Raw genomic sequence first — 108269 nt, 5'->3', positions numbered from 1 at the left:
TTTTCAAATTAATTGTGGACTTCCAACCGTATTCAATTTTTTGGTGAGGCGGACTTGTCCAGCGTATTGAGTGGACTTCTCTACTGTAACGAGTGGTCTTCCATTAGCGGAATACTCAATCTATTTCTATCCGCTATACTATTTGACGATTACGATCTCACAGTCTTTCTTGTGTTTTGATATATATTTAATCGGGTGGGATGCTTTAAATAAAAACAGAGAATAGTTTCTTATGAATCAGGAGTCTGTATTGTTTCAAATGCTAGAAGATTGTTTTAAGATAATGAACCGGTAGGACTACAAGTGAGTTTTACAGTTTTATCTATTGTTTTTAGTATTGATCCATTTTGATGATATTGCTTAGCTGTTATGCTTGCAGATGCATTTAAGACAGAGTGAGAAAAAGAAACACATAAAATGGTGATTATTTTTCTTATCATGTTCACTCTCCTTATTTGATTTCAATTGTTTCTTCAAAATATCCACCTTTTGAATCTCTTATTTCTTCAAAAGTCTTTTGGTAAATATATGCTTTATAGCATAAGAATACTAATAATACAGCGAGCGCAATAGATAAGAAATTCTTTAATAATCTTCTTACCTTTGCTTTTTCAATCAGTTTGTCCATATCTTCCTGCTCATAGTAACTAATAATAACTTCCTTAGGTGTACCAAGTCTTTCTACGACTTCATCATATGTCATATTATGAGAACCATCATCAATATTATCTATGAGTTTTCTTATATATTCTTTTTCAGATTTACCATAAGAAGCAAATAGATACTTACATTGTTTAATATACTTTTTAATGTTTTTATTGTAAGTCATGCTCTTCCTCCATAAATGTATCAATAATACTTGTCATCTCTTTGTATTCTTTGTATATGCCCTCTAGGTACGCTTTTCCAGATGGCTCCAAATGATAATATATTCTTGTCATTCTCTTTCCAACAAGCTTTTTCTCACTTGATATATAGCCTAGATCTTCAAACTTATAAAGAACAGGATACATACTTCCTTCTTTGATATCTATCTTACCATTTGTAAGTTCTTTAATGGAATGAGTGATCTCATACCCATAACAATCTCTTATTGAAAGAATCTTAAGAAATAACATTTCTAACTTAAAAAAGTTATTATTCTTTTTTGACATAAGGCTACCTCCATAGAAATAGTAACATGAATATATTTGTTAGACAATATATAGAAAAACTATACAATCGTTGACAAAGATATAGATACATGATAGCATTTAAATGCGGTAAACGTTTACATTGCCACAACTAATAGGAGGATAAAGAAAACAAAAATAGTGTAAAAAAATTCTTGATTGTTTTATCATGCATTTTTACTTGTGTATTACCTGTAAAAGTATTTGCGGCTGAAGATGAAGTATTAGAGTGTATTACAGATTTTCTATCTACTTGCTAAATTAAATCGCAAAATTTATCTGTTTCTGAATCAGTACCCACGTATAAAGATGGAAAAGTATTAACAACTGATAGAAAAATACAGTTTAAAGTAGGCAATTTAACTTACACAAGTGTAACTTATTTGAAATTAAGTTAATGATAATTAGTTTTCTTTGTTCACATTTTAAGATAATCTATTAATTATAAAGGAGATTATATGAAATCTAAAAAGACTATTGTAACCATTATTGTTTGTTTATTAATTGCTGTTGTTGCTGTGTTTGTAGTACCTAGTTCTGATTCTTATCTATTAGAAGTCACTGCAAGTGGAGAAAAGAAGAAAGAATATTCTTTATATAAATCAACTTCTATTTCTAATAAGCTTAAAGGTGTTGATTTTGTTGATCATCTACCTGATGGTATACAAAAATATGATGAGAGTAAAATGCGTTATGGTTCACCTTCGTATACAGTTGTATTAAAGGAGAATGCATATCGTTTTTACAGAATATCAAATAGTTCAGATGTACTTGTAACTAAATCAAATAAGAGTGATGATTCCAAAATAAAAGAATATGCTAGAATAGATAAAGATAGTTTTAAGAAACTTGCATCATCAACAAATTATGTTGATTACGATCAACTAGATTACTGGAATTAGAAATAATTTAAAGGAGAGCTTACAGGTGGCTCTCCTTTTAAATTATTTCTAATAAAATAAAACCTTTCGCTTGTATTATTAATTTAAAGCGAAAGTAGAGTATAAATCTCTTAGTTCACGAAATGTATTGCTGTATCTAAAGTAACGATTTACTTAGACAGAGTGTTAATTTTTGAAAATACTTCAGCCATTTTCACATTAAATATAAATAGTTTATCATTTGATTTTATATATAAATACCTACTATCTTCTACATCATTACATGATATCAAATAATAATCTCCATATTCGGTATTATTGAACCATCCGGCAGTGTAATTTTTATTAAATTGTCCTTTTACTTTCTTACCAAAATAAAATTGATCGATGTATTTTATCTCATTAATCTCTGAATAATAAATGCTTTCTTCACTACATAATGGTGCCTTTATAGATATTTTTTCATTATCATAATTGACCATCGGTTCAGACTGAAAATCTACTATAGTAAAAGCAATTATCATAATAGGAAAAATAAGAATGAAAACAGAAATTAATTTGCTCATTTTTTTTGACATTTTCTAACGCCTCCGTTAATAAATTTTGTAGGTCTTAATGTACTGGTCTTAGTATATCAGTTAGTCAAATTTGCACATATTGACTTTAAATTAAGCGTGAACTATAATAATTGTGAACGATGGAACAACCAGTAAGCGGTTGTCCTTGGGTTTTATATGATTGAAATGACTATCTCAAACTTTTCCCGAGGCTGAGGTAGTTATTTTTTTGCACTTTTATCTATAATGATAAGAAGTAACTTTACAATGATTCCTATAATAGACACAATAAATGCTAACGATGTTAACACCACCATGACTGTTTCATATGTTGTCATTGCGCATCACCTCCGTTTTTCAGATTTTCCCAAAACTTCTAGGAATGTGAATTTCGAAGGATTGCGTACCTTCGTCATGACGACCAAGGATAACCACCTACCGTATACGGTTGTTCCACATAAGAATTATAGCATATAAGCATATAACTGTAGGAAGTTATTAAGTATTAGAAGAAATAAAAAACCTATGAGAGAGCTACTCTCGTAGGTTTTCATATATAAACGAACTTTATGTTCGATTTATTCCTGAAAAAGCTTCTATTAAGTTCTTTTCTGTTTGTGTTCCTGCATATTTATTAGCCAAATGTATTCTCTCCTTTCATTCTTTGATAGGAATAATTCCTATTTATGTTCTAACTTTCGTTCTTTCTTTTATCAATTAAAAAACGAGAAAGAGAATTTCTCCTCTGATCACTAACATGATTGCAATAGAAAATGAACTCATATATGGAGAGGACTTAGTGATAGACATATTTCTATGTGCATTTTAATCATACTCTTTTTTTTAGAATCAGCTTTTTATTTTGGAACAAATTGATCTTATTTGTATCTTCTTATTATACTATCTCTTGGATTATCTAAATGATATTCTTTAGCCCACTTTCTAAAATGTCGATTAATATATTTATTAAGTTGAACCATATCTCGTTTATTAAGATAGATGTCAACTAATCCAAGAGGATCTTCTAATGGATAATCTTTAATTCTTTCCATCATTTGATAAACAACTTCATTGTTCATAATTTGAAAAGAATAAGTATCATATTGTGTAATAACATCTAAATCCACATAATAATTCATATATATTTCCATGAATCTCATAAGTCCAATCGAACTGGACATTGATAGTTTAAAGCATTTGACATCACTGTATTTTATTTCTGTCTGAACATATTGAAGAAAATCTTTATAAAAATATAAACGATCATAAATCGTTCCATAATCTAAAACATTATCTACTGCTATTTTAACTTTTTTTCTTTTAATATAATTATTAATTTTTTCATCTATATGATCTAAATCAAGTTGTCGTTGTTTTATCAAATCTTTTTTATTTTCCAAAACATCTCTAATTGATTTCTGTTTATTAATAATCTGTTTGATTTCTTCTATAGTGACGTCCATCTCTCTTAATAGGAGAATAAACTTAATTTTTGAAATATCATCTTGATTATAACATCGATAATTATTGTTATCTCTTGATGGTTTCACTAAACCTTCATTTTCATAATAAATTAACGTTTTCTTTGTAATATCTAACATTTCTTCTACTTCATGTGTTGTCATAACTATCACCTCTACTCATATTAAACAGTATGACCTTAGGATATAGTCAAGTATTTCTTACAATAAAGATAAATATAAGACAATATACATATTTGAATAACTTTCATCTTTTAATCTAAACCCTTGTGGGATCATACCAACTTCTTTAAACCCTAACGATTTATAAGTGTGTAAAGCTGATTTATTACATTCAACAATAGCATTAAATTGCATACCTCTAAAATCTGATTCCTTGGCTGTTTTAATAGAATGGTCCCCTAAATATTTTTCTAAATGTTTTTCTCTCATTGTTATAACTACTAAATTCAATATTTGATTATTCCGCTTTGGTTGATCACTTATTCTGATTAGGTTGACCAAGTGTTCCGATACTTTTGACCAACTAACCAATTTAATAAAATTCCGGTGGGGTTGACCAACCATTCCGATGAATCTGACCACCCAAAAATCTTGACTGTAAAAAAGTACATCCAGGATTGTTTTTGTTTATCTGCTTCTCATTGACTTAGAAGAGAGATGGAAGCAGAAAGGAAGTATTCGAAGAGGTAGAAAAGAAAACACTAAGACCGCTCCCTGAATTTCCTTTTGAGGTATGTCACTGGTTTTATTCAAGAAAGGTACAGCTTAACTGTCATATCGCTTATAAAAAAGAACTGGTATTCAGTTCCATATGAATATGTAGGCAAGATGGTAGACATTAAGGTGACTGAGACCACATTGACTACCTATTATCAGAATAAGCGTATTAATGTATATAAGGTGTTTCCAGATTACGTTATAAATAAATTCCACAAATAATCATGATATGCCAGAGTCTGTCAAAGTAACAGAATGGGATGATGAACGCATAAAGAAAATAGTAGATATACTCTACTATTCTAATAATTCTAAAACTCTTTTTTGAATAATTTCTTCCAAATATTTGAGTCTTTTTCTAGGTAATCGATATGTATAATGACTTTCAAACTTGAAACCTATTAATTTTCTTAGTTTCTCCTTTTGTCTTTTTGTTATACGTGGTTTTACAAAAGTAATAAAATCTTGATATGTTGCAGGAAGTCTTGTTTGGATGTATTGATTAATATTTTTAAAATCATCATCCATAGCATAACAAAGAAGTGATAATCCATTATCAAAAATAGGCGCACATCCCACAATTTTATTTGATTTATTATCAATTAAAAAACCAAAGTTACCAAAATGACGATCTTCATTTAAAATAACTGCATCAAAAACAAGCATATCTAATAATTCTTGATAATAGCTTTCACCTAGCTTTTTATAATAATCAATAACTGACTCTATTCCACCTGTTTTTATAATTCTTCCAACTGGAATATAAGATACATTTTCATTTGTGAAAAGTAAACATGTTGAACAAAGCTTCCCTTTCCATTTAGAAAGTCCATAATCTACATAATGTAAATCCATTGTTTTGGCAATTTGTGAAGCATAATATTCACTATAAGGTTCTAAGCCACTATTCGCAAATCCTTCTGTTCCTGATTTATAAAGAAGAATATTATTTTTTATTCTTCTCCATGATTTTGCAAGCATCCCATTTGTTGTAAATTCAGGCGATGATCTAAATGAAGTTCTTGTATAACTTCCATATCCTGTAAAAGCAATGGAAGCAATATTTGTATTAAAAGAATTATGATAAAGATTTTTATCTTTAAATAAGTCTTTACAATCTTCTTGCACAACCCAATAACTATCATTCAATGATAAGCCTTGACATATATCAATAATACCTTTTGTATCTTTTTCATTTAATCCTAATCGAGATAAAAAATTAGAAACATAGGCTCTATTTCTAGGAATCGTCCTTTTTTGAAGCCATTTTTTTAATCCTTCATTACTTAATTCTAAGTCTAATGGTAAAAGATATTGTAAATTTTGATTAACAGTATTAATCAAAACTTCTAATCCATCATTTGTATTTTTCATAGAAAAATACAATAAATCATTATCATACTGTTTTAAAATATAATTCATGAAAAACACATCCTTTCAAAAAATAATTATCTAACAATTTCCATCAAACATAAATAATCTGCAATCTTTACTTTCATTACATCCATTTTACCTCATCTTTAAAAATAAAAACACAATAAAAATCTGATTATCCGCTAAAACACAGTATCTATCAGCATTTTCAAGGGAACAAATACATCAATTTACTACTTATTTACTACCATTGAATGAGCCTTGATACGCCAGTTTCCCTAGATATGCAAAGATATGGTACAGCACATCAGTATTGAAACAAGAAAAAAATTGAATATTTTATAGACTATGGAACGCCTAAAATGACGTTCCTTTTCTATTTCCAGCCGTTCTTATTGGACGGCTATTTTATTACTCAAAATGAAAGGAGCATTAGATTTATGAAAAAGACATGGATACGATTGTGTACGGGCTTCTTAGCTCTTGCGACTGTCGTTACTGCTTTACCGACTACACCCGTCCATGCAGAAAGTAAGCAATACTGGACGGAAAGTGCAGAGCGTGTCGGTATCATTGAAAAAGTAATGAATGACGGTTCTATCGGTTCGACATTCAATGAGGGCTATATGAAAGTCGAGGGCGAAACTGCCTATTGTATCGACATCAATACAGATTTTAAGAATGGCTACAAGACCAGAGCTGACGCAAGCTCACGCATGAGTGCCGACCAGATTTCAGATGTGGCGTTATCCTTAGAGTATGTCAAACAGTATGGCGAAGCTCACAAGGAATTGAACTATAAACAAGTCTATCTGTTGGAACAATGTGTAGTTTGGCAGAGATTGAGCGTACATCTTGGCTGGCAATGTGATAACGTGCGAGCTTCTTATGATGAAATTCCAAAGGCTACGCAGGACGAAGTTTTCTCTGGTGCAAGAGCCTTTGTCAAAGAGAATAAAGGACGCTATGAATGTGGCGGTTATATCTACTCTGGCGAGGGGCAGGAATTGGGACAATTCTGGGCGAAACTGAATGTCGGAAATACGAAACTGCAAAAGGTTTCCAGTAATGCCAGCATCACAGACGGTAACGGGAATTACTCAATCGCTGGTGCAACATACGGTGTCTTTTCTGATAAAGACTGCACAAAACAGCTTGCCACCCTTACGACTGATGAAAACGGAAACACAGATATTGCAGAGGTAAAAGCAGGCACAGTCTATATCAAGGAATTATACGCACCAGCAGGATATAAAGTGGATAAAACTGTATATTCCTTAAAGGTTGAAGTTGGAAAGACAGCAATTTTGAAAGTATCAGATACGCCAAAAGTAACGGACACTTTGATTGAGCTTTTCAAGATTGATATGGAAACACAGAAAGACAATCCGCAAGGGAACGCTTCTTTAGCAGGTGCGGAATTTACATGGAAGTATTATGCTGGCTTCTACAATAAAGACAATCTCCCTGCCGAAGCTACTCGTACATGGGTTACAAAGACAATCGCTGAAACAGACAGCGACGGGACAACTCATTACATCACAAAATTAGCGGACACATACAAAGTATCTGGCGACAGCTTCTATATGCAGGACGGCAAGGCGGTTCTTCCACTTGGAACACTAACCGTAGAAGAAACAAAAGCTCCAAACGGCTACTTGTTAGAGGGTGCATATATGCAGGCTGGCGATAAGTCCGAACAGATAAAAGGCTTATATGTAACACAGATTACCGAGGACGGCGACCTTGCCGTATTATCTGGAAGTAACCAGTTTTCCGTATCAGACAAGGTTATCCGTGGCGGTGTCAAAATTCAGAAACGAGATTTAGAAACGGGCGATACAAAGCCACAAGGAAGTGCCACTTTGAAAGATACTGCCTTTGACATCATTTCCTTAAATGATAATGCAGTATTGGTTGAGGGCAAGTTATACAAGAAAAATGAAGTGGTAAAGACAATTCGTACAGATATTGAGGGTGTCGCTTCTACTTCTTCTGACCTCTTACCTTATGGAAAATTCCGTATCGTTGAGAGTGAAGCTCCCAACGGTTACTTAACTGACGGTGCAAAGCCGATTGATTTTACAATCACAGAAAATGGAAAAATCGTGGACTTAACCGAAAAAGCCCATTCTATCTATAATCAGATTAAGCGTGGAGATATTGAGGGTGTAAAAATCGGTGCAGGCACACACAAGCGTCTTGCTGATGTTCCTTTTAGGATCACAAGCAAGACAACGGGCGAAAATCACGTCGTGGTAACTGATGATAACGGGCAATTCTCCACTTCTGCTGAATGGGCTTCTCATAAGCACAATACCAACGCAGGAAAGACCAGCGAGGACGGTGTGTGGTTTGGAACTTCTGAACCAGACGACAGCAAGGGTGCATTACCTTATGATACCTACATCATTGAAGAAATGCGTTGTGATAGTAACAAAGGCTTTGAACTTATCCCACCTTTTGAAATCGTGGTATCAAGAAATAACCTTGTGATTGATTTAGGGACGCTGACTGATGAATACGAAAAAGAAATCTCTATCCATACCACAGCGACCAGCAAGGACGGCGAAAAGACTATCCTTGCAGGAAAAGAGGTAACAATCGTTGATACGGTCAAATTAGACGGACTTACAAAAGGCTCAAAATATCAGCTCAAAGGTTGGCAGATGTTAAAGGAAGAAAACGCCGAGCTTGTCATTGACGGAAAGCGTGTAGAAAATGACTATACCTTTGTCGCTGATGATGAGGAAATGAAAATAGAAATTACATATACATTCAATGCGTCCGAGCTTGGCGGTAAAAATCTGGTAACATTCGAGGAATTATACAATTTGAGCAATTCAGACGAACCCGTAAAAGTTGCGGAGCATAAAGACATTAAGGACGACGGGCAGACCGTACTTATCACAGAGCGTATCATCAAGATACATACAACCGCTACCGATAAAGACGGCAACAAAGAGCTTGAAGCTGAAAAAGAGGTAACAATCATTGATACCGTAACCTTAGAGGGCTTAGAAATCGGTACACAGTACAAACTTGTGGGCTGGCAGATGTTGAAAGAAGAAAATGCAGAACTTCTTATCAATGGAAAGCGTGTGGAAAGTGATTATACCTTTACCGCTGACAGCGAAGCTATGAAAGTGGAAGTTGCCTTTACCTTTGACGCTACTTCTCTTGACAGCAAACAGCTTGTAACTTTTGAGGAATTGTACGATTTAAGCAATCCAGACGAACCGAAGAAAGTTACCGAACATAAGAATATTGAGGATAAGGGACAGACGATTACCTTTAAGGAAAAGCCAGAAGAACCAGAGAAACCCGAAACACCACCGACACCAGAAAAGCCTAGCAGACCTAGCGACAGTCCCAAAACGGGCGACAGTACAAATGTAATGGCATTTATCGTGATGTTGCTTGCGTCTGCTGGTGGACTGGCTGGAACATATCTTTACAAACGCCGTAAAATGAAGAAATCATAAGGCGGTAACGGTATGAGGAAAGAAAAATCACGCTCTCCGCCGAAGCTGTCAAACGGCAGATTTTTGCTTATTCTGGCTTGTCTGCCTACAACCTGCAAGAACACGGATAGTCAAGGGTGCGTAAGCATTGATTTTACCCTTTACTATCTGGGGGATTGCTGGTACTTCCCAAACCGCCAGAATAAGAAATCACAATTAAAAAACTTATCAAATATAGAAAGAAACGAGGTAAAACAATATGGAAATGAAATATGTCGTGCCAGATATGACACAGTCTTTTGGAACTCTTGAATTTGCAGGCGAAAGCGAGCCAGTCTTTGAAAGAGATAAAAATAACCGCAGGGTCTTAGCCAGACGAAGCTATAACCTTTATTCTGACATACAGAAAGGCGAAAATGTTGTGGTGGAAATTCCTGTGCAGGCTGGCGAAAAGCATTTCAAGTATGAACAGAAAGTAAAACTTGTCAATCCGAAGTTATACGGCAGAGGTTACGCAATCGGGGATATGGGACATACCGATTATGTATTAGTTGCTGATGATATTGTAGCAGTTGAAGAAAAGTAAAGGAGTGAAGAATTTATGAGATTATCAAACGGGTTTGTTATTGACAAAGAGAAAACATTTGGAGAATTAAAGTTTACAGCGGTACGTGATGTGTTCTTGCAGAATGAGGACGGGACACCGAGTACCCAGCTTAAAAAGCGTATCTATGATTTGAAGTGCAGTCTGCACGGTGGAATTATCCCCGTGTCTGTACCGCCAGAAGTACCGTTAAGGGAATTTCCTTACAATGCAGTTGTGGAGCTTGTCAATCCAGTAGCCGATACGGTATCAAGAAAAACCTATACGGGTGCAGATGTGGACTGGTATGTAAAGGCAGAGGATATTGTATTGAAGAATAAAGGCAACCAGAACGCAGGTAGCCCACAGAACCCTACACCGCAGGGACAGCCGAAGAAATAAAAGTGATGTATTTGTCTTAATTTTGATTGACACGAACAATGCGGAGTGATATATTTATCTCATAAAGATACAAAAACATCTCATTTGAAAGGAGAGATAAATATGTCAAAGAAACAAATTAAAAAAATTATTTTTATGGGGGTAGGGTGTGCTTTATTGCTTATTGTTGGTACAATCTACTCCCTATTATACAATGATGGACGCTGGGTCAAAAATATGGATATGTCGGAATATGTATTTTCTTACAAGGATATTCCTATGTTAGTAATTGGAGCTTTAATAGCACTATATGCTATCTATATAGTAATTATCTGCTTTAAAAATGTCTTTTCAAAAAACAGCAGGGAAAAACGATATTCAAGAACAATTTCTCCTTACTGGGGATTTTGTGGAATGTTTGGTTTTCTGGGGTTTGGCGGATTTTGGACATACTATAAATTTGGAGAAATATTTCCTTTTGCTTTTTTCATATTTTTTGGTTTTTTCAGTTTTTTCTTTGAAGGTAAACTTTCTCATATCTTAGAAGATGAGCTTTTTCAAGAAAATAAACGTAAGGCACAATTAGAAGCCTACAAGATAGGTTTTAAACTATTATTTGTAGTTATCTGGCTTATGGCAATAGGTATGTTTTCCCGTAATGTTGAGTGGTGTGCAATATTTATGCTGATTTCTGTTCCACTTATCTATGCTCTTGTTCTTTTTCTTAGCAACTATTTATTATATCGTTATGAAAAAAGGGAATAAATTATGGAAGCAAAGTTTGTATGTAATTTAAAAAAATATCGTGTAGCACAAGAATTAACACAAGAACAACTCGCTGACATTGTAGGTGTTCGTCGTGAAACTATTATGAGATTAGAAAAAGCACAATATAATCCGTCACTTAAATTGGCAATAGATATTTCAAGAGCTGTAAAAGCTCCGATAGAAGATATATTTATTTTTGAATAAAGACAGTTTAAAGCAGTTAGTCTTAGGATTGACTGCTTTTTTCATATCCAGAAAGGAGTGATTGATTTATGCGTAAGATTTGTAACAAAGGACACCGTATCAGAGCCAGCGACAAGCAACTTGTCTATCACTTTTCCATAGGGACGCTTCTGTTTGTATTCGTAGCGGTTCTTTTGCTACTGAATACGAAACAGCTCATGCGTACCGATTGGGAGCATTTCAGCTTGTTAGAGAACGGCTTGACGCTCTCCCCTTACAACTTCATAACCATACTGATAGCGACTGGTGTTTGTGCATTGGTCGCTTTTCTGTATTACCGCTTCTGTTACGATAGTTTCAAGAAGCTCCTGCACCGTCAAAAGCTGGCAAGAATGATACTGGAAAATAAGTGGTATGAAGCCGATACCGTACAAGACAGCGGTTTTTTTACTGACCTGCAAAGCAGATCAAGAGAAAAAATCGTCTGGTTTCCAAAGATTTATTATCAAATGGAAAAGGGACTGCTTCATATCCGCTGTGAAATCACGCTGGGGAAATATCAAGACCAGCTTTTACGGTTAGAGGATAAATTGGAAAGTGGCTTGTATTGTGAGCTGACCGACAAGACCCTGCATGACGGCTATATCGAATATACCCTGCTTTATGATATGATAGCGAACCGCATTACCATTGATGAAGTACGGGCAGAAAACGGCTGTCTTAGACTGATGAAAAATCTTGTCTGGGAATATGACGCACTCCCTCATGCTCTGATTGCTGGTGGAACTGGTGGCGGTAAAACCTATTTTCTGCTGACGCTCATTGAAGCCTTACTGCATACCAACGCTGTCCTTTATATCTTAGACCCGAAGAACGCTGACCTTGCAGACTTAGGGACAGTTATGGGAAATGTGTATCACACCAAAGAAGAAATGATAGATTGCGTCAATGCCTTTTATGAGGGCATGGTACAGCGAAGTGAGGAAATGAAGCGACACCCGAACTATAAGACGGGCGAAAACTACGCCTATCTGGGACTGCCACCCTGCTTTCTTATCTTTGATGAATATGTGGCATTTTTTGAAATGCTGGGGACAAAAGAAAGCGTGAGCCTACTTAGCCAGTTAAAGAAAATCGTTATGTTAGGGCGACAAGCAGGTTATTTCCTTATCGTTGCCTGCCAGCGTCCAGACGCAAAGTATTTCTCGGACGGTATCAGAGATAACTTCAATTTCCGTGTGGGACTTGGGCGTATCAGCGAATTAGGTTACGGTATGCTGTTTGGTTCAGATGTGAAAAAGCAGTTTTTTCAGAAGCGTATCAAGGGGCGTGGATATTGTGATGTGGGAACAAGCGTTATCAGTGAGTTTTACACGCCTTTAGTCCCGAAAGGACATGATTTTTTGCAGACTATCGGCTCTCTTGCACAAGCAAGGCAGGACGGGACGGCGACGTGCGAAGCGAAAGGCGACGGCACGGACTAGCCGTTGCTGGTGTGGCGTTAGCCACGCCAGCAGGTAAAACCCCTCGGTATCTAACAGAGGGGTACGTTTGCAAATAGACAATAGACGAAAAACACAGGAAACATAAGGCTTATCGCATGGTTTCCTAGCAAAAATCGGCTGTGAAGTCGCCTTAAAAAACTTCACACTTGACAGATTGGGGGTATGGTTCTGAATGAAGAACAATGGATAAAAGAATTACGGGAAAAACGGATTGCTTACGGTATCTCACAAGGCAGGCTGGCGGTGGCGTCTGGTATCACAAGAGAATATCTCAACAAGATAGAAAGCGGAAAAATGAAGCCGTCAAAGGAACTTCTGAATACTCTGCATAAAGAACTGGCAAAGTTCAATCCAGAAGCACCGCTTACCATGCTGTTTGATTATGTGAAAATTCGTTTTCCCACGCTGGATATACAGCACATCATCAAAGATATATTAAAACTGAATATCAACTATATGCTCCATGAAAATTACGGGCGTTACAGTTATACGGAGCATTACTCTTTAGGGGACATCTTTATCTATACGTCGGCTGACGAAGAAAAAGGTGTCCTTTTAGAGTTAAAGGGGCGTGGTTGCAGGCAGTTTGAAAGTTACCTGCTGGCACAGCAAAGAAGCTGGTATGACTTTCTTATGGACGCACTTATAGACGGTGGCGTGATGAAGCGTATCGACCTTGCTATCAACGACCATACGGGCATTTTGGATATTCCAGAGCTTGCGGAAAAATGCAGGAAACGGGAATATATCGGAAAGTCCAGAAGCTATAAGTTTTACCAGTCGGGCGAGCTTATCAAGCACAGAGAGGACGACAGAGAATATATGGGGCGTACCCTTTATCTTGGGTCGCTGAAATCAGATGTGTATTTCTGTATCTATGAAAAGGACTATGAGCAGTACGTCAAGTTAGGGACACCTCTGGAAGAAGCCGACATTATCAACCGTTTTGAAATACGGCTTCGCAATGAACGAGCCTATTATGCGGTACGAGATTTACTGACCTATTATGACGCAGAACAGACCGCTTTTTCTATCATCAATCAGTATGTGCGGTTTGTTGATGAAGAACCCGACAAGCGAAAAAATGACTGGAAGCTCAATGACCGCTGGGCTTGGTTTATCGGCGATAACAGACAGAGCTTGAAGCTGACGACAAAACCAGAGCCTTACACCTTAGACCGCACATTGCGGTGGGTACAACGGCAGGTAGCACCGACCTTAAAAATGCTGAAAAAGATTGATAAGGGAAACGGTACAGACTACATGGAAACAATCGAACAGCAGGCAAAGCTCACAGAAAAGCATGAAATGATAATCAAACAGCAGACGACCCCTGCAAAAGATTTAGTAGAAAGTTAGGAGTGATAAAAAATGTGGGTATTATTAAAAGACTTCCTGCTGGTATCTATGGGAATGGGTATCGGCGTAGTCTTGATGTGTATTTTGAATGTCGGCAAAGAAGCTGACTATGAAATGGAACAATTAAAAGAAAGCGAGGACAATTAAATGAATTTCGGACAAAATTTATATCAATGGTTTTTATCAAACGCACAGAGCTTAGTGCTTATGGCGATTGTGGTTATCGGTATCTACTTAGGGTTCAAGCGTGAGTTTTCAAAGCTCATTGGCTTCTTGGTAGTTGCCTTGATTGCTGTCGGCTTGGTATTCAATGCCGGCGGTGTGAAAGATGTACTGTTAGAGCTGTTCAACAAGATTATCGGTGCATAAAATTTTATTGTAGTGCTAATATGTGAGTGATATAATATGGATATGAAGAAAACGACAAATATGAATTTGAACTTAGGAGGAAAACTATTGTGTCAAATATAAAACTAAGAAATACATATAAGTCTTATACAGCGATATTTGTAATTGGTATATTAGTAGGGTGTATATGTAGACTGTTAGATTATTTTCCCGCAGATACACTATGGAGTTTTTCATCACCTCAAACATTGTTTGGTTTTTGGATTATTACCAATACTATCATCGTTATGTTAAGCACCTCAAATATTTGTGCAGGAATTAGTTCGTTCTTGTATATGTTTGGAATGACATTAAGTTTTTATGCTTTACAAGCAATATTAGGAATGTTTATACCTATGTTTTCCGGCGGATTCCGCTTTGGGCTATTCATATTGTTTACTGTTTGGTCAATCGCTTGTGCAATAGCAGCATTTATTCTGTACTATTGGAATAGGGAACATATTTTTAGTTCAGTATTATATTCTTTACCAGTAGGAGCATTATTTGCTGAAACAATAGCAGTTTTTATTTATTTTTTGGAACATCAAACATTCCTATTTCAGTTGTTAATGGATATTATAGGAGCTGTTGTGTTTACCATAATATTTTTCAAAAAAGTAAACTATAGAAAAATGTATATTGTCGGAATTGTATTAAGTACTTTGGTATTTTATTATATTTTTCCATGGTAGTTTATATTGATAAATCCCAGTTTGACAATTTCATATCCATACACACAAAGCAGTTAGTCTTAGGATTGACTGCTTTTTTCTTACCTAAATTTTAGATTGGAGTGATGAAATGAGCGATATTTTTAAGGATATGCAGACGAAAGTCGGCTGTGATTATATTTCCGACCTGCCCTCTTACAAGCGTAAGGTGTGGCAGGAAATGAAACGACTGAACCCTGCCGATTATGAAGAAAGACAGTTAGAAGATTTTTCTAAATATGTGTTTGGTATGTCGTACCAGACCTTACAAGATGTGATGAAACAACAGAAAGGACGTGAGGAACAATGCAGGAAACAAGGGTGCTGGTGGAAACGAAAGGAACAACTGGCGAAGAAACAACATCATACTGGTTTGACCTGCCGATAGATGTTGCAGAGTTTGAAGAAAAGTTAGGTGTCGGTGCAGAAAGTGGGGATTACCGCATTATCGAAAAGGTACTGCCCTTTGCTGATGAAGTCCACGAACATACAAGCGTGTACCAGCTCAACGAATTAGATTTTATGTACCGCCAGCTTTCAAGCGATATGCAGGAAGAATATGTATCACTTCTTACCGTGTATGAAAATTTAGAAGCACTTTATATTTGCAGGAACGTGATTACGGTTTATCCCGACTGCAAAAGCATGATAGATGTTGCAAGGCAAAAGCTGATGAACGACCCGACATTTAAGCATTTATCCGAGGACTGTCAAGAATATTACTTTGACTTTGAAGCCTACGCTTCTCACTTGCAGGAACACGGGAAATTTTTAGTAACAGAACACGGTATCTTTGAACTGCCAGAGTAGGAAATGAGGTGGTGCTTATGATTGATGATATGGCGGTTTACATTGCTAATCTTGGCAAATACAATGAGGGCTATTTAGTCGGTGCTTGGTTCACGTTCCCCATTGACGAGGAAGATGTGAAAGAAAAAATCGGCTTGAATGAACAGTATGAGGAATACGCTATCCATGATACCGACAACTTCCCCATTGCGATTGGCGAGTATGTTTCCATTGAAGAACTCAATGAGATGTATGAAATGATAGAGGAACTTCCCGACTATATTGTAGAGTGTCTGGACGAATTTATCAGCCACTACGGGACGCTGGAAGAAGTCGTGGAACACAAGGACGATATTTATTATTATCCCGACTGTGAAACTATGACAGACGTTGCCTATTACTACATAGACGAATTGCAGGCACTTGGGGACATTCCACCCAGCTTACAGAATTACATTGACTATGAAGCCTACGGGCGAGATTTGGATATGGGCGGTTGCTTTATTGAAACAAGCCGAGGTATGTGCGAGATACCATATTAACGCTGGAAGATCAGCGACAAGCATTGTTGTTACTGACAGCGTATTTCTCTTTAAGGGACAGTCTGAAAATGGCTGTCCTTTTCTATTTAGAAACTTACGAAAGGAGCTGAAAGAACTTGAAAAAGATTAAATCTTATACGGGTATCTGGAACGTGGAAAAAGTCTTGTATGCAATCAATGACTTTAACTTACCCTTTCCCGTTACCTTTACACAGATTACATGGTTTGTGATTACGGAATTTCTCATTATTCTGTTTGGGGATATTCCCCCACTTTCCATGATTGAGGGAGCATTTCTCAAATACTTTGGTATTCCCGTTGCTCTCACATGGTTTATGTCGCAGAAAACCTTTGACGGAAAGAAGCCGTACAGCTTTTTGAAATCACAGATAACCTATGCCCTGCGACCGAAAATCACTTATGCAGGAAAAGCCGTAAAACTGCATAAGCAGATACTCAATGAAACAATCACGGCAGTAAGGAGTGTGAACTATGTTCCCGATAAAATATATTGACAATAACCTTGTCTGGAATAAGGACAATGAGGTGTTTGCTTATTATGAGCTGATACCATACAACTATTCTTTCCTATCCGCAGAGCAGAAATTTATCGTGCATGACAGTTTCCGACAGCTTATCGCACAGTCCCGTGAGGGAAAAATTCATGCGTTGCAGATTGCAACGGAAAGCTCAATACGAAGTATGCAGGAGCAGTCAAAGAAGCTGGTTACGGGGAAATTAAAGGAAGTTGCCTGCCAGAAGATAGACGAACAGACCGAAGCGTTAGTATCAATGATTGGGGACAATCAAGTGGACTACCGCTTTTTTCTTGGCTTTAAGCTCATGGTTACGGAAGAACAGCTCAATCTGAAGAACATCAAAAAATCGGCGTGGCTGACATTCAAGGAATTTCTCCATGAAGTGAACCACACGCTGATGAATGACTTTGTTTCCATGCCGAATGATGAAATCAACCGTTATATGAAAATGGAAAAGTTGCTGGAAAATAAAATCTCCCGTCGCTTTAAGGTGCGTCGCTTGGAAATCCATGATTTTGGGTATCTCATGGAACATCTTTACGGCAGGGACGGTATCGCCTATGAAGATTATGAGTACCAGCTACCAAAGAAGAAATTACAGAAAGAAACGCTGATAAAATACTACGACCTTATCCGTCCGACAAGGTGTGTGATTGAGGAAAGCCAGCGGTATTTGCGATTGGAACATGAGGACAGGGAAAGCTATGTGTCCTACTTTACCGTCAATGCGATTGTTGGCGAGCTTGATTTTCCGTCGTCTGAAATCTTCTATTTCCAGCAACAGCAATTCACATTCCCCGTTGATACTTCTATGAATGTAGAAATCGTGGAGAACCGTAAAGCATTAACAACCGTCCGCAACAAGAAAAAGGAATTGAAAGACCTTGACAATCACGCTTATCAAGCAGGAAGTGAAACAAGCTCAAATGTGGTGGACGCATTAGACAGCGTGGATGAGCTGGAAACGGACTTAGACCAGACAAAAGAAAGTATGTATAAGCTCTCTTATGTAGTGCGTGTATCGGCTGATGATTTGGACGAATTAAAACGCCGTTGTGATGAAGTCAAAGATTTTTACGACGACCTCAATGTAAAGCTGGTGCGTCCTGCTGGGGATATGCTGGGGCTTCATTCTGAATTTCTTCCTGCCAGCAAGCGATATATCAATGACTACGTGCAGTATGTAAAATCAGATTTCTTGGCAGGTCTTGGTTTTGGTGCGACCCAGCAGTTAGGGGAAACTACGGGTATCTATATGGGCTATTCCGTTGATACGGGAAGAAATGTGTACCTGCAACCGTCGTTAGCTTCGCAGGGTGTAAAAGGTACAGTAACAAACGCTCTTGCTTCTGCTTTTGTCGGTTCGCTTGGCGGTGGAAAGTCATTCTGCAACAATCTTCTGGTATATTATGCGGTGCTGTTTGGCGGTCAAGCAGTCATTTTAGACCCCAAAGCTGAGAGGGGCAACTGGAAAGAAACGCTCCCAGAAATCGCCCATGAAATCAATATCGTAAACCTTACCAGCGACAAGGACAATGCAGGACTTCTTGACCCGTTCGTGATTATGAAGAATGTAAAAGACGCTGAAAGTCTGGCAATCGACATCTTAACATTCCTTACGGGTATTTCCTCTAGGGACGGCGAAAAATTCCCTGTACTTCGTAAGGCGGTACGCTCCGTTACCCAGAGCGACAGTCGGGGCTTGCTCCATGTGATAGACGAGCTACGCCGTGAAGATACACCCATATCAAGAAATATCGCAGAACATATCGACAGCTTCACGGACTACGACTTTGCACACCTGCTGTTTTCAGACGGTACGGTGGAAAATGCAATCAGTCTGGATAACCAACTCAATATCATTCAAGTAGCGGACTTAGTATTACCAGATAAGGATACAACATTTGAGGAATACACGACCATTGAATTATTGTCGGTGTCTATGCTGATTGTGATTAGTACCTTTGCCCTTGATTTTATCCATTCAGACAGAAGCATTTTTAAGATTGTAGACCTTGACGAAGCGTGGGCGTTCTTAAATGTGGCACAAGGCGAAACTTTATCAAATAAGCTGGTGCGTGCTGGACGAGCTATGCAGGCAGGCGTCTATTTTGTTACACAATCTTCTGGCGACGTGTCAAAGGAAAGTCTGAAAAACAATATCGGCTTGAAGTTTGCCTTTCGTTCTACTGACATCAACGAGATAAAGCAGACCTTAGAATTTTTCGGTATCGACAAGGACGACGAGAACAACCAGAAACGCTTGCGTGATTTGGAGAACGGACAATGCTTATTGCAGGACTTATACGGGCGTGTCGGTGTGGTGCAGATACACCCAGTCTTTGAAGAACTGCTACACGCCTTTGATACCAGACCGCCCGTACAGAGAAATGAGGTGGAGTGATGAAAGAAAGGATAAAAGGTGCGTTCACAAAAAGGAAGATACTTCACTTTCTCAAAATGGCTCTGTTTGTCGTGGCACTCTCCCTTATCCTGCTCTCACTTCTGGGGACGGTGGCTCATGCGACGGGGCTTGTGGACGATACCATAAACGCAGAAAATCTTTACTCAAAATATCCGCTGTCGAATTACCAGCTTGATTTTTATGTGGATAATAGCTGGTCGTGGTTGCCGTGGAACTGGCTGGACGGGATTGGAAAATCGGTGCAGTACGGGCTTTACTGCATTACCAATTTTGTCTGGACGATAAGCCTTTATTTAAGCAATGCTACGGGCTATGTGGTGCAGGAAGCCTATAAGCTGGACTTCATCAATGATATGGCAGACAGTATCGGAAAAAGCATACAGACCCTTGCAGGCGTAACACAGAACGGTTTTTCCAGCTCTGGCTTTTATGTCGGTTTCCTGCTTCTCATTATCTTAGTGGTGGGACTTTATGTTGCCTATACGGGACTGATAAAACGGGAAACCAGCAAGGCACTTCACGCTGTTATCAACTTTGTGGTGGTGTTCGTGCTGTCCGCTTCTTTTATTGCCTACGCTCCCGATTACATCAAGAAGATAAATGAATTTTCATCAGACATCAGTACCGCTTCTTTGGACTTGGGAACAAAAATCATGCTCCCCAACTCTGACAGCGAGGGCAAGGACAGCGTGGACTTGATACGGGACAGCTTGTTTTCCATTCAAGTGGAACAGCCGTGGCTCTTGCTTCAATTTGGTAACAGCAACGCAGAGGAAATCGGGACAGACCGTGTAGAAGCTCTGGTATCAGTAAGTCCAGAGGACGAGGACGGCAAGACCAGAGAGGAAGTCGTGAAAACAGAAATCGAGGACAATGACAACAACAATCTGACGATACCGCAGGTCGTAAACCGTTTAGGTATGGTGTTCTTCCTGCTATTCTTTAACTTAGGTATCACGATATTTGTATTCTTGCTTACGGGTATGATGTTGTTCAGCCAGATACTCTTTATTATCTTTGCAATGTTTTTACCTATCAGCTTTCTACTTTCCATGATACCGAGCTATGAAAGCATGGCAAAGCAGGCAATCGTGAGGGTATTTAATACCATAATGACACGGGCAGGAATAACGCTCATTGTAACGGTGGCGTTCAGCATTTCCAGTATGTTTTATAACATCTCCACAGACTACCCGTTCTTTATGGTGGCGTTCTTGCAGATAGTGTGTTTTGCTGGTATCTATATGAAACTGGGCGACTTAATGAGTATGTTCTCACTTAATGCTGGCGACAGTCAAAACATGGGACGAAGAATTTTCCGCAGACCGTATCTGTTTATGCGACATAGGGCTAGGCGTATGGAACACCGTATTGCAAGGGCGGTAAGTGCTGGCGGTATTTCGGGTGGTGTGGCTGGTGCGGTAGCTGGAAGTGCCGTTGCTGGCAAGAGAGCCGAAAGAAAAAATACGGCTTCTAAAGAAAATCGGGGCAATACCACTTCCAGCATGGGACAGCGTGCAGGCTCAAAGGTGGGTGCTGTCTTAGATACGAAAAATAAAGTGAAAGACAAGGCTAACGCTGTCAAAGAGAATATCAAGGATATGCCGACACAGACCGCTTATGCGGTGTATTCCGCAAAGGAAAAGGCAAAGTCCAGCGTATCAGACTTCAAGCGTGGCATGGTGCAGGAACAGCAGTCCAGACAGACGGGACGCTTGGAAAAGCAGGAACAGCATAGACAGAATATCGCTGACAAACGTATGGAGCTTCAAAAGGCACAAGAAGCAAGACAAAGAAAGACGGACGGATCAGCGACAACGGGAGCTACCCGTCCCCATGAGCGACCAGTCACAGCTTCAACCATTCCAAAGCCGAGTGTTGAAAAAATGCAGGAAGTCAAACGCCCAGCCACAGCTCCAACTCCGAAAGCAAGTGAACCAGTCAAGACAAATGTTGTGAAAGAGCGTCCGTTATCTTCTGGTGCTTCTGATAAGAAAGCGACCCAGCCTGCACAGCCAGTACATAGGCAGAATGTAGAAAAAGTAGTATCGCAGGAAACACGCCAGAATTACAAAGCAGAGCGTACTACAAAGAAACAGACCTTTGAACAATCAAAGCGTACAACGGAACATACCGAAAAGAACCGTAACCTTGTAACGAAGAAAGGACAGAAGAAAAAATGAAACTGAAACATATCGCTCTTATTGGCAGTCTGTTTCCTATCCTCTTTTCCATAGTCCTTTTCTTTGGTGTCCTCATTAGTGCGGACAGCGACGACGAGAACAGCAACTTTTCTTCTGGCATTACGGGTATGAATTTATCCGCAGAAGTCTTGAAACATCAGCCTATGGTGGAAAAATACGCCAGAGAAAACGGTATCTCCGAGTATGTCAACGTGCTACTGGCTATCATTCAAGTAGAAAGTGGCGGTACGGCAGAAGATGTTATGCAGAGTTCAGAAAGTCTTGGTTTACCGCCCAACTCTTTAGATACGGAAAGCTCAATCAAGCAGGGGTGTAAGTATTTTGCGTCCCTGCTTTCTTCCTGTAAAAATCAAGGTATCGACGATTTGAATGTAGCGATACAGTCCTATAACTATGGCGGTGGTTATGTGGGATATGTGGCAGGAAAAGGAAAGAAACACACCTTTAACCTTGCAGAGAGCTTCGCCCGTGAGAAATCGGGTGGAAAGAAAGTAACCTACACCAACCCGATAGCCGTTGCGAAGAACGGGGGTTGGCGGTATCAGTATGGCAATCAATTTTACGTCGAATTAGTCAATCAGTATTTAACTGTTCCGCAGGTATCGGGAGAGCTGGCACAAAAGGTCATGAATGAAGCGTTAAAATATCAAGGCTGGAAATATGTGTATGGCGGTAGCAATCCCAACACTTCTTTTGACTGTTCGGGACTGACGCAATGGTGCTATGGAAAAGCTGGTATCTCCTTACCGAGAACCGCACAAGCACAGTATGACGCAACCCAACATCTTCCACTTTCGCAGGCAAAGGCTGGGGACTTGGTATTTTTCCATTCTACCTATAACGCTGGAAGTTATGTAACACACGTCGGTATTCTTGTTTCGCCGACACAGATGTACCACGCAGGCGACCCGATAGGATATGCAGACCTAAGTAGTAGTTACTGGCAACAGCACTTAATCGGTGCAGGACGAGTAAAACAATAGAAAGTGAGGATTTCATCATGTTTAGAAAGAATAAGAAACAGACAGAAACTATCAAAGAACCCAAAGAAAAAAAGGTGCGTACTTTCAAGGTAGGCACACATAAAAAATCCGTGATTGCATTGTGGGTGGTGCTTATCGCAAGCGTGAGCTTTGGGGCGTATAAGAATTTTACGGCTATCGACCAGCACACGACCCATGAAAAAGAAATCATAGAGCTTCGCTTGCAGGACACCAACGGGATAGAAAATTTTGTGAAGAACTTTGCAAAGCCCTACTACACATGGAGTAACAGCAAAGAAGCGATTGAAGCAAGGACGCAGGCAATCAGCGGTTATCTGACAAAGGAATTGCAGGACTTGAATGTGGATACCATTAGAACCGATATACCGACTAGCTCCACAGTTACAGATGTGATTGTATGGAGTATTGAACAGTCGGGAACGGACACTTTTTCTGCTACCTACGAAGTGGATCAGCAGATAAAAGAGGGAGAACAGACAAGCAATGTGAAAGCAACCTATACCGTAAAAGTCCATGTAGACGCTGACGGGGATATGGTAATCGTTCAGAACCCTACCCTTGCACCAGCAATCGAGAAATCAGATTATGAGCCTAAGACACCAGAAGCAAATGCAAGTGTAGACGCTGATACCGTCAATGACGCTACTGCATTTCTTGAAACATTCTTTAAGCTGTACCCGACAGCCACAGAAAAAGAGCTTGCCTACTATGTATCGGGAAATGTGCTTGAGCCTATCGGCAGGGACTACATTTATGCTGAACTGGTAAACCCTATCTTTACAAAGGACGGGGACAATGTGAAAGTCAAAGTTGCTGTGAAATTCCTTGATAATCAGACAAAGGCTACACAAATATCGCAGTATGAACTTGTGCTACATAAGGATAGCAACTGGAAGATTGTAGGATAATAAAATATGGAAAGTTTGCTTGACATTCTTTACTTGCAGGAGTATCATAAGATTAGAAAAGGAAAGCAAACTTTCCATTTGTTCAAGAAAGGGGTATGTTGTGAAAAATCGTTTAGAAGAATTACGAAAACAAAGAGGTATTAAACAAGAAGATTTAGCGACTGCTCTTGAAGTATCTCGTCAAACAATAGGCTCTTTAGAAAATGGACGCTACAATCCCTCTATTATCTTAGCTTTTAAAATTGCAAGGTACTTTCAAATGAGTATTGAAGAAATATTTATTTATGAGGAGGAAAGCAAATGAAACATAAGATACAAAAAGTTGAATTATTTATCGGTGTAATAATCTTTTTAGGTGGTTTACTAACTTATGGTTTAGGCGTACACCAACTATTGCCCGTACCTCGTCCAGATTTGGTTGTCTATGGTACAACGCTTATTGGAATAATATTGATTTTTATGGGTTGTGATATATTCAGTAAGCCAACAAAAGAAATGCAAATATTAGAAAATGATGAAAGAAATATCGCAATTACTAATGCTTCTCTTGCGAATGCTTATAAAGTAACACTTACATTATTGGTTCTTGTATTATTTGCTCTTGTCTTTATGGGATATATGAGTAAAGTTGTGTTTTTTTCGATAGCAGGAGTTATTGCTATCGGACAAATTACATGGGTTATAACAGCTCGTTATTTAGATAAAAATACGTCTTAATTCTTCAAGTATTTTTAGTTTTTCCTTCTCCATAACTACGCCCCATTCTTTTTTTGTATAGTAATATTGTATCATTAAGAATCACAAATCACAAGTGATTTGTGATTAATCACTTGTGATTTGTGATAAGTGATTTGTGATTAATATATAAAAGCCCTCTTTAAAGGGCTTTTATGTTTATTTTGAAAAAGAGATAAAATCAATATATCCCTTTTCCCCAATTTTTACAACGGCATTGTAGGGCTTTTTCTCTTTGTTTTTGATTCCTTTTACCAGGGTTTCTTTTCCCTCCAGTAATTCTTTTACATTCGTTTTGGTTAGTTTTTTCTTTCTAAAATGTTCAGCTAAAGTAAACTTACATTCAGGATAATTTGAACAACCATAAAACGATTTTTTTAATACAATATTGTTGCCACACTTAGGACATTTTCCTACAAGGGGTCCCGAGCGCTTAGTGGGAATTTGTACCCCTTATCGATACAAATTCCCCGTAGGCGCTAGGGACCTCTTTAGCTTCTTGGAAGCTGTCAGTAGTATATCTAATAATTTATCTCCATTCCCTTTAGTAACGTGTAACTTTCCAAATTTAAAAAAGCGACTCATAGAATTATTTCCTCCCGTTAAATAATAGATAACTATTAAAAATAGACAATACTTGCTCATAAGTAACGGTACTTAAATTGTTTACTTTGGCGTGTTTCATTGCTTGATGAAACTGATTTTTAGTAAACAGTTGACGATATTCTCGATTGACCCATTTTGAAACAAAGTACGTATATAGCTTCCAATATTTATCTGGAACATCTGTGGTATGGCGGGTAAGTTTTATTAAGACACTGTTTACTTTTGGTTTAGGATGAAAGCATTCCGCTGGCAGCTTAAGCAATTGCTGAATCGAGACTTGAGTGTGCAAGAGCAACCCTAGTGTTCGGTGAATATCCAAGGTACGCTTGTAGAATCCTTCTTCAACAATCAGATAGATGTCAGACGCATGGCTTTCAAAAACCACTTTTTTAATAATTTGTGTGCTTAAATGGTAAGGAATACTCCCAACAATTTTATACCTCTGTTTGTTAGGGAATTGAAACTGTAGAATATCTTGGTGAATTAAAGTGACACGAGTATTCAGTTTTAATTTTTCTGACGATAAGTTGAATAGATGACTGTCTAATTCAATAGACGTTACCTGTTTACTTATTTTAGCCAGTTTCGTCGTTAAATGCCCTTTACCTGTTCCAATTTCGTAAACGGTATCGGTTTCTTTTAAATTCAATTGTTTTATTATTTGGTTGAGTACTTTTTCACTCGTTAAAAAGTTTTGAGAATATTTTATATTTTTGTTCATGTAATCACTCCTGAAGTGATTACATCTGTAAATAAATACAGAAGTTAAACGATTTGTTTGTAATTTTAGTTATCTGTTTAAAAAGTCATAAGATTAGTCACTGGTAGGAATTAATCTAACGTATTTATTTATCTGCGTAATCACTGTTTTTAGTCTGTTTCAAAATAGTAGATGTTTTATCTACATTACGCATTTGGAATACCAACATGACGAATCCCTCCTTCTTAATTACAAATTTTTAGCATCTAATTTAACTTCAATTCCTATTATACACAAAATTTTAAGATACTGCAATATCAACACACTCTTAAGTTTGCTTCTAAGTCTTATTTCCATAACTTCTTTTACGTTTCCGCCATTCTTTGCTGTTTCGATTTTTATGATATGGTGCAAGTCAGCACGAACACGAACCGTCTTATCTCCCATTATATCTTTTTTTGCACTGATTGGTGTATCATTTCGTTTTTCTTTTTGTGCGCCTAAATTTCCCACAATCACTCACTTCTTTCTATTTCTTCTTATTCTTATTTTATCATCAACAATCACAAATCACTTGTGATTTGTGATAAGTGATTTGTGATAAGTGATTTGTGATTAATATATAAAAGCCCTCTTTAAAGGGCTTTTATGTTTATTTTGAGAAAGATATAAAATCAATATATCCCTTTTCCCCAATTTTTACAACGGCATTGTAGGGCTTTTTCTCTTTGTTTTTGATTCCTTTTACCAGGGTTTCTTTTCCCTCCAGTAATTCTTTTACATTCGTTTTGGTTAGTTTTTTCTTTCTAAAATGTTCAGCTAAAGTAAACTTACATTCAGGATAATTTGAACAACCATAAAACGATTTTTTTAATACAGAAAATGTAGTCTTTTGAAAGGTGGAATTAACAATGAAGAAAAAATTATCATTTATCATTGAGATTATTATAGGTATAATCTTTATATGTTTTGGATATTTCGTTATTGATACTGATTATTACGCTACACTTTTTTACGCAATGGGGTTCGGTTTAGCTTTTGCTTCTGGTGTTCAATTATTGAAAATTTGTTATTATGAAATGCCAAAAAATAAAGAAAAATTACAAAATATAAATAGAGAAAATCACATCAATAATGTTGATGAAAGAAAAATATTTTTAAGAATGAAAGCTGGTTCTTTAGTATATCAGTTAATGACTTTCGTGTACTTGTTTGTTGCTTTTGTACTTGCGTTACTTCATATTGAAGCATGGATTATAGGCATTATATTTGGTTTATTCCTACTGCAAACATTTTTAGGGATTATTCTATATAAGCATTTTGAAAAACATTTCTAAAACATTCAGTAAATTGTGACGAGGTAATACTATGATAGGACTTAAAAAACGAGATATTAAAAAAGCATTGAAAGCTGGTGCAAAAGCTGGCGGTGTGTCATTAGCTGATGTTCGAGCTGATATTGAAGCGACGATTGATGAAGCTATGAACAGCACCGACCCAGAAGTGCAGGAGAATTTCAGAAAGTATTTTGGAAATAAACGCCCTACTCCAGAAGAATATATTTACAAGATTACAAAAAAGACAAAAGTTTAATAGAAATCAAGTGCTGTAAGGGGGCTTGTGTCATGGAAAGTTTTAAGCATAATCTTATACGGTCATACACTACCTAACAGCATTTTATTAACAACTGAATATCTCACAGCTTTAATAGCTCGTACAGACTATATGTTTTGTGCGGGCTTTTTTTGTACCCGAAAAAATTTTTTCATTTTTTTTCAAAATCATGCAACAAATCACACCTTGCTGTACAGATATGGTGCGGAAAGAGGGATAAACACTTTTCACGTCATAACGGAAAGGGGGTGTGATGATATGAAACCGTCGGACTTCCAAAAGACAATACAATGTCAATTTGACTGCAAGCTCAAACGTGTAGTGAAAGGCATTGTCCGTAATTATCGCAAAGAATTAAAGCGACGAAGAAATAAGGAAATTTCCTATTGTGAACTTCCAGAAATCGTCGTAGAAAAGCTGGCAGTCTGGGACGAATACGAAAGCGATTATACCGCCTTTGATGTATGTGGTATTGAGGTTCGTGTCCTTGATGATGATTTAGCAGAAGCGATTAAGTATCTGTCTGAAAAAGACAGAGAAATCTTGTTGATGTATTTCTTCTTAGGCATGAGCGATACAGAAATCGGCGACAGATTAAAGATTAACCGTTCAACGTCGTTCCGCAGTAGGAAGAACTCACTTGAAGAAATCAAGAAAAAATTAAAGGAGAACATGAATGATGAATAACACACGCCCGTCATTTTACCTTATTTCGTCGGCTGTGGACGGCAACGTAAATGCGATTGAAAAGATACTGGCGTTGTATGACCCGTACATATCAAAATGTTGTTTGCGTCCGTTCTACGACAAATATGGTAATGTCTGCATAGTCGTAGACATGGAATTAAAAGGACGTATCAGAGAAGCACTTATCAAAATGATTTTGGACTTTGATATTCCTTTAGAAACCGAAGAATAACAAGCAGTAACCGCAGAGCATGATTTGTTCAATCCCCTCTTTCCTGCTCTGCCCCTGCTTTTACATGAAAGCAACACGCTTTCGCCACAGCTCTTTGACAACTGAATAAAGCAGACAGATACGTTTGTGAGATAGCGAGCCACGGGGACTGTACGCCACGACCTTTTCAAAAGAAAGCGAGCGACCCACGCAGTGATCCGAGAGCGACTGTTGGAAAAGTCGTTTTGCCACGACCTATCCTCACAGAATAATGATACGTCCGCATGGTGCGGTTCTGCCCACAAGAATGGGAATAGTTGAGATACTAACGGAGCTTTCCAAAGCCGTCTGCCTGCTTGTAAAAAATGACACACAGTAAAGGGGGTGCATAGATTATGAACAATACTGATGTGCCTATCTGGGAAAAATATACGCTGACGATTGAAGAAGCGTCCAAATACTTCCGCATTGGCGAAAAGAAATTGCGTAAATTAGCCGAAGAAAATATTGACGCTGGCTGGGTTATCGTGAACGGTAACCGTATTCAGATTAAGCGAAAACAATTTGAAAAAATCATAGATACATTGGACGAAATCTAATGTCATTGAGCCGTAGATATGGTATAATAAATATAGCGTATCACGGCTCATTCCATGACGGAAAGGAGCTTTACACTATGTCTAATGTAAAACGAAAAGACGGTAAAAATCGCAATTTGCGTAATGGAGAGAGCCAGCGAAAAGACGGAAGATACGTTTATAAATATACCGATATATACGGAAAGCCACAATTTGTCTATTCTTGGAAACTTGTACCGACAGACAAGACACCTGCTGGAAAGCGTGATGATATATCGTTGAGGGAAAAAGAAGCACAGATAAAAAAAGACCTTAACGACGGTATCGACACAGTCGGCGGTAAAATGACAGTCTGCCAGCTCTACGACAAGAAGAACAGCCAAAGAAAGAACATCAAAAGGGCTACTGAAAAAGGACGACAGTATCTTATGAACGCTCTGAAAAACGACCCGTTGGGTATGAGGGCGATTGATACTGTGAAGCAATCGGACGCTAAAGAATGGGCTATCAGAATGAGTGAAAAAGGATATGCCTATAAAACGATTGATAACTATAAGCGTTCCTTGAAAGCGTCATTTTACATGGCGATACAAGACGACTGTATCAGAAAGAACCCGTTTGAATTTAAGCTAAGTGATGTTCTGGAAGATGATACGGAGCAGAAAGTTATCCTTACACCAGAGCAGGAAGAACGCCTGCTTGCCTTTATGGAAAAGGACAAGATTTACAGCAAGTATTATGATGAGGTTGTGCTTCTGCTGGAAACGGGACTTCGTATTTCTGAATTTTGCGGACTGACGACGCATATTGATATGCAGAACAGAATACTCAATATAGACCACCAGCTATTGAAAGATAGCGAAATAGGCTACTATATTGAAACACCAAAGACCAAAAACGGAAAACGGGAACTTCCATTGACAGAACGGGCTTATCAAGCAATCCAAAGAATACTAAAGAGCAGAGGAAAAGCACAACCGCTGATTGTAGGTGGTTACAGCAATTTCCTATTCTTAAACCGTGAGGGCTTGCCTAAAGTTGCAGGAAACTATGAGGGTATGGTGCGAGGATTGATTAAGAAATATAACAAGTATCACACGGATAAGTTACCGAACATCACACCACATTCATTCAGGCATACTTATTGTACGAATATGGCAAATAGAGGAATGAACCCAAACACCCTGCAATATCTCATGGGACACGCTAACATAACCATGACACTTGGCTATTACGCACACGGTACATTTCAATCTGCAAAAGCGGAACTGGAAAGACTGGCTTGTTAATATCGGAGCTTATATTTACTACTCATTTACTACTTTTGGTTGCATTTTCATGCTGGTAAATGCCAGCTTATGCAAGGTATCTTCCAAAAAGAAAATACCGATAAAGCCCTAAAATACGGGATATATCGGCATTTACCAACTTATGAAAAGATAATCAGAAATTTAGTAAGTTTTTAAAGTAAAAAATAGCGATTTCTAGGTAGTGACACCCACATAAATCGCTATTTCTTGATTTTTTAAAATATCTTAAAAAATGTTGATTTCATCAGTTTTTTTGATGACATCCATTTTAACTCTTAAATTTGGTGGAGGCGGGGGGAATCGAACCCCCGTCCAAAAGCCGTTCCATATCAGGTGTCTACAGTTTATCTTATTGAATCAATTTAAGTATGTTACGATCAATAAGCAATCTTTCGCATACCGATTTCTGATTGATTTTCATGAATATAGTCAGAACATCCTATATCCCTTATCTTACAGGTTATGTTACAGACTCTAAAGGTGTAAGCGCAGATAGGTCTGCATTCGCAAGTCTATGTCGACTATTAAGCGAAAGCGTAATTTGTTCTGTTTCCAGATATTTGTTTGTGCATGTAACGTTTGCCAACGACTGCTGCCTGATTCAAACTGACCCCTGTCGAATCCAAGACGCCCCCATTAATAAGCGCGTTTGAGAGCTTTCTCAATATCGCGCTTAGCATCTTTTTCTTTTAAATCATTACGCTTGTCATAAAGCTTCTTACCTTTTGCAAGAGCAATTTCTAACTTTGCTTTTGAGGTATTGAAGTAAAGCTTTGTAGGAACGATTGTTAAACCATCCTCATGAACCTTCTTCTCTAGTTTACTAATTTCTTTCTTATGAAGCAATAGTTTTCTAATACGTCTAGGTTCATGATTAAAGATATTTCCATTTTCATAAGGGGCAATATACATATTCTCAATAAAAGCTTCATGGTCTTTAATTCTTACAAAACAGTCCTTAAGGTTGGCACTGCCTTTGCGAATAGACTTGATTTCAGTACCTTTTAGTTCAATACCTGCTTCAAAAGTTTCTAGGATAAAATAATCATGATATGCTTTTTTGTTATTTGAGATGATTTTCATATATATTACCTTCTTGTACGGAATTTTCTTTTCTTCTTTCTATGACTTCCAGCTTTTACAAGCTCGAAGTCAATTGTCTTTTCTAGCTTATTTGCTTCAGTTACTCTGACCTTTACTGGATCACTCATCTTGAACATACGTCCTGTATGTTCACCGATAAGAATAAGATTCTTTTCATCATAAGCATAATAATCATCTGTTAAGGAAGTCATATGAACAAGACCTTCGATGGTATTAGGAAGTGATACAAAGAATCCAAAACTTGTAATAGAAGAAATATAACCATCAAATACCTCACCAACATGATGAGACATAAATTCAGCTTTCTTCATATCTTCTACTTCACGTTCAATATCAATCGCAATTCTTTCACGATTAGAAGACTGTTCAGCAAGTACTGGAATCATTTCTTCAAACTCATTCATTCTAGAATAATCATTCTTAAATAAGTAAGTTCTAATCAAACGATGTACCAATAAGTCTGGATAACGTCTAATAGGTGATGTGAAGTGTGTATAGAATTCATCTGCAAGACCGAAGTGTCCAAGACATTGAGCATCATAACGTGCTTTCTGCATTGATCTTAATAATAATGTGGAAATAATATCATGCTCAGGTGTTCCCTTAGATTCTTCAATCATACGTGCTAATTCATGAGGGTTGATCTTTTCAAGAGACCCATGAATAGTATAACCCAAAGGCTTCGCAATGGAAACAAATTGTTGTAACTTCTCTTTTTTAGGATACTCATGTATACGATAGATAAAAGGTACATCCATCCATTTAAAGTGTTCAGCCACTGTTTCATTAGCACATAACATGAACTCTTCAATAATATGATCACTCTCACCACGATTTCTTAAGACAACATCTACAGCACGTCCTTTATCATCTACAAGAACCTTTGCTTCATCTACATCAAAGTCAATCGCACCACGACGATCTCTCTTCTTTCTTAAGATAGCAGCTAATTCTTTCATATTAAAGAATAACTCAACAGCATCACTGTATTTCTTCTTTAGTCCTTTATGACCTGCAAGAATTGCATTCACATTATTGTATGTCATACGATGAGAACTTCTAATAACAGTAGGGTAGATATTATGATCTACAACCTGACCTTTATCATTGATTTCCATAATACAGCTAATTGCATAACGGTCCACACCTTCATTAAGTGAACAGATCCCATTAGATAACTTATGAGGCAGCATAGGAATCACTCTATCTACAAGATAAATAGAAGTCCCTCTTCTAATCGCTTCCTTGTTTAATTCAGTTCCTTCTTCTGCATAGAATGAAACATCCGCAATATGAACACCTAACTGATAATTCCCATTATCTAATTTCTTTAAAGAAATCGCATCATCCAAATCCTTGGCATCATCACCATCAATAGTCACAATCTGCCAATCTCTAATATCTAAACGATTAGGAATATCACTTGGATCAATAGACTGAGGAATAGACTCAATCTCATCATAGACTGCCTGTGGGAAATCAATATCTACATCATACTTATTCACAACAGATAAGATATCTACACCAGGATCATTCTTATGACCAATAATCTTAACAATATCACCCTTTAAATAAGGCTTGTACTTCTTAATTTCTACAACAACCTTATGTCCAGGCATAGCTCCATGTGCATGGGCTTCATCTACATAAATCCAATCAGTAAACTTAGGATCATCAGGCATGATGATGAGTTCTCTTCTACCTTTTCTGACTAATCCAACAAGTCGAGTCATACCACGCTTAATGATCTTTACAACACGTCCTTCAGGTTTTCCTCTATAGACAGTTGTTTCAATCATAACCTCATCCTGATCAAAAGCACCATTGAGGTTCTTACTATTAATATAGTATTCAGTCTCTTCATCAACTTTTACAAAACCAAATCCCTTTTTATTTAAACTCAAAACACCTTTTAAATAATGGAAATCATCTATTGAATGATAGTTATTCTGATTATCTCTAATCACTTCACCATCTTCTTCTAATCTATTCATAAGCTTTACAAATGCGATATATTCTTCAGTAGAATCATAATGTAGTGCACTTGCTAGAGCATCTATTTTTCTATCTTTTAAGTCTTTATTCTGTAATAATTCTAAAACATCTTCTTTCATATATTCACCTCCAACAAAAGAAAAGAGGCACTCATAAGTGCCCCTTTATTATTATCCTGCCATTTTAATAAGAATTGCGATAACAAAGAATGCAATACCTAGTCCCACAGTAATACGTGTAAGAACTAAATCCACACCTCTTTCTTTTTGCTGTGCAAAAAGATTAGAGCTCTGGCCAGTTAATGCATTAACAATACCATCAGTTTTTCCCGTTTGTAAAAGACACACAATAATTAGGGCTATAGAAACAATGATCAAAAGTACTTCTAACATTTTTCCTGCCTCCTTCTCTTTTAGACTTTTTCTACATTAGCGAATAAATAATATCATAAAAATATATTGATTACAACACCTTTATTTGTTCGCACCATTGTTGTAATCAAGGGATACAATACTAAAACGGTTATTCTTTTCTATAAGTGTTATTTTAATGTTGATTGTTTGATAGTTGTAATAGAAATTCTTTTTATTAAATGTAATTTCTAATCCAACATCCGTATATTCATAATCCTCTAAACCACTTAATGTGACATCGGATGCTCTTGTATAGTTCACTTCATATGTTGTGACTTCATCAAGATTTGTTTTATTCGCAATCATATCATTCACATTCGCATAATAGCTAGACTTCGCAAACTCTTCAAAGTTAGCTAAACGATCACTATAGAAATACTGCGCACCACCAATCTCATCTTTTTTCTTATTAGAAATAGTAAAGAAATCAATCGCAAATAATGCAGCAACATTTTGACATGTATTTCTCTTAGTATGAGATGCATTAATATCTTCATGTACTGATTTCATTAAAGAAGTAGGATGATTTGGCATCTCATAAGTAATGACTGGAGTATTCACAACTGGCTTCTTATCATTATGACTATGATAAACAAGGACGCCACTTACTGCAATCACAGCACATAAGAATCCAATAAGAATATATTTCACATGATGTCTTTTTGCTATCATTAAATATGTCTTAGATTCTTTGATCTTTGGTAAATCATCTCTTTTTAAGAATATATTGAGAATTGTAAGAATTGGTTTATATTTACGTGAAATCATATTGGTATATTCCACGAATATCTCAAATACAAGGAGTAATAATGCGAATAATAGAATTGATGCAGTTACACTATATATATGGATAAATGAGCAGATAGAGAATAATGCGGTCGCAATATATAGAATAAGAACACTCTTAGTCTGACCTAGTTCTAGTGAGAACATCAATTTATGATGTAAATGTCCTTTATCTGCTTCATCAAAGCGTTGATGATGTACTTTACGTCTAATAATCGCAATGAGTGTATCCATAATAGGTACTGCCAATACGACAATAGGTGCCCCTAAAGTAAAGAATGTAGAGGTCTTGAATCCAAATCCTAATAAAGAAATCACAGATAACATGAAGCCAATAAATAAAGCCCCACAGTCACCCATAAATATTTTTGCAGGATGGAAATTAAATACTAAAAATCCTCCAATGGATCCTGCAAGTAAGAGTGTTAATGAAGTGATATCTGTACGTCCATAATGGATAGAAATGAGTCCTGTAGTAACTAATACAATCATGGATATTCCACCACATAAACCATCTAATCCATCAATAAGGTTTACTGCATTGGTAATACCTACAATCCATCCTAGAGTGACTATTAAGGCAATAGAATAAGAAAGAATAGTAGGAATATAAGGAATAGTAAATCCCTTTAAAGATATACCACCATAAAATATGACTATAAGTGCTGCAGCGACCTGTCCAAGAACCTTCATCTTTGGAGGAAGGTCATGAATATCATCATATAAGCCAAACAAGAAAACAATCAAACCACCTATTAATATAGAGTTGATCTGATTATCTGTTTTAAGGAATACCATTGCCCCTATAAGGAATGCCACATAGATGGCATATCCACCTGTACGAGGAATAATACCATGATGTACAGTTCTATTATTAGTATGAGCTATTATACCCATTTCTTTTGTGATTTTACCGATAAAAGGGGTTAGGATGACTGATATAATGAATGTCACACAGAACGCTAATATATTATTGAGTGTCATAGAAGCCTCCTTATTATGCTCATTATATATCAAATAGAAAGCATGTGCAAAATAATGAAATCTAACGCAAACTAAATCAACTATTGTATAATATAGATAGAGCGTATTTATACCATGTAAAATACATGTTGTTTTTGTTGGTATAAATGATATAATGTTATCGGAAAATAAAAATAGGAGGATTTATTATGCATCGCTTAGGAATTTCAGTTTATCCTGAAAAATCAACTCAGAAAGAAGTTTATGATTACTTAGAACTTGCTGCTAAGTATGGCTTCTCAAGAATCTTTACTTGTTTATTATCAGTGAATGATCCAAAAGAAAAGATCATGAAGGACTTTGGAGAATTCATGGATAAGGCACATTCTTTAGGTTATGTTGTTGCAGTAGATACTAACCCAGAAGTATTTAAACATTTAGGAGCTACTTATAGTGATTTAAAACCATTCCATGATATGGGTGTAGATATCATCCGTTTAGATGGTTCATTTGGTACTACAGGAGATATCCAGGTTACTAGAAACCCTTATAATATTCAGATTGAATTCAACGGTTCTATGGACCAGGGTGTTGAATTATTATTAGAACAGGGTGGAAACAAGGATCAGGTTATTATCTGTCATAACTTCTTCCCAGAAAGATATTCTGGTTTAGACTGGAACTATTTCGTTAACTTCAATGCTTATTGGAAATCATTAAATCTTCATACAGCAGCATTCGTATCAAGTAACCAGCCACATACACATGGTCCTTGGAATGTATTCTGTGGATTACCAACAGTAGAAATCTTAAGAGGTCTTCCAATTGATTTACAGGCTCGTTTAATGCTTGCAACTGGAGATGTTGATGATATTATCATTGGTAATGCTTATGCTTCAGAAGAAGAATTAAAAGCTTTATCAGAAGTTGATTATCAGAACATCTGCTTCAAGATTGATGAAGTAGAAGGTTTATCAGATGTTGAAAAGGAAATCATTTATGATTACTATCCACATTGGGACCGTTATGATCATTCTTCATTCTTCTTACGTTCATCTGGAAGCAGAGTAAAGTATAAGAATGAAAGCATTCCACATCGTGAAACAGAACAGAAGATGTTCCATCGTGGTGATGTATTAATCGTGAATGATAATTTAGCTCATTATCGTGGTGAATTAGAAATCGCATTAAGAGATATTCCAAATGATGGTGAAAGAAACCTTTGTGGTCATGTAAAAGAAGAAGAAATGATGTTCTTAGACATGATTGAACCAGGTCACTATTTCAAGATTATTAAATAATAGTTGAGGCTATATGCATGATGCATATAGCCTTTTAACGCGAGATTCACATATTTTCATATTTAGAAATATTTTTCATAAATAGGAAGAACAACATATCTTTTCTTATTTTAGATTAGAATAAAATCATAGGAGGGAAAAGAATATGAGTTTTCCAAAGAATTTTTTATGGGGTGGCGCTGTTGCTGCCAATCAATGTGAAGGAGCCTGGCTAGAAGATGGTAAAGAACCTAATGTCACTGATGTCATGGTGGGTATTGGTTCTAAGGATCCTGGTATTAAATGGAATGAAGAAACAAAGAAATATGAAATGTGCTTAGACCCTAATAAAGCATACTTAAGTCATGAAGCCATTGACTTCTATCACAGATATAAAGAAGACTTAAAGTTAATGTCTGGTATGGGCTTTAACTGCTTTAGAACATCTATTGCCTGGGGTAGAATCTTCCCTAATGGGGATGAAGAAACACCTAATGAAAAAGGTTTAGCTTTCTATGATGATATGATTGAAACAATGTTGGAATTGGGTATGGAACCAGTAATCACATTAAGTCATTATGAAACACCTCTTCATCTTATTACTGAATATGGAGGATGGAGTAACCGTAAACTCATTGACTTCTGGAAACGTTATGTCACTACAGTATTTAAGAGATATAAGGGTAAAGTAAAATACTGGCTTACTTTTAATGAAGTCAATAATATGATGATCAACCCACTAGTAGCTGGTGGAGTATTGACTATTGATAATCCAAAAGATCCTAGTGATCCTATTGGCTCAACAACTGAAAAAGATAAGTGGCTTGCTTACTATAATATTTGTGTAGCCAATGCCTGGACAGTTAAACTATGCCGTGAGATTGATAAGGATGCGCAGGTAGGATGTATGTTAACATGTTCATCTGTTGCAACATATCCATATGACTGCAATCCTGATAATGTCTTTGGGGCATATAATACAGTAAGATTAAATAACTTCTATTTTGGTGATGTCTTCTGTTTAGGAGAAATTCCTGGTTATGTAAAACGTGTATGGAGAGAACATGACTGTGCACCTGAAATGAGAGAAGATGAATTACAGTTAATAAAAGAAAATACAGTTGCATTCTTCTCATTTAGTTATTATCGTTCTAGTACATATGATCAGTCTGTTGGTATGGATGGTAATACAGGTGGATTAAAAGGACGTGCTAATCCATTTGTAAAGGAATGTTCACCAGAACCTTGGTGTTGGCCAGTTGATCCAAAAGGTATCCGTTATGTTATGAATATCTTATATGATCGTTATCATTTACCACTCTTTATTGTAGAAAATGGTATTGGTTTAGATGAAAATCTAGATGAAACAGGACATATTCATGATGAATATAGAATGTATTACATCAAGGAACATTTAAAATATGTTCATGAAGCCATTCTAGATGGTGTTGAATGCATGGGTTACTTATATTGGGGACCTATTGATGTTGTTTCTGCAGGTACTGGAGAAATGAAGAAGCGTTATGGTTTTGTCTATGTAGATCGTTTTAATGATGGACATGGAACACTTGAAAGAAAACTAAAAGATTCTTATGAAGAATATAAAGAAATCATTGAAACAAATGGAGACTCTATTCTTCATTCTTAAGAATTGAATTACTGAACTGGCGTGATTCTGTTAATTGCGCCATTTTTTCTTATAAGATTTTTCTCTTGTAGATACATAGAGTGATGCATTCACAAGATGAGATAAATCATTGGTACACATATTATTATGTTGTACTTTTGGTAATAGGTGTCCATCTGTATAGGTTCTTTGAGATACGTACAAGAGTAGAAGGAGTAGTATCTGTTTGAACTGCAATACAAGTTGTTGAGTAGTTTTCAATCATATGTATCGCAAGAAATGTTGATTTTATATATAATGAGCATTGGAGGTTGATTTTACATGAATATAAATGAAGGAGCAAGAATAGTTGTAGAAGACTGGCTCCATCTTACAAAAGATAATTTAGTATATTTTGTGACAGATGAAACAAAACTTAAAGAAGCAGATGCCTTCTCAAAAGCATGTGATCATGTGGGTGCTAATTGTAAGGTTGTCCAATTAAAATCACATGAAATACAAAATGGTAAAAGTATAGATGATTTAAAATGGGAAATGGCCAAAGCAGATGCGATAGTAGGGGCAACCAATTATTCATTTATTACAACAGATGCTGTGAACTATGCACTTTCACGTGGCGCACAGTTCTTATCCATGCCCATGTCTACAAATAATGGTGAATCATTATTTGAACAGGAATTCTTAAAAATGGATCCTGATGAAGCCACAATGCTTGGAATGCCAATGTTTTGGGAATTACGTGATGCAAAAACAATACATGTCACGACTAAACGTGGTACAGACCTCACCTTTGATATCACAGATCGTTTTCCAGGTATCTTCCATGGTTCTCTATGGGAAGTAGGAAAATGTTCATCATCCAGCTTTGAAATCTATATACCACCAGTAGAATATCATACAAACGGCACACTTATATTAGATGGATCAATGGGATATATAGGAATAGTGGATAAACCTGTAGAAATAAAAATAGAGAATGGTTATATCACTTATATCGAAGATACAGAAGATGGACGTAAACTGAAAGAATACTTAGAATCATTTGATGATTTAGAAATGTATTGTGCCGCAGAATTTGGAATAGGTTTAAATACAATATCTAAGTGTCGTGGAGCCAGCTATATTGAAGATGAATCAGCTTTTGGCACATTCCATATTGGTTTTGGTAGAAATCTTGCCTTAGGAGGCAGTCATAATGCACGTGGACATTTTGATTTAGTGACACATAATCCAACTATTATTGTAGATGATAAAGTCATCATGAAAGATGGACATGCCAAGGCAATTCAGCCGATTGAATGGGGAGTATTATAGTACTCCTCTTTTTATTTGTTCAAATATCGTAAAATGTAAGGGTGCTCAATTTGTATTTTAATGAAATATTGTCTCTATCAATTTGCATATAGCGACATTTATTGGTATAATTATTTTATAATTTTACGAAGGAAGAGGAAAAACATATGAATGATGCTATTAAACTTATCGGTATCGTAATTGTCGTTATTGGGTTCGTAATGAAATTCGATACTCTTGCAACAGTTGTTGTTGCTGGTTTAGTAACAGGTTTAATCAGTGGTATGTCTATCATGGACATTTTAAATACACTAGGTACAGCCTTTTTAACTAACCGTACAGCAACTTTATTTATTTTAACTTTACCAGTTGTAGGTCTATGTGAACGTATGGGCTTACGTGATAAAGCGGTAGACTTGATTAAGGGTATTAAGAATGCTACTACAGGTCGCTTGTTAGTGATCTGGGAAGGTGTGCGTACTGTTGCGTCTGCATTCTCATTAAGAATTGGTGGTCATCCACAGTTCATCCGTCCATTAATCAATCCAATGGCTCAGGCTGCTGCGATTGCGAAATATGGTGATATTGATGAAGATACAGAAGATCAGATCAAAGGTATGGCTGCAGCTACTGAAAACTATGGTAACTTCTTTGCTCAGAACTGTTTCATGGGTGCTTCAGGAACATTACTTATTGTTGCAACTTTAAACGAATTATTTAAGTCACATGGTATTGACCAGGTTGTTACTGCTAACCAGATCGCATTATGGTCTATTCCAATTGCAGTTATTTCTGTTTTTGTTGGTGGAGCTTATGCTTTATGGTTCGATAAGAAACTTAATAAGAAATATGGAAAAGGAGGCAAATAACAATGTTACAAATTGAATGGAATACAGCCACTATTATCGCAGAAGTATTCTACTGCGTTATTGGTGCAATCTTTGCTGCAACAGGGTTTAATGCCTTAACTAATAAAGACTGTGAAAAGCCAGTAACTACTGCTCTTTTCTGGTTCTTAATTGCTGTTACATTTATGGTTGGACCATATATTCCAACTTGGATTACTGGTTTAATCGTTGTTCTTCTTGCTGTATTATCTGGTTTAGGTTTAGTAAAACCAGCTGCAAGACATATCCCAACTGCTAAGGAAACTCGTGATAATGCAGACAAATACGGATATAAATCATTTATCCCACCAGTATGCTTAGCTCTTGTTGCCGTATTAGTTGCAACTTTCTTACCAAATCTTGGTGCAAACAATGCGATTGGTATTAGTGCTGCTGCTGCATTAATCGTTGCATATATTATCTTTAAACCAAAACTATCTACACCTTTCAAAGATGGTGTCAGATTAAATGATAATGTTGGTTCTACAGGTATCTTACCTCAGGTATTATCTGCATTAGGTTCATTATTTACTGCAGCTGGTGTAGGTGCTGTTATCGCTGCTGGTGTAGGTGCACTTATCCCTGAAGGAAATCACTTAGTTGCGGTTATCTTCTATTGTGTAGGTATGGCATTATTTACAATGATCATGGGTAATGGTTTCGCTGCTTTCGCTGTTATTACAGTAGGTATCGGTTATCCATTCTTAATTGCACAGGGCGCAAATGCTATTGTTGTTGGTGCTTTAGGTTTAACTGCAGGTTACTGTGGTACATTAATGACTCCTATGGCTGCAAACTTCAATATCATGCCTGCTGCATTGCTGGAAACTAAGAATAAATACAGAATTATTATGACTCAGGTTCCAGTTGCATTAATTATGTTAGTAATTCATATTATCTTAATGTACGTTTTAGCATTCTAAGGAGGCTTTTAAATGAAATTATTATTAACAGGTTTCGACCCATTTGGTGGCGAACCAATCAATCCTGCCTGGGAAGCTGTTAAAAGAGTTTCTGATCAGGTAGGAGATGTAGAAGTTGTAAAACTTATGGTTCCTACAGTATTCTACAAATCTATCGATACAGTAGCTGCTGCAATCGAAAAAGAAAAACCAGATGCTGTATTATGTATTGGACAGGCTGGGGGACGTTTTGATTTAACTCCAGAACGTGTCGCAATCAATATCAATGATGCACGTATTCCTGATAATGAAGGAAATCAGCCTTTAGATGGTCCAGTATTCGAAGATGGAGAGACTGCTTATTTCGCTACATTACCAATTAAGGCAATGGCTGAAGAAATTCGTAAAGCAGGTGTTCCTGCAAGTGTTTCTAATACTGCTGGTACTTATGTATGTAACCATTTAATGTATGGTGTACTTTATACACTTGCAAATAAATATCCAGATGTTCGTGGTGGATTCATGCATGTTCCATTCATCACTAGCCAGGTTATTAATCGTAAGCCAATTGCTCCATCATTAAGTCTTGAACAGATTGTGACTGGTATTGAAGCAGCTGTTAAAGCTATTGGTGAAAACCAGGAAGATATCAAGACTGTTGAAGGTCAGACTCACTAAACTCTGTATTTAATACAGAGTTTTTTTCTTGCCCTTAAACCTTACAATCAATGATTGATTAATAAGGAGATGGGATAAGTATTTGTTAATAGTGTCTGGCACTACTGGTTCCACCATGGCGAAATCTATGTATTTGAAAGGTGCCGAAGATTGAGTGAAAATATTGCTTTGTTGCAAAAAAGAATCTACTATACGATAAAATTACGCTATGTTAATATGTGTTGCTTGTGCAACGCAACTATTTACGGTATATATAGAGCAAACAAATGAAGGAGGAGCCATAAAATGTTAAGCAAGAATTTGAAAATATTTAGAAAACGAAAAGGCTTAACGCAAGAAAACGTTGCAGAAGCTTTGAACGTTGTGCGACAAACTATTTCGAAGTGGGAAAAGGGAATATCAGTTCCAGATGCCGACATGTTAATAAAATTGGCAGAAATATTAGATGTGTCTGTGAGCGAACTAATAGGATCAGATGTTGCCGATGAGAAAAATGAAGATATGAAAGCAGTTGAACTGGCGAGAGTGGTAGAACAGTTGGCAAGTAGAAATCGTCGTTCAAAAAAGGTTTTAAAATGCGTTTTGATTTTTCTTATCATATTGTTGCTTTTTTTTGTTTTCTTATGCGTAATTAATTTTGCTACTATGTAGTATTTTAAATTAGGAGGTTCTTATAAAAAGAATAGTAGCGTTAATTTTAATGATGGCTTTAAGTCTATCGTGTTGTGTGAATGTATTACTATCTTGAGCGTTACAGCTCTTTTTTTGATTACAATGAAAGCCTTTACAAAAAAATAATTAGAAGTGTAATATATATATATGAAAGGGAATGATAATATGATTGAATTAAAGGACATTTGTATAGAATATGATAGGGTTATTCTTGATCATGCCTCTATTTCTATTCCTGCACATTCTATTACTCTTATAAGAGGGAAGAGTGGTTCAGGTAAGACAGCTCTTCTCTATTGTATTGCGCTTATGGATACAAAAAGCAAGTATCAATACTATTATGATCATCATCTCATAGAAGAAAAAGATAGAAATAATATAAGGAAAGAATGTATCAGCTATGTATTACAGGAAAATGATTTATTAGCTCATCTAGATGTCAAAGGTACATTACAGTATTTTGCACATATTCACAATAAACACTTATCTGATAAAGATATACAGGATTATCTTGATAAGATGCATCTTGATGTGACTTTAAATCAGAATGTCATGACGCTATCTTTAGGGGAAAGACAGAGACTTTCTATCGCAACAGCGCTTGTAAGTAATCCACAAGTGCTTGTCTTAGATGAACCGACCGCTTCACTTGATTATGAGAATGAGATAGAAATCTATAAAATATTAAAAGAATTAAGTGCGCATATGACCATTGTGTTGGCTTCTCATTCAGAAGAGGCTATAAAGTATGCAGATATTGTCTATACACTAGAAGATGGAAGACTGACATCTGATGGTTCTGTGATTCAAGAAGATATATGTGGAAAGGGTGTTATCTCTCAGGTTGATCATAAGTTCTATAAAGAGTATGTAAAGGACTATGTGAAACATTATAGGTTCATGTATGTTTTGATGATGATGGTATTTATTTTGTCTCTTGTATCTGGACAGATGATTCTTGGTATTATTCATCATTCAAAGGATCAAGGCATGCAGATGTTGATAGGACAATTAGAAAATAAGGCTATTATTACCAAAGATAAGCATAGTTATATGGATCAAGATTATTCTCATTTCATAAAATTAGATGACAAGAATACGTTTCCTCTATATAAAATATATACACAAATAGAAGGAGAAGATGTCTATCTTGTGCCTTATTTCAAGGATGATGATCTTTCTAAATATATAGATAGAAATATTCAAGAAACAAAGACAGGAATCTATATGGATAATGAGAGTTATTATCTGTTGAATCAGGGATTATCTGATAATAGAGTGAATTTAGATCTTTATATCACTGATCAAAAAGGAATGCATCAGACAACTCATATATTTGATATCAATGGTGTATTTAGGAATAATAAAAAGGTTCATTATGTATCAAAGAGTCAGAGATATATTTATGTTCCGTATGCAATTCTTCAGGATATCTATAAACAATCAGGATGTACACCACGTTATATAGGTTATATCATTAAGACTAATACCTATAACGAATTGAATGAATTGATAGACTATTATGAATCAAGGGGATATAGAATTAATGATTCATTCACTGATAGAGAGGCTATGAATAGTCTTGATTCTTACTATAAGAATATGATGTTTACATTTGCGGGTGTGATTCTAGTTATTAGTGTACTTATTGATATTGTATTGGAATCTCATCTTCTTATGCAAAGAAAAAAAGAACTTGTACTTCTTTTGATATCAGGATTATTAAAAAAGGATTTACAAAGAATATCCATGATAGAATCATTGGGAAGTATATCTATAGTTGTAGTGAGTTCTACCCTTATTTCTGTTGTCATGTCTTGTATACTAGGTACTTTTGATATAATAACACTTTCTAGTATGACCGTCTTATTCATAGCTATCTTATTGATAGAAAGAATGGTTCTTCAAAACAAGTTCATTAATAAGTTGAATATAGTGGATGAATTAAGAAGTGAGGTGCATTAAGATGATTGAAATCAAAAATTTAAATATATCATTTGGTGATAAAGTAATCTTAAACAATGCATCATTTCATACTTTTCCAGGTGTGCTGAGTATCATTAAGGGAAAGAGCGGTTCTGGTAAGTCTACTTTTTTAAAAGCCTTTCAATTCGCATATGAGTGTGAATATATCTATGAAGGACAGAGAATGGATGAATTAAATCAAGATAGTAGACAACAGTTCATTTATGATCATATGGTCAAGGTGCCACAGATTCCTTTGTTTATTGAAGGAATGACTATAGAGGAACATATTAAACAATTAGTTAAATTAGGCTATCAAAGAAATGATATATATGAAGAAAAGTTTGGTATAGCTTCTCTAAAGAAAAAATATCCTAGAAACTTATCAGGTGGTGAAAAGACAAGAGTCGCTATCTATTTAGCTATTATGAGTCAACCAGAAATATTGATACTTGATGAGCCTACAGCCGCTTTGGATGCATCCTATGCGATAGAAATGATTAAGTATCTAAAAGAGTATGCTGAAGAGGGACATTATGTGATTGTGGCAACTCATGATCAAAGGATGATTGAAGAAGCAGATGTGCTCTATAAGGTTGATCAAACACTTATTCTAGAAAAAGAAAATAAGAGGGAAACATCTCTTATATCACAGATACCACATAATCATAAATTATTTAATCTACGTTTTTCTCATCATACTTTTAGAATAGTAATGAATATACTTGTTGCTTTCACAATGATTATATGTGCATATAGCTATAATGTTTATGGACATTATAATGAATCTTATGAACAAAAAATCAATACGATTGCTTCGAGAGATTTAACTGTATATAAGGAAAAGATGAGTAATGACTATTATTCTTATAATGGTTCAGAATTTCCTATGACACAATCAGATTATAAAAAGATTAAATCTGTAAAGAATATTGAGAGTGTTAAATGGCGTTATGAAAAAGAATACAATGATGTTATGATACTTGGATTAGATACTGAAACTCAATTGAAATATCAAGAAGCAAAACTTACAGGAAAGAAATGTAATCAAACAATAAATCTAGTGAGTATGCAGGTATATGATAATGAAGATGATTATACAAATTTAACTGTAAAGCATAATGATAATAAAGGTGTATATATAAGTAATCAGTTATTACCTAATCAGGATATTTCAGTTGATTCAATCAATATGGATGATCTTAAATTAAAGTTCTATTTACCTGTTCCTATGTATGATGCATCAGGTATTACACAGACAGGTATTGATTTAGAAGGTAGTGAATATGTGGATGTTAATACTGTCCTTGTGGATTTAATAGAGGTAGAACTACCTGTAAGAGGTATATTAAAGGAAGGAACAGAAATAAGTTCAAATTCATATAATGGTACTGGCAGTATCTATGTCCCACGAAGTGTTGTAAATCAATATAGAAAGACATATCATGCAACACAATCAAAAGTATTATATGGTGTGCCTGGAGCGGAAGGGACTGATTATAAATTCTATGAAGGATCATTACCTTCTACTTATACAATGAGTGATGTGGATCAGGTCGTTGTAGAAACACCTTGGAAACCAGGTGCTTATACTGTAAGAGTAGATAGTTTGAAGAATATTGATCAAGTCACAAAACAACTAGAAAAACTAGGTTTTAATGTAGAAGGTGCTTTTGTAGATAATAGTGCAATCAATAAGCTTCTTTCCAACAATAAACAAGTATTAATACAATTCATGATTATAGTATTTGTATTGTTGTATGGGTTCTATTTCTATCTTAAATACCTCATTCTTAAGGAAGAAAAACAAACAAGAGATTTTCTATATAACTTAGGTTTTACTACTAAGAGAATAAGCAAGAGTTTTAGTCTTACTTATATCAAAAATTCTCTTATTTTAGCTGTTTTAGGAATAGTATTACTAGAAGTCTTTATAGAGTTTGTTATAAGGATACATATATATAGTTTGATTATACCTGTAACTAAAATGCTGATATTGTTATTTTTTACGGCAGCATTCATCATAGAATTCTTTATTCCTACACTTATTCAAATGATTATGAAAAAATCAAAAGGGACTGTAATGAGTAGATAGTATTTATTACTATCTTGAGCGTTGCAGCTCTTTTTTTCTTGCCCTTAAACCTTACTTTAGGGTTAAAATGAATGTAGGGAGGATATGTATATGAAGAAATTAGGATTTGGTTTAATGCGTCTACCATTACTCGATCAAAATGATGCAGGCAGCATTGATATTGAAGAAACTAAAAGAATGGTGGATACATTTCTAGAAAAAGGATTTACTTATTTTGATACAGCCTGGATGTATTGTGCCTTTAAGAGTGAGGAAGCGACTAAGACAGCTTTAGTAGAAAGACATCCAAGAGATTCTTTTACACTAGCTGATAAGCTTCATGCAGGTTTTATTGAAACAAAAGAAGATAGAGATAGAATCTTCAATGAACAGTTAAGAAAAACAGGTGCAGAATACTTTGATTATTATCTCTTACATGATGTAGGAACAGATCATTATAAGAAATATACAGAATTGGACTGTTTCACATGGCTGAAGGATAAGAAAGAAAAAGGATTAGTAAAACATATTGGTTTCTCTTTCCATGATAATGCAGACTTATTAGAACGTGTCTTATCTGAACATCCAGAAGTAGAATTTGTACAGCTTCAGTTGAATTATCTAGATTGGGAAAGTGAAGGTGTACAGTCTCGTAAATGTTATGAAGCTGCAGTGAGACATCATGTTCCTGTATTTGTAATGGAACCAGTGAAGGGTGGTACTCTCGCAAATGTACCTGATGAAGTAGAAGAGACATTCAAGTCTTATCATCCAGATATGTCTATTCCATCTTGGGCAATTCGTTTTGCGGCAAGTTTAGATAATGTCCAGGTTGTCTTATCTGGTATGAGTAATATGGAACAGCTATTAGATAATACAGGTTATATGGAAGACTTTAAGCCTTTAAATGAGGAAGAACAGACACTGATTAAGAAGGCTGTTGATATTATTAATAGTAGTATTGAAATTCCTTGTACTGGCTGTTCTTATTGTACAGAAGGTTGTCCAATGCATATTGCGATTCCTAAATATTTCTCACTCTATAATGCTGATAAACAGGAAGTAGCGACTAAATCATGGAGACCTCAGGGAGAATACTATACACGTTTAACACATACATTTGGTAAAGCAAGTGAATGTATTGGATGTGGGCAGTGTGAAGCAGCATGTCCACAGCATCTTCCAATTATTGAGAACTTGCAAAAAGTCGCAGAATACTTTGAAAAATAACTTTTTCTTAAACATCATGGTAAAATAGTATCATGATGTTTTTTTATGGGAGGAAATTATGAAGACACTCTATGTAACAGATCTAGATGGTACATTACTTGAACCTGATAAATCGATTAAACCAGAAAACTTAAAACTCATTAATCAGCTCATAGAAGAAGATGTAAATATCACCTATGCGACTGCACGTTCTCTTATTACCGCAAAACAGGTAATAGGTGATATAAACTTTAAGCTTCCTATAATTGTCCAGAATGGGACATTTATATTATCACCTAAAGGAGATATGATCCTAGGAAACTATTTAGGAGATTCTATACTAGATACTGTAAAGGATTATGATATCTCACCTATTGTATATTCTCAAATAGGAAAGAATAACTACTTCTCTTATATTAAGGATAAGATGAGTGCGGGAGTAAAAGCTTTTGTGGATGATCATTTAGATGATCCTAGAAATCATCCTGTGAATACTTATAAAGATCTCTATGAGGGGGATATATTCTATTTATTATTGATAGATGATTATGATAAATTAAAGCCTCTCTATGATTTGTTTAAGGAAGACTATTATGCTGTCTTTGATCAGGAAATGTATTCTCATGACTGGTGGTTAGAGGTTATGTCTCCTGATGCTTCTAAAGCGAATGCGATTAAATACTTAAAACAGAAACTACAATGTAATGAAGTGGTTGTATTTGGAGATGGGAAGAATGATATCGAAATGTTTGAAGAAGCTGATTATAGCTGCGCTGTAGAAAATGCTGCTCCTGAACTCATCAAATGTGCAGATGAAGTTATCCATATAAGTGTGCCTCAGTATATAAATCAAAGAAAAAAATAAATTGTTTTTTTGAAAATTTTTTGAAGTCTAAAAAATGGCTTTATTATCGCAAAAAGTAAAGATATGCATTGTATTTTTTAAACTGTAAGCACCTTTGTAACATTGACTAATGTAAGCGTTTATGATAAAATTTTCACTAGATGAAAAGTTAGTCATCAAAGGTACTGTATAGGAGGAAAATATAATATGAGATTTACATTACCAAGAGATTTATATCATGGCAAAGGTGCCTTAGAAAACCTTAAGAACTTAGAAGGTAAGAAAGCTATTGTCTGTGTAGGTGGCGGAAGCATGAAGAGAAATGGCTTCCTAGATAGAGCTGTTAAATATCTTGAAGAAGCTGGTATGGAAGTTAAATTATATGAAGGTATCGAACCAGATCCATCAGTAACTACAGTTATGAAAGGTGCTGCAGTTATGGAAGAATTCAAGCCTGACTGGATCGTAGCTATGGGTGGAGGTTCACCTATCGATGCTGCAAAAGCTATGTGGATTAAATATGAATATCCAGAAATCACATTCGAAGAAATGTGTAAAGTATTTGGTATTCCAAAGTTAAGAAAGAAAGCTCATTTCTGCGCAATCCCATCTACAAGTGGTACTGCAACTGAAGTTACAGCTTTCTCAATCATTACTGATTATGATAAAGGTATTAAATATCCAATCGCTGACTTTGAAATCACTCCAGATGTTGCTATCGTAGATCCTGACTTAGCTGAAACTATGCCAGTTAAATTAGTTGCTCATACAGGTATGGATGCTATGACTCATGCAATTGAAGCATATGTATCTACTGCAAACTGTAACTATACTGATCCACTTGCTATTCATGCAATTGAAATGATCCAGGCTAACTTAGTTAAATCATATAGTGGTGATATGAGCTGCAGAGATGATATGCATGATGCACAGTGCTTAGCAGGTATGGCATTCTCTAACGCATTATTAGGTATCGTACATTCAATGGCTCATAAGACTGGTGCTGCTTTCGTAGACCAGGGTGGACATATTATCCATGGTGCAGCTAATGCTATGTACTTACCAAAGGTTATTGCTTATAATGCTAAAGATGAAACAGCTAAGAAACGTTATGGTGTAATCGCTGATTACATGCACTTAGGTGGAGAAAATGATGATGAAAAGGTTGCATTATTAATTAAATACTTAAGAGGTATGAATGATGCATTAAATATCCCACATAGTATCAACCACTATGGTGCTGATGGTTTACCAGCTGAAGTTGGATTTGTACCTGAAGATGTATTCTTAGAAAGATTACCAGAAATCGCTAAGAACGCTATTGCTGATGCATGTACAGGTTCTAACCCACGTATTCCAACTCAGGAAGAAATGGAAAAATTATTAAAGGCTTGCTACTACGATACAGAAGTTGATTTCTAATGTGTAGAGATAAGAACGGTCTTACAGAAGAAGAATTTTTAAAAAGCTATAATCCTGATAAATATCCTAAACCTTCACTGACAGCTGATATTTGTATCTTTGCTCATTCTGATGAGACAGAGATTCTATTGGTTAAACGTGGTGGACATCCTTATATAGGTAAATGGGCACTGCCTGGTGGCTTCGCTAATAAGAATGAACCGATTGAAAAGACGGCTTCAAGAGAACTTAAAGAAGAGACAGGTATAGAAGGTGTGTCTATGAAGCTTGTAGGTGTTTATAGTCAGCCGGGAAGAGATCCTCGTGGATGGGTTGTATCTACCGCATTTTATGCAGATGTAGATAAGAAGAGTATTCATCCAGAAGCTGGTGATGATGCCAAAGAAGCAAAATGGTTCACTATTGTTGATGAAACACATTTAAGATGTGGTGATATCAATATAGGTATGAATGATCTTGCCTTTGATCATGCTGATATTATTCATGATGCTATAGATAAGGGTCTGTAGAAATACAGATCCTTTTTTTACACACTGATATAGTTTAAAACTATGGTACCCTATTTTATAAAACTATAATCCTACTAAAATAGTAGATATTATCGTGTTTTGTGTTGACGCACTAAATTTGTGGTGCTAAGATGAAACCACATCAAGAAAAGACAGTGAAAAGAAGAGTACTGTAATGAAACTTATACAGAGAGTTCCGTTAGCTGAGAAGGAATGAAGGGAAGTTATAGGAAGATGGTCTTGGAGTTGCATGGCTGAAATGTAAGTCATGACGGGAGCGCCCGTTACAGCGATAGAGTATGCATGTACTCGAAGAGGTTATTAAGGTGACTTAATAATGAATTTAGGTGGTAACACGAAACGATACGTTCTCGTCCTATTATATGGATGAGAACGTTTTTTATTTAAGGGAAGGAGAGAGAACATGATCCACTTAGAACATGTTACAAAGACTTTTAAGACTAAAGATGGCGATGTCCATGCTGTCAAGGATGTCAGTCTGAATATTGAAGAAGGTGAAATCTACGGTATTATTGGTTTCTCAGGGGCTGGTAAATCTACATTAGTAAGATGTATCAACTTATTAGAAAAACCTGATAGCGGCGCTGTTGTATTTGGGGATAAAGATTTATTAAAACTATCCGATGCAGATTTAAGAAAAGAAAGAGAAAAGATCGGAATGATCTTCCAGCACTTTAATCTTTACAACAGTCGTACTATTTACGACAATATCGCTTTTCCATTAAAACATCTAGGCTGGAGTAAGGATAAGATTCAAAAGAGAGTCTTAGAATTACTCGAACTTATCGATTTGGTGGAAAGAAAAGATTCTTATCCAAGTCAGTTATCTGGAGGACAGAAACAAAGAGTTGCAATCGCAAGAGCGCTTGCCAACAATCCTAAAGTACTTCTATGTGATGAAGCCACAAGTGCTTTAGACCCTCAGACAACACAAAGTATTCTTCAGCTTATTAAGAAAGTAAATAAAGAATTTGGCTTAACAGTTATTTTAATTACTCATGAAATGGCTGTAGTCAAGGAAGTATGTGATAAGGTGGCAGTCATGGAAGATGGTCGTGTGGTAGAACAAGGCAGTATTGTTGATATCTTCTCTAATCCACAGCATCAGATTACTAAGAACTTTATCGCTACTACAAATAATCTTAATAAGATTGATGAATTGATCAAAGACAATCATCGTATTACACAGTTAAATGAAAACCAGCAGATGGTAAAGTTACAGTATCAGAGTTCTAATACAGATGTCGCATTAATTTCAGTATTATCAAGAGATTACAATGTAGATTGTTCTATTATCTTTGGGAATGTAGAAATTATCCAGGGACAGCCAATTGGTACACTTATTACAATCTTTACAGGTGAAGATGTAGATATCAAGAAAGCATTAGAATTCACAAAACAACAGGGAGTTAAAGTGGAGGTGATTAAACGTGGTAACTAAGCTATTTCCAAACGTTATAGAGTTTGCTTCAGATTTCCCACAAGCTATTATTGATACATTATTAATGTTGGTAATCAGTGGTTTAATCTCAGTGGTTATTGGAATCTTATTAGCAGTTATTGTAGTAGTCACTAGAAAAGATGGTTTAAAAGAAAATCAACCAGTTTTCTGGATCTTAGATAAGATTATTAACTTATTTAGATCTATTCCATTCATTATCTTAATTCCTACTGTAGCTGTACTCTCTCGTGCCTTATTTGGTACAACAATTGGTATCGAAGGTGCACTTGTTCCTCTAGTTATAGGAACAGCACCATTTGTCGCAAGACAGATGGAATCAGCCATTATGGAAATTGATCCAGGAATCATTGAAGCAAGTATTGCGATGGGACTCAGTACAAAAGAAATCATCTTTGATGTTTATCTAAGAGAAAATATTCCAGGGATGATCAGAGGTCTTACAATTTCATTTATTGCGTTAGTCGGACAGATTGCGATTGTTGGTTCTGTTGGCGCAGGCGGACTTGGTGATATGGCGATTAGATATGGTTTACAGAGATCAATGGGAGATATCACATTCGTCGTTATTATCTTAATTCTTATTTTAATTTCAATTGTTCAGGCAATTGGTGACAAACTCGTAGAAAAAACAACACATTAATTAATACATTGGAGGAAAATATTATGAACAAAAACATTTTAAAAGTATTTACAGCAGGTCTTTTAGCTTTCTCATTAGCAGGATGTGGAAGTAAGTCAGATTCTAAAACTATTACAGTAGGTGCAACAACTTCACCTCATGCTATTATCTTAAAGCATGTCCAGCCAGAATTTGAAAAAGCAGGATATAAATTAAAGATTAAGGAATTCTCAGATTATCCTAACATCAATCCATCTACTTCAGATGGTTCATTGGATGCAAACTTCTTCCAGCATCAGCCATACTTAACTTCTTACAACAAAGACAAAGGTTATAAGAAGGGTGATGATGGATATCTAGTATCAGTAGGAGCGATTCACTTTGAACCTTTAGGATTATATTCAACTAAATATAAAGCAGTATCTGATATCAAAGATGGTGCTAAGATTGCAATTCCTAACGATGCAACTAATGAAGCAAGAGCTTTATTATTACTTGCAGACAATGGTGTTCTTACATTAAAGAAAGATGCAGGTGTAACTGCAACTAAGAAGGATGTTGTATCTTACAACAAAAAAGTTGAATTAGTAGAAGTAGATGCTGCACAGGTGGCTTCTAAATTACCTGATGTTGATTTCGGTATTATTAATGGTAACTATGCATTAGATGCAAAAGTAACTGATAAGATCATCACTTCTGAAGATTCAAATTCTGAAGCTGCAAAGACTTACCAGAATATCATCGCTGTAAAAGAATCAAATAAAGACAATAAAGCAATTAAGAAACTTGTTGAAATCTTAAAGAGCGATAGCACTAAGAAATGGATTGAAAAGAAATTCGGAGTATCTGTAAAACCTGCAGAATAATGAATTGAAGCGGTCATTCGACCGCTTTTTATTTATATAGAAGAGTATTTCTTATATAATAGTTCTATAAGGAGGTCAAACTTATGGAATTTGATCAGTTATTAAAAGAAAGATATTCTGTTAGAAAGTTTTCTAATCAGAAGGTTGAAAAAGAAAAAATAGATAAAATATTAGAAGCTGCAAGAATAGCACCTACAGCTGTAAACTATCAGCCACAAAGAATTCTTGTAGTAGAAGATCCAGATAATCTTGCAAAACTAAAGGAATGTACTAAATATCATTTCCATGCACCTCTCGCAATGATTTTATGTTATGACAAGACAGTATCATGGAAGGATATGCATAATAGAGAATGTGGTGAAGTAGATGTGTCTATTGTGGCTACATACATGATGCTTAAACTCTTTGATTTAGGATTAGGTTCTACTTATGTAGGTTCTTTTGATTATAAGGAGTTAATCAAACAGTTTAATATTCCTGAAAATTATGTACCAGTGATGATCTTACCTATTGGTTATCCAAGAGAGGATTGTGTACCTGGACCAATGCATGATAAGAGAAAACCAATCAGTGCGATTGTATCTTATGAGGAATATACACAGGGGGAATAATAATGGAGTTATTAATAAAACAATTAGAAGAACTTATTTCACCAAATGAATGGTTTGTGACTAACTTGTCTAATGCAAGTGCGTTACTCATGGATGCGATTGATGATTTAAGCTGGGTAGGTTTTTATATGATGAGAGCAGGGGAACTTGTCTTAGGTCCTTTCCAGGGTAAAGTAGCATGTACACATATTAAAGTAGGTAAAGGGGCCTGTGGTGTATGTGTACAGGGAGATCAGACAATTCTTATTGAAGATGTGACTACATTCCCAGGCTATATTGCCTGTGATGCAGAAGCAAAGTCTGAAATTGTAGTCCCTTTACATGATGAGGAAGGTAAAGTGATTGCGGTATTGGATGTTGATTCTAATAGTTTAGGTCGTTTTGGAGACAAGGAACAGGAATTATTTGAAGCACTAGGTAAGGTGTTAGAGAAATCATTATGGAGCGAAAAAGCAGACGTTTAAGTTATATTTTGAGACATCATCCAGAAAGTATAGGTATTAAACTTGATGAACATGCTTATGGTGATGTTCAAAAGATATTAGAAGCGTTAAACATCACAATAGAAGACTTAGATATGATTGTGAGAGAAGATGAGAAACAGCGCTATTCATATAATGGAGATCATACAAGAATACGTGCGAATCAAGGACATTCTATTCCTGTGAATGTAGATTTAAAAGAAGTACAGCCACCTGATATTCTTTATCATGGTACAGCGACTCGTTTTGTACCTTCTATTTTAGAAGAAGGTATATTAAGTCAGACACGTATATATGTTCACTTATCTCAAGATATAGAAACCGCAACGAAGGTTGGTTCAAGACATGGGAAACCATATGTCTTTACTATTGATACTAAACAGATGTATGAAGATGGATACAAGTTCTATCTCTCAGAAAACAATATCTATCTTACAAAGATTATACCTACAAAATACTTAAAGGCTTCCACTTAAGGAAGCTTTTTTGTGCTATACTTGTTGAGAGAATATGAAGGAGGGTTTTTTATGACTCTAGATGAATTAAAGATTGGGGAAAGTGCTACAGTGACTTATGTAGGAGGTTCTGGGTCATTAAGACAACATTTCCTAGATATGGGTTTAATACCAGGTTCTGTTGTAACATTGGAAAAATTCGCCCCAATGGGTGATCCAATGGAATTACGTATTCATGGCTATGAGCTAACATTACGTTTAGATGATGCGAAAAAGATTGGAATAGATATGACAACTAAAGGTGTAGAAGATCATACACCTATTCCACCTATTAAACACCATATTCACCCAGGACTCGGTGAAGGTGGTAAATATCATGATAAAGAGACTGAAAATCCTTTATCAGAAGGAACACAGATTACCTTTGCGTTAGCAGGTAACCAGAACTGTGGTAAAACCACATTATTTAATCAATTAACAGGTTCTAATCAACATGTAGGGAACTTCCCTGGTGTTACTGTTGATAGAAAGAGTGGGTCTATTAAAGGACATCCAGAAACACTTGTAACTGATTTGCCAGGTATTTATTCTTTATCTCCTTATACAAGTGAAGAATTAGTATCTAGACAGTATATCTTAGATGAAAAACCTAAAGGAATCATCAACATCGTAGATGCAACAAATATAGAAAGAAACCTATATCTCACTATGCAGTTAATGGAACTTGATGTGCCAATGGTTCTAGCACTGAATATGATGGATGAAGTAAGAGGTAATGGTGGTTATGTTCATCTAAATAAGATGGAAGAACTATTGGGTATCCCAGTTGTTCCTATTTCTGCTGCTAAGAATGAAGGTATTGATGAATTAGTGAATCATGCCATCCATGTAGCGAAATATCAAGAAGCACCTTTAAGACAGGACTTTTGTGATGAAAATGATGAAGGTGGTGCAGTACACAGATGCTTACATGCCATCATGCATTTAATTGAAGACCATGCGCAAAGAGCAGGTATTCCATTACGTTTTGCGGCTAATAAATTAGTAGAAGGCGATGCAAGAGTAGAAGCAGCCTTAGACCTTGATACAAATGAAAAAGAAATGATTGAACATATCATTTCACAGATGGAAGAAGAAAGAGGATTAGACCGTACTGCCGCTATTGCGGATATGCGTTTTACCTTTATTAATAAATTAGTTAAAGAAACAGTAGTTAAACCACATGAAAGTAAAGAAAGAGAAAGAAGCCGTAAGATTGATGAAATTTTAACAGGTAAATATACAGGTTTTCCTGCTTTTATCGTTATTATGGGACTAGTATTCTTTTTAACATTTAATGTATTTGGTGCCTGGGGACAGTCACTTATGGAAATAGGTGTTGATGCTTTGACTCAAGTTGTAGATAAAGGACTTACTGCTTGGAATATTAACCCAGTGCTACATTCATTAGTTATTGATGGTGTATTCCAGGGTGTTGGTTCTATTATTAGTTTCTTACCTATTATCGTTATTTTATTCTTCTTCTTATCATTATTAGAAGATACAGGATATATGGCGCGTGTTGCCTTTGTAAGTGATAAACTACTCAGAAAGATTGGTTTATCAGGAAGAAGTATTGTGCCAATGTTGATTGGATTTGGATGTTCTGTTCCAAGTGTTATGGCCAGCCGTACACTCCCTTCAGAACGTGACCGTAAGATGACAATCATGTTGACACCATTTATGAGCTGTACTGCAAAGCTTCCAATCTATGCATTCTTTGCAGCTGCATTCTTCCCAAAACAAGCTGGACTTGTCATGGTAGGCTTATATATCTTTGGTATTGTGATGGGTATTATTACAGCCCTCATTTCTAAGCGTTTCTTATTCAAGGGTGAAGCTGTTCCATTTGTGATGGAACTTCCTAATTACCGTATGCCTAGCGCAAAGACTACTTTCCAGTTATTATGGGAAAAAGCCAAGGATTTCTTACAAAGAGCCTTTGGTATTATCTTTATCGCTTCTATTGTCATTTGGTTCTTACAGAGCTTTAACTTAAGATTAGATTTAGTTTCTAATTCACAGGATAGTATTCTAGCGATGGTTGCAGGATTCATTGCACCAATCTTCAAACCTTTAGGTTTTGGTGACTGGAGAATCTCTACATCACTCATTGCTGGATTTATGGCTAAAGAAAGTGTTGTTTCTACACTCTCAGTATTATTTAAAGGAACAGAATCTTTAATGACAATACTTACACCTCTAGGTGCATTGTCACTCTTAATATTCTGTTTATTATATACACCTTGCGTGGCAGCTATCGCTTCTATTAGAAGAGAACTAGGTGGTCCATGGGCTGTGAAGATAGTCATCTTCCAGTGTGTCATTGCCTGGATTTGTGCCTTTATCGTACATACTATTGGATTACTCTTCATATAATTATTTTTTTCAAAATAGTTGTAATGTTTGATACATTTATTGTGATTAATTATAATAAATGTATTGAAGGAGGTGTTCATCATGAAACTATCTAAAATCATACTTTATTCAGATGCGAAAGGACGTGGAGTAAAACCGGATGCTTGTGTAGAAGTCAGTCAGCGTTTAACCATTATGCGTGATGGACACATCTGGTTTACTGGATACAATTACGGAGATGGATTCAATTCTAGAAGAATTATAAGACGTAAAAGAGTGAATATAGGTCAAGAAAAAGCTGAAACACTCTTAGAACTATTAAAAGAATTCTTTCTTGAATCTTCTAATCATCCATCCTCTACAAATCGTGATTGGTGGCGCATTCAGTTAATTGATGAAGAGGGAAATGAATACAACTATAATGTATCTATTGTAGGAGAAGTCATTCTTAAAGAAATAGATCTCACACAATATATGAGAAATATTATTCCTATAGATGATATGTATTTGTTTGGGAACAAGGATTCACACAATTTGACATAATCGAATTATAATCTTAACACATTCATTAAGTATTATATAAACTGTAGTCAAGCAATCCCTTCCCTTCGTTAGACTACAAAGTACAAGTGTAAATACAAGAAAGAAGATAAGTGTTCCCCATGCTTATCTTTTTTCTTTATCACATAGTTTGAATTAACTAATTGATTTATGTAGTATGAGTAAGGGAGGTATTCATATGGTTTTAATTATACCCTTTATAGGAACAACACTAGGTGCAGCCTGTGTGTTCTTTATGAAAAAAGAATTAAGTTTAAATATACAAAAAGCACTCACTGGATTTGCGGCAGGTGTAATGGTGGCTGCTTCTATCTGGAGTTTAATCATTCCATCACTTGATCAATCTTCTACCTTTATTCCTGCACTTATAGGATTTTGGTTAGGTATACTATTTTTATTATTACTTGATCATTTGATTCCTCATATGCATTTAGATCATAGTCAGGAAGGACCACGTAGTCACTTGTCTCAAACGATCAAGTTAGTACTTGCAGTCACTATTCATAACATTCCTGAAGGAATGGCAGTAGGTGTTGTCTATGCATCTTATTTATCAGGTAATAAAGGAATGACTGCCATGGCAGCACTTGCTTTATCAATAGGTATCGCAATACAGAACTTTCCTGAAGGCGCAATTGTATCCATGCCTTTAAGAAGTACAGGAGCGTCTCGATTGAAGTCTTTTATATATGGCACATTGTCAGGTATTGTAGAACCTATCGGAGGTTTTATTACAGTCTTATTATCAAGTTATATTATCTCAGTGATGCCCTATCTACTTAGTTTTGCAGCAGGTGCAATGATGTATGTAGTCGTAGAAGAATTAATTCCTGAAATGAGTCAGGGAGAACATTCTCATTTAGGTGTATTATTATTCTCAGTAGGATTTACTTTGATGATGGTTCTAGATGTCGCATTAGGTTAATTCGTAGTATTAATCTTTACTATTATTTGAATTAAGCATAAGATAGATATAAGAGGTGAAATAAATGAGAAAGATATTCATAGTTTTATTGATGTCTTTGTTTTTTATAAGCCCAGTTTATGCAGATAATCATGTAGTCAATGTCAGCTATGATGGTGAAGTGACAACTGCTTCTGGAGAAGCCCCATCACTCCCATTAAAGGCGAAGGTAACCTTCTACGATGGTAGTGAGAAGGAATATAATATTGACTGGAATACATTTGATGAAAGCTTATATAAGACAAGAAATGCGAGTCAATTTACTGTCACAGGCACTATTGCGGATTTACAGGTAACCACTAGCTGTATAGTGAATGTAGAAGCAGCTAAAATAACACATATTGATGATTTAGCTAATAAAACAGTGACTATAGGAGAAGCACTCTCTTTACCTGCAACAGCTTCTGTAACATGGTCTAATGGAGATCAATCAAATGAAATCATACGCTGGGATAATTATGATAATAATGCTTTAAAGTATGTACATACATTTTCTTTAAATGGTCATATTTATGATCAGACTATTACACAGACAGTTCATGTAAAGTATGCATCTGTTACAAGTGTAAGTGTTCCTGCAGTTGTTTATACAACTACAGGAGTAGAAGCACAATTACCACAATATGCGACTGTTAGCTATTCTAATAAGACAAGTAAGAAGGTTAAAATTATCTGGGATAATCAGATTTTTAATGAAGTAGGTAAATATACAGTTTATGGTAAGTTATATCAGTCTACACGTAAAGTATCAATACGAGTAGAAGTAAAGAAAAATGAAGACACTACTACAGAAACACCAAAACAGGAAGAACCTGTAAAAAAGACTAAGACTAAGAAAAAGAATAAGACTAAGAAGGTTCAAAAAGAAGAGAAGTCATCTTTTTCTTATGTGATTGCATTAGTTGTATTCACAGCTATTTTATTTGGTTTTATCACATTAATTTCTTTTATTAAAAGAAAGATTAGAATCAAGGAGAATCGTTAAGGATTCTCTTTCTATTTTTATTAATAAGGTAAGCGCTTACTGGAGGGCAGAGTATGAATGAAATAAGGGGTGTTAGAAAAAAGAATGTTTTTAAGATTATTCAGTCGTTAGTAAAACAAGGAGGGTGTACAAAGAATGAATTAGTATTCTATACTGGTTTATCTTTATCTACGATTGATAGTCTTTTAGAAGAGATGTTGAAAAGTAATCTTGTAATTAAAGCAGGATATAGAGAATCTACTGGTGGAAGACCAAGTATGGGCTATCAAGTCAATGGAGAGTTTTCACAAACATTATGTATATATGCTTATAAGCATGATAAAACAATAACAGTCATAGGACGTCTTTATAATCTCTATAGTGAGATGATGGAAGAAAAAAGAAGAGATGTATCTAAACTAGATTGTGAAGTATTATGTTCTTTTATTGAAGAGATGTTGAATGCACAGGTACATACAATATGTCTCTCTTTACCTGATTGTGATATAGATATAAAGCATCGTTATAAACAACGAGTATTCGTAAAGAATGATGTGCATATGGGAGCTATAGGCGCTTATATTAAGCATATGCAATATGATTCTATTGTATTGTTGGATTCAAAAGGTGATTCACGTTTAGGAATAGTTATTAATGGACATCTTGTAGAAGGAAAGAGTTCTATTGCTGGACAAACTTGTTTCTTGCCTGTTATAAATCATGAAGATTATAAGAATAGAAGATCTATGAAAGGTAGAAGTAAAAGACTTGTTTTAGAACTACAGAATATTATTGGAATGTTGAATCCTGAAGCAATCGTTATATGTAGTGATGGAATAGATTCACATTATGTAGAAGAAGAACTATTAAAGATATTTAAGATGAGCGATATGCCTCATTTGATTTATATTGATAATTATATTGATGAGGTCATGCTAGGTATGGAGAGTATAAGTAAAGATAGCTTATTTGACAAAATGTCAAGATAAAGTATGATGGTAGAAAGGGGTGAGAAAGATGTCACAGACAGTATTAATTACAGGTGCTTCTAATGGAATAGGGAAAGCATGTGCACGTGTATTTGCGAGAAAAGGATATGACCTTGTACTTGTTGCACGTCATAGAGAAAAACTAGAAGCAGTGAAAGCAGAATTATCTGAATATGATGTACAGATTAAAGTGATTGCGATGGATCTTACAGGAGAAGATGCTGCCGTAGATCTATATAATGATTTAGTACTTGATGATATAAGTATTGATATTCTAGTCAATAATGCAGGTTTTGGAGATCATGGTGCTTTTCATGATTCATCATGGGAAAAACAGAAGAAGATGGTTTTATTGAATATAGTGGCTTTAATGCAGATGACTTATGTATTTGGTCAGGCAATGAAACGTAGAAAGAAAGGCCGTATATTGAATGTGGCTTCTATTGCTGGACTTTGTGCAGGACCTTATATGTCTACTTATTATGCAACGAAAGCTTTTGTATTATCTTTTAGTGAATCTATTGCCTATGAACTGAAAGACTATAATGTAGAAGTATCATGTTTATGTCCTGGCCCTACCAAGACAGGATTTATGGATGTAGCCAACTTAGGTCAGTCTCCAATGTTTAAATTATTTAAACCACAGTCTGCAGAGGCTGTTGCGGAAATAGGTATACAAGGTTTATTTGATAATCGTTTAGTTCAGTTCACTGGTATATCAGGATACTTATTAAATATTGCGGCAAGATTCCTACCACGCTCATTTTTAAGTTCATGCACAGGATTTGTGAACGGAAAGAGAAAAGTATGATTGAACATCCACTAGAACCAATCATAGATGAACAATGTGAAGTATTAATATTAGGAAGTTTCCCTTCAGTGAAATCAAGGGAAATTTCTTTCTATTATGGTCATCCTCAAAATAGATTTTGGAAGATTATTGGTACAATCACACAAACAGACTATGAAACAATAGAAGATAAGAAAAAGATGTTATTGGAACACCATATTGCGATATGGGATATTATTCATTCATGTACTATTACAGGAAGCAGTGATGCCTCTATTAAGGATGTTGTACCTAATGATATTAAAACTTTAATACAAGGTACAAATATCAAGAGGATATATTGTAATGGTGGGACTTCTTTAAAACTTTATAAGAAGTACCAGGAAAAAGAAACAGGAATAAAGGCTGTACTTCTACCTTCCTCTTCTCCTGCCAATGCTCGTTACAGATTAAGTGATTTAGTCGATATATGGAAGAAAAAATTGACTTTATAATAACCTTTATGTATGATTAATCATGTTAATCAAGGAGGACATATATGGAATCAATCGCATTATGGTTTGCAGGAACATTAGGTAAATACATTTCATCTAAACTTGCAGTATTTATTGTATCTTTAGTTCCTATTCTTGAATGTCGTGGAGGATTAATTGCATCAGCATTATTAAAAGTAGATATTCGTTATGCAGTACCTCTATGTATTCTAGGAAATATCTTACCAATTCCATTTATTTTATTATTTATTAAACGTATATTTAAATGGCTTAAGAAGTTTAACTTCTCTAGACCATTAATTGAAAAACTAGAAGACCGTGCTATGAACAAGAGCAAGAATATGAGTAATGGTGAATTCTTAGGACTCTTATTATTCGTAGGTATTCCATTACCAGGTACTGGTGCATGGACAGGTTCTTTAGTGGCTGCATTACTTGATATGGACTTTAAGAAGGCTATTACAGCTATCTTCTTAGGTATCTTACTTGCGACACTTATTGTTGGTTCATTATCATATGGCTTATTAGCTGCATTCTAAAAGAGAGACTAATCATCTCTCTTTTCATATTCCTCTAAGATTTCCTGCATTTTCACAAGACCTCTTTCACAATTTGGATGAAGTAGATCACAGCTTCTTGCACACCCTAAACAGAATTCATTTTCTAATAGTTTCAGTTCTTCTTCTTTCATAATCTTCACCTCAACTTATTATATGAATAACTTTCTATGATTGACAAGCGATATGAATTTGGTAGAATGAAATTAATTAAAGGGGAGTAGCTCTTACAGAACCGTTCGTCAACACGTTATGTTCAACATAACCGGATTGTTTTGGTCATTTATGATCAGCGAGACCTTTAATAAAACGATTGTTTTTATTAAAGGAGGAATAGAAATGTATAAAAAAACAATTGAAGAAGTAGTAAACTCTTTAGATACAAATATTGAAAAGGGACTGACTTCTTCTGAAGCAAAGAAGAGACAAGGCATATATGGTACTAATGAACTAGAAAAGCCACAGAAAAGGTCTCTTCTTTTACGTTTTCTAGATCAATTCAAGGATGCAATGATTATTATTTTAATTATTGCAGCAGTGATATCTATTATTGTAGAACCAGGAGACTGGATTGATTCTCTCATTATTGTAATAGTAGTAATGATGAATGCGATTCTAGGTGTTGTATTAGAGAGTCATGCAGAAAAGAGCCTTGAATCATTACAGGAATTATCTGCACCACAATCTAAGGTATTAAGAGATGGTGTGAAACAGACTATTGCCTCTAAGGAATTAGTGCCTGGTGATATTATTATTCTTGAAACAGGGGATATGATTCCTAGTGATGCACGTTTAATTGAAGCTTATAACTTAAAGGTAGATGAATCTGCCTTAACAGGTGAATCTGTTCCTGTAGAAAAGACAACTGATCCTATTAGTCAGGATGTTGTGATTGGGGACCAGACAAATATGGTCTTCTCTTCTACAGTAGTCACTTATGGTCGTGGTAAAGCAATAGTGACATCTACTGGTATGAAGAATGAAGTAGGTAAGATTGCTGGCATGTTAAATGCGAGTGAAAAGGAATTAACACCTTTACAGGTTAAATTAAATGAAATTGGTAAAACAATTGGATTACTTTGTATTGTAATCTGTGTGATTGTATTTATTCTTGAATCATTGAGCGGTATTAGCTGGCTAGAATCATTTAAGACAGCTGTTGCCTTAGCTGTTGCAGCTGTACCAGAAGGTCTTGCAGCTACTGTTACTATTGTCTTAGCTGTTAGTGTGACTAAGATGGTTAAACAGCATGCCATTATTCGTAAATTACCTGCAGTAGAAACATTAGGTAGTACTTCTATTGTATGTTCTGATAAGACAGGTACATTAACACAAAATAAGATGACCATCTTAAAGACTTACTTAGATGGTGATGAAGTACAAGATTTAGAAGAAGCAGACGCTAAGACTATTGATATGTTGAATGCATTTACTCTATGTTCTGATGCGTCTATTGATGATGGTAAGGTACTAGGTGATCCTACTGAAGTTGCACTAGTAGAAGCAAGTAAGAAGATGAACTTTGAAAAGAAAGCACTCATGGAAAAGTATCCACGTGTAGGAGAATTGGCTTTTGATTCTGATCGTAAGATGATGAGTGTTATTGTGAAGGATGGAGATCATTATGTGTCTATTACTAAAGGTGGACCTGATGTGATCTTAAATAGATGTCGTGATGTAGATAGTGACCAGGCTATGACTGCCAATGATGAAATGGCTAAAGATGCATTAAGAGTTTTAGCTGTGGCAGTGAAGACATATGATAAAATGCCTACTAACATTACAGTAGAAGAAATAGAAAATGATATGGACTTTATTGGGTTTGTAGGTATGATTGATCCAGCTCGTCCAGAAGCAAAAGAAGCCATTAGAGTTGCTAAACATGCAGGTGTGCGTACTATTATGATCACCGGTGACCATAAGACAACAGCGACTGCCATTGCGAAAGATTTAGGTATTTTAAATGAGGGACAGGAAGTTATTTCTGGTGAAGAATTATCTCAGATGTCTCAGGAAGAACTAGAAAAGAATGTAGAAAAATATAGTGTTTATGCACGTGTGGCTCCTGAACATAAAGTCAATATCGTCAAAGCATGGAAATCAAAGAATAAGATTGTCGCTATGACAGGGGATGGTGTCAATGATGCACCAGCCTTAAAGACTGCAGATATTGGCTGTGCTATGGGTATTACAGGTACAGATGTAGCGAAGAATGCTGCTACTATGATTCTAACAGATGATAACTTTGCGACTATTATTCAGTCTATTAAACAGGGCCGTGGTATTTTTGATAATATCCAGAAGGATGTACAGTTCTTATTATCAAGTAATATTGGTGAAGTATTAGCTATCTTCTTAGCTTCTATTATTGCGTTAATAAATCCTTCTTGGGGATTTGGTGTACCACTATTACCTATTCATTTATTATGGATTAACCTAATCACAGATGCTTTACCAGCCTTTGCGATTGGTTTAGAACCAGTTGAAGATGATATTATGGATAGAAAACCAAGAGAAAAGGATGAAGGTTTCTTTGCGAATGGCTTAATGGTGAAAGTCATCTGGCAGGGTGTTATGGTAGGTTTACTTACTTTAGTTTCTTATTCAATTGGTCAGTATTTCAGTCATCATGAATATGCGATGACTATGGCATTTATTACAATGTCAGGTGCTGAATTATGTCATGCTTTTAACGTGAAGAGTCATCATTCAGTATTTAATAAACAGGTATTTAACAATAAATACTTATGGGGTGCAACAGCTTTAGGTCTTGTATTACAGTTAGCCATTATCTTTACACCTCTTTCTCATTTATTTAGTTTAGTGCCTCTTGATCCATCTCATTTCGCGATTGCAGCATTACTTGCATTCTCAGTTATCCCAATCGTAGAAATCTCTAAACGTTTCGATAAACGTTAACACCTGCATTGCAGGTTTTTTTTTTACTATTTCTATTGCATTTATCTCATATGAGTAGTATCATTAAGTTAGTAAAGGCTAACTCCTTTACTAAACACAACATATCCTTTCATATTCTCAGTTCCTTAAAACAGAGGACATAAAAAAATCACAGGACGGCACACACCTGTGATTTTTTTATTTAGATCTTATTTTTAAAATAAGCTTTTAAAGCTTCAAAAGTTTCTGGTGAAATATAATGTTCGATACGACATGCATCCTGTGAAGCAGTAGACTCACTGACTCCAATATGAACTAGGATATTTCTTAATTCAGTATGTCTTTCAAATATCATATTCGCAATCTTAGCACCAGCGTCTGTTAATGTAATGGCACCATCTTCATCCATGTTGATGAGTTCCTTCTCTTTTAATCTTTTCATCTGTTGTGAAATAGTAGGTTTAGAGAAATTCATTTCACGGGCGATATCAATGGAACGCACATGTCCTTTCTTCTTTTGAATAACTAATATAGTTTCTAAGTACATTTCTGTTGATTCACTCATTTTATTCACCTCATTTGAATCATTATAGCATAAAAATTCAAATAATGAAAAAGTTAGGCTTTACTAATATTTTTGTTGACATATAAAAACAGTAAGGCTATACTAACAATGAAGTTAGAAAAGGCTAATTAGGTTAGTCTAATCATCTGAGGAGGCGGAGTATATGCCAATTAGTATGGCAAATCCTGGAGATACAGTCATTATTAGACGTATTACAGGAACTGATAAAGTAAAGAATCATCTAGCAGAACTTGGTTTTGTAGTAGATGGAGAAGTAACTATTATCAGTAAAGTAGATAACGGAATTATTTGTAATGTGAAAGGCAGTAGGATTGCGCTTTCTGAACAGATGGCCAATCGTATATTGTTTTAAGGGAGGCGTAACATGAACTTAAAAGATGTAAAAGTGGGCGAAACAGTAACTATTAAAAAAGTAACTGGTACAGGTCCAGTAAAAAGAAGAATTATGGATATGGGTTTAACTAAAGGACAGAGTGTTTATGTAAGAAAAGTTGCACCTTTAGGAGATCCAGTAGAAATCACAGTACGTGGTTATGAGTTATCATTGCGTAAAGCAGATGCGCAGATGATTGAAGTGGAGGAATAGTTATGAAGATAGCGTTAGCGGGTAACCCTAACTCTGGTAAAACAACGTTATTTAATGCACTGACAGGGAGTACTCAGTATGTTGGTAACTGGCCAGGGGTTACGGTTGAAAAGAAAGATGGGAAACTAAAAGGTCATAAGGATGTGACTATCCAGGATTTACCTGGTATTTATTCATTATCTCCTTATACACTAGAAGAAGTTGTTACAAGAAGATATTTAATTAATGAAACACCTGATGCAATCATTAATATTATTGATGGTACAAACTTAGAAAGAAACTTATATTTAACTACTCAGTTAGCTGAATTAGGTATTCCAATGGTTTTAGCTGTTAATATGTATGATATCATCGAAAAGAAGGGTGATAAGATTGACTTAGATCAGTTAGGTCAGTTATTTGGTTGTAAAGCAGTCACTTTATCTGCATTAAAGAATAAAGGAACTCAGGAAGTGGCTGAAGAAGCAATTAAACTTGCACATAACCATAAAGTATCAGAACATCCTCATGTATTTGTTGGTTCAGTAGAACATGCTTTGGCACATATTGAAGAATCAATTGAAAATAAAGTAGATGCATCTAAGTTAAGATGGTTTGCAGTTAAGGTATTTGAAAGAGATGAAAAGGTATTGGCTGAACTTAAATTGGATCAGGCAGTATTAAATGAAATCGAAGGTCATATTGCGGATTGTGAAAAAGAAATGGATGATGATTCAGAATCTATTATCACAAACCAGAGATATACATTTATTAAGAATTCTATTAATAAGGTTCTTACAAAGAAGAATCCACATCAGACATTATCTACATCAGATCAGATTGATAAGATTGTCACTAACAGATTCTTGGCTTTACCAATCTTCGTATTAATTATGTGGCTTGTTTATTACATCTCAGTATCTACAGTAGGTAGTTGGATGACTGACTGGGTGAATGATGTATTATTTACTGAAATCATTCCACCTGCAGTAGAAACTTTCCTTAAATCAATTGGTTGTGCAGCTCCATTAATCAGCTTAATCAAGGATGGTATTATTGGTGGTGTTGGTACAGTATTAGGTTTCGTACCACAGATGGCACTTATCTTCTTATTCTTAGCTATTCTTGAAGATTCAGGATATATGGCAAGAATTGCCTTCATTATGGATAGACTATTACGTAAATTCGGTTTATCTGGTAAATCATTTATCCCTATCTTAATTGGTACAGGATGTGGTGTTCCAGCCGTTATGGGTACACGTACTATTGAAAATGAAGCAGATAGAAGAATGACTATTCTATTATGTACATTTATTCCTTGTGGTGCGAAGACTGTTATTATTGGTATGATCAGTTCAGCATTCTTCCCAGGTAACACTTGGATTGCGCCAGCAATGTATTTCTTAAGTATTTTAGTTATTATCTTATCAGGTATCGCATTAAAGAAGACTCGTTTCTTTGCCGGTGATCCAGCACCATTCGTAATGGAATTACCAGCATATCACCTTCCTACTTTTAAGGGTGTATTTATCCATGTATGGGAACGTGCAAAAGCATTCATGATTAAAGCGGGTACTATTATCTTTAGTATTTGTATTGTAGTATGGTTATTATCTACATTTAACTTCTCATTCCAGATGGTTGATATTGAAAACTCAATGTTAGCATCTATTGGTCATGTATTTGCAACATTATTCGCACCAGTAGGTATTGAAAACTGGAAAGGTTCAGTAGCTGTTATTTCAGCATTAGCTGCTAAGGAACAGGCTGTTTCTACTATCTCTATCTTAAATCATATGGGTGATGCAGATTCAGGTGCTAAGGCAATTCATGCTATGGTGAATACATTCTCTGCAATGGGTGGTTTCTCATTCATGATCTTGAACTTATTCGATCCACCATGCTTTGCCGCTATTGGTACAATCATGAGAGAAATGGGTTCTAAGTTCTGGGGATGGTTCGCAGTATTATACCAGATGGTATTAGGTTATGTATTAGCTATGATCACTTATCAGTTAGGTTCATGGTTATTCTATGGTGCAACATTCGGATTAGGTCAGATTCTATCAATCGTATGTATTCTAGTAATGATCTACTTCATTGTAAGACCAGCACCTAAACCAGAATTAAAGACACAGAGAGCTTAATCAATTATGGGTAACATCATAGTTGCGGCTATTGTTGTTGTGTTGCTCATTATAGGTGTTCTTCACTACAAGAAGACATTACAGTCAGGATGTTGTGGTGAACACGATCAAATAAAGAAAATAGGTACGAGGGATAAGGATAAAAATCTTTATCCCTATCGTACTACTCTTCATATTGACGATATGTTCTGCAAGAACTGTGCAGCAACAATAGAAAACGCATTTAATCAACATAAAGAATATCTTGCATCAGTAAACATGAATAAGAAAGAAATCACTATTCTTTCTATGAATCAACCTGATCTAGAAACATATAAACAGATGATCATCAAACTTGGTTATACGCCAAGATAATTGTATAATAGAAGCAAGGAGGAGATAGTATGGGTACAATTATAGTAAGTATTTTATTAGTAATCTGGATTTGTCTTGTCCTTAGAACTATATATAAAAATAAGAAAAAAGGCATAGGTGTATGTGGCCATAATTGTAATACATGTGGTACAAATGATCTATGTCATGCTGATCTCTATAAAATGTATCGTGAAGAGATGCGTAAAGAAGGACACGCTTAGTGTTCTTCTTTTTTTTTAGTTTGAGCATATTTATTGAATTATATCTCAAAAGGACTATAGTATAAGTAGTAATAATTACTATATACTAAAGGAGGAATTCTGATATGAAATGGGTATGTAAAGTATGTGGATATGTGTATGAAGGTGATGAATTACCTGAAGATTATGTATGTCCACTATGTGGTGTAGGACCAGAAGAATTTGAAAAAGTAGAAGAATAATATTATTCTTAACAGTAAAAGAGACTGTAACGTTTAAGGTTATCTATTCGTTACAGCCTTTTTTCTTAGTATTAATTTAAAAGAGTTCTTTTGCTTTCATACGCTTCAATTCAGCATGTGTACTTTTCTTATGTCTGCAATAGAAGTAAATACCTAGCATAACAAAGTTTCCAGCATTGATAGACACAATAGTATATACAATGCTTGTTGTTGTAAGAGAGTGATCTCTTAATGCGGTAGATGTTTTATCTGAAGAACTTTCTACCACTTTACCTGTTTCTGTCATCACAGATTGAGTCGTTTCAATTTTATTATGGGTTGGTATGAATCCAAATGCGAATATGAGTGAACTCGCAAAAATAATGATTGGGATAATCAAACCAAGTAACCTATTATCCTTTTTCGATAAAAATATTTGTAGTCTTATAATTGCGATTATAATAATCACACCAATAATACTCTTAATCATTTTTTTATTTCTCCTTTATTTTCTTATACTCTGTAATCAAATTCTTAGCAACGTCAAATTCTATATCTTCATCAATGACATATCTTTTGATCAACTCTACAAATTCATCATTATCTGTTTTATCTTCAGCTAACTTGATCTTATCAATCAATTTATTTAACCTGACTCTTACTGTTGGATAAGTAACACCATATAACTTAGCAACTTCTTTTAAAGAACCTGAAGCGAGTATAAATCTTTTGATAAAAATCATATCTTCATCATCCAAATTTTTCATCCACATAGGGACAGTATCCATATTTATCACCTCTTTTTGTAATATAACATATTTATATTTTAAATAAAAGATAAATAATTTAATAATGTTAAAGTGTATGTTTAATAAAATTAAAAATACTACTAGTTTTTTAATCATTATGTAAGTGTTGTGTATTTTGATTAGGTTTGATTTATTTCCTTGTTTGATATGATATAGTAGTGTGGAATGGAGAGGTGAATATGAAGAAAATATTAATTTTATTAGTGACAATGATGTTATGTGCCTGCTCACCTGCAGAACCTATGTCACTTAAAGACAGCTATGGACAATACAAACAGGAGAAAATCGTATATGCGAATAAGAAGGATTACATAAAGAAGAAGGATGCTTATAATGCGTATCTTGTTTATGAAATCAATAAAGATGCATGTACATTTGAAAGTGATTTAAAGTATCAGAATATCCAGTATAAGAAGGTTGAACTATCAAAAGATGAGAAAGAAAAAGTTCCTGAAGCACTCATCAAATACAACCTTTATGAAGGTGAAAAACAGTTAGGTATTGCGGTTTACTTAGGTGAAGAAGCTGTTTATATTGCTAGCTATGATCAATATGATGGTAGCCCTGTATATATTGCGAAAATGAAAAAAATCATAAATAAGAGCTAAAATTTACGAAAAACAGAAAATAAATAATTTTGTTTATATTTAAAGAAAAATTATTGACAAAGTAAAAAAGTGATTGTATTATAAACCTAAGTTAAATAAACAAATCGATGAACGAGAAGAGTATCTTACAATCACCTACAGCGAGATGACATAGAGTGGAAGGTCATCAGGAAGATATAAGAGAAACGCACTTGGGAGAGTCTGTTGGAATTGAGTATAACAGAACGTGAATCTGCGTTAATGAAGAGGTGGTTTGTATGATACAAGCAACTAGAGTGGTACCGCGTTTATATACGTCTCTGGATTAATCCGGAGGCGTTTTTTGTTTATTAAAGGGGTGTTTGATATGAAGGAACGACGATCTAGTTAAGTAGTGGGGCATTAAAATAAAACATCAAACATTTAAAGGAGAAGAAAATTATGGAAAAGAAAACATTTAAGAAAGTTGTATTAGCTTATAGTGGAGGATTAGATACTTCAATTATTATTTCTTGGTTAAAGGAAAATTATGGCTGTGAAGTTATTGCAGTTGCTGCTGATGTGGGACAGGGTGCTGGAGAACTTGATGGTCTTGATGAAAAGGCTGCAAAGACAGGTGCTTCTAAATATATTTGTGTAGATTGTAAACCTGAATTCGTTAAGGATTTCTGTTTTGAAGCAGTTAAAGCCAATGCATTATATGAAGGTAAATATATGTTAGGTACTTCTCTTGCAAGACCAATTATTGCGAAGAAGTTAGTAGATATCGCTTTAGAAGAAGGTGCAGATGCAATCTGTCATGGATGTACTGGTAAAGGTAATGACCAGGTAAGATTTGAATTAGCTATTAAAGCATTCGCACCAGATATGCCTATTATCGCTCCTTGGAGAGAATGGGATATTAAATCAAGAGAAGAAGAAATCGAATATGCTGAAGCAAGAAAGATTCCTCTAAAGATTAATAGAGAAACAAACTACTCTAAAGATAAAAACTTATGGCATTTATCACATGAAGGTTTAGATCTTGAAGATCCAGCTAATGAACCTAAGTATGATGAAATCCTAGAAATGGGTGTTTCACCAGAAAAGGCACCAGATGTTCCAACATATATCACTTTAACTTTTGAAAAGGGTGAAGCTGTCGCATTAAATGGTGAAAAGCTTGAACCAGTAGAAATGTTAGCTAAGTTAAATGAAATCGGTGGTGCGAACGGTGTTGGTATCGCAGATATGGTTGAAAACAGACTTGTTGGTATGAAGTCAAGAGGTGTATATGAAACACCTGGTGGAACTATTTTATATGCAGCACATCAGAACCTAGAAGAAATTACTGTAGATAAAGAAACACAGCATTTCAAACAGCAGGTAAGCTTAAAACTTGCTGATAATATCTATAACGGCCAGTGGTATACACCTCTTACTGAAGCATTACTTGCATTCGTAGATAAGACTCAGGAAAACGTAAATGGTGATGTTAAACTTAAATTATATAAGGGTAATATCGTAGGTGCTGGTGTTACATCTCCAGATACATTACATGATTTACAGACAGCATCATTTGATGAAGATGATGATTATGATCAGTATGATGCTAAAGGATTCATCACATTATATGGTTTACCAATCAAGGTAAAAGCTAAGTTAGATCAGAAGAAAAAGAAATAGGAGTTTAAGATATGGTATTGTGGAAAGGTAGATTTTCTAAAGAATTAAATCATGAAGTGAATGCATTCAATTCATCTCTTTCATTCGATCATCGTATGTATAAACAGGATATCAGAGGATCTCTTGCTCATGCAAAGATGTTATGTAAACAGAGTATTATTGAAGAGAAAGATTATGAAGAGATTGTAGAAGGTTTAAATGCAATTTTAAAAGAGATTGAAGAGGGTACACTCCTCTTTGATCCTGAAGCTGAAGATATTCATATGTTTGTGGAAAGTGAACTCACAAAACGTTATCCAGTGGCTGGTAAAAAACTACATACAGGACGTTCTAGAAACGATCAGGTTGCATTAGATCTTCGTTTATATGCACATGATGAAATTCTAGAAATCAAGAAGATGTTAGTGAATCTGATTCATACATTAACAGATTTAGCTGAACATAACCTTGATACAATCATGCCAGGATACACACACTTACAAAGAGCACAGCCTATTACTTTTGCCCATCATTTAATGGCTTATGCATCAATGTTTTTAAGAGATATTGATCGTTTAGAAGATGTTGATAAGAGACTTTATGTATCACCTCTAGGAAGTGGTGCACTTGCAACAACAACTTATCCATTAGATAGACTATTTGTGGCAGAAGAATTAGGTATGTATGATATTATGTATAACTCTTTAGATGGTGTGAGTGATCGTGATTATGCGATTGAGTTATCAAGTGCCTTAGCCACAATCATGATGCATTTATCAAGATTCTCAGAAGAAGTGATTCTATGGTGTTCATGGGAATTCAAATTCATTGATCTTGATGATGCGTATGCAACAGGTTCTTCTATTATGCCTCAGAAGAAGAATCCAGATATTGCAGAATTAGTAAGAGGTAAGAGTGCAAGAGTCATTGGTGATGTGAATACATTACTTACAATGATGAAGGGACTCCCTCTTGCTTACAATAAAGACATGCAGGAAGATAAAGAAGCTTTATTTGATGCAATTGATGAAGTCAAGCTTTGTCTTCCAGTCTTTACAGATATGATGGCAACTATTACTGTTCATAAAGATAAGATGAGAGATGCTGCTGCAAGAGGATTTATTAATGCGACAGATTGTGCAGATTATTTGACTAAGAAAGGTATGCCATTTAGAGATGCTTATAAGATTACTGGGGAACTTGTAAGATATTGTATTGAACATGGAGAAACATTAGAAACACTTCCTCTAGATGTTTATACAGGTTATACAGATATGTTTGGTGAAGATGTTTATCAGGCTATTTCATTAGAAACATGTCTTAACAACAGAGCAGTTGTTGGTGGACCTTCTCCTAAAATTGAGATGGAGAATATTCATAGAATCAATCAGAAAGTGAGTGGATATTGTGATTAAAGCAGGTATTATTGGTGCAAGTGGTTATGCAGGATGTGAACTATTAAGAATCTTATTAATGCATCCTGAAGCAGAAGTAACGGCTATTTCTTCACATAGCTATACTGGTAAGAAGATTTATGATCTTTATCCTAACTTCTATCAGGTATGTGATTTAGAGTTTATTGAAGATACAGAAGTCATTGAGAAAGCAGATATTATTTTTGCATCTCTTCCTCATGGCTTATCTGAAAAGTATGCCAAGACATGTGTAGAAAAGGGTAAGAAGTTTATTGATTTAGGGGCTGATTTCAGACTTGATAAAGAAGAAGATTATCAGAAATGGTATGGTTTAGATTATAACTTACCAGAACTTCATAAGAATCAGGTATATGGTTTACCTGAAGTCAATAGAGATAAGATCAAGGATGCTACTATTATTGGAAATCCTGGTTGTTATCCTACAACTATTACTTTAGGTCTTTATCCATTATTAAAGAATAAGCTCAATGTATCACAAAAGATCATTATTGATTCAGCATCAGGTACAACAGGTGCTGGTAAGAATTTAAGTGATGGTATGCATTTCCCAAGATGTAATGAATCGTTCCATCCTTATAAAGTAGGTGTACATAGACATACACCAGAAATTGAGCAGGAATTAAGTAAGATGAATGAAAAAGATGTACATATCACATTTGTCCCTCATTTACTTCCTGTAGACCGTGGTATTGTTTCTACTATTTATGTTCCTGTAGATAAGTCTCTAGAAGAAACCTATGAAACATATGTAGAGGCTTATAAGAATGAACAGTTTGTGAGAGTATTACCTCTTGGACAGGTCGCAGACTTAAAGTTTGTGAAAGCATCTAACTATTGTGATATTTCATTACATATGGATGAACGTGATCATACATTAATTGTAGTGTCTACAATTGATAATATGGTGAAAGGTTCTGCTGGTCAGGCAGTACAGAATATGAATATTATGTATGGACTCGATGAGAATACAGGTTTAAATCTTGTCGCTCCATCATTCTAAGGAGGATGTTATGAAAGATATACTTGGTGGTGTTTGTGCACCAATAGGATTTAGCGCAAATGGTATTCATGCAGGAATGAGAAAGAATAAATCTAAGAAGGATTTATCTCTTATTGTGAGTGAAGAGTTATGTACAGCAGCTGCAACATATACACAAAATAAAGTAAAAGGTGCTCCTTTGACAGTTACAAAGCAGCATTTAAAGAATGGTCGTGCAAGAGCTATTATCTGTAACTCAGGTAATGCGAATACATGTAATTCAAATGGTATTGAGCTTGCGAATGAAGTATGTGCTTTAACTGCAAAGGAATTAGGTTTAAAGGAAGATGATATTATTGTCGCTTCTACTGGTGTTATTGGTCAGCCTATGTCTATTGATCCTTTTAAAGATCATATGAAAGAACTTGTAAAAGGGTTAAATGTAGATGGGTCTCATGATGCATGTTATGGAATCATGACAACTGATACACAGCCTAAAGAATATGCAGTAGAATTTAAACTAGGTAATACAAAATGTCATATTGGGGCTATCGCAAAGGGTTCTGGTATGATTCATCCAAATATGGCAACAATGCTTGCTTTTGTAACAAGTGATGTAGCTATTTCTAAAGAATGTTTAGAAGCAATGGTACATGAAGTTGTAGATGATACATTTAATATGGTCAGTGTTGATGGGGATACATCTACTAATGATATGTTATGTGTATTATCAAATGGTATGGCACAGAATAATAAGATTGTCTTAAAGGATCAGTCTTATAATATTATGAAAGATGCGTTATATCATATTTGTGAACAATTATCTCGTGGTATTGCGAAAGATGGTGAAGGAGCAACTAAACTTCTTACATGCAATGTCAAGAACGCGAAGACATTACAGGATGCCAAGATTGTCGCAAAGAGTGTAATCACTTCTACTTTATTTAAAGCAGCGATGTTTGGTAGAGATGCGAACTGGGGTCGTATCTTATGTGCTATTGGTTATTCTGATGCTGATTTAGACATCAATAAAGTATCCGTGACATTGGCTTCATCTGCAGGAGATATTCATGTTTGTGAGAAGGGCATGGGTGTGATCTTTGATGAAGACAAAGCATTAAAGGTCTTATCTGAAGATGAGATTGATATCAATATTGATTTAAATGATGGTATGTGGGATGCAACAGCATGGGGCTGTGATCTTACTTATGATTATGTGAAGATTAATGGGGAATATAGAACATAATGGAAGAAAGAGAAATATATCGAGCAAAAATCTTATCTGAAGCTGTTCCTTATTTACAGGAATACAATGGTAAGACAGTAGTAGTAAAATATGGTGGAAATGCGATGATCAATGAAGAATTGATGAACAATGTCATTTCTGATATATGTCTAATGACTTTAGTTGGTATTAATGTCGTATTGGTTCATGGTGGGGGCCCTGAAATCAATAAGGCATTAAAACGTTCTGGTATAGAATCAAAGTTTATTAATGGGTTACGTTATACTGATGAAGAAACAATTGATATCGTACAGGAAGTATTAGCGGGTAAAGTCAATAAGAATCTTGTAAAGCTAATAATGAATGGGGGAGGCCGTGCAGTAGGTCTTTGTGGTATTGATAATAAGTTGTTAGAGGCGAAGAAGATTAAAGACGAATTAGGTTATGTAGGCACTGTTACACAGGTAAACAATGAAATCATTAAGGATGCAATCAAGAGTGGTTATATTCCAGTTATTGCGTCTATCGCAATGGATGATGAAGGTAATAGTTATAATGTCAATGCAGATTATGCAGCAGCAGCTATTGCGGATAGTCTAGAAGCAGAAAACTTGATTGTAGTTAGTGATATTCCTGGTTTATTAAGAGATCCTCATGATGAAAAGACATTAATTCCAGAGGTATCTATCCAGGATGTAGAAAACTTAAAAGCAGAAGGTATTATTGCAGGAGGTATGATTCCTAAAGTGGATTGTATTACTCATGCATTAAAAGGCAATATGTCAAAAGCAGTCATTATTGATGGTCGTATTCCACATTCTATTCTTATTGAAATATTATCTAAGGATGGTAGTGGTACACTATTCACAAGATAACAGAGTTACATCTGTTATCTTTTTTTTACCTCTAAAATAGTATATTATTAAAGATAAGGAAGGGTGAAACGATGAAAAGATTATTATGCTTATTATTATGTAGTATATTGTTTGTAGCATGTGGTACTACAAAAGAGACAAAAAAGAAAGATACTGCAGTAGTAGAGAAACAAAAGAAAAAGGAAGAGGAAGCTAAGAAATTAGAAGAACAAAAGAAAAAGGAAGAAGAAGCTAAGAAACTAGAAGAACAGAAGAAACAGGAAGAAGAAGCAAAAAAACTAGAAGAACAGAAACAAATAGAAGAACAGAAAAAACTAGAGGAACAGAAGAAAGCTGAAGAACAGAAAAAAGCTGAAGAAGCTAAAAGACAGGAAGAAGTAAAAAGACAACAGGCACCTGTTGCGATAAATAATAATGTGGTTGCTATTGATGCAGGACATCAGGCGAGAGGTAATTCACAATTGGAACCTATTGGGCCTGGTGCTTCAACACAAAAGGCTAAGGTCGCAGGTGGAGCAACAGGAACTGCCACACGTATTCCTGAATACCAGACAACTCTTAATGTAAGTTTGAAACTAAGAGATGTTTTACAGTCTAGAGGGTATAAGGTTGTCATGATTCGTACAACGAATGATGTAAATATTTCTAATAGAGAAAGAGCTGAAATGGCTAATAATGCAGGTGCTGGTGCTTTTATTAGATTACATTGTGATGGTATTGGTAATAGTGGTGTCACTGGTGCAAGTGTACAGGAACCAGCTAATGGAAATCCTTATATGAGTGCAGGTAATGTATCTGCTTCACAATCTTTAGGAAGAACAGTACTTAATCACTATTGCAGTACTACAGGTATTAGAAATAGAGGAATGGCTGCACGTAATGACTTAAGTGGAATCAACTGGTGTAAGACACCTGTCTGCTTATTTGAGATGGGATTTATTTCTAATGGTGATGAAGATAGAAAGTTAAACAACAGTGATTTCCAGCAGAAAATTGCGGAAGGTATTGCGAATGGTATTGATGCGTATTTTGGTCGATAATAATTGCATTTATGCCTATTAACTGTTTATAATGTTTCTTGATAAGGTTATCCTTAGAGGATAACCTTGAATTTTAGAGTATATTCCTATGTATTTAGTAGGAACTAGAGGTGAAACGATGGATAACATTAAAGCGATAGAACGTAGTATTATTACAAACTTTAGAAAACCTTTATGGCGTAGATTTATTAAGGGTATTCAGGATTATGAATTAATTGAACCTGGTGATAAGATTGCGGTATGTATTTCAGGTGGAAAGGATTCAATGCTTCTTGCAAAGTTATTACAGGAATTACAGAGACATGGTAAGTTTCATTTTGATTTAGAGTTCATCTGTATGGATCCAGGCTATAATCCTGCCAATAGAAAATTGATTGAAGAGAATGCAGAAAAGCTAGGTATTCCTATTCAGTTCTATGAATCAGATATATTCAATGTTGTACATGGAATAGAAAAGAACCCTTGTTATTTATGTGCAAGGATGCGTAGAGGGTTCTTATATAATAGAGCACAGGAATTAGGATGTAATAAGATTGCGTTAGGACATCATTATTCTGATGTCATAGAAACAATATTAATGGGTATGATGTATGGGGCTCAGATCCAGACTATGATGCCTAAACTTCATAGTAAGAACTTTAAAGGTATGGAATTAATCCGTCCTATGTATTTGATTCATGAAGAAGATATTATTGCCTGGGCTGAGAAGTTTAATTTAAAGTTCTTACAGTGTGCATGTCGTTTTACAGAAGAGTCTGAAGCACGTGGAGAAATTGAACATACATCTAAACGTGCAGAAACTAAGATGTTGATTAAGAAACTAAGAGAAATCAATCCTAAAGTGGAACAGAATATCTTTAAGAGTGTAGAGAATGTAAATCTTAAAACAATTATTGCCTATACTGACTGGGATGAATCAAAGAAGAGTTTCTTAGATTTCTATAAGGAGCAGGACTAATGGATGATCAGTTTACAAGATTAAGATGGGTAGCAGGTAATGAGTCTATTGATATCATGAAGACTAAACATGTTGCAGTGTTTGGCTGTGGTGGTGTTGGAGGCTATGTCATTGAAGGACTTGTTCGTTCTGGTATAGGAACAATTGATGTATTTGATCATGATACAGTGGATATCACAAATCTCAATAGACAGATCATTGCCTTACATTCTACAGTAGGTAAGAAAAAAGTAGATATTATTAAAGAACGTATGTTAGATATTAATCCAAATTTAAATATAAATACGTTTGATACATTTTATTTACCAGAGAATGCTGATACAATAGACTTATCTCAATATGATTATGTAATTGATGCAATTGATACAGTAACTGCAAAGATAGAATTGATTAAGAGATGTACAGAATTGAATGTACCTATTATATCTTCTATGGGTACAGGAAATAAGCTTGATCCTTCTCACTTACAGATTACTGATATATATAAGACAAAGATTGATCCTCTTGCGAAAGTAATGAGAAGAGAATTAAAAGCAAGAAGAATTAAGAAGTGTTTAGTTGCTTATTCAGATGAGATTCCTGCAAAGACAGGACAGAGAACACCGGGTAGTAGTGTGTTTGTGCCAGCGAGTGCAGGATTAATGATTGCAGGATATGTGTTTCAATCATTGATAGGAGGATAGTAGTATGGCTAAAGTTGCAGTTTTAATGGCAGATGGTTTTGAAGAAGTAGAAGCCTTAGGTGTAGTAGATATCTTAAGACGTGCAGAAGTGGATGTAGACACTGTTTCTATTAAAGAGGAGCAGGTTGTCATTTCTTCTAGAAACATTCCTGTACGTGCCGATAAGACACTTACAGACATGGATTATTATGATATGATTGTGATTCCTGGAGGAGCAGGTGCATGGACCTTAAGAGATGATGATCGTATTATTTCACTCATTAAGAAATATGATCATGAAGAAAGATATATTGCCGCTATATGTGCAGGACCTATGGCTTTAGGTAAAGCAGGTGTAATCACTAATAAGAAAGTCACTTCTTATCCAGGAGAAGAAATTGAAAGCTATTTAAAAGCAGGTAAATATGTTGAAGAAGAAGTGGTTGTAGATGGTCATATTATTACAAGTAGAGGACCAGCCACAGCATTTGCGTTTGCCTATAAGCTTTTAGATGTATTAGGTATTGATTCATCAAGTCTTAAGCATGGAATGTTGTATGATTTATACAGATAGCCTTTGTGCTATCTTTTTTTAATGCAAAAAAAAAACGATCCCGAAGGATCGTAGTATTTAATATGGTGACCGGTACGGGATTCGAACCCGTGAATGCATGCGTGAAAGGCATGTGAGTTAACCGTTTCTCCAACCGGCCAGCGGAATTGAGTATATCATAGGAAAAACGAATACGTCAATAGTTATTTTAATATTTTGATAAGGAAAATGCTGAAATTTTTTTGCCTTTAAAGGTAAACTTAATTTGTATATTCTTCTCTTTATATTTATAGGTTATTGTACCTTTTCCATTATTGTAATGGTTAGAAGTAGGGGAAGAATAAGTATGCTTTACTGTAGAATAATCAGTCCCAACAGTAATATTATTCTTAAGTTTATACTTCTTAGTAAAGAGAGTGATTGTTTGGATCTTTCCATCTTTTTCTGAATATTGAATATTAGAATCAAATAAAGCATCTGACATCTTTGATGCACTCACACCAGGGTAAACCTCTTTATTCTTATAAATGACTGTATAGTCCTTTATATCAGTTTGAGCACTACATGCACATAATAAGAGACATAGTAATAATAGTATCTTCTTCATATGTATACCTCCTTGTCTTTATATTAGAACTTTAATAAGAAATTGCAAGAGAAGTTTAACAGGGAGTAACTACCGTCTAGTAGAGTGAAGAAATGTTAAAGAAAAAAGACTTCATTTGAAGTCTTTAACGGATGTGGTGTTTTGATATCATCTTTTGGATGAATATAGGTATAAAGAATTCTATCACAAATGCGGATGCATAGAATAATGCAATATGAATTATTGTGATAGGCATGATTAATGGAATAATCATCATCTTTATTGTGAAAATCATAATCACTTCTAGAAGAATCCATACAAATGTACCTAATATTAATGCGTTTTTCAAGTATGTGCGATAGAAGCTGTGATCTATTCTCTTAGTTGTTAATCCCATGTTATAGAGATAGTCTCTTGTCTGTTTCTCTTCTCTTAAAATGAGATACTTAAGGTAAAAATAGAAACCATACAATAATATAAAGACAACTGCAATGAATTGTATTAGTACTTTCTTGTTGTTATTGATAAGAGAATTGATTGCATCATTATCTACAAATGCACCCTCTACCTTAAAACCTAATCTTTCTAATTCATTCTTTACCTGATTGATATTCTTAAGACTATCTACTCTTAATGTATAAGCATCTGGACGCCATGGTGTTTTCATGATGATATCATTTACATCATTCATAGTATAGTTTTCAGGAAGAACATTTTCAAATGTTATAAAACCTTCTTCGAGCTGAGTATCCTCTATACTATAAACGACAACACTTTCTTTGGCTTTAAAAGTTTCCATATAAGGTGCTATACAGTCGCTAGGAATATAAACATATGGATTTCCTGTACCGACACTATTTGTACTTATAGCTGATCCTGGTTTTAAAATTCCTCTCACAGGCAGGTTCATATAAACAAGTTTTACACAAGGTGTGTTGATATCGATCCACTCATCACCATCAGATGATGTTCCCACTTGAGAAATACCAGAAGCATTATAGACAGGTATTGGAACCCATAATCCTATTTTTAACTTCTTGATATTAATATCCTCTAGTCTAAGGTTATTTTCTTCTAAGAAAGCTTCCATTTTTTCGTTGCTTAAATAGACACCTTTATTATCAGCATGTTTAATAGTGATGTTTGTATAATCATCCCTACTATCATAAGTTTGAAGCATAAAGATGGATGAACTACCATTCATGTGACCATCAGATAGTGATATCTGATCATAGTTATTTTCTGTTGCACCATTCATATCATCCGTCCATTCTGAGAAGGTGCTATAGTGAACATCATATCTCCATGTAAGGCGTTCTATGTGACTGACACTTTTAATCTTATTGTAATCCTGCTGACTCAGAGGTGTTTCTCCAGAATAGTATGTATAATAATCATTCTTATATTTTTCTTTGTAGACAACAAGGTCTCTAGAAGCAACAGAATTAATTTTGTCTTCATAAGAAGCACTATATGTTCCATAAATATTATAACTATAAGCACATATAATCATTGTGAAAGCAATAAGTATATTCATTACTGTTCTGAAAGTACGATGTGAAAAATGAATATCCATGTTTTTATCTTTTAGGATAGGTGCTTTTATTAGATTCTTCTCTTTGGATAGATCTCTATCTATGATTAATGCACCCTCCACTTTATAAAGCGTATCAGCTGCTTGAATCATTCTACTATCATGTGATGCACTAATTACATAATGTCCTTTATCTGCATATTCCTTGAGAATATGAATCATTGTCTGTGCATAACCTGCATCAAGCGCAGCAGTAGGTTCATCTAAGATAAGTATTTCAGGCTGTCTCATTAAGGCTAAATAAACAGCAGCACGTGTTTTTTCTCCTCCAGATAAACTTTTAGGGTATTTATTTTCAAGGGGCTTTATACCTAATTGTTTTTCATAATCAGGAATTCTTTTACATCCTAATTTTTCTAGCTGTTTAATATGACTGCCAATAGTCATTCCTTCTATAAATAAAGGGATCTGATGAACATTTGCGAGATGATTATAAATAAACTTTTGTTTATTTTCTTCATCAAGAGTATCTATTCTTTCACCTTCATAAAGATAAATACAGTCATAAGCAAATTGGAAGGCTTTAAGAAATGTGGATTTTCCTGATCCGCTTCTTCCTTTGATAACAGTTAAATGTCCACATTCAGCGCAGAATGAAGCATCTTTAAATAGAGTCTTTTTTCCAAAAGACACATTAAGTTGTTTAATTTCAAGCATATTAAACCACCTCATTTCTTAGTTCTGTAACAATATCAATCTTTTTGATAAATCTAGATTGTGTCATCACTCTTTCTAAAAGAAGTGCAATTATAAATACAAAAGTAGATATAAGAGGTGCTACAAGTGAGAATATACCTGTTAAAAGCAACATGATAATAGATATAATTGTACTAATTACTAAAACAGCACAAAGCCCAATAATGCTTTCGGTAAGAGATATATGAATCAAATCTTTTTCTCGTAAGCCAGAAATTCTTAATAAAACAAGTTCGCTCTTTCTTTGCATTAATAAATGTGACTCAAGAACAATATCAATAATCATAGCTACAAGAATAATAATACCTGCAAACGTAAACATCAGCATTTGATAATAGTTGTTTAAGCTATTCATCGATTCTCTATCTGTAAATGAATCATTGATTGTATAACCACTCTTTTCATAGCCTTTAAGAGCCTTTTCTAATGCATCGTATGTATCATAGCAGATTACGTATCCTATATATTGTTTATCTTTACTATTCTTTTCATAAATGGATTTTATTAATGAATAAGGCATATAGATATATCTTTGACTTTTTACTACATAATGGACTTGTTTGGAATTTTTAAATACACCATTCATATCAAAACTATGTTCAGTTTGATGCATTCCTTCTCTATCTTTAATGGTTATATCAAGGCTTATTTTATTGTTCTTGGATTTCTGATTGAGAATATAGAAGGTAGATTCATCCATATAGATACCATTTTGTTTATCCTGTATAGGTCTATCTATATACTTGGATAAATCATCTTCTTTGAAATAGGGAACAATAAAAACTTCTTCACCATTTACATCAGTAGACATTTTATATAAAGGATATGCATTCTTATCATTTAATGTAATCAGTTTACTATAATCCTGATCTACATAAAAATGTTCATCTTTCGTGATAATAGCTTTGTTTTCTAATTGTCCTACTAGCATCTGCATTGCCTGCTTTTTAGAATTATGAATAATTCCAGTCATAACCTGACATGAAACAAGACTTAAAACAAAAACCATCAATAAAAGAACATACATGAATCTATAATGTTTCATATACGTTTTAACATACTCAATACAGAAATTTTGATTAATAGAAGGGGCTGTCCCTTCACCGCTTTGATCTTCTGAAAGCAAAAAATCAGAAGATGAAAGCATACCATCTTCAATCATATAAGTAATATCAGCATATTCTATTGCACAATCAGAATGTGATGCCATAACAATAGTCATATCATGACTCAGTTCTTTTAGGATTTCATATATTTGTATTTCATTATCATGATCTAAAGAAGCAGTCGGTTCATCAAGAATAAGAACTTGTGGATGACTAATAAGCGCACAAGCAATAGAAAGTCTTTGTCGCTCACCAAGAGAAAGTGTCATAACATTCTGTGATGGAGAGACATCTAAATGCATCCTATCAAGGTATTCATCTATATCATCATCAGTTAGAACTTTATTATGAATAGATGCAAAATATTGAAGTGTACCTGTTACATCAAGATGAGGAAGAAGACTGCTTTCTTGTAAAACATAACTTATACGACTTCTTCTATATTCATCTCTTTCCTCTCCTTCTATGAGTTTTCCATCATAAAAATATTTATAACTGCTTTTATTATCCATGAGGGCAATACAATAAAGAAGTGCAGTTTTTCCTGAGCCACTTTTACCTCTTAGAAGAGTAATAGAATGAGCAGGAATACTGAAAGATGCATGATCTAGAATAACTCTATCATAGGCGATGGTTACATCTTTGAGTTCAATCATATTATTATTCCTTTCTAAATATGAATTCCAGTGGAACTAGAAGTCATAGTGTTTAATAATCCTATATATAATAATAGCAATTTATAAAAAAATGTATACCCTTACATTGAATTTATTTAAATCCTTGGACAATAAGTCAATATAAGTAAAAATAAGTTGGTAAAAGCATCTCTTGAAAATATTAGGTTAAACTAACCGTTGTATATATCGCATGGAAGATAAATATTAAAAGGGCAGTTAACTGCCCTTAAGTCTTCCAACCTTATGAATGCATAGTGTAGTAATAAATTCTTCTAGTAGAATGCTGAAGAACCATAATAAGCATGCATAGAGAATAATAGGTATATGCATCATGAAAGTCATAAAGATACTTATGATTAGTAGTATGATTAAATAGAATACGTAGTAGTAAACATAATCATATCGTGCAAGAGATTTTAACTCTTTAATACTTAATCCATTCTCATATAGGAAGAAGTATTCATCCTTATTGGAATCAATCGTCTTTTGACGATGGTAGACAAGAATAATCAACATGATAATAAATATCGCACATATCAGCATCATTAAACTATTCATCATTCTAGAATTAATCTGAGTGAGGTGATCAAGATTCACATTAGAATATACTGTTAAGTGAGGATCAATATCATTGATTTGTGAAAGAATACTAGATATATATTGTGCATCATCCACACTCACAAGTAACATATTTACATCATTAATCTCAAAGTATTTCCTATATATAGCTTCAGGAAGATAGAGTACATCATCTCCTTGAGAAGAAATAGTATTCTTTTTGTTTATGTAGGATGAAATATGAAAAGTATGATTGTTGATGGTGATGTCCTTACCTAAATTCTTGATTGTATGAGATGCTTTGATTGTATCACCGGTATAAGATTGTACAATTAAAGTATCAGTCACTGTTTCATAGAATGGAGTGATATGAATATGTTCTATTTCATTGAGGTCTCTTCTTATATCCATTCTAATGGGCTCAGTAATAGAATCATAAGCATACTTACTGTTATTTCCGTAATAGAGGCGTACATCTAATAGTTTCTCTTGTATCGCATTGATCTCATGTGAGTAGTATGTACGATATCCTAATATACCTATAGTCATAGAAAGAATCAAACCAAAGAGTATATAAAGTATTTTAGAAGAACGTATAAGATGTTTCTTGTAATAAGATAAATAGTTTTGTGGTTTTCTAGTAATAGAAGTGGTTTCTAGTTCTTCTATCATACTCTTTTTGATAGGTACTATTTTATGATTCTGAATCTCATAGAGATCATCTGCATAATCAAGAATACGTTTATCATGAGTTGCGATAAGAACGCATACTGGATGTGTATGAATATAATCGCTAAGTAGTTCTATTAATAACTTGCAGTTAATAGAATCTAGAGAAGCTGTTGGTTCATCTAAAAGAAGGAGAGAAGGGTCTTTCATTAATGCAAAGGCGATAGCTGCACGTTGTCTTTCTCCTCCTGATACATGATCAGGTGTCTGATTGAGTAGATGTTCTATCTTCATAGAACATAGAATATCATGCATTCTACTTTCGTTATATTCCTGTCCAGAGAGTAGGAATGCGAATTCCATATTCTCTCTAATGGTCATGTTATTGAATAATGTACTTTCTTGATGTACATAACCAATCTTTTCTTTCCTTGTAGTAAGAGGGTCATCAATAGAATGACCCTCCATTAAATAATCACAGGCTAAAGGGGCTACAAGTCCTAATTGATTCAATAAGGTTGTTTTACCTGTACCACTTTTTCCTTTGATTGTAGTAATGCTGTTGTTAGATAAGGTGATGCTTGCATCATCAAAAATCACTCTATCAAATGTGATAGAAAGATGTTTAATATCAATCATGATCCGTACTCGTTACCATTATTTTATTTGTAATATAGAAGACTAATGTAGTCACAACAGCACTTACTAAACCTATAATCATCTTGATTGAATTGTTTACTAACGCAAACTCACTTGATGAGAATAGTCTTAAACAGAAGGAAAGAAGAACAACTATAAATAGGAATGTAGACATAAACTGTATATCAACCATATGGATGGATTGAATCTGTTTCTCGTTTAAATCAAGTTCTCTATATCTTATATATTCTCTTGATTTATTATAGAGGATTAAGAAAACAACATAGGCAATAAGACCCACAACAGTATAGATGAGAATCATAGTCTTTGTATTTTTAGAATCCTTTTGACGCATCTTTGCTGTTTGTTTGTAATCATCACTCTCTATATAAGTAACGATGTTTGGAGATATTTTATTGAGCCCATTTCTTACCTGGTCTACATAACTTGCATTTTCACACTCAATTGCATAAGTTGCAGGAACATAATCAACAATATGTTCATTTAGATCTTCATATAAACTAATTGAAACATTAGTTGTACGATATTTATTTATAATAGAGTTCGCAAAGTCATTGTTTAAATAGACTTTTAATGCGTTATTTCCTGTGAAGTCATCCTGATCTTCATTTGATTTGATGACACCATAGATTTTAATAGATACTCTTTTCTTCTGATAAACAGGATGTCGTTCAATTACATCATAAGATTTTTTCTGTAATCCATTTTGATCACCATATCGCATAGTGTCATTATATTCAGTAGAACATACAGGTACACCTATATCCATTTTCATGGTTATAGGAAAATCTGAATCAGTCAATTCTAACGTTTTCATAAGACCTTCGCTTATATAATTTTTGTTTTTATTACCAAATTGACCCTTTATATAACTTGATACAACAACATTATCATCAGTAGAATATTCTCTACCCTTGACTGACATATATGCAATTAAATTATCATCCTCATCATTTCTTGTATTATAATTACGAGCTGGGAACTGATAATAGCTTGTTATACTTTTAACTCCTTTGATAGATTGAATAGATTGTATTTCTTGAGGAGTCATAGAAAATCCTTGGTCATATTCCATGAATCTATAACCAGAAGGTAATTCATTTCTTGTAATGTATTCCTTGCCAGTATAGATAATTTTACTAGTCAAGTTATCCATCATAGATGCTGTATTCTTGTTTGTCATATATAACTCAATACCAGAATATAAAGTCATATTGATAATAACTAAACACAACAAAGCATATAAGAGGATACTGAACTTTTCTTTTTTGCTTTTTACATGTGCAATTCTTTTAGGGGTAAACTCCTGTGTCATTGAGAGAGGTTCACCATTAATTTCAGTATCTTTGATACGAGTAAATTGAAGATTCTCAATTAAATACTTAATATCCAAATACTCATCAAATTCTTCATCATGAATAGTAAGAATAATAACACGGTTATGACTATATTCTTTTAATAATTTCATGATTGAATGTTTATCTTCATAATCTACAGAAGATAAAGGTTCATCTAATATAATACAAGGACTATTAGAATAAACACTTAAGGCTATCATGATTCTTTTCTTTTCACCTAAGGAACAAGAATCATATTTCTGTGATAAGCTGGCTTTAATATTTAAACTGTTGAATAGTTCATCTATTGTATTTTGATCATGCTCTCTATTGTATACAGATTCTATTAATTCAAATTGCTGGGCTATGGTAAGGTCTTTTTTTAAGAGTGCATCCTGATTTCCATAGAATATAGATGAACTATCATTGATAAGGGAGTTAACAGGAATCTGCTTAGAGATAATTTTTAAGAGAGTGGTTTTTCCACAGCCGCTCTCACCAGCAATACCTATAATACCAATAGAAGGAGCAATGAAATTGGCTCCTTCGAAGAGTATTCTATTAGTTTTGTATGTGAAATTATTTAATTCAATCATTTAGTTCTCACCATCCAATTGTATGATTTTTAAAGTCGTCTACGGTTGCAGTTACATATGCACTAGAATAATAAGTATCGATTTTTGTAACATAAGTGTTAAATTTTTTAAGGGACATTTATATTTCCGTGCCACATCTCCGCTAGATACTTTCTTTGATATATATGATATAAACTTATAATAGCATATAAATGTCAGCGCTAACATAATTATTATATATATAATGTAAACATAAAGGGACAATGAATTATAAAATTCACTGTCCCTTTAAAATGATCAGTTATATGTACCTTATGAATACAAAAAGTAATTCAATAATAGCAACGATGATATATGTAATGGTCCAACGTTTCTTCGTTTTTTGGGATGACTGTGGTCTCATTTGGTTAGGTATTATAAACAAAAGAGTACAAACAACAATATATAAACCACCAGTAATACCATTTAGATATTTTGAACAATACAACAATAATAATATAAAACAGTATGTAGTTGCGTAAGGCAGATATTTATCTTTCATGATATTTACCTTCTTCTATAATCGTTAATTATAGAATATAAACAATAAACACATCAAAAATCACGGCTATGATAGTAAAAACAAACCATCCAATCTTAGTTTTTTTAGATTCAGCTTTATCTAAATAAAAAGGTAAACCTGTCATCATTGTAAGAAAAATAAGAAAGTTTGGTGCTATACGACTTGGTAAAAATCTAGAACAATATGACAATATACATATCAACACTGTGATTAAATATAAAGGTTTTTTAGGCAAAAGTATAGATTTGATTTTATTCATAACAACCTCTCTTTCGTAATTAGTGACCACTAACTGAATTATATATTCTATTTGAAATATGTCAATATTTTACTTATATCATTATTGATAATTTTAAAGTGAAAAGTTAAATTCCACTGTAAGCAGGTCAAAGTTGCGTTTAGTCTTTCGTAACTTTCTAGTTGATTTTTTAACAAGTATATAGTTATTGTGATATCTTTTTCTTTATTTTATGAAAGGCTAATTATTATGACAAAATTAAATAAGAATCTGTATCTAAAAGGCGTTTTGTGATTGTATGTGTCATAAACCAACATATATAATATATATGAAGAGGTATTCCAATTGAATAAAGAAAGGAGAATAGTTATGAAAAAGTTAATTCAATTGTTGGTGGTACTCTGTATTTTTGTAATAACGGGCTGTAAAACAAATAAAGAACGTTATCTATCTATTACAACAAGTGGATATGATAAGAAGGGGAATGTAGTAGTGAATATCTATGAATATTCATTATCTACTAAGAAAGTGACTAAAAAGTATACTTCTTCTAATCCACTTGGTGTCTATTCTAAATCTAATAATGCTGTATATTATGCTGAAGAAGATAATAGTGGTGATCATCTGTATACTTATGATCTTGATACAAAGAAATCTAAAAAGTTGTCTGGTGGATTAACCGCAATTAACAGAATTATTCCTGTAGAGAATAATATCTATGTATTAGGCGTAGAAAAAGGTCAAAGATCACTCAAGCCTTATCGTTATAATATAGAAACAAAGAAGTTCAGTAAGATTAAGGCAGAAGAGGGTTTGGATTTTGATCATATGGTCTATGATGTTTTCAATCATGATTTATATCTATGTGCAAGTAATCAAAAAGAAGAAGATCAGGCATTAGAAGAAGCAAATGCGGGTAAGGGAAGTAAGTATATTGCACCTAATACGCATATTTATCGTTTGAAGAATAATCAACTCAAACGTATCTATACTACAAATCGCAAGTTAGTCTATAGAATGCTTCCAATGGAAAATGGAAATCTTACATTTACTGAAAGTGACACCATTCCAGCATGGAATCCTCAATATCATACATATACATTAGATACAAAAACAAATAAGAAAAAAGCAGGAATGAATATTGATGAAATCATGGATGTAACACAGTATGCTTGTTTTAGTTCTTCTCATCAGATTATTCTTCTTGGGCGCAATGATAAACATCAAGGATTATATACATATGATATTGATTCAGGTAAAACTGAATTATTGTATGAATCTAAAAATGAATTAATTAATAGTTTTGAATTATTAGAATAAATAAAATACCCACAGCGTGTAACTGTGGGTATTTAGATAATAAAAAAATAGACCTAAGTCTATCTTCTAATCGTATGGAGCGGGTGATGGGAATCGAACCCACGTAGTCAGCTTGGAAGGCTGAAGTTCTACCATTGAACTACACCCGCAAATGAAAACGATCTTTCGATCGTATTTTGAGAAATGGTGACCGGTACGGGATTCGAACCCGTGAATGCATGCGTGAAAGGCATGTGAGTTAACCGTTTCTCCAACCGGCCACTGGCGCTTGAAGAGGGATTTGAACCCCCGACCGATCGGTTAACAGCCGATTGCTCTACCGCTGAGCTATTCAAGCACTTTTAAATATAAAATGGAGCGGGTGATGGGAATCGAACCCACGTAGTCAGCTTGGAAGGCTGAAGTTCTACCATTGAACTACACCCGCATGGAATGGTGGGGAGAGACGGATTCGAACCATCGAACTCGTAGAGAACTGAGTTACAGTCAGCCGCGTTTAGCCACTTCGCTACCTCCCCACTGGTGCCGACTAGAGGAATTGAACCCCCAACCTACTGATTACAAGTCAGTTGCTCTACCAATTGAGCTAAGTCGGCATGTGAAGCTAAATTTTAATAAAAATGGTGGAGGTTAACGGGCTCGAACCGCTGACCCTCTGCTTGTAAGGCAGATGCTCTCCCAACTGAGCTAAACCTCCAATATTCTTGGGATATACCGGCCGTTAGACCGATGCTTAAGTGTTAGTGCCATATCCCAACCAAGCACGCTCATATAATATACCAAGTGTTATGCGATTCGTCAACATGTTTTTATAATTTTTTTAACTAAATTTAATTTTTTTTATTTTTTGCCATTCTATCGCACTGTGCAATAAGAAAAGTTATAATTGAATAAGTGATAAAGGAGATATAAAAAATGGCAGAATTATTGTATCAAGGACATGGAAGTTATCGCATTGTGTCTAATGAAGGTGTAGTGATTTATGTGGATCCTTATGCAGGTGAAGGTTATGATATGCCTGCAGATATTGTGATTGTAACGCATGAACATAGTGATCATAATCAGGTTGATCTTGTTACATTAAAAGACGATGGTGTGATTTTAAGACATGGAGATCTATTTGTGGATGGCGAATATCCTATTAAGAAGATTAAGAAAGTAATGATTGAAGGAACACCTGCAGAAAATAAGAATCATACAAGAGAAGAATGTGTTGGTTTTATTATGACTGTAGATGGTATTACATTATATGGTGCAGGAGATACAAACTATTATCCTGAAATGGAAAGCTTCAATGATTTAGATTATGCATTATTACCGGTAGATGGTATTTATAATATGAGTGCACAGGAAGCAAGTCGTTGTGCACATGTGATTGATTCTCGTTATTTTATTCCTATTCATACTTCACCTACACAATTATATGATGAAGATATTGCGAAAAGCTTTAAATCACCTCATGCTTTATATATAAAGCCAGGTGAAAGGTTGAAATTATAGTCCAAAATGAAAAGACCACTTGATGTGGTCTTTTATGTTAGTTCTGATCGAAATATCTGTTGAATTTGACGATGAATGTTGTAATTTGATCATTACTTGTAACAGAAATATCACCATGATGGAGGTCTACTATATTCTTAGTGATTGCTAGTCCTAAGCCAGTACCACCTGTTTTAGAGTTTCGTGATGAGTCTGTACGATAAAATTTATTAAATAGAAGTGGGATATCCTCTGATGCAATAGTATCACCATGGTTGATGACTTTAACAGTTGCATATTTCTCATCACCGGATACTTCTATCTTTAAATCGGTATTATGATAGCCATACTTGAGTGCATTAGAAATAAGATTATCAAATACACGGGCTAATAATTGACCATCTCCCTGAACATAGATATTCTCTTCAGGTAAATCTACTATTGGTGTAATATTACAGTCTTTAAATGAAGGATAGAACTCATCTGTCATCTGCATAATTAATCCAGATAGATTAATCATACTCTTATTCAACTTGATATCTGCATTATCAAGTTTAGTGAATTCAAAGAGGTCATCCATCATTTCCTGTAGACGTATTGATTTCTCATACGCAATACCAGAATACTTATGTACATCTTCTTTAGATAAAGCTGTATCATCTTTAATCAATTCAAGATATCCTACAATAGTTGTAAGAGGTGTTCTTAAGTCATGGGCTACGTTTGTGATTAATTCATTCTTTTGTCTTTCTGCATTACGTTCTATATCTAATGCAGCTCTTTCTTTTTCTTTTAGCTTTTCACTTTCTTTTTCTTTTGCAAGCAATGTTTTTGATAAGACATTGATGTTCGCGGCAAGAGAACCTAATTCATCATCATATTCTACTTCACACTGTACACCATAATTACCACTTGTTACCTGTTGGATAGAACGTCTGAGCTTTCTAATATATTCAATTGTGAAATCAATCAGTTTAAAGAAGATTTCTACAAAGACAATAAAAGAAATCGCATAACATAATGCATAACGCATTTCATTTGGTACCGCAATAGGAATAATTCTATCGAATATAATTCCTAGAATAGAATAAATAAGAAATGCGACAAGATAACTTAATGTAATATTAATCAACAAACGCCATTTAAAAGAAGAAATAAACAGCTTTCTTAGTTTCTGCATCATAATTCGAACTTATAACCAATGCCCCAGACAGTAATAATATGTCTTGGTGTACGAGGCTGTCTTTCAATCTTTTCTCTTAGTTTTCTAATATGTACCATGATGGTATTGTTGGCATGTGTTGCTTCTTCATGCCATATTTTTGTATAGATATCTTCAGTAGAGAATACTGTACCAGGATGTGAGGCAAGTAATACTAAGATTTCATATTCAATCTTAGTCACAGCTACTGGACGATTATCTACAGAAACCATCTTCTTATTTGTATCAATAAGAAGGTCATTGGCCTGAATAATAGAATTATCTACACCAATAGGCTTACTATATACCTGATAACGTCTTAATTGTGACTTAACACGTGCCACTAATTCCATTGCATTAAAAGGTTTTGCGATATAATCATCAGCACCCTTTAATAATCCTTCAATCTTATCCTGATCAGCTGTCTTGGCTGATACAAAGATAACTGGGATGTTGTACTTTTCTCTGATCATCTCTAATGCCTGTAAACCATCTACCCCAGGCATCATCATATCTAGAATTACAAGATCAATCTTGAACTTTTCAAGATCACGTAATAATGTATAGGCATTATAACGCTTTTCAACATGATAACCTTCTTGACTTAAATAAATTTCAATAAGATCACAAATTTCTTTTTCATCATCAATAACTAATATACGAGGTGTTTCCATATGTTTATCCTCCCAAGCCATATCATAATATAATTAATTAATAAAATAAAGAAAAGAATTGCATACGACGGGGGAATTTGCTATAGTTGTAAAGGGCACAAACGGGTCTTCCGTAGGTGCTTTTTTTTGTTTAATATAGAGAAAGAGGTGAAGAGAATGGCAAAATTCATATTTGTCACAGGTGGTGTCGTATCAGGTCTAGGGAAAGGTTTAACAGCTGCATCTTTAGGTAGAATATTAAAACAAAGAGGATTAAAAGTATTCATGCAGAAACTTGATCCTTATATCAATGTGGATCCAGGAACTATGTCTCCTTATCAGCATGGTGAAGTTTATGTAACAGCTGATGGCGCAGAAACAGACTTAGACTTAGGTCATTATGAACGTTTTATTGATGAAGACTTAAACAAAAACTCTTCAGTTACAACTGGTAGAGTATATAGCGATGTAATTTCTAAAGAAAGAAGAGGGGATTACTTAGGCGCAACAGTACAGGTTGTTCCTCATATTACTAATGCGATTAAGGACAAGATTTATGCTGCAGAAGAATCTTCTCAGGCAGATATCGTTATTACAGAAATCGGTGGTACTGTAGGAGATATCGAATCATTACCATTTATTGAAGCAATTAGACAGGTAAGACTCGATAGAGGCTACAAGAATACTCTTTATATACATACAACTTTACTTCCATATATTGGTGCCAGCCATGAAGTAAAGACTAAACCAACACAGCATAGTGTTAAGGAATTATTAGGATATGGTATCCAGCCAGATATCATTGTATGTCGTAGTGAACATACTATTTCTGATGAATTAAAGGACAAGATTTCTTTATTCTGTAATGTTCCTAAGGAAGCTATCATCTCTAACTATGATGTAGATGTTCTTTATGAATTACCAGTAGAATTATTAGATCAGCATATGGATGATGTTGTACTTGATCATTTAAGAATTGAAGCTCCTGAAGCTGATTTCACTGAATGGCGTGAATTAGTTGAAAGAGTTAAGAACTTAAAGGATACAGTTAAAATCAAGATGGTTGGTAAGTACTGTGAATTCCCAGATGCTTACTTATCAGTTAATGAAGCATTAAAACATGCTGGTTACTATGCAAACAGTGAAGTTGAAATTGACTGGGTTAACTCTGAAGAAGTAACTAAGGAAAATATCGCTTCTAAGCTTGCTGATGCTGATGGTATCTTAGTACCAGGTGGATTTGGTAACAGAGGTGTTGAAGGCATGATTGTTGCTATCCAGTATGCAAGAGAACATGATATTCCATTCTTAGGAATCTGTTTAGGTATGCAGTGTGCTTCTATTGAATATGCAAGAAATGTATGTAAACTTGATGATGTTAACTCATTAGAATTCGATAAGAACTGTATGACTCCATTAATTTCATTAATGCACGATCAGTCTTTAGAAAACATGGGTGGTACTCAGAGACTTGGTAACTACACTTGTGAATTAAAAGAAGGTACAATTGCACATAAGTTATATGGAAAGGATCTTATCCAGGAAAGACATAGACATAGATATGAATTCAATAATACATATCGTCAGATGTTAGAAGATGCAGGACTTGTTATCTCTGGACGTAATCCAAAGAGAGATTTAGTAGAAATCGTTGAAGTGCCTAACCATCCATATTTCGTTGCATGTCAGTTCCATCCAGAATTCAATTCTAGACCAAATAGAGCACATCCTCTATTCCAGGGACTTATAGATGCAGCACATAAAAAGAAATACAATTAATACATTGGCATGAGGGTAACCTCATGCCTTTTGTGTTACAATAAAAAGCATGGAGGTATGGTTATGCGTATAGGACAGTCAATAGATATTCATCAGTTGGTAGAAGGAAGAAAGCTTATTCTAGGTGGTGTAGAAATTCCTTATGAAAAAGGGTTAAAGGGACATAGTGATGCAGATGTTCTTCTACATGCAATTATTGAATCAATCATTGGGGCATTAGGTGAAGGTGATATCGGGAAACATTTTCCTGATACAGATGATCGTTACAAAGGTATTTCTTCAATGATCTTGTTAGAAGAAACATATAAGTTGATGAATGAAAAAGGTTATAAGATTGGGAATGTGGATGCAATCATTATGACAGAACAGCCAAAGATGGCACCTCATATACCTACAATGAGACATAATATTGCGGAAGCACTTCATTGTGATGTGACACAGATTAATGTGAAAGCCACTCGTGGTGAAAAGCTTGGCTTTGTAGGAAGAGGAGAAGGGATTGTTTCTCAGGCAGTCTGTTTACTTGAAAATGTGTAATAGTTATGTAATTTTTGAACAAGGTGATGTTTTTACATCATCTTTTTTGTCACTCAGATATCTTTTATAGTATAATGAAGGGGCGAAAGAGGTGATACTAGTGAAATGGAGGAACAAATTGATTACTGTCATTTTACTATTATTTATTTTCCTTGAATTATTTTCTGTTTTTAAGATTACCACTATGGCAACCTTTGAATTGAAACAGACAGTATTTACTTATGAATTAGGACAGGAAGTATCACAGAATATAGAGGATTATGTCATCTGTCCAGATAGAATAAAAAAATCACTTACTTTAAACTTGAAGCGTGTTAACTTGAATAAAGTAGGTAACTATAATGCAAGTATTGAATATGCAGGACGTGATTATGGCTTTAAGATTAAGATTGTAGATACAAAAAAACCAACAGTAAAACTTAAAAAGCTTGTTTATTATGTGAATCCTAATCAGCCACTCTATGCAAAAAATACAGTAGCTGAAGTCAATGATGCGTCTTTAACACAAATCTATTTCTTAAAGAAAGAAAATAGTGAAGAACTTGTGAAAGAGAAAACATATGAAAAAGTAGGTACATATATTGAACGTGTTGTAGTAAGAGATGAACAAGGTAATACCTCTTTTCCAATGCGTATTAAAGTGATTGTAGCCAATGAGTTGGTTGTTCCTGTGATCAAAGGTGCAGAAGATAAAGTCATTCATTTAGGTGATAACTTTAATGCAAGAGAAGGTGTCACTGCATATGATAATGAAGATGGTGATTTAACAAATAAGATTGTTGTTACAGGTAAAGTACAGACTAATACTGTAGGATGTTATACTCTAACATATACAGTCACTGATAGTTCTAAGAATATGGCTAAGGTTACAAGAGTAGTGGAGGTTATTGAATGATCACATATATCTTTATGGCGATATGTATAGCAGTTTTTGTTTATATTAATTATTTTTCTAAGGATAATAAAACTTCAGAAGCAATGCATTTAGGTGCTTTATATACACCTTATGTGAAAAATAGAGGAGAATATTGGCGATTTATTACATCTGCTTTTATTCATACAGAATTTCTTCATTTATTTATGAATATGTACTGTATCTTCTATTTAGGACGTATGTTTGAAACACTACTTGGACCAGTACGTTATTTAATACTTGTCTTAGTTTCTATTGTGATGAGTTCACTCGCTACTTATTACTATTCTTATAGAGATTCTAATGTGGATAACTCTATCACAATTGGTGCAAGTGGTTTATTCTATGGCTTTTTAGGGGCTATTATTGGACTAGGTTTATTTAAAGGCGGTGCTTTCTTTGATTTATTAAGAGGCTATTTACCTTGTATTGCGATTAACCTTGCCTTTACTCTTATGAATTCTCGTATTTCTAAGACAGGACATGTAGGTGGATTAGTTGGTGGATATCTTACTATGTATATTATGTATCTCTTAAAAGTGATATGAGAATACTAATTGATGGAGATGCAACACCAGATATTGAAAAAATCGCTTTTTTGTGTGATAAATATGATATAAAGATGATAGTGTATTGTGATATGAATCATTTCTTTGATTATGAATCGGTTATTATGTGTGATCAGGGGAATGATAGTGTTGATTATGCCATTTTAAAAGATGTGAAGAAGGGTGATCTTGTGATTACACAGGATTATGGTGAAGCAGGTATGCTTCTTACAAAAGGTGCGATTGTTGTTCATCCTTCAGGGTTTATTATTGATTCTAATAATATAGACTCACTTTTAATGACACGCTATATCAATGGAAAGATGCGTAAGCATCAACTTGTCAAAGGGCCAAAGAAACGTACACAAGATACAAGAAAGAGATTTTTAAAAACAATAGAGGGGATTATATCAAATGAAATATAAGTTAATTGCATTAGATTTAGATGGTACATTAAAGAATTCAGAAAATAAAATTACTGATGAAACACGTAAGACACTTATTAAAGCACAACAGTTAGGTGCAACAATAGTTCTTGCATCAGGTAGACCGACACCTGGTTTAAGACATGAAGCAGCTGCACTTAAATTAGAAAAGTATGAAGGTTATTTATTATCATTCAATGGTGCTAAGGTAATGGATGCGAAAACAAGACAGACTATGTTTGAACAGCGTTTGACTATTGAGCAGGCTAAAAAAGCATATGATGAAGCAAAGAAACATAATCTTGCGATTATGACATATTATGATGATGCTGTTTATACTGAAGATGTAGATGATCAGTATGTGAATATTGAAGGACGTATTAACGATATCGAAATTAAAAAGACTGAATCTTTTAAATCAATTTTAAGAGATCCTATTAATAAAGTATTATGTACAGGTGATCCTGAACATGTGGCTTCTGTATTAGAAGACTATAAGAGTGCATTCCCAGGTTTAAGTATTTACCGTTCTGCACCATTCTTTATTGAAGTTATGGCACCAAATATTGATAAAGCAGCTTCTTTAGATAAGCTAGTAAAGATGCTTCATCTTACAAAAGAAGAAGTGATTGCCTTTGGTGATGGATTCAATGACTTATCACTCATTGAATATGCAGGCTGTGGTGTCGCTATGGCCAATGCAGTAGATGAAGTCAAAGAAAGAGCTGATGTTGTCACTTTATCAAATGATGAAGATGGTATTGCTTATATGTTGAAGAAACTAGAGGAGGAACTAAGAGATGAATCAAATGCCTAAAGATCCAGTGATGTTACTTAGCTGGTTAAATATGAAACTCAGAGACCAATATGAAGATCTTGCAGACTTATGTTATGACTATCATATTCCTATGCAGGACATCGTAGATAAGATGGAAGCTATTGGTTACCATTACACATACAAATCAAATCAGTTCAAATAAGAGTGTATAACCACTCTTATTATTTTGCCTAAAATTTGTCTTATTTAGAACCAAAATAACGCGATAACGTTAAAAATATAAATATATGGAGGAAAAAGGAAAAAATGTTAGAGCTAAAAGATTTTGAAGAAGCAAAAAAGAGAGTAGACGAAGTAATCATTCCAACACCTTTGATCTATAGTCCAGCGTTCTCTAAAGAGTGTAGAAATATGGTTTATATCAAACCAGAAAACTTACAGAGAACAGGCGCATTTAAGATTAGAGGTGCTTATAATAAGATTATGAAGATGGATGATGAATCCAAGTCTAGAGGACTTATTGCATCAAGTGCAGGAAACCATGCCCAGGGTGTGGCTTATGCCGCCCAGCAGTTAGGTGTTAAGGCTACAATCGTTATGCCTGCTCATACTCCACTTATTAAAGTAGATGCTACTAAGGCATTAGGTGCTGAAGTGGTTCTTCATGGTGAAGTGTATGATGATGCATATAATAAGGCAGTAGAATTACAGAAAGAACATGGCTATACATTTGTACATCCATTTGATGATGAAGATGTCATTGAAGGTCAGGGAACCATTGCCTTAGAAATCCTCAAAGAATTACCAGATGCAGATATTATTCTTGTACCAGTTGGTGGTGGAGGATTGATTTCAGGTATTGCTTGTGCAGCTAAGAAAGTTAATCCAACAGTGAAGATTATCGGTGTAGAACCAGAAGGAGCTGCAAGTGCCCTTGCTGCCATTAATGAAGATCGTGTTGTATCATTAAATGAAGCAGTAACTATTGCGGATGGCACAGCTGTTAAGACAATTGGTGAAAAGCCTTTTGAATATATTAAACAATATGTAGATGGTATTATCACAGTAAGTGATTATAAATTAATGGCGGCATTCTTAGTACTAGTAGAAAAACATAAACTTGTTGCTGAAAACTCAGGTATTCTTTCACTTGCTGCACTAAAGAAACTCAATGAAAAGAATAAGAAGGTTGTCTCACTGATTTCTGGTGGTAATATTGATGTACTTTCTATTTCTTCTATGATCAATAAGGGACTGATTGAAAGAGGAAGAATCTTTTCATTCTCATTACAGCTTCCAGATAGTCCAGGTCAGTTAGAAAAAGTCGCTCATATTCTTAATGAATGTAATGCGAACGTTGTGACTGCAGATCATAACCAGTTCAAGAACTTCGCAAGATTCTCTGAAGTAGAATTAAGAGTCACTTGTGAAACAAATGGGGAAGCGCATATTGTCTCTATTATTGAAACATTTAAAAAGAATGGATTTGAAATTCAGCGTATCAACTAAGGAATAGCAATCAGCTATTCCTTTTTTATAAAATTAAGTGAAAATTTAGTTTTAATAGAATAATAATGGTGCTATAATGTGAAAAACAGATTTTTGAGAGGGGGATTTAAGTGTTAGAACTAAAGAATTTTGAAGAGGCAAAGAAGAGAGTGGATGAAGTCATTCTTCCTACACCTTTGATTTATAGCCCAGCTTTTTCTAAAGAAAGTAGAAATACTGTTTATATCAAACCAGAAAACTTACAGAGAACAGGCGCATTCAAGATTAGAGGTGCTTATAATAAGATCATGAAGATGGATGATGAATCTAAATCTAGAGGACTTATTGCCTCAAGTGCAGGAAACCATGCTCAGGGTGTAGCTTATGCCGCCCAGCAGTTAGGTGTTAAGGCTACAATCGTTATGCCTGCCCATACACCACTTATTAAAGTAGATGCTACTAAGGCATTAGGTGCTGAAGTGGTTCTTCATGGTGAAGTCTATGATGATGCATATAATAAGGCAGTAGAATTACAGAAAGAACATGGCTATACATTTGTACATCCATTTGATGATGAAGATGTCATTGAAGGTCAGGGAACCATTGCCTTAGAAATTCTCGAAGAATTACCGGATACAGATATTATTCTTGTACCAGTTGGTGGTGGAGGATTGATTTCAGGTATTGCCTGTGCCGCTAAACTTATTAAACCAACAGTTAAGATCATCGGTGTAGAACCAGAAGGTGCTGCCAGTGCCCTTGCTGCCATTAATGAAGATCGTATCGTTTCATTAAATGAAGCAGTAACTATTGCGGATGGTACAGCTGTTAAGACAATTGGTGAAAAGCCTTTTGAATATATTAAACAATATGTAGATGGTATTATCACAGTCAGTGATTATGAGTTAATGGATGCATTCTTAGTATTAGTAGAAAAACATAAGCTTGTAGCTGAAAATTCAGGTATTCTTTCACTTGCTGCATTAAAGAAACTCAATGAAAAGAATAAGAAGGTTGTTTCACTTGTATCAGGTGGTAATATCGATGTACTTTCTATTTCTTCTATGATTAATAAGGGACTTATTGAAAGAGGAAGAATCTTCTCATTCTCAGTACAGCTTCCAGATATTCCTGGACAGTTAGAAAAAGTTGCACATCTATTAAATGAATGTAATGCGAATGTTGTAGCGGTTGATCATAACCAGTTCAAAAACTTCGCAAGATTCTCAGAAGTAGAATTAAGAGTCACTTGTGAAACAAATGGGGAATCTCATATCGATACAATTGTTGAAACATTTAAACAGAATGGTTTAGAAATTCATCGTGTTAACTAGGGAATAACGTAACGTTATTCCTTTTTTCGTCTATTTCACTATTGTGCATTTTTTTGTGATATCCTATAGATAGGAGGAAAATTGATATGTTACTAGGAATTGATGTAGGAGGGACTTCTGTCAAATATGCAACATGCGATGAAAAGGGTCATTTATTTGACAAGGGGTCTTTTAAAACACCTGATACTTTAGAAGACATGTATCAGGCTATTGAAACTATTTTTAAAGAAAGAGATGTTGATGGTATTGCGTTAAGTATGCCAGGAGCTGTTGCAAGTGACGAAGGGGTCATTTATGGTGCGTCTGCCATTGACTATATTCATGGTCCTAATATAAAGAAGGATCTAGAAGAAAGATTACAGACACGTGTAGAATTAGAAAATGATGCCAACTGTGCAGCACTTGCTGAAGTATGGCTAGGTGCCGCTAAAGACAACCAGGATTGTTGCTTTGTGGTATGCGGTACAGGTATTGGCGGTGCTGTGATTAAGGATAAGAAGATTCATAAGGGTAAACATCTTCATGGTGGTGAATTTGGTTATATGATTAATAACTTTGATGCAGATTCACTTGAGTTTAACTTTTGGTCTCTTGATTCTACAGTTGCCATCGTAAAAGGTGTAGAAAAAGAACTAGGTGAAACATATGATGGACGATATATCTTTGATCATGCCGACGAAAATGAAGTATTTAAGAAGTATGTCAATCGTTTCTATTATGCTCTTGCAGTAGGTATTTATAATATTCAATATTCCTATGATCCAGAAGTGATTATTATTGGTGGGGGCATCTCTGTAAGAGAAGATATGATTGATGAAATCAATAAGCGTTTAGATATTATTATAGATAAGGTTGAACCAGCGCGTATTAAGCCTGTTGTAAAGAAATGTGCCTTTGCGAATGATGCCAATATTATTGGTGCAATCTATCACTATTTAACAATTTCTAAATAGTAAAATAAAAAAATTTTTGAGTATTCATTTTTTGCTTGCTTACAATCTTAATATCGTTTATACTACAACAGAAGGAGTGAGAATATGAACGCAAACACAATTATGACAACTTCAGTTTTCGCAAACGTGTTTCCTAAGGGTTCTTATTTTCATTTTTTAGATTTCTTATTTTAAGGACATATCATCTATTGGTGATATGTCTTTTTCATAATTGAGGAGGTTGACTATGAAAGCTTATTTAATTTTAGAAGACGGACATGTGTTTGAAGGGGAAAGCTTTGGATATGAAAAAGAAGTCATAAGCGAATTTGTCTTCAATACTTCAATGACTGGTTATGTAGAAGTGTTGACAGACCCATCTTATGCAGGTCAGAGTGTTGTAATGACTTACCCACTTATTGGTAACTATGGTGTATGTTTAGAAGATCAGGAATCTGAACACCCATATGTTGAAGGATTTGTAGTAAACGAATTATCACGTTTAGGATCTAACTTTAGAAAGAATGAAGATTTAAATGATTATTTAGTACGTAATCATATCCCAGGTATCCAGGGAATTGACACACGTGCACTTACTAAGTTACTTCGTAATGATGGTTGTATGAATGGTATGATCACTACTCATAAGTATGAAGTAAGCGAAGTCATCGACAAGATTAAAGCATTCAAGGTACAGGGTGTTGTAAAAGCATGTACATGTAAAGAAAAACATACTGTAGGTACAGGCAGAATGAAAGTTGCTTTATATGACTTTGGTGCTAAGCGCAATATTGCGAATGAATTAGCAAAGAGAAACTGTGAAGTAACAGTATTCCCAGCCACTACACCTGCTTCTGAAGTATTAGAAGGTAACTTTGATGGTATTATGTTAAGTAACGGTCCTGGTGACCCAGCTGAAGTAACTGATATTATCGCAGAAGTGAAGAAATTATCAGAAAGCGGTATGCCAATTTTCGCAATTTGTCTTGGACATCAGTTAATGGCTCTTGCTCATGGCTTCAAGACAGAAAAATTAAAATATGGACATCATGGTGCAAACCATCCAGTTAAGGATTTAGACACTAACCGTGTTTACATCTCTACACAGAACCATAACTATGTTATCAAGGATGATTCAATTGATCCTGCAGTGGCTAAGGCTTGGTTTAGAAATGTAAATGATGGCACTATTGAAGGTGTTGAATATTTAAATAAGAATATCAAAACTGTTCAGTTCCACCCAGAAGCAAATGCTGGACCTAGAGATACTGAATATTTATTTGATGAGTTTATTAAGATGATGGAGGGAAAGTAGAATGCCTAAGAATAAAGATATAAAAAAGGTTCTTGTTATTGGATCAGGACCAATTATTATTGGACAGGCAGCTGAATTCGACTATGCAGGTACTCAGGCTTGTCGTGCATTAAAAGAAGAAGGAATTGAAGTCGTTCTTATTAACTCTAACCCTGCAACAATCATGACTGATAAGGATATTGCAGATCATGTTTATATTGAACCTTTAACAGTTCCTGTTGTTAAAAACTTAATCTTAAAAGAAAAACCAGATTCAATCTTACCAACTCTTGGTGGTCAGAATGCCTTAAATATTGCTATGGCACTTGATGATGAAGGTTTCTTAGAAGCACATAACGTACGTACTATCGGTACTAATACAACTACAATCAAGCTTGCAGAAGACCGTCTTGAATTTAAGGAATTAATGGAAAGAATCCATGAACCAGTGGCTGCTTCAACAGTTGTTAACCATGTAGATGATGCATTAGAATTTGCTGAAAAGATTGGTTATCCAGTAGTAGTAAGACCAGCTTATACACTTGGTGGTACTGGTGGAGGTATTGCTGAAACTCCTGAAGAATTACATGATATCTGTACTAATGGTTTAAGATTATCACGTGTATCTCAGTGCTTAATTGAAAGATGTATTGCCGGTTGGAAGGAAATCGAATACGAAGTAATGAGAGATGGCAATGGTAACTGTATTACAGTATGTAATATGGAAAACGTTGACCCAGTAGGTGTTCATACTGGTGACTCTATCGTAGTAGCTCCTTCTCAGACTTTAGGTGATAAAGAATATCAGATGTTAAGAAGCTCTGCTTTAAATATCATCACTGCATTAAATATCAAGGGTGGATGTAACGTACAGTTCGCATTAAACCCAAATTCTTTTGAATATTGTGTTATCGAAGTTAACCCACGTGTCAGCCGTTCTTCAGCTTTAGCTTCTAAAGCAACTGGTTACCCAATTGCGAAGTTAGCTGCTAAGATTGCATTAGGTTACTCACTTGATGAAATCGTGAACGCTGTAACAGGTAAGACATATGCTTCTTATGAACCGACATTAGACTATATTGTATGTAAGATTCCTAAATGGCCATTCGATAAGTTCTATGGTGCATCAAGAAAACTTGGTACACAGATGAAGGCAACTGGTGAAGTTATGGCAATCTGTAATAACTTCGAAGGTGCTTTAATGAAGGCATTACGTTCACTTGAACAGAATGTATTCTATTTATCAATTCCTGAAATGGAAGGTAAAGACACAGAATACTTAAGAACTAAATTAAAAGATGTAGATGACCAGAGAATCTTCGCAGTAGCTGAAGCATTAAGACAGGGCATTACTGAAGAAGAAATCCATAATATCACTAAGATTGATTCATGGTTTATTGATAAGATCAAACATCTTGTAGAAATCGAAAATAAATTAAAGACAGAAGAATTAACTCCAGAATTATTAAAGGCTGCTAAGAGAGCTGAATTCCCAGATAGAGTTATTGCAGACTTAACTGGTAAAGATAAGAATGAAATTCATGATTATCGTTTAGAAAACAATATCACTGCTGCATTCAAGACAGTTGATACTTGTGCTGCAGAATTTGATGCTGAAACTCCATATTTCTATTCAGTATATGGTGGAGAACATGAAATTAAACCAGATAACACTCGTAAGAAGGTTATGGTATTAGGTTCAGGACCAATTCGTATCGGACAGGGTATCGAATTCGACTACTGTTCAGTACATTGTGTATGGGCATTAAGAGCTGCTGGCTATGAAACAATCATCGTCAACAACAACCCAGAAACAGTTTCTACTGACTTCGATATCGCTGATAGATTATACTTTGAACCACTTACTCAGGAAGATGTTCAGAGCATTGTTGAACTTGAAAAACCAGATGGCGCAATCGTTCAGTTTGGTGGTCAGACAGCAATCAAGTTAACTCAGGACTTAATGGATATGGGAGTTCCTATCCTTGGTACTTCAGCTGATAGCGTAGATGCTGCAGAAGACAGAGAACGTTTTGATGAAGTGTTAGAAAAATGTGAAATCGATCGTCCTAGAGGGGCAACAGTATTTACTGTAGATGAAGCATTAGAAGTTGCAAATAAATTAGGTTACCCAGTACTTGTACGTCCATCATATGTATTAGGTGGTGCAGGTATGGAAATCGCCTTAAATGATGGTGATATCAAGAAGTTCATGAAGATCATCAACCGTCAGTTCCAGGAACATCCAATTCTTATCGATAAGTACTTATCAGGTAAGGAAGTAGAAGTAGATGCTGTATGTGATGAAAACGGCGTACTTATTCCTGGTGTTATGGAACACGTTGAAAGAGCTGGTGTTCACTCTGGTGATAGTATCTCAGTATATCCACCACAGAAGATCAAGCCTGAAATCAAGCAAGTTATCTGTGACTACACTCAGCGCTTAGCAAAAGCATTACACGTTATTGGATTAATCAACATCCAGTTCATCGTATATGAAGATGAAGTTTATGTCATCGAAGTAAACCCAAGATCTTCTCGTACAATTCCATATATCTCAAAGGTAACAGATATTCCAGTAGTAGATGTTGCAACTAAGGTTATCATGGGTCATTCAATCAAGGATCAGGGTTATGAATATGGCTTACAGCCAGAAAAAGAAACTGTTGCAGTTAAGATGCCAGTCTTCTCATTTGAAAAGATCAAGGGTGCTGAAATTTCACTTGGCCCAGAAATGAAATCTACAGGTGAAGTATTAGGTATCGCAAAGACATTTGATGAAGCAATCTATAAGGCATTCATTGGAACAGGTATCAACTTACCAAAGAAGAAGAATATCATCTGTACAATCAAGGACAGCTCTAAAGAAGAATTCTTACCAATCGCTAAGCAGTTCTATATGTTTGGATATGACCTTTATTCAACAGAAGGTACTTATAACTTCTTAAAAGAACATGATGTACCAGTTCATAGAGTTAACAGAATTGCGGAAAAGTCTAACACAATCTTTGACTTAATGTTAACTGATACTGTTGACTTAGTTATCGATATTCCTACAAGAAACGATAACTTAAAGGACGGTTTCTTAATCAGAAGATTTGCAGTTGAAGCAGGTATCCCTATCTATACATCATTAGATACAGCACAGGCATTAATCAACTGTCTAGAAAAGAGACATCAGGGTCCAACTTCATTAGTTGATATTACAAAATTAAAGTAAACATTTTAAGGCTATGATTTTGAACCGCCCCTGTCAAGTAGACAGGTGAAATAATTAAAAACATGTACCCTTGCCTGCCACGTAGTGGCAGGCAATTTTTTTATGCATAATGTGTCGCCTTATATTTCTGTATCGCCTT

At 34.9% G+C, this 108269-nt stretch carries 113 protein-coding genes, 8 tRNA genes, 1 other RNA gene, 1 pseudogene and 2 other annotated features; of the genes and pseudogenes, 86 read left to right on the top strand and 37 right to left on the bottom strand.

The genetic code is table 11. From position 1 onward, the window contains the following. Positions 1-275 precede the first annotated feature (275 nt). The 3 genes from H8909_RS02300 to H8909_RS02290 are packed head-to-tail and all read right to left on the bottom strand — an operon-like array spanning position 276 to position 1154. Entirely contained in the window at positions 276-440 is a 165-nt protein-coding gene (locus tag H8909_RS02300; protein WP_187011671.1) for a hypothetical protein, read from the bottom strand. 11 nt (positions 441-451) lie between these two features. Further along, a complete protein-coding gene (locus H8909_RS02295) occupies positions 452-829 on the bottom strand; it encodes a DUF6120 family protein (protein WP_187011670.1) in 378 nt (125 codons plus the stop codon). Continuing rightward, the gene (locus H8909_RS02290) at positions 816-1154 is read right to left on the bottom strand and encodes a PadR family transcriptional regulator (protein WP_187011669.1); all 339 of its coding nucleotides are present in this window, start codon (positions 1152-1154) and stop codon (positions 816-818) included. The genes H8909_RS02295 and H8909_RS02290 overlap by 14 nt, the downstream gene beginning before the upstream one ends. A gap of 476 nt (positions 1155-1630) precedes the next feature. Between H8909_RS02290 and H8909_RS02285 the strand changes: the two genes are divergently transcribed. Beyond that, a complete protein-coding gene (locus H8909_RS02285) occupies positions 1631-2074 on the top strand; it encodes a hypothetical protein (RefSeq protein WP_187011668.1) in 444 nt (147 codons plus the stop codon). Between the two features lie 149 nt (positions 2075-2223). Here H8909_RS02285 and H8909_RS02280 read toward each other — a convergent pair whose 3' ends face one another. From H8909_RS02280 to H8909_RS02270, 3 genes are all read right to left on the bottom strand, one after another. Next, a complete protein-coding gene (locus tag H8909_RS02280; RefSeq protein WP_187011667.1) occupies positions 2224-2631 on the bottom strand; it encodes a PH domain-containing protein in 408 nt (135 codons plus the stop codon). An 857-nt stretch (positions 2632-3488) separates the two neighbouring features. Next, complete coding sequence (locus H8909_RS02275) at positions 3489-4235, bottom strand: MerR family transcriptional regulator (protein ID WP_187011666.1); 747 nt, start codon at positions 4233-4235, stop codon at positions 3489-3491. 57 nt (positions 4236-4292) lie between these two features. Next, complete coding sequence (locus tag H8909_RS02270) at positions 4293-4658, bottom strand: GNAT family N-acetyltransferase (RefSeq protein WP_187011665.1); 366 nt, start codon at positions 4656-4658, stop codon at positions 4293-4295. Positions 4659-4820: 162 nt separating this feature from the next. On the opposite strand from H8909_RS02270, the gene H8909_RS13870 reads away from it, so the two are divergent. Next, positions 4821-5033: a Mu transposase domain-containing protein gene (locus H8909_RS13870; RefSeq protein ID WP_439647243.1), complete on the top strand. Its 213-nt coding sequence runs from the start codon at positions 4821-4823 to the stop codon at positions 5031-5033. A 75-nt stretch (positions 5034-5108) separates the two neighbouring features. On the opposite strand, the gene H8909_RS02265 is transcribed toward H8909_RS13870, so the two are convergent. Next, positions 5109-6233 (bottom strand): HipA domain-containing protein, encoded by a 1125-nt coding sequence (locus tag H8909_RS02265; RefSeq protein WP_238928197.1) that lies wholly within the window; start codon positions 6231-6233, stop codon positions 5109-5111. A gap of 392 nt (positions 6234-6625) precedes the next feature. Between H8909_RS02265 and H8909_RS02260 the strand changes: the two genes are divergently transcribed. The 20 genes from H8909_RS02260 to H8909_RS02165 all read left to right on the top strand — a co-directional run bounded on the left by H8909_RS02260 (position 6626) and on the right by H8909_RS02165 (position 24653). Then, entirely contained in the window at positions 6626-9670 is a 3045-nt protein-coding gene (locus H8909_RS02260) for an SrtB-anchored collagen-binding adhesin (RefSeq protein ID WP_187011664.1), read from the top strand. A 238-nt stretch (positions 9671-9908) separates the two neighbouring features. After that, complete coding sequence (locus tag H8909_RS02255) at positions 9909-10235, top strand: YdcP family protein (RefSeq protein ID WP_027089109.1); 327 nt, start codon at positions 9909-9911, stop codon at positions 10233-10235. 15 nt (positions 10236-10250) lie between these two features. Beyond that, complete coding sequence (locus H8909_RS02250) at positions 10251-10634, top strand: YdcP family protein (protein WP_027089108.1); 384 nt, start codon at positions 10251-10253, stop codon at positions 10632-10634. A gap of 102 nt (positions 10635-10736) precedes the next feature. Further along, on the top strand, positions 10737-11378 hold the full coding sequence (locus H8909_RS02245) for a DUF2178 domain-containing protein (RefSeq protein WP_187011663.1): 642 nt from the start codon (positions 10737-10739) through the stop codon (positions 11376-11378). A 3-nt stretch (positions 11379-11381) separates the two neighbouring features. Next, on the top strand, positions 11382-11585 hold the full coding sequence (locus H8909_RS02240) for a helix-turn-helix transcriptional regulator (protein ID WP_008787613.1): 204 nt from the start codon (positions 11382-11384) through the stop codon (positions 11583-11585). Between the two features lie 68 nt (positions 11586-11653). Beyond that, complete coding sequence (locus H8909_RS02235) at positions 11654-13048, top strand: FtsK/SpoIIIE domain-containing protein (protein WP_187011662.1); 1395 nt, start codon at positions 11654-11656, stop codon at positions 13046-13048. Positions 13049-13231: 183 nt separating this feature from the next. After that, complete coding sequence (mobT, locus tag H8909_RS02230) at positions 13232-14428, top strand: MobT family relaxase (RefSeq protein WP_008787615.1); 1197 nt, start codon at positions 13232-13234, stop codon at positions 14426-14428. A 12-nt stretch (positions 14429-14440) separates the two neighbouring features. After that, a complete protein-coding gene (locus H8909_RS02225; protein WP_017143882.1) occupies positions 14441-14575 on the top strand; it encodes a DUF3789 domain-containing protein in 135 nt (44 codons plus the stop codon). After that, positions 14576-14797 (top strand): hypothetical protein, encoded by a 222-nt coding sequence (locus tag H8909_RS02220; protein ID WP_002323342.1) that lies wholly within the window; start codon positions 14576-14578, stop codon positions 14795-14797. It abuts the gene before it with no gap. 89 nt (positions 14798-14886) lie between these two features. After that, complete coding sequence (locus tag H8909_RS02215; RefSeq protein WP_008787617.1) at positions 14887-15507, top strand: hypothetical protein; 621 nt, start codon at positions 14887-14889, stop codon at positions 15505-15507. Between the two features lie 109 nt (positions 15508-15616). After that, positions 15617-15913: a hypothetical protein gene (locus H8909_RS02210; protein WP_008787618.1), complete on the top strand. Its 297-nt coding sequence runs from the start codon at positions 15617-15619 to the stop codon at positions 15911-15913. Next, complete coding sequence (locus H8909_RS02205; RefSeq protein ID WP_008787619.1) at positions 15832-16335, top strand: antirestriction protein ArdA; 504 nt, start codon at positions 15832-15834, stop codon at positions 16333-16335. Before H8909_RS02210 ends, H8909_RS02205 begins: the two co-directional genes overlap by 82 nt. Positions 16336-16352: 17 nt before the next feature. Then, a complete protein-coding gene (locus tag H8909_RS02200; protein ID WP_002323345.1) occupies positions 16353-16856 on the top strand; it encodes an antirestriction protein ArdA in 504 nt (167 codons plus the stop codon). Positions 16857-16972: 116 nt separating this feature from the next. Beyond that, positions 16973-17371 (top strand): conjugal transfer protein, encoded by a 399-nt coding sequence (locus H8909_RS02195; RefSeq protein ID WP_009243016.1) that lies wholly within the window; start codon positions 16973-16975, stop codon positions 17369-17371. Continuing rightward, positions 17349-19799 (top strand): conjugal transfer ATPase TcpF, encoded by a 2451-nt coding sequence (tcpF, locus tag H8909_RS02190; protein WP_008787620.1) that lies wholly within the window; start codon positions 17349-17351, stop codon positions 19797-19799. Before H8909_RS02195 ends, tcpF begins: the two co-directional genes overlap by 23 nt. Next, on the top strand, positions 19799-22003 hold the full coding sequence (locus tag H8909_RS02185; RefSeq protein ID WP_187011661.1) for a CD3337/EF1877 family mobilome membrane protein: 2205 nt from the start codon (positions 19799-19801) through the stop codon (positions 22001-22003). Before tcpF ends, H8909_RS02185 begins: the two co-directional genes overlap by 1 nt. After that, on the top strand, positions 22000-23007 hold the full coding sequence (locus H8909_RS02180; protein WP_008787622.1) for a bifunctional lytic transglycosylase/C40 family peptidase: 1008 nt from the start codon (positions 22000-22002) through the stop codon (positions 23005-23007). The genes H8909_RS02185 and H8909_RS02180 overlap by 4 nt, the downstream gene beginning before the upstream one ends. A 17-nt stretch (positions 23008-23024) precedes the next feature. Further along, complete coding sequence (locus tag H8909_RS02175) at positions 23025-23936, top strand: conjugal transfer protein (RefSeq protein WP_008787623.1); 912 nt, start codon at positions 23025-23027, stop codon at positions 23934-23936. Positions 23937-24036: 100 nt separating this feature from the next. Next, positions 24037-24240, top strand: a complete 204-nt coding sequence (locus H8909_RS02170; protein ID WP_008787624.1) for a helix-turn-helix transcriptional regulator — start codon at positions 24037-24039, stop codon at positions 24238-24240. Beyond that, a complete protein-coding gene (locus H8909_RS02165) occupies positions 24237-24653 on the top strand; it encodes a hypothetical protein (protein ID WP_008787625.1) in 417 nt (138 codons plus the stop codon). Before H8909_RS02170 ends, H8909_RS02165 begins: the two co-directional genes overlap by 4 nt. A gap of 177 nt (positions 24654-24830) precedes the next feature. Here the strand turns inward: H8909_RS02165 and H8909_RS02160 are convergent, their stop codons facing one another. The 5 genes and pseudogenes from H8909_RS02160 to H8909_RS02140 all read right to left on the bottom strand — a co-directional run bounded on the left by H8909_RS02160 (position 24831) and on the right by H8909_RS02140 (position 26914). Beyond that, the gene (locus H8909_RS02160) at positions 24831-25115 is read right to left on the bottom strand and encodes a topoisomerase C-terminal repeat-containing protein (protein WP_002326770.1); all 285 of its coding nucleotides are present in this window, start codon (positions 25113-25115) and stop codon (positions 24831-24833) included. Positions 25116-25260: 145 nt separating this feature from the next. Then, entirely contained in the window at positions 25261-25998 is a 738-nt protein-coding gene (gene erm(B) / locus H8909_RS02155) for a 23S rRNA (adenine(2058)-N(6))-methyltransferase Erm(B) (RefSeq protein WP_002292226.1), read from the bottom strand. A 124-nt stretch (positions 25999-26122) separates the two neighbouring features. Next, positions 26123-26206, bottom strand: a complete 84-nt coding sequence (locus tag H8909_RS02150; protein WP_023948524.1) for a 23S rRNA methyltransferase attenuation leader peptide — start codon at positions 26204-26206, stop codon at positions 26123-26125. Positions 26207-26254: 48 nt separating this feature from the next. After that, positions 26255-26424 (bottom strand): annotated as a pseudogene (locus tag H8909_RS13695) (MLS leader peptide). Positions 26425-26629: 205 nt separating this feature from the next. Then, on the bottom strand, positions 26630-26914 hold the full coding sequence (locus tag H8909_RS02140) for a topoisomerase C-terminal repeat-containing protein (protein WP_008787627.1): 285 nt from the start codon (positions 26912-26914) through the stop codon (positions 26630-26632). On the opposite strand from H8909_RS02140, the gene H8909_RS02135 reads away from it, so the two are divergent. The 6 genes from H8909_RS02135 to H8909_RS02110 all read left to right on the top strand — a co-directional run bounded on the left by H8909_RS02135 (position 26889) and on the right by H8909_RS02110 (position 30356). Then, entirely contained in the window at positions 26889-27314 is a 426-nt protein-coding gene (locus tag H8909_RS02135; protein WP_008787628.1) for a hypothetical protein, read from the top strand. The two genes, H8909_RS02140 and H8909_RS02135, sit on opposite strands and share 26 nt — an antisense overlap. Positions 27315-27345: 31 nt before the next feature. Continuing rightward, positions 27346-27570: a hypothetical protein gene (locus H8909_RS02130; protein WP_008787629.1), complete on the top strand. Its 225-nt coding sequence runs from the start codon at positions 27346-27348 to the stop codon at positions 27568-27570. A 279-nt stretch (positions 27571-27849) separates the two neighbouring features. Beyond that, positions 27850-28278 (top strand): RNA polymerase sigma factor, encoded by a 429-nt coding sequence (locus tag H8909_RS02125; RefSeq protein WP_008787630.1) that lies wholly within the window; start codon positions 27850-27852, stop codon positions 28276-28278. Next, positions 28268-28510 (top strand): helix-turn-helix domain-containing protein, encoded by a 243-nt coding sequence (locus H8909_RS02120; RefSeq protein ID WP_008787631.1) that lies wholly within the window; start codon positions 28268-28270, stop codon positions 28508-28510. The genes H8909_RS02125 and H8909_RS02120 overlap by 11 nt, the downstream gene beginning before the upstream one ends. A 374-nt stretch (positions 28511-28884) precedes the next feature. Further along, the gene (locus tag H8909_RS02115; RefSeq protein ID WP_004613735.1) at positions 28885-29088 is read left to right on the top strand and encodes an excisionase; all 204 of its coding nucleotides are present in this window, start codon (positions 28885-28887) and stop codon (positions 29086-29088) included. A 77-nt stretch (positions 29089-29165) separates the two neighbouring features. After that, positions 29166-30356, top strand: a complete 1191-nt coding sequence (locus tag H8909_RS02110) for a site-specific integrase (RefSeq protein WP_009271880.1) — start codon at positions 29166-29168, stop codon at positions 30354-30356. Positions 30357-30659: 303 nt separating this feature from the next. Here the strand turns inward: H8909_RS02110 and ssrA are convergent. The 5 genes from ssrA to H8909_RS02085 all read right to left on the bottom strand — a co-directional run bounded on the left by ssrA (position 30660) and on the right by H8909_RS02085 (position 35659). After that, positions 30660-31012: a transfer-messenger RNA gene (gene ssrA / locus H8909_RS02105) on the bottom strand. Position 31013: 1 nt separating this feature from the next. After that, the gene (gene smpB / locus H8909_RS02100) at positions 31014-31460 is read right to left on the bottom strand and encodes an SsrA-binding protein SmpB (RefSeq protein WP_187011660.1); all 447 of its coding nucleotides are present in this window, start codon (positions 31458-31460) and stop codon (positions 31014-31016) included. Positions 31461-31465: 5 nt separating this feature from the next. Next, a complete protein-coding gene (gene rnr, locus H8909_RS02095) occupies positions 31466-33595 on the bottom strand; it encodes a ribonuclease R (protein WP_187011659.1) in 2130 nt (709 codons plus the stop codon). Between the two features lie 51 nt (positions 33596-33646). Beyond that, positions 33647-33868 carry a preprotein translocase subunit SecG gene (secG, locus tag H8909_RS02090; protein ID WP_006504859.1) on the bottom strand — a complete coding sequence of 74 codons (222 nt, stop codon included), beginning with the start codon at positions 33866-33868 and terminating at the stop codon, positions 33647-33649. Between the two features lie 81 nt (positions 33869-33949). Then, positions 33950-35659 (bottom strand): MraY family glycosyltransferase, encoded by a 1710-nt coding sequence (locus tag H8909_RS02085; RefSeq protein ID WP_187011658.1) that lies wholly within the window; start codon positions 35657-35659, stop codon positions 33950-33952. A 188-nt stretch (positions 35660-35847) separates the two neighbouring features. Here H8909_RS02085 and H8909_RS02080 point away from each other — a divergent pair, with 188 nt between their 5' ends. From H8909_RS02080 to H8909_RS01950, 27 genes are all read left to right on the top strand, one after another. Beyond that, positions 35848-36939, top strand: a complete 1092-nt coding sequence (locus H8909_RS02080) for a DUF871 domain-containing protein (RefSeq protein ID WP_006504857.1) — start codon at positions 35848-35850, stop codon at positions 36937-36939. 145 nt (positions 36940-37084) lie between these two features. Next, the gene (locus tag H8909_RS02075) at positions 37085-38566 is read left to right on the top strand and encodes a glycoside hydrolase family 1 protein (protein WP_187011657.1); all 1482 of its coding nucleotides are present in this window, start codon (positions 37085-37087) and stop codon (positions 38564-38566) included. Between the two features lie 300 nt (positions 38567-38866). After that, the gene (locus H8909_RS02070) at positions 38867-39859 is read left to right on the top strand and encodes a 2,5-dihydroxypyridine 5,6-dioxygenase NicX family protein (RefSeq protein WP_187011656.1); all 993 of its coding nucleotides are present in this window, start codon (positions 38867-38869) and stop codon (positions 39857-39859) included. Positions 39860-40005: 146 nt separating this feature from the next. Next, positions 40006-40707, top strand: coding sequence for a DUF969 domain-containing protein (locus tag H8909_RS02065; protein WP_187011655.1), 702 nt, complete (start codon positions 40006-40008; stop codon positions 40705-40707). Between the two features lie 2 nt (positions 40708-40709). Then, entirely contained in the window at positions 40710-41648 is a 939-nt protein-coding gene (locus H8909_RS02060; RefSeq protein ID WP_187011654.1) for a DUF979 domain-containing protein, read from the top strand. A gap of 12 nt (positions 41649-41660) precedes the next feature. Continuing rightward, positions 41661-42305, top strand: coding sequence for a pyroglutamyl-peptidase I (pcp, locus tag H8909_RS02055; RefSeq protein ID WP_187011653.1), 645 nt, complete (start codon positions 41661-41663; stop codon positions 42303-42305). 285 nt (positions 42306-42590) lie between these two features. Next, positions 42591-42956: a helix-turn-helix domain-containing protein gene (locus tag H8909_RS02050; protein WP_187011652.1), complete on the top strand. Its 366-nt coding sequence runs from the start codon at positions 42591-42593 to the stop codon at positions 42954-42956. 186 nt (positions 42957-43142) lie between these two features. Then, positions 43143-44942 (top strand): ABC transporter ATP-binding protein/permease, encoded by a 1800-nt coding sequence (locus tag H8909_RS02045; protein ID WP_238928196.1) that lies wholly within the window; start codon positions 43143-43145, stop codon positions 44940-44942. A gap of 1 nt (position 44943) precedes the next feature. Then, entirely contained in the window at positions 44944-47037 is a 2094-nt protein-coding gene (locus H8909_RS02040) for an ATP-binding cassette domain-containing protein (protein ID WP_202985885.1), read from the top strand. Between the two features lie 90 nt (positions 47038-47127). Next, positions 47128-48246 carry an aldo/keto reductase gene (locus H8909_RS02035; RefSeq protein ID WP_238928195.1) on the top strand — a complete coding sequence of 373 codons (1119 nt, stop codon included), beginning with the start codon at positions 47128-47130 and terminating at the stop codon, positions 48244-48246. Positions 48247-48304: 58 nt separating this feature from the next. Then, positions 48305-49090 carry a Cof-type HAD-IIB family hydrolase gene (locus H8909_RS02030; RefSeq protein ID WP_117459858.1) on the top strand — a complete coding sequence of 262 codons (786 nt, stop codon included), beginning with the start codon at positions 48305-48307 and terminating at the stop codon, positions 49088-49090. 186 nt (positions 49091-49276) lie between these two features. After that, a complete protein-coding gene (locus tag H8909_RS02025) occupies positions 49277-50491 on the top strand; it encodes an iron-containing alcohol dehydrogenase (protein ID WP_187011648.1) in 1215 nt (404 codons plus the stop codon). Next, on the top strand, positions 50491-51000 hold the full coding sequence (locus H8909_RS02020) for an NUDIX domain-containing protein (protein WP_187011647.1): 510 nt from the start codon (positions 50491-50493) through the stop codon (positions 50998-51000). The genes H8909_RS02025 and H8909_RS02020 overlap by 1 nt, the downstream gene beginning before the upstream one ends. A 146-nt stretch (positions 51001-51146) precedes the next feature. Further along, positions 51147-51382: a binding site (T-box leader), on the top strand. Between the two features lie 42 nt (positions 51383-51424). Next, positions 51425-52462 carry a methionine ABC transporter ATP-binding protein gene (locus tag H8909_RS02015; RefSeq protein ID WP_187011646.1) on the top strand — a complete coding sequence of 346 codons (1038 nt, stop codon included), beginning with the start codon at positions 51425-51427 and terminating at the stop codon, positions 52460-52462. After that, positions 52452-53123, top strand: a complete 672-nt coding sequence (locus tag H8909_RS02010) for a methionine ABC transporter permease (protein WP_187011645.1) — start codon at positions 52452-52454, stop codon at positions 53121-53123. The genes H8909_RS02015 and H8909_RS02010 overlap by 11 nt, the downstream gene beginning before the upstream one ends. A gap of 23 nt (positions 53124-53146) precedes the next feature. After that, a complete protein-coding gene (locus H8909_RS02005) occupies positions 53147-53968 on the top strand; it encodes a MetQ/NlpA family ABC transporter substrate-binding protein (RefSeq protein ID WP_187011644.1) in 822 nt (273 codons plus the stop codon). A gap of 83 nt (positions 53969-54051) precedes the next feature. Further along, positions 54052-54579, top strand: a complete 528-nt coding sequence (locus H8909_RS02000) for a nitroreductase family protein (protein WP_187011643.1) — start codon at positions 54052-54054, stop codon at positions 54577-54579. A 2-nt stretch (positions 54580-54581) separates the two neighbouring features. After that, positions 54582-55043 (top strand): free L-methionine (R)-S-oxide reductase MsrC, encoded by a 462-nt coding sequence (locus H8909_RS01995; RefSeq protein ID WP_055233479.1) that lies wholly within the window; start codon positions 54582-54584, stop codon positions 55041-55043. Next, complete coding sequence (locus H8909_RS01990) at positions 55019-55537, top strand: RNA 2'-phosphotransferase (protein ID WP_187011642.1); 519 nt, start codon at positions 55019-55021, stop codon at positions 55535-55537. Before H8909_RS01995 ends, H8909_RS01990 begins: the two co-directional genes overlap by 25 nt. A 51-nt stretch (positions 55538-55588) precedes the next feature. After that, on the top strand, positions 55589-57934 hold the full coding sequence (gene feoB, locus H8909_RS01985) for a ferrous iron transport protein B (RefSeq protein ID WP_187011641.1): 2346 nt from the start codon (positions 55589-55591) through the stop codon (positions 57932-57934). Positions 57935-58015: 81 nt separating this feature from the next. Beyond that, a complete protein-coding gene (locus H8909_RS01980; RefSeq protein ID WP_187011640.1) occupies positions 58016-58456 on the top strand; it encodes a hypothetical protein in 441 nt (146 codons plus the stop codon). Between the two features lie 196 nt (positions 58457-58652). Continuing rightward, positions 58653-59399: a ZIP family metal transporter gene (locus H8909_RS01975; protein ID WP_238928194.1), complete on the top strand. Its 747-nt coding sequence runs from the start codon at positions 58653-58655 to the stop codon at positions 59397-59399. Positions 59400-59463: 64 nt separating this feature from the next. Then, positions 59464-60423, top strand: coding sequence for an Ig-like domain-containing protein (locus tag H8909_RS01970; protein WP_187011638.1), 960 nt, complete (start codon positions 59464-59466; stop codon positions 60421-60423). Between the two features lie 53 nt (positions 60424-60476). Further along, entirely contained in the window at positions 60477-61391 is a 915-nt protein-coding gene (locus tag H8909_RS01965) for a hypothetical protein (protein WP_187011637.1), read from the top strand. Between the two features lie 28 nt (positions 61392-61419). After that, a complete protein-coding gene (locus tag H8909_RS01960; RefSeq protein WP_187011636.1) occupies positions 61420-62202 on the top strand; it encodes an SDR family NAD(P)-dependent oxidoreductase in 783 nt (260 codons plus the stop codon). Further along, a complete protein-coding gene (locus tag H8909_RS01955) occupies positions 62199-62675 on the top strand; it encodes a DNA-deoxyinosine glycosylase (RefSeq protein WP_187011635.1) in 477 nt (158 codons plus the stop codon). The genes H8909_RS01960 and H8909_RS01955 overlap by 4 nt, the downstream gene beginning before the upstream one ends. A gap of 44 nt (positions 62676-62719) precedes the next feature. Then, positions 62720-63214: a COG2426 family protein gene (locus tag H8909_RS01950; protein WP_187011634.1), complete on the top strand. Its 495-nt coding sequence runs from the start codon at positions 62720-62722 to the stop codon at positions 63212-63214. An 8-nt stretch (positions 63215-63222) separates the two neighbouring features. On the opposite strand, the gene H8909_RS01945 is transcribed toward H8909_RS01950, so the two are convergent. Then, on the bottom strand, positions 63223-63366 hold the full coding sequence (locus tag H8909_RS01945; RefSeq protein WP_187011633.1) for a hypothetical protein: 144 nt from the start codon (positions 63364-63366) through the stop codon (positions 63223-63225). A 205-nt stretch (positions 63367-63571) separates the two neighbouring features. Between H8909_RS01945 and H8909_RS01940 the strand changes: the two genes are divergently transcribed. Further along, on the top strand, positions 63572-66151 hold the full coding sequence (locus tag H8909_RS01940) for a cation-translocating P-type ATPase (RefSeq protein ID WP_238928193.1): 2580 nt from the start codon (positions 63572-63574) through the stop codon (positions 66149-66151). Positions 66152-66332: 181 nt separating this feature from the next. On the opposite strand, the gene H8909_RS01935 is transcribed toward H8909_RS01940, so the two are convergent. After that, a complete protein-coding gene (locus H8909_RS01935; protein WP_187011632.1) occupies positions 66333-66695 on the bottom strand; it encodes a metal-dependent transcriptional regulator in 363 nt (120 codons plus the stop codon). A 163-nt stretch (positions 66696-66858) separates the two neighbouring features. On the opposite strand from H8909_RS01935, the gene H8909_RS01930 reads away from it, so the two are divergent. The 6 genes from H8909_RS01930 (at position 66859) to H8909_RS01905 (ending at position 70224) form a co-directional block, all read left to right on the top strand. Continuing rightward, positions 66859-67068, top strand: a complete 210-nt coding sequence (locus tag H8909_RS01930; RefSeq protein WP_006505528.1) for a FeoA family protein — start codon at positions 66859-66861, stop codon at positions 67066-67068. A gap of 12 nt (positions 67069-67080) precedes the next feature. Then, the gene (locus H8909_RS01925; RefSeq protein ID WP_022425513.1) at positions 67081-67302 is read left to right on the top strand and encodes a FeoA family protein; all 222 of its coding nucleotides are present in this window, start codon (positions 67081-67083) and stop codon (positions 67300-67302) included. Positions 67303-67304: 2 nt separating this feature from the next. Next, positions 67305-69428 (top strand): ferrous iron transport protein B, encoded by a 2124-nt coding sequence (feoB, locus tag H8909_RS01920; protein ID WP_187011631.1) that lies wholly within the window; start codon positions 67305-67307, stop codon positions 69426-69428. Between the two features lie 6 nt (positions 69429-69434). Next, positions 69435-69782 (top strand): heavy-metal-associated domain-containing protein, encoded by a 348-nt coding sequence (locus tag H8909_RS01915; protein ID WP_187011630.1) that lies wholly within the window; start codon positions 69435-69437, stop codon positions 69780-69782. 29 nt (positions 69783-69811) lie between these two features. Continuing rightward, positions 69812-70003: a FeoB-associated Cys-rich membrane protein gene (locus H8909_RS01910; RefSeq protein WP_006505524.1), complete on the top strand. Its 192-nt coding sequence runs from the start codon at positions 69812-69814 to the stop codon at positions 70001-70003. 104 nt (positions 70004-70107) lie between these two features. Next, positions 70108-70224: a rubredoxin-like domain-containing protein gene (locus H8909_RS01905; RefSeq protein WP_022425517.1), complete on the top strand. Its 117-nt coding sequence runs from the start codon at positions 70108-70110 to the stop codon at positions 70222-70224. Between the two features lie 76 nt (positions 70225-70300). Here the strand turns inward: H8909_RS01905 and H8909_RS01900 are convergent, their stop codons facing one another. Then, positions 70301-70693, bottom strand: coding sequence for a hypothetical protein (locus tag H8909_RS01900; protein WP_187011629.1), 393 nt, complete (start codon positions 70691-70693; stop codon positions 70301-70303). A 4-nt stretch (positions 70694-70697) separates the two neighbouring features. Beyond that, the gene (locus H8909_RS01895; protein ID WP_187011628.1) at positions 70698-70991 is read right to left on the bottom strand and encodes a DUF2089 family protein; all 294 of its coding nucleotides are present in this window, start codon (positions 70989-70991) and stop codon (positions 70698-70700) included. A gap of 200 nt (positions 70992-71191) precedes the next feature. Here H8909_RS01895 and H8909_RS01890 point away from each other — a divergent pair, with 200 nt between their 5' ends. The 10 genes from H8909_RS01890 to H8909_RS01845 all read left to right on the top strand — a co-directional run bounded on the left by H8909_RS01890 (position 71192) and on the right by H8909_RS01845 (position 80992). Next, the gene (locus tag H8909_RS01890) at positions 71192-71620 is read left to right on the top strand and encodes a hypothetical protein (protein ID WP_187011627.1); all 429 of its coding nucleotides are present in this window, start codon (positions 71192-71194) and stop codon (positions 71618-71620) included. A gap of 98 nt (positions 71621-71718) precedes the next feature. Further along, positions 71719-71924: a binding site (T-box leader), on the top strand. A 116-nt stretch (positions 71925-72040) separates the two neighbouring features. Continuing rightward, a complete protein-coding gene (locus H8909_RS01885) occupies positions 72041-73264 on the top strand; it encodes an argininosuccinate synthase (RefSeq protein WP_006506230.1) in 1224 nt (407 codons plus the stop codon). An 11-nt stretch (positions 73265-73275) separates the two neighbouring features. Next, positions 73276-74658, top strand: a complete 1383-nt coding sequence (gene argH, locus H8909_RS01880; RefSeq protein ID WP_117458699.1) for an argininosuccinate lyase — start codon at positions 73276-73278, stop codon at positions 74656-74658. After that, complete coding sequence (gene argC, locus H8909_RS01875; protein ID WP_500778897.1) at positions 74642-75679, top strand: N-acetyl-gamma-glutamyl-phosphate reductase; 1038 nt, start codon at positions 74642-74644, stop codon at positions 75677-75679. The genes argH and argC overlap by 17 nt, the downstream gene beginning before the upstream one ends. Positions 75680-75689: 10 nt before the next feature. Beyond that, the gene (argJ, locus tag H8909_RS01870) at positions 75690-76904 is read left to right on the top strand and encodes a bifunctional glutamate N-acetyltransferase/amino-acid acetyltransferase ArgJ (protein ID WP_187011625.1); all 1215 of its coding nucleotides are present in this window, start codon (positions 75690-75692) and stop codon (positions 76902-76904) included. Next, positions 76904-77758: an acetylglutamate kinase gene (gene argB / locus H8909_RS01865; RefSeq protein ID WP_006506234.1), complete on the top strand. Its 855-nt coding sequence runs from the start codon at positions 76904-76906 to the stop codon at positions 77756-77758. The genes argJ and argB overlap by 1 nt, the downstream gene beginning before the upstream one ends. A gap of 71 nt (positions 77759-77829) precedes the next feature. After that, positions 77830-78798: an N-acetylmuramoyl-L-alanine amidase gene (locus H8909_RS01860; RefSeq protein ID WP_187011624.1), complete on the top strand. Its 969-nt coding sequence runs from the start codon at positions 77830-77832 to the stop codon at positions 78796-78798. Positions 78799-78916: 118 nt separating this feature from the next. After that, positions 78917-79756 carry a tRNA 2-thiocytidine biosynthesis TtcA family protein gene (locus H8909_RS01855; RefSeq protein ID WP_040390032.1) on the top strand — a complete coding sequence of 280 codons (840 nt, stop codon included), beginning with the start codon at positions 78917-78919 and terminating at the stop codon, positions 79754-79756. Beyond that, positions 79756-80439, top strand: a complete 684-nt coding sequence (locus tag H8909_RS01850) for a tRNA threonylcarbamoyladenosine dehydratase (RefSeq protein WP_006506238.1) — start codon at positions 79756-79758, stop codon at positions 80437-80439. Before H8909_RS01855 ends, H8909_RS01850 begins: the two co-directional genes overlap by 1 nt. A gap of 4 nt (positions 80440-80443) precedes the next feature. Continuing rightward, positions 80444-80992: a DJ-1 family glyoxalase III gene (locus H8909_RS01845; protein WP_006506239.1), complete on the top strand. Its 549-nt coding sequence runs from the start codon at positions 80444-80446 to the stop codon at positions 80990-80992. A gap of 63 nt (positions 80993-81055) precedes the next feature. Here H8909_RS01845 and H8909_RS01840 read toward each other — a convergent pair. The 7 genes from H8909_RS01840 to H8909_RS01810 form a co-directional block, all read right to left on the bottom strand. Next, a tRNA-Glu gene (locus H8909_RS01840) sits at positions 81056-81131 on the bottom strand. A 48-nt stretch (positions 81132-81179) separates the two neighbouring features. Then, the gene (locus H8909_RS01835) at positions 81180-81578 is read right to left on the bottom strand and encodes a hypothetical protein (RefSeq protein WP_187011622.1); all 399 of its coding nucleotides are present in this window, start codon (positions 81576-81578) and stop codon (positions 81180-81182) included. Positions 81579-81702: 124 nt separating this feature from the next. After that, positions 81703-83808 carry an ATP-binding cassette domain-containing protein gene (locus H8909_RS01830; RefSeq protein WP_226793575.1) on the bottom strand — a complete coding sequence of 702 codons (2106 nt, stop codon included), beginning with the start codon at positions 83806-83808 and terminating at the stop codon, positions 81703-81705. A 1-nt stretch (position 83809) separates the two neighbouring features. After that, positions 83810-85609 carry an ABC transporter ATP-binding protein/permease gene (locus tag H8909_RS01825; RefSeq protein WP_187011620.1) on the bottom strand — a complete coding sequence of 600 codons (1800 nt, stop codon included), beginning with the start codon at positions 85607-85609 and terminating at the stop codon, positions 83810-83812. A 237-nt stretch (positions 85610-85846) separates the two neighbouring features. Next, positions 85847-87496 (bottom strand): ABC transporter ATP-binding protein/permease, encoded by a 1650-nt coding sequence (locus tag H8909_RS01820; protein ID WP_187011619.1) that lies wholly within the window; start codon positions 87494-87496, stop codon positions 85847-85849. Beyond that, on the bottom strand, positions 87489-89450 hold the full coding sequence (locus tag H8909_RS01815; RefSeq protein ID WP_187011618.1) for an ATP-binding cassette domain-containing protein: 1962 nt from the start codon (positions 89448-89450) through the stop codon (positions 87489-87491). Before H8909_RS01815 ends, H8909_RS01820 begins: the two co-directional genes overlap by 8 nt. A gap of 548 nt (positions 89451-89998) precedes the next feature. Next, the gene (locus tag H8909_RS01810; RefSeq protein WP_117458689.1) at positions 89999-90250 is read right to left on the bottom strand and encodes a hypothetical protein; all 252 of its coding nucleotides are present in this window, start codon (positions 90248-90250) and stop codon (positions 89999-90001) included. A gap of 348 nt (positions 90251-90598) precedes the next feature. Between H8909_RS01810 and H8909_RS01805 the strand changes: the two genes are divergently transcribed. Beyond that, positions 90599-91549: a hypothetical protein gene (locus H8909_RS01805; RefSeq protein ID WP_187011617.1), complete on the top strand. Its 951-nt coding sequence runs from the start codon at positions 90599-90601 to the stop codon at positions 91547-91549. Between the two features lie 75 nt (positions 91550-91624). Here the strand turns inward: H8909_RS01805 and H8909_RS01800 are convergent. From H8909_RS01800 to H8909_RS01770, 7 genes are all read right to left on the bottom strand, one after another. Beyond that, positions 91625-91698 (bottom strand) — tRNA-Gly (locus tag H8909_RS01800). A gap of 35 nt (positions 91699-91733) precedes the next feature. Beyond that, positions 91734-91809: transfer RNA gene (locus H8909_RS01795), tRNA-Glu, on the bottom strand. 2 nt (positions 91810-91811) lie between these two features. Beyond that, positions 91812-91886: transfer RNA gene (locus tag H8909_RS01790), tRNA-Asn, on the bottom strand. A 16-nt stretch (positions 91887-91902) separates the two neighbouring features. Next, positions 91903-91976 (bottom strand) — tRNA-Gly (locus H8909_RS01785). Between the two features lie 6 nt (positions 91977-91982). Beyond that, positions 91983-92067: transfer RNA gene (locus H8909_RS01780), tRNA-Tyr, on the bottom strand. Positions 92068-92069: 2 nt separating this feature from the next. Continuing rightward, positions 92070-92145: transfer RNA gene (locus H8909_RS01775), tRNA-Thr, on the bottom strand. Between the two features lie 25 nt (positions 92146-92170). Continuing rightward, positions 92171-92246 (bottom strand) — tRNA-Val (locus H8909_RS01770). 218 nt (positions 92247-92464) lie between these two features. Between H8909_RS01770 and H8909_RS01765 the strand changes: the two genes are divergently transcribed. Continuing rightward, the gene (locus tag H8909_RS01765) at positions 92465-93049 is read left to right on the top strand and encodes an MBL fold metallo-hydrolase (protein ID WP_187011616.1); all 585 of its coding nucleotides are present in this window, start codon (positions 92465-92467) and stop codon (positions 93047-93049) included. A gap of 37 nt (positions 93050-93086) precedes the next feature. On the opposite strand, the gene H8909_RS01760 is transcribed toward H8909_RS01765, so the two are convergent. Continuing rightward, positions 93087-94211, bottom strand: coding sequence for a sensor histidine kinase (locus tag H8909_RS01760; protein ID WP_187011615.1), 1125 nt, complete (start codon positions 94209-94211; stop codon positions 93087-93089). Continuing rightward, on the bottom strand, positions 94208-94903 hold the full coding sequence (locus tag H8909_RS01755) for a response regulator transcription factor (protein WP_022424738.1): 696 nt from the start codon (positions 94901-94903) through the stop codon (positions 94208-94210). The genes H8909_RS01760 and H8909_RS01755 overlap by 4 nt, the downstream gene beginning before the upstream one ends. Positions 94904-95059: 156 nt before the next feature. On the opposite strand from H8909_RS01755, the gene pyrG reads away from it, so the two are divergent. The 12 genes from pyrG (at position 95060) to carB (ending at position 108130) form a co-directional block, all read left to right on the top strand. Continuing rightward, the gene (gene pyrG / locus H8909_RS01750) at positions 95060-96661 is read left to right on the top strand and encodes a CTP synthase (RefSeq protein ID WP_055233229.1); all 1602 of its coding nucleotides are present in this window, start codon (positions 95060-95062) and stop codon (positions 96659-96661) included. 57 nt (positions 96662-96718) lie between these two features. Next, on the top strand, positions 96719-97198 hold the full coding sequence (ispF, locus tag H8909_RS01745; RefSeq protein WP_187011614.1) for a 2-C-methyl-D-erythritol 2,4-cyclodiphosphate synthase: 480 nt from the start codon (positions 96719-96721) through the stop codon (positions 97196-97198). A gap of 118 nt (positions 97199-97316) precedes the next feature. Then, positions 97317-98093: a DUF5011 domain-containing protein gene (locus H8909_RS01740; RefSeq protein WP_187011613.1), complete on the top strand. Its 777-nt coding sequence runs from the start codon at positions 97317-97319 to the stop codon at positions 98091-98093. Then, positions 98090-98659, top strand: coding sequence for a rhomboid family intramembrane serine protease (locus H8909_RS01735; RefSeq protein ID WP_230310204.1), 570 nt, complete (start codon positions 98090-98092; stop codon positions 98657-98659). Before H8909_RS01740 ends, H8909_RS01735 begins: the two co-directional genes overlap by 4 nt. Beyond that, positions 98656-99084, top strand: coding sequence for a YaiI/YqxD family protein (locus H8909_RS01730; protein ID WP_006504827.1), 429 nt, complete (start codon positions 98656-98658; stop codon positions 99082-99084). The genes H8909_RS01735 and H8909_RS01730 overlap by 4 nt, the downstream gene beginning before the upstream one ends. Next, positions 99074-99901: a Cof-type HAD-IIB family hydrolase gene (locus tag H8909_RS01725; protein ID WP_187011612.1), complete on the top strand. Its 828-nt coding sequence runs from the start codon at positions 99074-99076 to the stop codon at positions 99899-99901. Before H8909_RS01730 ends, H8909_RS01725 begins: the two co-directional genes overlap by 11 nt. Next, entirely contained in the window at positions 99885-100064 is a 180-nt protein-coding gene (locus tag H8909_RS01720; protein ID WP_187011611.1) for a DUF4250 domain-containing protein, read from the top strand. The genes H8909_RS01725 and H8909_RS01720 overlap by 17 nt, the downstream gene beginning before the upstream one ends. A 104-nt stretch (positions 100065-100168) precedes the next feature. Next, positions 100169-101371 (top strand): threonine ammonia-lyase, encoded by a 1203-nt coding sequence (ilvA, locus tag H8909_RS01715; protein WP_187011610.1) that lies wholly within the window; start codon positions 100169-100171, stop codon positions 101369-101371. A gap of 110 nt (positions 101372-101481) precedes the next feature. Further along, positions 101482-102684: a threonine ammonia-lyase gene (gene ilvA / locus H8909_RS01710; RefSeq protein ID WP_187011609.1), complete on the top strand. Its 1203-nt coding sequence runs from the start codon at positions 101482-101484 to the stop codon at positions 102682-102684. Between the two features lie 86 nt (positions 102685-102770). After that, positions 102771-103637 (top strand): ROK family protein, encoded by an 867-nt coding sequence (locus tag H8909_RS01705; RefSeq protein ID WP_187011608.1) that lies wholly within the window; start codon positions 102771-102773, stop codon positions 103635-103637. Positions 103638-103863: 226 nt separating this feature from the next. Then, complete coding sequence (locus H8909_RS01700; RefSeq protein ID WP_006504821.1) at positions 103864-104931, top strand: carbamoyl phosphate synthase small subunit; 1068 nt, start codon at positions 103864-103866, stop codon at positions 104929-104931. A gap of 1 nt (position 104932) precedes the next feature. Beyond that, a complete protein-coding gene (carB, locus tag H8909_RS01695; protein ID WP_187011607.1) occupies positions 104933-108130 on the top strand; it encodes a carbamoyl-phosphate synthase large subunit in 3198 nt (1065 codons plus the stop codon). Positions 108131-108269 lie beyond the last annotated feature (139 nt).

Source organism: Catenibacterium faecis, assembly GCF_014306455.1.
Lineage (GTDB): Bacteria > Bacillota_I > Bacilli_A > Erysipelotrichales > Coprobacillaceae > Catenibacterium > Catenibacterium mitsuoka_A.
The sequence above is the reverse complement of the archived record's forward strand: the minus strand, read 5'-3'. Positions and strand labels throughout refer to the sequence as shown.

Bases quoted from the DNA above. Each gene is read 5' to 3' on its own strand.
- H8909_RS02210 (WP_008787618.1), top strand. From the start codon at position 15,617: ATGAGCGATATTTTTAAGGATATGCAGACGAAAGTCGGCTGTGATTAT.
- H8909_RS01960 (WP_187011636.1), top strand. From the start codon at position 61,420: ATGTCACAGACAGTATTAATTACAGGTGCTTCTAATGGAATAGGGAAA.
- H8909_RS01855 (WP_040390032.1), top strand. From the start codon at position 78,917: ATGGATAACATTAAAGCGATAGAACGTAGTATTATTACAAACTTTAGA.
- H8909_RS02070 (WP_187011656.1), top strand. From the start codon at position 38,867: ATGAATATAAATGAAGGAGCAAGAATAGTTGTAGAAGACTGGCTCCAT.
- H8909_RS02050 (WP_187011652.1), top strand. From the start codon at position 42,591: ATGTTAAGCAAGAATTTGAAAATATTTAGAAAACGAAAAGGCTTAACG.
- H8909_RS02295 (WP_187011670.1), bottom strand. From the start codon at position 829: ATGACTTACAATAAAAACATTAAAAAGTATATTAAACAATGTAAGTAT.
- H8909_RS01900 (WP_187011629.1), bottom strand. From the start codon at position 70,693: ATGATTAAGAGTATTATTGGTGTGATTATTATAATCGCAATTATAAGA.
- H8909_RS02040 (WP_202985885.1), top strand. From the start codon at position 44,944: ATGATTGAAATCAAAAATTTAAATATATCATTTGGTGATAAAGTAATC.
- pyrG (WP_055233229.1), top strand. From the start codon at position 95,060: ATGGCAAAATTCATATTTGTCACAGGTGGTGTCGTATCAGGTCTAGGG.
- H8909_RS02125 (WP_008787630.1), top strand. From the start codon at position 27,850: ATGAAACCGTCGGACTTCCAAAAGACAATACAATGTCAATTTGACTGC.
- H8909_RS01735 (WP_230310204.1), top strand. From the start codon at position 98,090: ATGATCACATATATCTTTATGGCGATATGTATAGCAGTTTTTGTTTAT.
- H8909_RS01700 (WP_006504821.1), top strand. From the start codon at position 103,864: ATGAAAGCTTATTTAATTTTAGAAGACGGACATGTGTTTGAAGGGGAA.
- H8909_RS02185 (WP_187011661.1), top strand. From the start codon at position 19,799: ATGAAAGAAAGGATAAAAGGTGCGTTCACAAAAAGGAAGATACTTCAC.
- rnr (WP_187011659.1), bottom strand. From the start codon at position 33,595: ATGAAAGAAGATGTTTTAGAATTATTACAGAATAAAGACTTAAAAGAT.
- H8909_RS02115 (WP_004613735.1), top strand. From the start codon at position 28,885: ATGAACAATACTGATGTGCCTATCTGGGAAAAATATACGCTGACGATT.
- H8909_RS01755 (WP_022424738.1), bottom strand. From the start codon at position 94,903: ATGGAAACACCTCGTATATTAGTTATTGATGATGAAAAAGAAATTTGT.
- H8909_RS01980 (WP_187011640.1), top strand. From the start codon at position 58,016: ATGAAACTATCTAAAATCATACTTTATTCAGATGCGAAAGGACGTGGA.
- H8909_RS02265 (WP_238928197.1), bottom strand. From the start codon at position 6,233: ATGAATTATATTTTAAAACAGTATGATAATGATTTATTGTATTTTTCT.
- H8909_RS02025 (WP_187011648.1), top strand. From the start codon at position 49,277: ATGAGATTTACATTACCAAGAGATTTATATCATGGCAAAGGTGCCTTA.
- H8909_RS02030 (WP_117459858.1), top strand. From the start codon at position 48,305: ATGAAGACACTCTATGTAACAGATCTAGATGGTACATTACTTGAACCT.
- H8909_RS02200 (WP_002323345.1), top strand. From the start codon at position 16,353: ATGATTGATGATATGGCGGTTTACATTGCTAATCTTGGCAAATACAAT.
- argH (WP_117458699.1), top strand. From the start codon at position 73,276: ATGGTATTGTGGAAAGGTAGATTTTCTAAAGAATTAAATCATGAAGTG.
- H8909_RS01925 (WP_022425513.1), top strand. From the start codon at position 67,081: ATGAACTTAAAAGATGTAAAAGTGGGCGAAACAGTAACTATTAAAAAA.
- H8909_RS01890 (WP_187011627.1), top strand. From the start codon at position 71,192: ATGAAGAAAATATTAATTTTATTAGTGACAATGATGTTATGTGCCTGC.
- tcpF (WP_008787620.1), top strand. From the start codon at position 17,349: ATGTTCCCGATAAAATATATTGACAATAACCTTGTCTGGAATAAGGAC.
- H8909_RS01990 (WP_187011642.1), top strand. From the start codon at position 55,019: ATGGAGCGAAAAAGCAGACGTTTAAGTTATATTTTGAGACATCATCCA.
- H8909_RS01845 (WP_006506239.1), top strand. From the start codon at position 80,444: ATGGCTAAAGTTGCAGTTTTAATGGCAGATGGTTTTGAAGAAGTAGAA.
- H8909_RS01930 (WP_006505528.1), top strand. From the start codon at position 66,859: ATGCCAATTAGTATGGCAAATCCTGGAGATACAGTCATTATTAGACGT.
- H8909_RS01975 (WP_238928194.1), top strand. From the start codon at position 58,653: ATGGTTTTAATTATACCCTTTATAGGAACAACACTAGGTGCAGCCTGT.
- argB (WP_006506234.1), top strand. From the start codon at position 76,904: ATGGAAGAAAGAGAAATATATCGAGCAAAAATCTTATCTGAAGCTGTT.
- H8909_RS01850 (WP_006506238.1), top strand. From the start codon at position 79,756: ATGGATGATCAGTTTACAAGATTAAGATGGGTAGCAGGTAATGAGTCT.
- H8909_RS02060 (WP_187011654.1), top strand. From the start codon at position 40,710: ATGTTACAAATTGAATGGAATACAGCCACTATTATCGCAGAAGTATTC.
- H8909_RS01835 (WP_187011622.1), bottom strand. From the start codon at position 81,578: ATGAAGAAGATACTATTATTACTATGTCTCTTATTATGTGCATGTAGT.
- H8909_RS02225 (WP_017143882.1), top strand. From the start codon at position 14,441: ATGTGGGTATTATTAAAAGACTTCCTGCTGGTATCTATGGGAATGGGT.
- H8909_RS02165 (WP_008787625.1), top strand. From the start codon at position 24,237: ATGAAACATAAGATACAAAAAGTTGAATTATTTATCGGTGTAATAATC.
- H8909_RS01910 (WP_006505524.1), top strand. From the start codon at position 69,812: ATGGGTACAATTATAGTAAGTATTTTATTAGTAATCTGGATTTGTCTT.
- H8909_RS01860 (WP_187011624.1), top strand. From the start codon at position 77,830: ATGAAAAGATTATTATGCTTATTATTATGTAGTATATTGTTTGTAGCA.
- smpB (WP_187011660.1), bottom strand. From the start codon at position 31,460: ATGAAAATCATCTCAAATAACAAAAAAGCATATCATGATTATTTTATC.
- H8909_RS02280 (WP_187011667.1), bottom strand. From the start codon at position 2,631: ATGTCAAAAAAAATGAGCAAATTAATTTCTGTTTTCATTCTTATTTTT.
- H8909_RS01725 (WP_187011612.1), top strand. From the start codon at position 99,074: ATGAAATATAAGTTAATTGCATTAGATTTAGATGGTACATTAAAGAAT.
- H8909_RS01995 (WP_055233479.1), top strand. From the start codon at position 54,582: ATGGAGTTATTAATAAAACAATTAGAAGAACTTATTTCACCAAATGAA.
- carB (WP_187011607.1), top strand. From the start codon at position 104,933: ATGCCTAAGAATAAAGATATAAAAAAGGTTCTTGTTATTGGATCAGGA.
- H8909_RS02135 (WP_008787628.1), top strand. From the start codon at position 26,889: ATGAAGAAAAAATTATCATTTATCATTGAGATTATTATAGGTATAATC.
- mobT (WP_008787615.1), top strand. From the start codon at position 13,232: ATGGTTCTGAATGAAGAACAATGGATAAAAGAATTACGGGAAAAACGG.
- H8909_RS02130 (WP_008787629.1), top strand. From the start codon at position 27,346: ATGATAGGACTTAAAAAACGAGATATTAAAAAAGCATTGAAAGCTGGT.
- H8909_RS01830 (WP_226793575.1), bottom strand. From the start codon at position 83,808: ATGCTTGAAATTAAACAACTTAATGTGTCTTTTGGAAAAAAGACTCTA.
- H8909_RS02015 (WP_187011646.1), top strand. From the start codon at position 51,425: ATGATCCACTTAGAACATGTTACAAAGACTTTTAAGACTAAAGATGGC.
- H8909_RS02270 (WP_187011665.1), bottom strand. From the start codon at position 4,658: ATGGTTGGTCAACCCCACCGGAATTTTATTAAATTGGTTAGTTGGTCA.
- H8909_RS02205 (WP_008787619.1), top strand. From the start codon at position 15,832: ATGCAGGAAACAAGGGTGCTGGTGGAAACGAAAGGAACAACTGGCGAA.
- H8909_RS02275 (WP_187011666.1), bottom strand. From the start codon at position 4,235: ATGACAACACATGAAGTAGAAGAAATGTTAGATATTACAAAGAAAACG.
- H8909_RS01705 (WP_187011608.1), top strand. From the start codon at position 102,771: ATGTTACTAGGAATTGATGTAGGAGGGACTTCTGTCAAATATGCAACA.
- H8909_RS01955 (WP_187011635.1), top strand. From the start codon at position 62,199: ATGATTGAACATCCACTAGAACCAATCATAGATGAACAATGTGAAGTA.
- H8909_RS02075 (WP_187011657.1), top strand. From the start codon at position 37,085: ATGAGTTTTCCAAAGAATTTTTTATGGGGTGGCGCTGTTGCTGCCAAT.
- H8909_RS01950 (WP_187011634.1), top strand. From the start codon at position 62,720: ATGGAATCAATCGCATTATGGTTTGCAGGAACATTAGGTAAATACATT.
- H8909_RS02000 (WP_187011643.1), top strand. From the start codon at position 54,052: ATGGAATTTGATCAGTTATTAAAAGAAAGATATTCTGTTAGAAAGTTT.
- H8909_RS02250 (WP_027089108.1), top strand. From the start codon at position 10,251: ATGAGATTATCAAACGGGTTTGTTATTGACAAAGAGAAAACATTTGGA.
- H8909_RS02150 (WP_023948524.1), bottom strand. From the start codon at position 26,206: ATGTTGGTATTCCAAATGCGTAATGTAGATAAAACATCTACTATTTTG.
- ilvA (WP_187011610.1), top strand. From the start codon at position 100,169: ATGTTAGAGCTAAAAGATTTTGAAGAAGCAAAAAAGAGAGTAGACGAA.
- H8909_RS02045 (WP_238928196.1), top strand. From the start codon at position 43,143: ATGATTGAATTAAAGGACATTTGTATAGAATATGATAGGGTTATTCTT.
- H8909_RS01905 (WP_022425517.1), top strand. From the start codon at position 70,108: ATGAAATGGGTATGTAAAGTATGTGGATATGTGTATGAAGGTGATGAA.
- H8909_RS01805 (WP_187011617.1), top strand. From the start codon at position 90,599: ATGAAAAAGTTAATTCAATTGTTGGTGGTACTCTGTATTTTTGTAATA.
- H8909_RS01765 (WP_187011616.1), top strand. From the start codon at position 92,465: ATGGCAGAATTATTGTATCAAGGACATGGAAGTTATCGCATTGTGTCT.
- H8909_RS01815 (WP_187011618.1), bottom strand. From the start codon at position 89,450: ATGATTGAATTAAATAATTTCACATACAAAACTAATAGAATACTCTTC.
- argJ (WP_187011625.1), top strand. From the start codon at position 75,690: ATGAAAGATATACTTGGTGGTGTTTGTGCACCAATAGGATTTAGCGCA.
- ispF (WP_187011614.1), top strand. From the start codon at position 96,719: ATGGTTATGCGTATAGGACAGTCAATAGATATTCATCAGTTGGTAGAA.
- H8909_RS01935 (WP_187011632.1), bottom strand. From the start codon at position 66,695: ATGAGTGAATCAACAGAAATGTACTTAGAAACTATATTAGTTATTCAA.
- H8909_RS02065 (WP_187011655.1), top strand. From the start codon at position 40,006: ATGAATGATGCTATTAAACTTATCGGTATCGTAATTGTCGTTATTGGG.
- H8909_RS01965 (WP_187011637.1), top strand. From the start codon at position 60,477: ATGAATGAAATAAGGGGTGTTAGAAAAAAGAATGTTTTTAAGATTATT.
- H8909_RS02035 (WP_238928195.1), top strand. From the start codon at position 47,128: ATGAAGAAATTAGGATTTGGTTTAATGCGTCTACCATTACTCGATCAA.
- H8909_RS01720 (WP_187011611.1), top strand. From the start codon at position 99,885: ATGAATCAAATGCCTAAAGATCCAGTGATGTTACTTAGCTGGTTAAAT.
- H8909_RS02180 (WP_008787622.1), top strand. From the start codon at position 22,000: ATGAAACTGAAACATATCGCTCTTATTGGCAGTCTGTTTCCTATCCTC.
- feoB (WP_187011631.1), top strand. From the start codon at position 67,305: ATGAAGATAGCGTTAGCGGGTAACCCTAACTCTGGTAAAACAACGTTA.
- H8909_RS01970 (WP_187011638.1), top strand. From the start codon at position 59,464: ATGAGAAAGATATTCATAGTTTTATTGATGTCTTTGTTTTTTATAAGC.
- H8909_RS02255 (WP_027089109.1), top strand. From the start codon at position 9,909: ATGGAAATGAAATATGTCGTGCCAGATATGACACAGTCTTTTGGAACT.
- H8909_RS02240 (WP_008787613.1), top strand. From the start codon at position 11,382: ATGGAAGCAAAGTTTGTATGTAATTTAAAAAAATATCGTGTAGCACAA.
- H8909_RS02300 (WP_187011671.1), bottom strand. From the start codon at position 440: ATGATAAGAAAAATAATCACCATTTTATGTGTTTCTTTTTCTCACTCT.
- H8909_RS02085 (WP_187011658.1), bottom strand. From the start codon at position 35,659: ATGACACTCAATAATATATTAGCGTTCTGTGTGACATTCATTATATCA.
- H8909_RS02080 (WP_006504857.1), top strand. From the start codon at position 35,848: ATGCATCGCTTAGGAATTTCAGTTTATCCTGAAAAATCAACTCAGAAA.
- pcp (WP_187011653.1), top strand. From the start codon at position 41,661: ATGAAATTATTATTAACAGGTTTCGACCCATTTGGTGGCGAACCAATC.
- H8909_RS01810 (WP_117458689.1), bottom strand. From the start codon at position 90,250: ATGAATAAAATCAAATCTATACTTTTGCCTAAAAAACCTTTATATTTA.
- H8909_RS01825 (WP_187011620.1), bottom strand. From the start codon at position 85,609: ATGATTGAACTCAAAGATGTAACCATCGCCTATGATAGAGTTATTCTA.
- H8909_RS02175 (WP_008787623.1), top strand. From the start codon at position 23,025: ATGTTTAGAAAGAATAAGAAACAGACAGAAACTATCAAAGAACCCAAA.
- H8909_RS02005 (WP_187011644.1), top strand. From the start codon at position 53,147: ATGAACAAAAACATTTTAAAAGTATTTACAGCAGGTCTTTTAGCTTTC.
- feoB (WP_187011641.1), top strand. From the start codon at position 55,589: ATGACTCTAGATGAATTAAAGATTGGGGAAAGTGCTACAGTGACTTAT.
- H8909_RS01945 (WP_187011633.1), bottom strand. From the start codon at position 63,366: ATGAAAGAAGAAGAACTGAAACTATTAGAAAATGAATTCTGTTTAGGG.
- H8909_RS02110 (WP_009271880.1), top strand. From the start codon at position 29,166: ATGTCTAATGTAAAACGAAAAGACGGTAAAAATCGCAATTTGCGTAAT.
- H8909_RS01895 (WP_187011628.1), bottom strand. From the start codon at position 70,991: ATGGATACTGTCCCTATGTGGATGAAAAATTTGGATGATGAAGATATG.
- H8909_RS02235 (WP_187011662.1), top strand. From the start codon at position 11,654: ATGCGTAAGATTTGTAACAAAGGACACCGTATCAGAGCCAGCGACAAG.
- H8909_RS01730 (WP_006504827.1), top strand. From the start codon at position 98,656: ATGAGAATACTAATTGATGGAGATGCAACACCAGATATTGAAAAAATC.
- H8909_RS02260 (WP_187011664.1), top strand. From the start codon at position 6,626: ATGAAAAAGACATGGATACGATTGTGTACGGGCTTCTTAGCTCTTGCG.
- H8909_RS01820 (WP_187011619.1), bottom strand. From the start codon at position 87,496: ATGATTGATATTAAACATCTTTCTATCACATTTGATAGAGTGATTTTT.
- H8909_RS02220 (WP_002323342.1), top strand. From the start codon at position 14,576: ATGAATTTCGGACAAAATTTATATCAATGGTTTTTATCAAACGCACAG.
- H8909_RS02245 (WP_187011663.1), top strand. From the start codon at position 10,737: ATGTCAAAGAAACAAATTAAAAAAATTATTTTTATGGGGGTAGGGTGT.
- secG (WP_006504859.1), bottom strand. From the start codon at position 33,868: ATGTTAGAAGTACTTTTGATCATTGTTTCTATAGCCCTAATTATTGTG.
- H8909_RS02140 (WP_008787627.1), bottom strand. From the start codon at position 26,914: ATGATAAATGATAATTTTTTCTTCATTGTTAATTCCACCTTTCAAAAG.
- H8909_RS01760 (WP_187011615.1), bottom strand. From the start codon at position 94,211: ATGATGCAGAAACTAAGAAAGCTGTTTATTTCTTCTTTTAAATGGCGT.
- H8909_RS02285 (WP_187011668.1), top strand. From the start codon at position 1,631: ATGAAATCTAAAAAGACTATTGTAACCATTATTGTTTGTTTATTAATT.
- H8909_RS01915 (WP_187011630.1), top strand. From the start codon at position 69,435: ATGGGTAACATCATAGTTGCGGCTATTGTTGTTGTGTTGCTCATTATA.
- H8909_RS01940 (WP_238928193.1), top strand. From the start codon at position 63,572: ATGTATAAAAAAACAATTGAAGAAGTAGTAAACTCTTTAGATACAAAT.
- H8909_RS02290 (WP_187011669.1), bottom strand. From the start codon at position 1,154: ATGTCAAAAAAGAATAATAACTTTTTTAAGTTAGAAATGTTATTTCTT.
- H8909_RS02120 (WP_008787631.1), top strand. From the start codon at position 28,268: ATGATGAATAACACACGCCCGTCATTTTACCTTATTTCGTCGGCTGTG.
- H8909_RS01885 (WP_006506230.1), top strand. From the start codon at position 72,041: ATGGAAAAGAAAACATTTAAGAAAGTTGTATTAGCTTATAGTGGAGGA.
- H8909_RS02020 (WP_187011647.1), top strand. From the start codon at position 50,491: ATGTGTAGAGATAAGAACGGTCTTACAGAAGAAGAATTTTTAAAAAGC.